Consider the following 84,288-nt stretch of genomic DNA (forward strand, 5'->3'; position numbering starts at 1 on the left):
GGTCACGACCGCCACCGGCACGAGGTGGGCGAGCGCGGCGCCGAGTCCCCTGGCGAGCTGCCTGGCGGCGCCGTCCGCCCCGGCCCGCCTGGCCCCGCTGTCGGTCCCCGCCCGCCTGGCCCTGCCGCCGTCCCGCCGAGGTCCGGTGTCGGTCCCGACGCCCTCGACGAGCAGCCGGTGCGGTCCGCCACCGAGAGACGTGGCGACGGTGGCGGCCATCTCGCCGAGGATCTCCGGATCGGGTCTGACCGGCAGTTCGGCGAGCAGGGGCAGGCCGCACATCCGCTCGACGTCCGCACAGGTGCGCAGTCGCCGGTCCGTGTGGTCGCGGGCGAAGGCGGCGCCCGCCCCCGCGAGTATCCCGAGGAACAGGCCGCTGCCCAGATAGAGCGGAGGGCTGGGACTGCCGGCCCGCGCGGGCGGCCGGGCCGGACTGATCACCGTGCCCGGCGTGACCGCGACCGTCCTGAGCGCGTCGTAGCGCAGGGTGAGATCCGACACCTGGCGGGCCAGCACGGCCTGCCGCCGGGCCGCTCCCAGCCGGGCCGTGGGATCAGCCTGCCCAGTCGTACGCGTGGTCTGCCCGGTCTGCGCGGCAGCCTGAGTGGTTCCGGCGGCCTCGTCCAGGTCGTCCTCGACCTGGCGCAGTCGCGCGGAGATGAGCTTGAGCTGGGCGGCGAGCGCGTCCTCGGCGGAACGGGCGCGATTGCGCAGGTACGCCTCCGCGTACGCCTGGGCGCCCGCCGCCGCGGCCCCGGGATCGTACGCCGTGTAGGAAATGGAGAGAATGGCGGAATTGGGTGGCACGTCCACCATGACGTGTTCCCGTAATTCCTCCGGATCCTGATATTTCAGAGTTCTGGCGGCAAGGGCGGATACGACCGCCGATCTAGCGACCTGTGATTCGGTGTCGAGATTGAGTGGTTCGCGTTGCCGGGTGCTCGGTGTGTTGAGTTGTTCCTGTACGCCGGTCGGCAGCACCTGCACCTGGGCGACCGCCGTGTAGCGCGCGGGGGTCGCCGCCAGCGCCGCGGCCCCGCCGCCCACTCCGGCCAGCAGGCAGGCGGTCACGACCAGCCGCCTGCGCCAGAGCACCGAACCGTACTCCCCGATGTCCCGGCTGTGCGGCGGCAGGCTCATGGAGATCTCCGTGCGCTCGTTCGTCACCCCGCCGCGGTCGCGGCACAGCGGCGGCACGCCGTCGGAGACGGGCGCGTCCGCGGTCCCGGCGGCCCTCCGGCGTGACCCGATTTCGAACTATAGGCGGCGGCGGGATTTCGCCCCCGGCTATTGCTGAATTTCCTCAGGGCAATGACCGCCAATTAGCTACTTAAAACCCGCTATTTCGGTGCATGTGAGATCGAGAAAACGGCCTCGGAATCCGGGGAATCGGTGGGATGGTGTTCACCCATCCATTGCGGGGACAGGGGGCGCGATGAGACGGATCGCCGGCATGGGCGTACTGGTGGCGGGGGCGTGCCTGGCCGCCTGCGGGGGCACCGCGACGGGCGGCACCACCACAGGGGGCGCGGGACCGGGAGACCACACGGCTCCGGGAGACAGCCGCGGGCCGGGAGACGACGCCGGCTTGGGCGGCATCGTGGGGCCGGGCAAGCCGGGGAACGGAGCCGCGCGGACGCAGGCCGCCTGCGCGGTCACGGACAAGCTGATCCCGACGTGCGGGGCGTGGTGGGGGATAGCGCCCGACGTCTTCTCCGGGCGCGGCCCGGTCCGGGCGATCGAGCTCGCCGAGAGGCGGATGGGCCGCAGGGCCGACATCGTGCACGTCTACCACCGGGGCGGCGAGCTCTTCCCGACCACCGAGGAGCGGGAGGTGGCGAAGGGACCCCGGCTGCTGCTGGTCAACTGGAAGCCCGCGCTCGACCACACCTGGGCGGAGGTCGCCCGCGGCGACGTGGACGGGCGGATCGACCGGCTCGCCGACCACGTCAGGCGCACCTTCCCCGGCCGGTTCTTCCTCACGATCCACCACGAGCCGGAGAACGACGTACGCGAGGGCGGGGGATACTCGGCGGCCGACTACACCGCCATGTTCCGCCACGTCGTGACCCGTCTGCGGGAGCGGGGCGTGCGCAACGCGGTGACCGTGATGACCTACATGGGCGCGCCCAACTGGGCGGCCAGGCCGTGGTTCGGCCGGCTCTACCCGGGTGACGACGTGGTCGACTGGGTGGCGTTCGACCCCTACGCCGACGGCCGGGTGGGCGACTTCGCCGCGCTGGTCGACAAGACCCGTCCCGACGTGCCGGGCTGGCCGGGGTTCTACCGGTGGATGCAGGCCAGGTTCCCGGCGAAGCCGATCATGGTCGCCGAGTGGGGCGCGTTCGAGCGGCCGGACGCGCCCCACTTCAAGCGCGACTTCTTCGACTCCGTCGCCCACCAGATCGGGAACTATCCCCAGATCAAGGCGCTGGTCTACTTCGACTCGCCGCTGGCGCCCCGGGGGGACACCCGGTTCGACACCACGCCCGGCGCCACCCGGGCGTTCGCCGAGCTCGGCCGGGACCGCCGCTTCACCTCCACGCCGGTGCCGGCCTCCTGACCCGCCCGCTTCACCGGCCGCGGCGGCGCTCCCCCGCGAGGCGCCGGGATCGGGCGACAGGGTCTTCACTCACCGTTCGGCCGATCTTCACGTCGGGCGTGCGGTCCGCGTCACGACGCGTTCCTAGCCTGAGCTGGTCGCAGACACCCCCCTGTGGAGGACAGCCATGCCGTCCCGCCGGATCACCGCTCTCGCCGCCGCCCTCACGCTGTCCGCCGCCTCCCTGGGCCTGTGGGCCGCCGGAGGCCTCAGCGCCCAGGCGGCCACGTTGCCGACGCCCGACCACACGGTGGTCGTGGTCTTCGAGAACCACGCCTACTCCCAGATCATCGGCAGCTCCAGCGCGCCGTACATCAACTCGCTGAAGAGCGGCGGGGCCAACCTGACCGCGTTCTACGCCGAGACCCACCCCAGCCAGCCCAACTACTTCGCCATGTTCTCCGGGTCGACGCAGGGCATCACCGACGACTCCTGCTACACCCCCGGCTTCAGCTCCAAGCCCAACCTGGCGTCGGAACTGATCGCGGCGGGCAGGAGCTGGGCCAGCTACAACGAGACGCTGCCCAGCCAGGGCTCGACCACGTGCAGCAGCGGAAACTACGCGCGCAAGCACAACCCCTGGTTCGGGTTCTCCAACGTGCCGACGTCCACCGCGTACACGTTCGCCCAGTTCCCCACCGACTTCACCAAGCTGCCGACCGTGTCGTTCGTCGTCCCGAACCTGTGCAGCGACATGCACGACTGCTCGGTGTCCACCGGTGACACCTGGCTGAAGAACAAACTCGGCGCGTACGCGACCTGGGCCAAGACCCACAACAGCCTGCTCGTGGTCACCTTCGACGAGGACAACCGGCTGAGCGGCAACCGCATCGCCACCGTGCTGTACGGGCAGCCGGTGCGGGCGGGATCGTCCTCCGGGACCACCTACAACCACTACAACCTGCTGCGCACCATCGAGGACATGTACGGCACCGCCCACGCGGGCAACGCGGCGTCGGCGTCTGCCGTCTCCGGCGTCTGGAACTGACCGCGTGTATCTCGCGGACAGTCGCGGCGCGCCCGCCGCCGTCGAGCACCGGGGACGGCGGTGGGCCGCGGTTCCGGGAACCGTGCTGGCCCTGGGCGCGGTGAGCCTGATCACGGACGTGTCGGCGGAGATGGTCACCGCCGTGCTGCCGCTCTACCTCGTCTCGGGACTGGGGCTGTCCCCGCTCGGCTTCGGCGTGCTGGACGGCGTCTACAACGGGGTCGGCGCCCTGGTGAGGCTGGCCGGAGGCCATCTCGCCGACGGCGGGGGCGGGCGGCACAAGGCGGTCGCCGTGGCCGGCTACGGACTGTCGGCGCTGTGCAAGCCGCTGCTGCTGGTCGCCCACACCCTGCCGGTGATCGGCGCGGTGCTGGCCCTCGACCGCACGGGCAAGGGCCTGCGCACCGCGCCCCGGGACGCCCTCATCTCCCTGGCCACCCCGCCGGAGCGCCGGGGGCGCGCGTTCGGCGTGCACCGGGCGATGGACACCACCGGAGCCCTCTGCGGGCCCGTCCTGGCGTTCCTGGTGCTCGGAGTGGCGGCGGAGGGCTACGACGCCGTGTTCACGGTCAGTTCCTGCGTCGCCGCGCTGGGCGTGGTGGTGCTGGTGCTCTTCGTCCCCGGCCGTCCCGCCCGTGCCGACGCGAACGTCAGCGCCGCCGCCGGCACCTTCGCCGCCGACGCCCACACCACGCGTGCCGCCCACACTACGAGCGCCGCCCACACCGCCGACGCTCACGGGAGCGGGGCGTCCTCCGGTCCGCTCCGGGTGACCGCGCTCCTGCGGATGCCCGGCGTACGGCGGCTTGCGGCGTGCGCGGTGCTGCTGGGGCTGACCACGGTGAGCGACTCCTTCGTCTACCTGCTGCTGCAGCGCAGGTTCGAGGTGCCCGCGCAGTGGTTCCCCCTGCTGCCGCTCGGGACCGCGGCCGCCTTCCTGCTGCTGGCAGTGCCCGCCGGCGTGGTCGCCGACCGGATCGGGCGGCGGCGGTTGTTCCTGCTCGGGCACCTGGCGCTGCTCGGTGCGCACGGGCTCGTGCTGGCGGCCCCCGGCGGGCCGCTGCCGGCGGTGGTGGCGGTGCTCGTCCTGCACGGCGCCTTCTACGCGGCGACCGACGGCGTGCTGGCGGCCGCGGTGACCGGCCTCGTGCCGGAGGCGATGCGGGCGAGAGGGCTGGCCCTGGTGGGCACCGGCCAGGCCCTCGCCCGGTTCGCCTGCTCGATCGCCTTCGGCGCCGCCTGGACGGCCTGGGGGGACGGCCCGGCGCTGGCCGTCGCGGCGGCGGGGCTGGCGATCTCCACCCCCGCCGCGATCGCCGCCCTGCGCTCGTCGGCGCACCCCTCCGCGCAGCGGACAGCCTGAGCATGTGACGGAAAGGAACCCCGTGCCCGTCCCACGCCGTCTGACGGTCCTGCTGGCCGCGGTCCTGCTCCTCGGGGGCCTGTCCGTCTGGGCGGTGGTGCACGCCGCCGACCGGGCGGAGAGCCGGAGCCTGCCGCGGGCGGGGGAGCCCGCCGCCGGACCGGGAGCGGTCACGCTCGCGGCGGGACACGAGCGCAGGATGCTCTTCCGGACGATGGCGTGGGGTCCGCACCGCGACGAGGTGGTCTCCGTGCCCGCGGACGACCCGGGGGCGCCGCGCGTCTCGGCGGGGGTGCGGTGCCTGCGCTTCCACGCCTCGTCCGGCACCGGCGCCTGTCTCCAGGCCGTGCACGGCTCGCTGGGCGACACCTACCGGGCCGTGGTGCTCGACGCGCGCCTGCGGGAGCGGCGCGCGTTCCCCCTCGCGGGCATCCCCACCCGCACGAGGGTCTCGCCGTCCGGCCGCATGGCGGCGTGGACCGTCTTCGTGAGCGGCGACTCGTACGCGGGGACGAACTTCTCCACCCGCACCTCGATCCTGGACACGCGCACCTGGTCCCTGCAGGACAACCTGGAGACCTACCGCGTCGTCAAGGACGGCCGTCCCTATCACGCGGCCGACGTCAACCTGTGGGGGGTGACCTTCGCCGACGACGGCCACTTCTGGGTCACCCTCGCGACCGGGGGCCGGACGTGGTTGGCCCGTGGCGACGTCGCCGCCCGCACCCTGACCACGGTCCGGCGGAACGTGGAGTGCCCGTCGCTCTCCCCGGACGGCACCCGCGTCGCGTTCAAGAAACGGGTGCCCGGCCTGCCCGAGGACGCGCCGTGGCGGCTGTACGTCCTCGACCTCCGGACGATGCGGGAGACCCCGGTCGCCGAGCGGCGCAGCGTCGACGACCAGGCGGTGTGGCTCGACGCCCGCACGGTCGGCTACGCCCTGCCGGGGGACTTCGGCGCCGACGTCTGGACGGCGCCGGCGGACGGCTCGGGCGCCCCGCGCCGCCTGCTCACCGCGGCGCTCGCGCCCGTCGTCGTCGAATGAGCGCCGTGGTCGGAGTGAGCGCCGTGGTCGAGTGAGCTCTGTGGTCGAGTGAGCGTCGCCACTCTCGCCGGAAGCCCGGCGAGGTGCGGCTAACGGATCCAGCCGCCCGAGGTGACGAGGTTCAGCACGGACCCGACCGCGCGCTCGACCGTCATGCCGGTGGTGTCGAGGACGAGGTCGGCGTCCTCCGGCTCCTCGTACGGGTCGGAGACGCCGGTGAACTCCGGGATCAGCCCGGCCCGCGCCTTGGCGTACAGGCCCTTGCGGTCGCGCCGCTCGCACTCCTCCAGCGGCGTGGCCACGTGGACCAGCAGGAAGTCGCCGCCGACCTCCGCGACCATCGCCCGGACCTCGTCCCGGGTCGCGGCGTACGGCGCGATGGGCGCGCAGATCGCCAGGCCGCCGTGCCGGGCGACCTCGGCGGCGACGAATCCGATCCGGCGGATGTTCAGGTCGCGGTCCTCCCGCGAGAACGTCAGCCCGGCCGACAGCAGGCGGCGCACGACGTCGCCGTCCAGGTAGGTGACGGTGCGGCCGCCCCGCTCCAGCAGCGCGTCGCGCAGCCCCCGCGCGATCGTCGACTTGCCCGAGCCGGACAGCCCGGTGAAGAACACGACGAGGCCCTGCCGGTGCGGCGGCCCGGGGATCGTGACCGGCGCGGGGCCCGCGTAGTGCTCGGTGGCGCCGTAGTTGCGGGCCACGTGCTCACGGAGTTCGAGGTCGATCTCGGCGTCCTCGCGCGGCGCGAGCGGCACCGCGACCACCATCGCCCCGGGCAGCCGCTCGGCCGCCTTGAGCGCGGCCCGCACCACCGCGGGGCCCGCCTCGCCGAAGACCAGGGGCATCAGGAGCACGGCCGCGTCCAGTTCCTCCGCGGTCGCCGCGACGTCGTCGAGCGCGGCCGAGTCGAGCGGCCCGCGCATGGTCACCGCGAGGACCTCGCCGCCGTCCGGCAGGTCCTTGCGCACCTCCTCCGGCGTACGGCGCAGCCGCGAGAACGGGCCGTAGACGGGGGCGTCGAGCGCCTCGACCGGCCCGGCCGCGTGGTGCCCGTCGCGCTCGGTGACGGTCAGCACCGCGACCGCCGCGCCCTCGGGGTCCTTCAGCGTCACCCGGTCCCCGGGCCCGATCTCGTCGGGCAGCGCGATGGTGACCGGGTCGGGCCAGGGAGCGCCGCCGGGCAGCCGCCCGCGCCCGGCCACGCTCTCCACCTCCGCCGCGGTGAGGAAGCCGGTCAGCGGCGCGTACGCCCCGGACAGCAGTAGCTCAAGGTCGGCCAGCTCACGCGCGTCGGGCGTCCACTCGATCATGATTTCCGCTTCGTGGGTCGGTGGGTCGTCGGATGGTCAGGAAACCTTACCCCGGAGTACGGCGGGCCGCCCGTGCCCGTTGCCCCGCCCGTTCCCCGCACGTCTTCCCCGCGCCTCGCGATCGATTCCACGGCGCATTTCCTTCAGGCCGACCTTTTCCGCATAACACAATCCTATGTGCAAATCAGATCATTGTGGATAAATCTACACATAGTAGCCCTGTTGTGAAAGAGGCTCTTTTAGTGGGGCAGTATTCGGTCTAATGTCTGTCGGGCGGAGCGGAAGAAGGAAAAGGAGTGACTGTGGCGAACAAAGGACGCACGTTCATGTCTGCCGGGATGTTGCGGGCGACGATGCAGCTGGCCCTGGTCAAGAATCCGGTCACCGTCTACCGGAACTTCAGGCGCACCTACAAGACGATATCCACCGTCCGGCTCGGCCCCTACCCCAAGGCGATCTATTCCCTCGACGACGGCCAGTCGGCGGTGAGTCACTACTTCTCGGTCATGCGGCAGATCGGCGCACTCGACAAGCCCGACGACGACCTGCGAGTCATCCTCTTCCCGGAATTCGCCCTCAACGGGGTGATCGAACAGGGGCCGGGCGATGGCACGACCAACAGCCAGCTCGTCCACTCGGCCGCGAACCCGCACAGCGAGGAAACCGCCCGGGCTGTCTTCGACGAAATCCACGCGCAGCTCTCCAAGCTGTCCCCCGGATTCGTCGTGGCGGCGGGCGGAATCGCCGTCGACACCGGTGAGACGCTCCCCAGCGGCAAGAAAAAGGGGATGAACGTGGGGGCCGTGCTGGAATCGCACGAGCAGACCCGTGTCTACTTCTCCAAGCACAACGAGAGTGGCATCGACGGCTGGGACTCCAATCGGTACGAGGTGCAGCCGGGCACAGGTCCGATCGCGCGGACCGTCAAGGACCCGTCGGGTGGCCGGTCCGCCACCTTGGGCGCGATCATCTGCCTCGACATGGTCAAGGGCCCCTTCTCGGAGGAATTCCGCGAACTGGACCTGGTGGCCGTGTCGTCCGCGGGAACCCCCCACTGGAGGCGGATGTGGATCGAGAATTCCCCGGCCGGCGCGCAGACCGAGATCGCGGTGGCCGACTCCATGATGGGCGGACGGATCGGAGGCGGGCTGTTCGTCCGGGGCGAGTCGCCGAAACACCCCTACCTCAAGGGACTGCACACGCTCGCGGGCCGGGGGCTGCTCGGCGACATCCTGCTCGCGGCCTACGACTACTTCCTCGCCGTCAGGCCCGGCGACGCGCTCGGCGACCGGCCCGACTACGTCATCCGGGGCGAGAAGGGGTACGAGGTCGACGGCATCCTCGTCTGGACCAGCGACCCACGTGAACTGCCCGAACTGCCGCGAGTGGTGAAGCATCTGGACGAGAACACCGACACATGATCCTCACGAGGGCCGGACATCGGCGGCGACGTCCGGTCCTTGTGTTGTCGATCCCGCCACGGGCGCGGGTCAGATGAGGCGGGCGAAGTGGTTCTGGGGCCGCCGGATCACCATGGTGATCTCGTCCTCGGTGCCGTTGAGCCCGCCCCGCGAGAGCGCGGCCACGGCCCGGCAGACCAGGGCGACCAGGGTGGGGTGCGGACCCCGCCGGGCCGAACCGCTCACCGCCGAGTAGTCCTCCGCGATCATGAGCCCGCGCATCAGGCAGTACGCCTGGACGCCCTCGCGCGAGGCCAGCGGCTCGTAGACCGCCGGCAGCGGTCCCACGGACCCGGCCGGGGCGAACGCCCGCCACACCGTCCGCCGGAACCAGCCGGGGATCGTCCGGTCGCAGAAGCCGTACGCCGACCTGCGGTCGCGCATCTTGAGCAGCAGCAGCCCGCCGGGGCGCAGCCCGGCGACGAGCCGGTCGAGGACGAGCTCGGCGTGGCGGATGCGTTCGAGCAGGAACGACACGTAGACGACGTCGAAGGAGCGCGGCGGGATCGGCACCAGGCGCAGGTCGCCCAGGTAGGACGCCTCCAGGTCGTCGCGGGCGGCGGTGCGCGCCCGCAGGGCCGGGAGGTCCTCGTCCACCCCCGTCATCCTGGGCTCGTACCGTCCGACGTCGAGCACGCCGCCCCGGCCGCACCCGGCGATGAGGATGTCGAGCCGCCGCCCGAGCTGGTCGGTCCACTGTTCGCGGATCCGCTGACTGAACACGTCGTCCTGGTCGGCGGACGACACCCGAACCTCTGTCATGACACCGAGAGTAATGACCTGACGACTCATCGTTGCGCATTTGCCGTCGTCCGTCGCGGGAGGCGAGGGCTCCACGGACCACGAACCCCGGGCGCCCCGAGCGGCCGGACGGAGCGAGCCGGATAAACCGGGGTAGCCTTGGTAGCCGCGGCCCGGTCGGGATCGTCTCGTGGATCGGGCCCGTGTCCGCACGCCGGCTGTCTTTGTCACGGGGCTTTTGAAGGCATCGATGTCTCTTTCCGGACTGCTCGACCTCGTTTCCGCCGAACCAAGGCTGGCCGCCGCGCTCGACGCCGCCGGGCAGCCCGCCGATCCGCGCGCCCAACTGGGCGCCGACCTGGTGGCGCCGCCCGCGCTGCGGCCCTTCGCCGTGGCCGCGCTGTCCCGCGTACGGCCCGTGCTCGCCATCACGGCGACCGAGCGTGAGGCGGAGGACCTCGCGGCGGCGCTCACGAGCCTGATCGACGAGAGCACGGTGGCCGTCTTCCCCGCCTGGGAGACGCTGCCGCACGAGCGCCTGTCGCCCCGCAGCGACACGGTCGGCCAGCGCCTGGCCGTCCTGCGGCGGCTGGCGCACCCGATCGAGGGCGACCCGGCCGCCGGGCCGCTGCGCGTCGTGGTGGCCCCGGTCCGCTCGCTGCTGCAGCCGATCGTGTCCGGCCTCGGCGACCTCGCGCCCGTACGGCTGCACGCGGGCGACGACGCCGACCTGGACGACGTGGTGGTCCGGCTGGTGCAGAACGGCTACCACCGGGTGGACATGGTCGAGAAGCGCGGCGAGGTGGCCGTGCGCGGCGGCCTGCTCGACGTGTTCCCGCCGACCGAGGAGCACCCCCTCCGGCTGGAGTTCTGGGGCGACACGATCGAGGAGATCCGCTGGTTCAAGGTGGCCGACCAGCGCTCCCTGGAGGTCGCGCGCGACGGCCTGTTCGCCGCGCCCTGCCGTGAGCTGCTGCTGACCGACGACGTCCGGCGGCGGGCCCGCGAACTGGGGGAGGAGCACCCGGCGCTGAAGGACGTGCTGGACCAGCTCGCCGAGGGAGTGCCGGTCGAGGGCATGGAGGCGTTCGCGCCCGTGCTCGCCGGGTCGATGGACCTGCTGCTCGACCACCTGCCGGTGCGGGCGGCCGTGTTCGTCTGCGACCCCGAGCGCATCCGCGGCCGGGCCGTCGAGCTGGTCCGTACGAGCCAGGAGTTCATGGAGGCGTCGTGGATCGCCGCGGCGGCCGGCGGCGAGGCCCCGATCGACCTGGAGGCGGCCTCGTTCCGGACGCTGGAGGAGGTGCGCGACCACGCCCGTGAGCTCGGCCAGCCGTGGTGGAGCATCGCCCCCTTCGGGGAGGGCGTCGAGCTGGAGGCCCAGGACGTCGAGGCGTACCGGGGCGACACGCAGCGCGCGCTCGCCGACATCAAGGGCTGGCTCGGCGCGGGCCGGGCCGTGGTGCTGCTGAGCGAGGGACACGGCCCGGCCGAGCGGATGGTCGAACTGCTCCGGGGCGTGGACGTGGCGGCGCGGCTGGTGCCGTCCCTCGACGGCCCGCTGCCCGCCGACGTCGTGCAGGTCACCACCGGGCGGATCGACCACGGGTTCATCGCGCCCGGCGTCGCCGTGCTGACCCATCTCGACCTGGTCGGGCAGAAGGCCTCGACCAAGGACATGCGGCGGCTGCCGTCGCGCCGCCGCAACATGGTCGACCCGCTCCAGCTCAAGGTCGGCGACCACGTGGTGCACGAGCAGCACGGCGTGGGCCGCTACATCGAGATGGTGCAGCGCACGATCCAGGGCGCGACCCGGGAGTACCTCGTGATCGAGTACGCCAGGGGCGACCGGCTGTACGTGCCGACCGACCAGCTCGACGAGGTCACCCGTTACGTCGGCGGCGAGGCCCCGACGCTCAACCGGATGGGCGGCGCCGACTGGGCCAAGGCCAAGACCCGGGCCAAGAAGGCGGTCAGGGAGATCGCGGGCGAGCTGATCCGGCTCTACTCGGCCCGGATGGCCTCCCCGGGCCACCCCTTCGGCCCCGACAGTCCGTGGCAGCGGGAGATGGAGGACGCCTTCCCGTACGCCGAGACGAACGACCAGCTCGAAGCGATCGACGAGGTCAAGCGCGACATGGAGCGGGCGGTCCCGATGGACCGCCTGATCTGCGGCGACGTGGGCTACGGCAAGACCGAGATCGCGGTGCGGGCGGCCTTCAAGGCGGTGCAGGACGGCAAGCAGGTCGCCGTGCTCGTGCCGACGACGCTGCTGGTGCAGCAGCACCTGTCGACGTTCGGCGAGCGGTTCGCCAGCTTCCCCGTCACGGTGAAGCCGGTCTCCCGGTTCCAGACCGACGCCGACGTGCGGGAGACGCTCGACGGCCTCCGTACGGGCGGGGTGGACGTCGTGATCGGCACCCACCGGCTGCTGTCGCCGGAGGTCAGGTTCAAGGACCTCGGCCTGATCATCGTCGACGAGGAGCAGCGGTTCGGCGTCGAGCACAAAGAGGCCATGAAGCACATGCGCACCCAGGTGGACGTGCTCGCCATGTCGGCCACGCCGATCCCGCGGACGCTGGAGATGGGCCTCACCGGCATCCGCGAGATGTCGACGATCCTCACCCCGCCGGAGGAGCGGCACCCGATCCTCACCTTCGTCGGGCCGTACGACGAGAAGCAGATCGGCGCGGCGATCCGGCGCGAGCTGATGCGCGACGGCCAGGTGTTCTTCGTCCACAACCGGGTCCGCACGATCGACAAGGTGGCCGCGCGGCTGCACGAGCTGGTGCCGGAGGCGCGCATCGCGGTCGCGCACGGGCAGATGAACGAGACCCAGCTCGAAAAGATCATGGTGGACTTCTGGGAGCGCAACTTCGACGTGCTCGTGTGCACCACGATCGTCGAATCGGGCCTGGACGTGCCCAACGCCAACACGCTCATCGTGGACCGGGCCGACAACTACGGCCTGTCGCAGCTCCACCAGTTGCGGGGCCGGGTGGGCCGGGGCCGTGAGCGGGGGTACGCCTACTTCCTCTACCCGCCCGAGTCGCCGCTGACCGAGACCGCGCACGAGCGGCTCGCCACGATCGCCCAGCACACCGAGATGGGCGCCGGCATGTACGTCGCGATGAAGGACCTGGAGATCCGCGGCGCCGGCAACATCCTCGGCGCGGAGCAGTCCGGGCACATCGCCGGCGTTGGCTTCGACCTTTATGTCCGGATGATGGCCGAGGCCGTCCAGGAGCAGAAGGCCAAGCTCACGGGGGGCACGCAGACGGAGGAGCGGCCGGACGTCAAGGTCGAGCTGCCGATCAACGCCCACGTGCCGCACGACTACGTGACCTCCGAGCGGCTGCGGCTGGAGGCGTACAAGCGGATCGCGGCCATCGGCTCGGAGGACGACATCGCGGCGGTCCGCGACGAGCTCACCGACCGGTACGGCAGGCCGCCGCAGGAGGTGGACAACCTGCTGGAGGTGGCGCGCTTCCGGATCAACGCGCGCCGGGCCGGGCTGACGGACGTGACGCTGCAGGGTCAGCAGATCAGGTTCGCCCCGGTGGAGCTGAGGGACTCCCAGCAGGTGCGGCTGCAGCGGCTCTATCCCCGGTCCCTGTGGAAGCAGGCCACCGGGACCCTGCTCGTGCCGGTGCCCAAGACCAAGCCGATCGGCGGGCAGCCGCTGCGCGACCTGGACCTGCTGAAATGGTGCGGGGACCTGGTCGAGGCCCTGTTCCTGGAGCCGATGCGGGTACAGTGACCCGCGAAATCGTCAACACTACGCCTGGCCGGTGTCGTTCGGGAGGATTGTCCGTGAAGTCGTATCGAGTGCGCGTCGCCGTGACGCTGGCGGCGGCCGGTATCGCCATGACCGCCTGCGGCGGCCCGGTGCAGGCGGGTTCCGCGGCCATCATCGGCAATGAGCGCATCACCTCCAGCCAGGTGAACGACGAGGTGCGCGCGCTGCGTGCCGACCTCGCCGCGAACAAGATCCCTGAGGAGCAGCTCCAGCTCCCCGCCTCGCTGCCGCAGATGGTGCTGCTCAACATGACCTTCAGCAGGCAGTTCGAGGAGCTCGGCCGGCGCAAGGGCGTCGCCGTGAGCGACCGGGACATCGACGACCTCGCCACGGCCCAGGGCGGCTGGACGCAGTTCGACAAGGTGCTGCTGGCCAACGGCATCCCGCGGGACCAGAGCCGTGCCTTCCTCCGCGCCTACATCATCCGGTCGAAGCTGGCCCAGCAGGCCGGGGCGGGCCAGGACCAGGAGAGCCAGGCCGCCGCGGGGCAGAAGGTGCTCCAGGAGGCAGACGCGACGGTCCCGGTGAAGTACAGCCCGCGGTACGGCAAGTACGACCCCCAGCAGGGCTTCGTGGCCGACGACCGCTTCGGCGCCTACACGCCCGTCGCGCCCCCCGCGAACCCCGCGGAGGCGCCGCCGGCCGCCGGCTGAGCGGTGGCCGCTCACCGGTCGTTAGGGTGAGGGCATGTCGTTGATCGTGGTGACCACCTCGCCCCGGGTCGCCCCGGCCCTGCTCGCTCCCGCGGCGTGGCGGGCCCTCACCCGGGGCCGGGTGCTCACCGGTAGTCCGGATCATCCTTGTCTGCCCTATCTCGACGAGGCCGGCGTTCCGGTCGAGGTGGTGACGCCCGACCCGGGCGCCCTCGCCCGCGAGAGCCGTACGGGGACGGTGGTGTGGCTGGCCGCCCAGGACGGCGACGAGGACCTCATGCGCGCCGTCGGCCACGCCGCGATCTCCCTGGACGACCCGCCGGAGATCGAGGTGGTCCCCGGCTCCTACGACCTTCCCGGCGCCCGGGTGCTCGATCTCGTCCAGGTCATGGACCGGCTGCGCCGCGAGTGCCCCTGGGACCGCAAGCAGACCCACGAGTCGCTCGCGCCCTACCTGGTCGAGGAGGCCTACGAGGTGCTCGAGACCATCGACCAGGGTGACTACCCCGCCCTCCGGGAGGAGCTGGGCGACCTGCTGCTCCAGGTGATGTTCCACTCCCGGGTGGCCCAGGAGCGGACGGCCGAGGGCGGTGGCTTCGACGTCGACGACGTGGCCGCCGGCATCGTGGAGAAACTGGTGCGCCGGCATCCCCACGTCTTCGGCGACGTCCGGGTGACCGGGGCCGGAGAGGTCAGCGACAACTGGGAGACGATCAAGGCCGCCGAGCGCGCCGCCAAGGGCGAGACGGCGTCGGCGCTCAGCGGCGTGCCGATGGGCCAGCCCGCGATCTCCCTGGCCGCCCAGCTGCTCCGCCGGGCCGGCCGGGCCGGAGCGCCCGCCTCGCTCGCCGACGGCCTCACCGCGGGCGCCGGGGCCCGCCTGTTCGCGCTCGTACGGAAGGTCCAGGAGGACGGGCTCGACCCCGAGGCCGAGCTCAGGGCGGCGGCCAGGGAGTACCGGCGGCGCGTCGAGCAGTGGGAGGCCGGCGAGGGGCAGGACGGGGAGCCGCGGGACACGCCGTGAACCCGAGCCCCTCCGCGATGCGGGGTGGTGGAGACCGATAGGCTCTGGTCGCAAACCGCCCGTCTTTTTGCTAGGAGCGTTCGTGGCTGCCATCGAGGCCGTTACCGCCCGCGAGATCCTCGATTCCCGTGGGAACCCCACGGTCGAGGTCGAGGTACTGCTGGACGACTACAGCACCGGCCGCGCCGCCGTTCCGAGCGGCGCCTCCACCGGCCAGTTCGAGGCCGTCGAGCTGCGTGACGGGGACAAGAGCCGCTATCTCGGCAAGGGTGTCGAGAAGGCCGTCCTCGGCGTCACCGACGAGATCGCCGACGAGATCATCGGCTTCGACGCCGAGGAGCAGCGTCTGATCGACCAGACGATGATCGACCTCGACGGCACGCCCAACAAGGCCCGCCTCGGGGCGAACGCGCTCCTCGGCATCTCGCTGGCCGTCGCCAAGGCCGCCGCCGACAGCGCCGACCTGCCCCTGTTCCGGTACATCGGCGGCCCGAACGCGCACATCCTGCCCGTGCCGATGATGAACATCCTGAACGGCGGCGCGCACGCCGACACCAATGTGGACATCCAGGAGTTCATGATCGCGCCGATCGGGGCGGAGACGTTCTCCGAGGCGCTGCGCATGGGCGCCGAGACCTACCACACGCTCAAGGGCGTGCTGAAGGAGAAGGGCTACGCCACCGGCCTCGGCGACGAGGGCGGCTTCGCGCCGAACCTGCCGTCGAACCGCGACGCGCTCGACCTGATCCTGGTGGCGATCGAGAAGGCCGGATACACCCCGGGCCAGGACATCGCGCTCGCGCTCGACGTCGCGGCGAGCGAGTTCCACAACGACGGCGTCTACACGATCGACGGCAAGGGCGTGTCGTCCGCCGAGCTGATCTCCTTCTACGAGGACCTGGTCCGCTCCTACCCGCTGGTCTCCATCGAGGACCCGCTGAACGAGGAGGACTGGGAGGGCTGGAAGGCCATCACCACGTCCCTCGGCGCGAAGGTCCAGCTCGTGGGTGACGACCTGTTCGTGACCAACCCCGAGAGGCTCGGCCGCGGCATCGGCGAGGGCGCGGCCAACGCCCTGCTGGTGAAGGTGAACCAGATCGGCACGCTGTCGGAGACCCTCGACGCGGTCGACCTCGCCCACCGCAGCGGCTACCGCTGCATGATGAGCCACCGCTCCGGCGAGACCGAGGACACCACGATCGCCGATCTCGCCGTGGCCACCAACTGCGGCCAGATCAAGACCGGCGCCCCGGCCCGCTCCGACCGCGTGGCGAAGTACAACCAGCTCCTGCGCATCGAGGAGCTGCTCGACGACGCGGCGCGGTACGCCGGTCGCTCCGCCTTCCCGCGCTTCAAGGGATAACGGCGGCGTGACGGGGTAGCCTGCGGCGAACGCGGGCGGCCCGGCCCGGCGTCGTACGGACGGGCGGCGCGGCACCCCGCCGCGCCGCACCCGGCGTGACCGGGCCTGTGCGAGCACCGACCGGGAGGGGTGGTTTCGGTGGCGGCGACGCGGCCGCAGCTCACCGGGCGCGCGGCGATCCTCGCGGTCGTCGTGTGCGCCATCGCCATGAGCCTGGCCTACCCCGCCCGGGAGTACGTCGCCCAGCGCCGGCAGATCGCCCAGCTGGAGGCGCAGCAGGCGAACGCGCTGAGCAAGCTCCAGAAGCTGGAGGAGCGGCGCCGCCGGCTGGAGGACCCGGAGTACATCAAGCGCCTGGCCAAGGAACGGCTCTTCTACTGCGAGCCGGGGGCCGACTGCTACCAGGTGCTCGACGAGGAGGCGGCCGGCTCGACCGCCGCGAAGGCCGGGAGCAGGCCGCCGGAGCGGCCCGCGTGGTACGTCACGCTCTGGCGGTCCTTCGAGGCGGCGGACAGAGGGTCCGAAAGGGGACGGCCCGCCGCACCGGCGGCGCGGCCGAGTCCCGCGACCTCCGTGGGGCGGCAGAAGAGCCCGGCGCCGTCGGTGGGATGAGACCGGAGTCCGGACCGGCGCGCGGGCACCGCGGCCGGAGCACGGTGCCGGAGCACCGCGGTGGAGCACCGTGGCGGAGCACCGTGGCGGAGCATCGGGGCGGGCATCGGGGCAGGCATGGTGAAGGGCGAGGAGATCGACGTGGCGGACCAGGTGGACCAGGCGGACCTGGCGGCGGCGCGGGCGCAGCTCGGGCGTCCCCCGCGCGGGGTGCGGGCCGTCGCGCACCGGTGCCCCTGCGGGCTGCCCGACGTGCTGGAGACCGCGCCGCGGCTGCCCGACGGCACGCCCTTCCCGACCCTGTTCTACCTGACCTGTCCCAAGGCGGCCTCGGCCATCGGCACGCTGGAGTCGTCCGGGCTGATGAAGCGGATGCAGGCCCGGCTGGCCGAGGACCCCGAACTGGCCGAGGCGTACCGGGCGGCCCACGAGGACTACCTCGACCGCCGCGACCGGGCGGCCGGCGAGGAGGGCATGGAGCCGCTGCCCCGCGACATGCAGAGCGCGGGCGGGATGCCCGGCCGGGTCAAGTGCCTGCACGCGCTGGTCGCGCACGAACTGGCCGCGCCCGGCGTCAACCCCTTCGGCCGGGAGGCCCTGGACGCGCTGCCGCGGTGGTGGGCCGACGGACCCTGCGTGACGGACGAGGAGACGCGCACCGACGGGGGGACCCGGGCATGAGGCGGGTGGCGGCGATCGACTGCGGGACCAACTCGGTCCGGCTCCTCATCGCGGACATCTCCGGCGACGACCTCACGGACGTCGAGCGCCGGATGGAGATCGTGAGGCTCGGGCAGGACGTCGACAGGACGGGACGGCTCGCGCCCGAGGCGCTGGAGCGCACGTTCACCGCCATGCGCGGGTACGCCAAGCTGATCAGGGAGCACGCCGCGGGCGAGGCGGTGCCGGTCCGGGTGGTCGCGACCTCGGCGACCCGGGACGCCGCCAACCGGGCCGACTTCACGGCCGGCGTGCGGGAGATCTTCGGCGTGGAGCCCGAGGTGGTCTCCGGCGACGAGGAGGCCAGGCTGTCCTTCACCGGCGCGACCCGGGGCCTTGCCCGCGCCGGCGCCGCCGCCGAGACGCCGTACCTGGTGGTCGACATCGGCGGCGGCAGCACCGAGTTCGTCGTCGGCTCCCGGAGCGTCGAGGGCGCGCTGTCCGTGGACATCGGGTGCGTACGGCTCACGGAGCGGCACCTTCGGGCCGATCCCCCGGCGGACGGGGAGGTTACGGCCGCCGTCGCCGACATCGAGGCGGCCATGGACCGGGTGGAGGAGCACGTCCCCGTCCGTACGGCGCGGACGCTGGTCGGCCTGGCCGGTTCGGTCACCACGGTCGCCGGGATCGCGCTGGACCTGCCCGCCTACGACCCCGAGCGCATCCACCATTCGCGGATCCCCGCCGAGCGGGTCCACGAGGTGTCCGCACGCCTGCTGCGCATGACCCACGACGAGCGGGCGGCCGTACCGGTGATGCACCCGGGCCGGGTGGACGTGATCGGCGCGGGCGCGCTGATCCTCGACCGGATCGTCCGCCGGTACGGCTTCGCCGAGGTCGTGGTCAGCGAGCACGACATCCTCGACGGGATCGCCTGGTCGCTCGCCTGACCGGCCGGGAGGCGCATCTCGGCATGCGCAGGGCTCGATCTTGTAGCTATTACGCATTGCGTAGTACTCTGCGGTGCGTGGACAGTAGCCAGCTTCTCAAGGGGGTCCTCGACCTGGCCGTCCTCGCGGTGCTCGCCGAACGTGACAGCTACGGCTACGACGTCGTACGCCGCCTGCGCGAGGCGGGGCTGGAGGACGTCGGCGACGCCTCCGTGTACGGGACCCTGCGGCGGCTCTTCAAGGCCGGAGCGCTCAACTCCTACGTGGTCGCCTCCGACGAGGGGCCGCACCGCAAGTACTACGGCCTGAACGACGTCGGCCGCTCGCTCCTCCGGAACTCGGCGACGACCTGGACGTCGTTCGCCGCCACCATGAACGACCTGCTGAAGGAGGTCGCATCGGCATGAACTCCCCCCTGACGCCCAAGGCGTACGCCGACGCCGTGCGCGAGGCACTGGCCGATCTTCCCCCGGAGGACCGGGAGACCCTGCTGGAGGACCTCCACGACCACATCTCGGAGGTCGCGGCCGAGCCGGGACTGTCCCTGGAGGACCGCCTCGGCGCCCCGGAGGCGTACGCCGCCGAGTTGCGCGCCGCCTACGGCGGCCGGCCGGCGGGCACCGCGACCTCCCGGCGCGGCCGGCTGCGCTCCAGGACGGCCGGGGTGGCCCGGCGCGCCCACACCCGGATGCTGGGCCTGCCGCCCTACCGCCAGGCGGCCGCCTTCCTCCCCGAGTTGCGCCCGGCCTGGTGGGTGCTGCGCGGCTACGCGATCGCACTGGCCGTGCTCGCGACCCTGACCACGCCCGGGCTGGTCCCCGGCGACCTGGTGGCCTGGGTGTTCACCCTCACCGTCGTCTGGGCCTCCGTCTGGCTGGGCCGGCACGCCCGCAGCGGGCCGAGGGGCTGGGGGCGGACGCTGCTCGCCGGGGCCAACGTGCTGGCGGTGGTCCTCGTGATCACCGCCATGGCCGACGCGTCGAGCACGTCGCCGATGAACGTGTCCTTCGACTACGGTCCCGGCCCCGCCGCCGTGGGGCCTGGGCGATCGGTCATGATCGAGCGGGCCGCCACTCTGGACGGCGGTCCGGTCTACAACATCCTTCCGTACGCCGCGGACGGCACTCCGCTGCGCGACGTGCGTCTCTACGACCAGGACGGCAGGCCGCTCACCCTGCGGCCGGAGGACTTCGGGCAGATGCTCGTCATTCCCTGCGAGGGGGAGCCGCCGCTCCGCAACGCCTACCCCCTGCCGCTGACGCCGTTCGACCCCCGGGCGGCCCGGGAGCGCGACTGCGCCCCCAACGCCGCCCCCAACGCCGCCTCCGACTCCGCCACCGCCGCGCCGGGTCCCACCGCGACCGCCACGCCGGGTCCCGCGGTCACGGCGACCCCGGGCGACGGCGGCGAGGAGGCGACCCCGACACCCGAACCCTCCGCCGCGTCACCGGCCCCGTCCCCGACGAAGCCGAAGCCGGGCCGCCAGGGGGACTGACCGGTCAGGCGCGCAGCCGGACCGGCAGCGAGAACAGGCCGCGCATGATCATGCTCGGCCACCACCGCAGCTCGGCCGGGTCGACGGCGAGGGTCAGATCGGGGAAGCGCTCCAGCACCCTGCCGATCGCGGCCTCGCCCTCGACCTTGGCCAGGGCGGCGCCGATGCAGTAGTGGGGGCCCCGGCCGAAGGCGAGGTGCGGCTCGCCGATCCGCCCCGGCGCGAACGTGTCCGGGTCGGCGAAGGCGCCGGGGTCCCGGTTGGCGGCCAGCAGTGAGACGAGGATCGGCTCTCCGGGCCGCATCTCCTGGCCGCCGATCACCACCGGCTCGGTGGGGAAGCGCCAGGTGGCGTTCCGTACGGGGCCGTCGTAGCGCAGCATCTCGTCGATGTAGTCCGGCAGCAGGGCGGGATCGTCGCGCAGGGCCCGGGCCTGGGCGGGATGCCGCAGCAGCGCGAGGAGGCCGTTGCCGATCAACGCCACCGTCGTCTCGTGACCCGCGACGAGCAGCAGGAACGCGGTCGAGGTCAGCTCGTCCTTGTCGATCTCGCCCTCGTTGGACCGCCGGACGAGGTCGGTGAGCAGGTCGTTGCCCGGCCTCGACCGCTTGAGCTCGACCAGGTCGTCCAGGAACGCCTCCAGGCCGTCGGTGGCCCGGGCGATCTCCTCCACCTCGGACGCCGCCGCGGAGTCGATCACGGAGGCGTGCCGGTGGAAGACGGCCCGGTCCTCCTCGGGCACTCCGAGCAGGTCGCAGATGATCGCGATCGGCAGGGGATAGGCGAGGCCGGTGACCAGGTCCGCCTCCGGGCCGTCGAGACGGTCGAGGAGGTCGTCGGTGATCTCCAGCGCCCGGGCCCGCAGCCCCGCGATCCGCCGGGGCGTGAAGGCCGCGCTCACGAGACGGCGCAGCCGCGCGTGGTCGGCCCCATCCGCGTTGATCATGTGCCGGGCGAGCGACGGCCGGTGATCGAGGGGCAGGCCGAGACCGGCCGCCTGCCACTCCGGCGAACCGGCGGCCGGGTCCTTGGCGAGCGACGGGTGGGTCAGCGTGGCGACGGCGTCCTCGTACCGCGTGACCAGCCATGCCTCGCAGCCGGGCAGCGGCACGCGGCTGATCGGCGCGTTGCGCCGCAGCCAGTCGAAGGCGGGATAGGGGTCGGCGTCGAAGGCGGGGCCGAACAGCGGGGGGCATGAGTCGGTGGACACGGGCCGATACGTACCCACCTCCGCCGCCGCGGAAAAGATCGGAATCTTTCTCGGTGCGCGACCTCCTGACACCCGCCCTCACGCGGGCCGAACGTGCCGGTTGCCAGGCGTCGCGCCCGGCCGTCCCAGGCGTCGCGCCCGACTGTCGCGGGCGTCGTGCCCGTCTGTCGCGAACGTCGTGCCCAGCGGTCGCGGGCCTCGTGAGAGCCGGCTTCCGGCCGACGCAGCCCCGTCCACCTGGCACGATCGGTTTATGAGCTTCGTTCCTCCCGGTTCCGGCTGGCCGGGCGACCCCGCCGGCCCCGGCACCCCCGTCGCCCGTGACGCCCACGAGGTCGCCAAGCTGGCGGCCGAGAGCCGTACGCTCGCGGACCTGACGGCCAGGCAGTCGGTGTGCCGGGCCTGCCCCCGGCTCGTCGAATGGCGGGAGGAGGTCGCCGACGTCAGGCGGCGGGCGTTCGCGGACGAGACCTACTGGGGCCGGCCGATCGCGGGCTGGGGCGACGACGCGCCGCACACGCTCATCGTGGGCCTGGCCCCCGCCGCGCACGGAGGCAACCGTACCGGGCGGATCTTCACCGGCGACCGCAGCGGCGACTGGCTGTTCGCCTCGCTGCACCGCACCGGGCTCGCCGCGCAGGAGACCAGCGTCCACGCGGGCGACGGCCAGCGGCTGATCGGGGCCCGGATGATGGCGGCCGTGCGCTGCGCGCCGCCCGCCAACAAGCCGACCCCAGAAGAGCGCGACACCTGCTTCCCCTGGCTCGCCGCGGAACTGGCGCTGGTCGCGGGAACGACCCGGGTGGTCGTGGCCCTCGGCGGCTTCGCCTGGCAGGCGGTCTGGCCCGCACTGCGGGCGGCGGGGTTCACCCTGCCGTCCCGCAGGCCCGCTTTCGGGCACGGCGTGGAGGTGCCGCTCGTCCACGGCGCGGCGCCCGTCACGCTCATCGGCTGCTATCACCCCAGCCAGCAGAACACCTTCACCGGCCGGGTCACGGCGGAGATGCTCGACGCCGTTTTCGCCCGAGCCGCCGCACTCGGCGCCACCGCCTGATCAGGCCTTGTGAACGGATTCACGAGTGTGAACCGGATCACTCCCGGAATTTCACCGGAATTTTTTGCCGCAACATCGCCAGTGAGTGACCAAGTGGGGAAAATCACTCGACCTTCGGCCCTTGCGCATTGGCCTCGTGGCCAACCCGTGACGTAAGCTTGTGAATGGTTTCACAAGCCTTGGAGGGCATCGTGGCAGACCGCAAGCCGCAGCACATCGTCATCGTCGGCGGTGGATACGTGGGCCTCTACTCGGCTCTTCGTCTCCAGCGCACGCTCCGCCGTGAGCTCCGTGACGGCAGCGTGCGGATCACGCTCATCGACCCGCAGTCGTACATGACCTACCAGCCGTTCCTGCCCGAGGCCGCGGCCGGCAACATCTCGCCGCGCCACGTCGTGGCGCCGCTGCGCCGGGTGCTGCCGAAGGTCCGCATCCTCAACGGCAAGGTCTCCAAGGTGCACCACGAGGCCCGTACGGTCACCTTCGAACCCCCGGCGGGCGAGTCGAGGGAGATCGAGTACGACGTCATCGTCATGGCCGCCGGGTCGATCTCGCGGACGCTGCCGATCCCCGGCCTGGAGGACGCGGCCATCGGCTTCAAGACGGTCGGCGAGGCCATCGCGCTGCGCAACCGGGTGATCTCCCTCCTCGACCGCGCCGACTCGGCCGAGGACGAGGACGTGCGCCGCCGGGCGCTCACCTTCGTCGTGGTCGGCGGCGGCTTCGCGGGCATCGAGGCGCTCGCCGAGCTGGAGGATATGACCGAGGACGCGATCAGGTACTACCCGGGCATCGACAAGAAGGACCTGCGCTGGGTGCTCATCGAGGCGTCCAACCGCATCCTCCCCGAGGTCGGCCCCGAGATGGGCGAGTGGACCGCCGAGCAGCTCCGCGAGCGCGGTATCGAGCTCAAGATGGAGACGTTCCTGCAGTCCTGCGAGGGCGGCCTGGTCAAGACCTCCGACGGCGACGAGTTCGAGTCGGCCACGATCGTCTGGACCGCGGGCGTCAAGCCCAGCCCGATCGTCAACTCCACCGACCTGCCGCTCGACGAGCGCGGCCGGATCAAGACCACCACCCGCCTGACCGTCGCGGGCGTCAAGGGCGCCTTCGCCGCCGGCGACATCGCGGGCGTGCCCGACGTGACCAACCCCGGCCAGTTCTGCGCCCCCAACGCCCAGCACGCCGTACGGCAGGCCCGGGTCCTGGGCGACAACATCACCGCGTTCCTGCGCGGGGAGGAACTGAAGGACTACCGGCACAAGTACGTCGGGTCGGTCGCGGGTCTGGGCCTCCACCGGGGCGTCGCCAACGTCTACGGCATCAAGCTGCGCGGCCTCCCCGCCTGGTTCATGCACCGCACCTACCACCTGTCGCGGGTGCCCACCGTGAACCGCAAGGTCCGCGTGGTCATGGACTGGACGCTGTCGCTGTTCTTCAGGCGGGAGACCGTCTCCCTGGGCGAGATCGAGCACCCGCGCGACGAGTTCCGGGCCGCCGCCAAGAGCGGGCTCAAGCGCTGAGTCCCCGGCCGGGCGCCGCCACGGAGGCGCCCGGCCCTCGGTGCGGTACGGCCCGGCGCTCACGGCCGGGCCGTTTTCGCGTTCTCCACGCCCACGACAGGTGGTGTCATGGAGGCGCGACCGCGGCCCGATCGCGGCCGGGCGCTCCCGGAGGCTCTCCCGTTCCTTGACCGGCAGGCGGCCACGGGCGCCGTTCACCGGCCGTGGAAAGGGGGACAAGCCGCGTAAGACGTAACTTGCTTACAGAGGAGTGATCCGTGACATATGATCGCGGCGCCCCCGTAGCCCAATGGCAGAGGCAAGCCCCTTAAAAGGGCTGTGGTGTGGGTTCGAGTCCCACCGGGGGCACCGAGTGCCGCCTCGCCCAACAAGCCCGTGACCTGCGGGAGCGCACCCACGGGCCGATCGTGACCGTCCGGCTGGCTTCGGCCGAATTCGAACGTCCACACACAAGCCGTGCCCCTGGTGTGCCCGCGTCGGCGCGAACTCTTGAGTAGACAAATCCTCTGGGCCGGAATGCCGCTGACGAGGTATCCGCCCTTCCCCTGTAATCAGGTGGTCGCGGTGAACCAGACGGTTCCTTTCGGTAGTTCCTCTTCCAGCAGACCGAGGCGGAACGCCGGCCCCGCCTCAGACGGTCTCCACCCACGGGCCAGGGCGGTGCGGATCGCCGAGGCCACAAGTGCCGGCCTCACTGTCGTCGACCTGCCTAGGGCCCAGCCGCGCGGATGGACGCATGGCAGAGAGACCACGAGGACGCTGCCTGACCGCACACCGTGCTCCACCGCGAACGTCAAGGGGGTCCAGCCGTTCCCCTGGCTGTAGGTCGGCTTCTTGCGCACCGTCCAGCGGTACTGGGTCTCGCCGACCGTGATGGACCGTGACCCCTTACTCGCTAGTGCCATTTTTCTCCGTCTTGATCGCCTGCCCCCAGTGTGCGCCGTCAGCCCCGCTCGTGTCCAAGGCCGCTTCGGAAACGTCGGCGTTGCTTGGGGTAGACATGTAACCCCTGTGGGGGTACAAGGGGGTTATGCCGAAAATCAATGTGTATCTGCCCGATGATCTGGCGGAGGCGGTGAAGGAGGCCTCCCTGCCGGTGTCCGCGATCTGCCAGCGGGCACTGGAACAGGCCGTACGGCGGGTGACTGCCATCCGGGAGAGCATCCTCGGCGATCTGGAGATCGACGATCCGCGGTTGTCGCACTTCACGCCGCGGACCCGCGCGGTCTTCCGGCTCGCGCTGGAGCGCGCCCGGGGTGAGGGCGCCCCCGGAGTCGGGACCGAGCACCTGCTGGCGGCGATGCTGGCCGAGGGCACCAACCTGGCGCTGCACGTCCTGCGGGCGATGGAGATCGAGCCCGCGCTGGTCGAGCGCGACCTGGCGGCCCGCCGTCCCGCCGTACGCTCCGGGGCCGGGCAGGCCGGGGAGAGCGCGCCCGAGACGGGTGAGGAGCCCGCGCGGGAGGAGGGCGGTGAACCGGCCGCCGGCCCTGGCCGGTTCGACGCCCTGGCGGCCAACGCCCTGGAGCTGGCCGTCGCCGAGGCCCAGTCGCTCGGGCACAACTACATCGGGTGCGAGCACCTGCTGCTCGGCCTGGCCGCCGAGCCGGAGGGGATCGCCGGGGAGGTGCTGCGGGCGCGGGGAGCCGAGCCCCGGCTCACCCGCCGTACGGTCGTCGCGGCGCTCGCCGGCTACGTCCACCTGCGGGCGCAGGCGCAGGAAGCCGTGGGTCCCGTGCAGGGCGGCTCGGGACAGGGCGGTGCGGGGCAACAGAGCGGTGGCACGGCGGCACAGAGCGGTGGTGCGGGGGCAGGTGGTGCGGCGGCACAGAGCGATGGTGCGGCGCAGATCCGGGAAGCGGTCCAGATGGTGGCGGCCATGGTCCGCCGGGAGATCGCGCCGCTCCTCGAACGCGTCGAACGTCTGGAGCGGCACGCCGGTGTCGCCGGATCGGCCGAGGAAGAGACGCCGTGACCGCACGGGTGCTGCTGGTCGCCACAGGCGACGTCATGGCGTACGCCCGGCGGACCTCGCGGCCGGGACTGGCGACGGCGGACGACCTGCTGGCCGCCGTGTCCCGCGGCCTCGGCGCGGATCCCGGCGCGAACCCCGCGACCGACCCCGGTGCCGACCTCGCGCCCGGCAGCGCCGGGGACCTCAGCGCGTACCTCGGTGCGGATCTCGGCCTGGAGGTCGTCACCGAGGACGTGCGGGCCGAGCCGAGCTGGGACACCTCGCCCGCCACGATGCTGTCGCTGGCCCGGCGGGTGCGTACGGCCCTGCTCGACGAGGGGTTCGACGGCGTGGTCGTCACCCACGGCCTGGACACCGTCGAGGAGACCGCCTTCCTCACCGATCTCCTCGCGGGACCGGCCGCGCACCGGGGTGGCATCGTGTTCACCGGGGCCGTACGGCCGCTCGACGCGTTGTCGAGTGACGGGCCGCGCAACCTCGCGTCGTCCCTGGTCGCCGCGGCCGACCCCGCTCTGCGAGGAGTGGGCGCGGTGGTGTGCGCCGGGGACGAACTGCACGCGGCCCGCTGGGTGACCATGGCCGACGCGACGGCCGTGACGGCTCTTTCGTCCGCTCCCGCGCCGGTGCTCGGCCGGGTCGCGGACGGCGGGGCCGAGATGTGCGCCGCGCCGCCGCCCCGGCCTCCGGAGCCGGAGGGGGAGCCGGAGACGAACGTGGCACTGGTCAAGACCTACCCGGAGATGGATCCGGTGCTCCTCACGGCCGTCGTGGACGCCGGGGCCAGAGGAGTCGTGCTGGAGGGCACCGGCGCCGGGAACGTCCCCGTCGGGCTTTTCACGACGATCAGCGAACTGGCGGAGTGGGACATCCCGGTGGTGGTCGCCTCGCGGTGCCGCACCCGGGCGGTTCCCCTGGAGGCCCTGCCGCCCGGCTACGGGCTCGCGGCGAAGGTCGGCGCGATCGGAGCCCGCGGGCTTGCTCCGGTCAAGGCGCGGTACGCGCTGATGGCGGCGCTCGGCGGGGGAGGGCGGCAGGCCGTACGGGACTGGTTCGCCCGGCTCTGACCCGACCGGGAGTCCCGGCTTTTTTCCTTACCAGGTGGCGGGAACCCCGCCGGGGGGCCGAACGTTGCCATTGTGGCGGGGTGGCGTTCCATGCGAGACACGTTCGAGGAACACCGCTCCCCGGGCATGTCCCCACTGGCCGCCCCAGCGGCTGATCGGCAAGTCGCGTCCTGGAGGAAGCGGATGGAGAGCAAGAACCCGATATTCAGTCGGCGCGGTCCGGCTGGTCAGCAGACGTGGACCGGCCCGACGCCCAGCGTGCACGAACTGAACGACATGTACGCCGCCCCCTCCTACGCTCCGCCGGCGGCGCGCGCCATGACGATGGACGACGTCGTGATGCGCGGCTTCATGACGCTCGGCACGCTCGTCGTCTCGGCCGCCCTTGCGTGGTACTTCAACGTCGGCTGGGGACTCGCGGCACCCGCGATGATCGTGGGCCTGATCCTCGGGCTCATCGTGTCGTTCAAGCAGAGCACGAACCCGGCGCTGATCCTCGGCTACTCCCTCTGCTACGGCATCGCCATCGGCGTGCTGAGCCACATGTACGAGACGGTGTACAACGGCATCGTCCTGCAGGCCGTGCTCGGCACGATGGTCGCCTTCGGCGGCACGCTCGCGGTGTACGCGCTGAAGATCTTCCGGCCGACGCCGAAGTTCGCCAAGTTCGTGGTCGCCGCCGCGTTCGGGGCGATCGGCCTGATGCTGATCAACTGGATCGCGAGCATCTTCGTCAGCGGTGGCCTGGGGCTGCGCACCGACAGCCCGATCGGCTGGATCTTCAGCATCGGCATGATCCTGCTGGGCTGCTTCTTCCTGCTGCTCGACTTCAGCGAGATCGAGCAGGGGGTGCGGGCCGGCGTGCCGGAGCGCTACTCCTGGCTGATGGCGTTCGGCCTGACGCTGAGCCTCGTCTGGCTCTACCTGGAGATCCTCCGGTTCATCAGCTACTTCACGAACAACGATTAGCCGGTGCCCGCGGGACCTGCCGAAGGTCCATCGGGCACCTCCCGATCGCGGGGTGAGCAGGGCGCCGTTCCTCCGGAGCGGCGCTCCTTTTTTGGTCCTATAGCAGGATTCGGTGATCGGTTCTGTAAGTTTGGATCAACATCCTGTAACAAAACGATGCCGTTGGGGGCTTGTCAAGCGCGGACCGGTGATGCACTGTGACACAAAGCAGCCTTTTCCGTGGAGGTGCCCATGTCGTTGAACCACTCACCGGAGACCCAGACCAAGCTGATCGCCCGCGTCCCGTCCATAACCGGGCGTGAACTCCCCGAGTGGTTCGAAGCCATCGACAACGGTCCGTCGTTCCTACGCTGTGAGGAGCGGGCCAACTGGCTCGCCGACGAGCACGGGCTGAGCCACGGCTACGCCGCAGCGATCGTCCGCGAGCACGAGCGGCGCCGTCGCTTCTAGCGATCGGCCCGCACAAGCAGAAACGCGCCCGCACCGGTCAGGTGCGGGCGCATCATTGTCTTCATGGATCTCGACAAGGCGCGTGAGTTCGTCAGGAACAACCACCGAGCGGTCATGCTGACCTGGCATCCGGACGGACGCCCGCAGACCTCGCCGGTCACCGTCGGCTGTGACGAGGACGGCCACATCGTGGTCAGCAGCCGCGAGACCGCCGTGAAGACCCGCAATCTCCGCAACAACCCCCAGGTCGTGCTGACCGTGACGACCGACGCGTTCTTCGGCGCGTGGGTCCAGATCGAGGGCAAGGCGGAGGTCGTCCCGCTGCCCGAGGCGATGGAGCCGCTGGTCCGGTACTACCGCGACATCAGCGGGGAGCACCCGGACTGGGACGACTACCGCGAGGCGATGGTCCGGGACAAGCGCGTGATCATCCGCATCGAGCCCACCCGCGCCGGTCCCGACCACCACGGCTGACCACCCCATGCGGCCGCCCGCGCCGGGCCGGTCCCGGCGCGGGGGTCACGTTCAGGACAGCCGCTCCAGCACCATCGCCATGCCCTGGCCGCCGCCGACGCACATGGTCTCCAGGCCGATCGACCTGTCGTGGAACCGCAGGCTGTTGACCAGCGTGGAGGTGATGCGGGCGCCGGTCATGCCGAACGGGTGGCCCACCGCGATCGCCCCGCCGTTGACGTTGAGCCGGTCGATGTCGATGCCGAGCTCGCGGTAGGAGGGGATCACCTGGGCGGCGAACGCCTCGTTGATCTCGACCAGGTCCACGTCGTCGATCGACATGCCGGCCCGGGTGAGGGCCTGGCGCGACGCCTCGATCGGGCCGAGGCCCATGATCTCGGGGGACAGGCCCGTGACGCCGGTCGACACGATCCGGGCGAGCGGCGTGATGCCCAGCTGGGCCGCCTTGACGTCACTCATGACGATCACCGCGGCGGCGCCGTCGTTCAACGGGCAGCAGTTGCCGGCCGTCACCGTGCCGTCCGGCCGGAAGACCGGCTTGAGCTGCGCGACCGCCTCGTACGTCGTGCCGGCCCTGGGGCCGTCGTCCTTGCTCACCACGGTGCCGTCGGGCAGCGTGACCGGCGTGATGTCGCCGTCCCAGAAACCGTTGGCGATCGCCTTCTCCGCGAGGTTCTGCGACCGCACGCCGAACTCGTCCTGCTCGCGCCGCGAGACGCCCTTCAGGGCGGCCACGTTCTCGGCGGTCTGTCCCATGGCGATGTAGATGTCGGGCAGCGCGCCGTCCGCACGCGGGTCGTGCCACACCGGGCCCCCACCCTTCGCGGTCTCCTCCGTCCGGGCCTTGGCCTCGTCGAACAGCGGGTTCTGCGCGTCGGGCAGGTCCGAGCTGCCGTTCCCGAAGCGGGAGACGGTCTCGACACCCGCCGAGACGAACACGTCGCCCTCTCCCGCCCGGATGGCGTGGAACGCCATCCGGGTCGTCTGGAGCGAGGAGGAGCAGTAGCGGGTCACGGTGGTTCCGGGCACGTTGTCCAGGCCGAGCAGCACCGACACCACCCGGCCCAGGTTGTGGCCCTGCTCGCCGCCCGGAAGGCCGCAGCCCAGCATGAGGTCGTCGATGTCGGCCGGGTCGAGCTGCGGCACCTTCGCCAGCGCGGCGCGGACCATCTGCACGGTCAGGTCGTCGGGACGGATGTCCTTGAGTGACCCCTTGAAGGCGCGGCCGATCGGCGACCGCGCGGTCGCCACGATGACTGCCTCGGGCATGTGACTCTCCTGCCTGAACTCGTGCCCCTCCACCCAGGGTTCGCGGGGCCTCCTCCCCGGAGGTTACCCCCCGGTACGCCGCCCGCCACGCCCCGCCTACCCGTACATGCCGGGGGCGGTGGTGGTGTGGTCGTTGACGGCGTGGAGGCCGCCCTTCTCGTCACGCCACAGGCGCCAGCCGTTCTGGCTGCCGGTGAACCAGGAGGGCGGCGCGGCGGAGGAGCTCTTGCGCCTGCCCGTGGCGAGGTCGAACTCGCACAGCGCCGCGATCGAGTAGAACCCCGGGATCATGCCGCGCAGCGGCAGCGGCTTGGGGTCGGTGACGCAGAACGACCACCCGCTCGCGCCGCTGACGGGGGTCGGCTCTCCGGTGCTGAGGTCGAAGACCGAGCCTGGGGCGTCGCGCTTGAGGAAGCCGAGCCGGTCCATGTCCCGGGGGAAGGCCAGCCACCAGCCCGATCCCGGCACCTGGGCGGGGGTGATCTGCCCCAGGACCCGCCCGCTCTCGGCGTCGAGCCGGGCGAACCCGCCGTACTGGCCCTGCTCGTCCACCGGCCGGACGATCGGCGCGTACGCGGGGTTGCCGCTGGGGTAGACGCGGACGACGGACGGCCGCATCCAGTCGACGGCCCCGTCGGTGAGGCGCGCCGAGAACAGGCCGAACGCCGAGGTCTGCTTGGTCTGCGGGTTGGTGTACGGCGCGACGTAGCCGACGATCTTGTCGCCGGTCGCGCCGAAGGCCCAGCCCCCGCTCAGGTCGACGCCGGGGCCGAGGGCGTCCTCGATCGGCAACTGCCAGACGGCCTTGCCGTCCTTCAGCGTGCGCGCCTCCAGCACCGGATGCGAGGCCAGTCTGAGCAGCACCACCCTGGTCGGGTCGGACCACTCGACCTCGGCGATGCCGGGCAGGCGCCACATCAGCGCGCCGTCGCGCGGGTTCAGCACCACGACGCGGGCCGAGGCGAGCTCGGTGTCCTCGGAGACGCAGACGTACGGCCCGCAGCGCTGCGGCCCGAAGGTGGACCGCATCGGCCTGGTCCACTTCTGCCGCCCGGTGCGCCCGTCCCTGGCGACGAGGACGGCGTTCTTCCCGCCGGAGGGGTCGAGCGTGACCACCACGGCCTGGCCGACGCCGGTCTCGACGGTGGCGGGGGCCTGCACCCCCATCCCCGGCAGCCGTCCGACCATCGTCGCCGGGTGCGTCCACAGGCGGCGGCCGGTGGACAGGTCGAGGGCGACGGTCTCCAGCGTGCCGTCGGGCCGCATGGAGGTGGCGGCCGCGACGCCGCCGCCCGTGGTGGCCCGGCTGACCGCGTTCACCTGCGTGTTGTGCCAGGCCGGACGGTCCTTCGCGGCGTCGTCGCCGCCGCCGGAGCAGCCGGTGAGGGCGGCGCCGGTCAGCAGGGCGCTCGCCGCGAGCGCCAGAGCGGGTCTCAGGTGGGCTGGCTGGGGCCGGATCATTTCGCTCCTACAGGGGGTGATGGCCCGGCCGCAGGAGGTGACCGGCTCTAGGCGTTCGGAAGCGGCCCGGGTCTCCGGCGGAGCAGCGTCGCCCACCGTCCATGGGGGCCGACCGCCCGGCCGGCGACACGGGTCGCGGTGACCTCGGTGCCGGGCTCCTCCACGGCCATTGCGGCCAAGAGGTGTTGCGATCCTTCGACGCGTACGGGTTCCGGCTCGGGCCACAACCCCAACGCTGTGCATACAGACGGTAGCACTGCGTACGCGGCCTGTAGGTAACCTCGGGCAGATGGATGAAAACGATCAGGTCCGAACATCTCGGCCGGGTTGGCCTCGAACTCGGGTCCGAGCAGGTCGGCGAACGCGACGGTCCGCCCGCCCGTCTCGACGACGGCGACCGTCTGGGCCGCGGCGAGCCGGCGCGACCAGCGCCGGGTGACCCAGCGCAGGGGCTGGGCGATCGGGCGCACGGTGCCGAGGTCGGGGCAGGTGCCCACGACCACCTCCGCTCCGGCCTCGCGCAGCCTGCCCACCGCCTCCCGCAGGTGCTGTACGGCCCGGGCCGGCGGGGTCGCCGTGGTCACGTCGTTGGCCCCCACGAAGATGATCGCGATCTCCGGGCGGGTCTCCAGCACGCGGTCCACCTGGCCGCCGAGGCAGGCGGAGGAGGCCCCCGACCGCCCGGCCACGGTGAGGCGCACCGGCCGCTCGGCCACCTCGGCGAGGCCGTACGCGATCAGTACGCCGGGGGTCTCCTCGGGGCGGGTCATGCCGAGACCGACCGAGGTCGAGTCGCCGAGCACGGCCATCCGGATCGGCTCCCCGGGATAGGCGCCGTACAGGCCGTCGGCGTCGGGGCCGTCGAGGCCGTGCGGCTGTCCCACGATGCGGCGGGCGACGGCGGCCTCGGCGAAGAGCAGGCCGTACGTGATCGCTCCCAGGGCGGTGAGGCCGCCCCCGCCCAGGGCGGCGGCGGTCGCCATGCGCCGCGCGGCCCGCGTCGTGCCGGATGTCGGAATCACCGGCCCTCACCCTCACGGTACGGTGTGGAACCTGACGGTACGGTTTGAAGGTAGGAGACACGCCGAGGTCCGGCCACCCCTACGGGCCCCCGGCGTGAAGACGGCCGACAGGCCTCGGGCGGACAAGGTGGTCCTCGCGGTGCGCGTACACGACTCGCTGATCGAGCTGATGGGGAACACCCCGCTCGTCCGGTTGCGCAAGGTCACGGCGGGCGCGCCCGCCCAGGTGCTGGCCAAGGTGGAGTACTTCAACCCCGGCGGCTCGGTGAAGGACCGCATCGCGGTGCGGATGATCGAGGCGGCCGAGCGGAGCGGCGCGCTCAAGCCCGGCGGCACGATCGTCGAGCCGACCTCCGGCAACACCGGCGTGGGCCTGGCCATCGTGGCGCAGGAGAAGGGCTACCGCTGCCTGTTCGTCTGCCCGGACAAGGTCGCCCAGGACAAGGTCAACGTGCTCCGGGCGTACGGCGCGGAGGTGGTCGTCTGCCCGACCGCCGTCTCGCCGGACCACCCCGACTCGTACTACTCGGTGTCGGACCGGCTGGCCCGCGAGGTCCCGAACGCCTGGAAGCCCGACCAGTACTCCAACCCCGGGAACCCGGAGAGCCACTACCTCTCCACCGGCCCGGAGATCTGGGAGCAGACCGAGGGCAGGATCACCCACTTCGTCGCCGGCATCGGCACCGGGGGGACCATCAGTGGGACGGGTAAGTACCTCAAGGAGATCTCCGACGGCCGGGTGAAGATTATCGGTGCCGATCCGGTGGGGTCGGTCTACTCGGGCGGCACCGGCCGGCCGTACCTGGTCGAGGGCGTCGGCGAGGACATCTGGCCCGCGACCTACGACACCACGATCTGCGACGAGATCATCGCGGTCTCCGACAAGGACTCGTTCGGCATGACCCGCAGGCTCGCCCGGGAGGAGGCGCTGCTCGTCGGCGGCTCGTGCGGCATGGCGGTGGTCGCGGCGGTGCGGGTGGCCCAGGCGGCCGGGCCGGACGACGTCGTGGTCGTGCTGCTGCCGGACGGCGGCCGCGGCTACCTGTCGAAGATCTTCAACGACGAGTGGATGGCGGACTATGGCTTCCTCACCGAGACGAGCGAGGAGGGCCTGGTCGGCGACGTGCTGGGCCGCAAGTCGTCCGGGCTGCCCGAGTTCGTGCACGTCCATCCGCACGAGTCGGTCGGCACCGCGATCTCGATCATGCGGGAGTACAACGTCTCCCAGCTCCCGGTCATGAAGGAGGAGCCGCCGGTCATGGCGGCGGAGGTCGTCGGCTCGATCGTCGAACGCGACCTGCTGGACGGCCTGTACCGCGGCCGGGTGCGGTCGGAGGACGAGATCGGCGGCCACATGTCCGCGCCGCTGCCGATGATCGGTTACGGCGAGCCGGTGGCCCGGGCGGTCGAGGCGCTGGAGAAGGCCGACGCCGCGGTGGTCCTCGACGACGGCAAGCCGGTGGGCATGGTCACCCGTCAGGACCTGCTGGCCTTCCTCGCCAACCACTGAGCCGGCCAGCGGGCCGACCACCGGGCCGGCCCCTCGGCCATCTGTGAGCCGGCCGCTGACGCGCCCGCCGGGACCAGGCGGGACGGGCGGCTACGCTCGACCTCATGAACCATGGTTTCGAGACCCTCGCCATCCACGCGGGCCAGGAGGCCGACCCCTACACGGGTGCCGTCGTGCCTCCCATATATGCCGTTTCCACCTACAAGCAGGACGGCGTGGGCGGCCTGCGGGCGGGATACGAGTACAGCCGGTCGGCCAACCCCACCAGGACCGCCCTGGAGGAGGCGCTGGCCGCCGTCGAGGGAGGCGTGCGCGGGCTGGCCTTCGCGTCGGGCCTGGCCGCGGAGGACACGCTGCTGCGCGCCGTCTGCAAGCCGGGCGACCACGTGGTGATCCCGGACGACGCGTACGGCGGGACCTACCGGCTGTTCGCCCGGGTGCTGGAGGAGTGGGGGGTCACCTTCGACCCGGTGCCGCTCGGAGACGTGGACGCGGTGCGCGCCGCCGTACAGCCGCGGACGCGGGCGATCTGGGTGGAGACCCCCACGAACCCCCTGCTGAACGTCGCGGACATCGTCGCGCTGGCGAACGTCGCGCACGATGCGGGCGCGCTGCTCGTCGTGGACAACACCTTCGCCTCGCCGTACCTGCAGCAGCCGCTCGGCCTGGGCGCGGACGTGGTGGTCCACTCGACGACCAAGTACGTCGGCGGCCACTCCGACGTGGTCGGCGGGGCGCTGGTGACCCGGTCGGCGGACCTCGGCGAGCGGCTCGCCTACCACCAGAACGCCATGGGCGCCGTGGCCGGGCCGTTCGACGCCTGGCTCACCCTGCGCGGGCTCAAGACGCTGGGCATCCGCATGGACCGGCACTGCGACAACGCCGAGCGGGTGGCCGACCTGCTGCTGTCGCACCCGAAGGTCGTCCAGGTCCTCTACCCCGGCCTGCCCGAGCACCCGGGCCACGAGGTCGCGGCCAAGCAGATGCGGCGTTTCGGCGGGATGGTGTCCTTCCGGGTCGAGGGCGGCGAGGAGGCGGCCGTCGCGGTCTGCGACCGGGCCCGCCTGTTCACGCTCGGGGAGTCCCTCGGCGGCGTCGAGTCGCTGATCGAGCACCCCGGGCGGATGACCCACGCCTCCGCCGCGGGGTCGCCGCTGGAGGTTCCCGCCGACCTGGTGCGCCTGTCGGTCGGCATCGAGAGCATCGACGACCTGCTCGCAGACCTCTCCCAAGCCCTGGGCTGAGTCCTGCCGCACGTGGCCCACGGCGCCTCGCAGCGTCGCCGCCCCATCCACGCCGATTCTTCTAGGCGGAGGTGTGGGAGGGGGTCCGCCCGGCCGGTTTCGCCGACCGGATCCGCCGGCCCGGCGCCCGCCCGCCCGCCGATCGCGCGCCCGTCGCCGCCCAGGGCTCGCCGAGCAGCACGGCGAGCGCGACGGCGGCCAGGACCGCCCCGGCGAGGGTCACGCTGTGGACGCCGGGCCCCGCGATCAGCGCGCCGCCGAGCATCGACCCGGCGGCGATCCCGACGTTGAACGCCGAACTCGTCCCCGCGGAGGCGAGGTCGACGCCGCCGGGGGCGATCTGGAGCGTACGGTTCTGGATCGCGGCGGCGAGGGCGCTGAAGGCCATGCCCGCCAGGCAGAGGCAGACGACGGTCGCGGCCTTGACGGCGCCGAAGGCGTGGAGGCCGAGCAACGCGCAGGTGATCACGGCGAGCGGCGTCAGCAGCGCGCCCCGGGGGGCCCGGTCGAGCGCCCGGCCCACCAGCACGGTGCCGGTGACCCCGGCCACCCCGCCCGCGAGCAGCAGCGGGCTCAGCGAGCCCGGCGCGAAACCCCCCACTTCCAGCAGGTACGGCGTGATGTACGTGTACGCCGTGAAAAAGCCGGTAACGCCGACGACGGTGGCGACGACGAGGGTCACGTACCGCCCGAGGTCGGGCGCGGGGGCGCGGCTCACCTGCCCGCCGTCCTCGCCTCCCGGCCCGGCGGCGGCCGCGGGCAGGAGCGTGGCCACCGCGACGCAGGTGACGAGCCCGAGGACCGCGAGCGCCGCGAGCGCCACCCGCCAGCCCGCCTGCTGCCCGAGCCACGTCCCGGCGGGGACGCCGAGGACGGGCGCGAGCGCGTTGCCGATCGCCATCCGGGCGACTACGCGTCCGCGTACGGCAGTGGGGAACATCGCGGTGGCCGTCGGGGCGACGACCGACCAGAAGAGCGCCTGGGTCAGCGCGATCAGCAGCCGCCCCCCGAGCAGGACCGGGTAGCCGGGCGCGACGGCGGTGAGCAGGGAGCCCAGCACGAGCACCGCCAGGGTGGCGGTGAGCAGGGCGCGCCGGGGCACCCGCCGCGTGAGCCGGGTGAGCGGCAGCGACGCCAGCACCACGACGGCGGCGTATCCGGTGACGAGGAACCCGGTCTCGGACGGGGATCTGCGCAGATCGTGCGCGATCACGGTGAGCAGCCCGATCGGCAGGACCTCCGTGGTGACGTAGGCGAAGCAGGCCACGGAGAGGGCGGCGAGCGCCCACTTCTCCCGGCGTCCCGGTAAGGGCGTCATGTGTCCTCCATCTGCTACCGGTGAAACTCTCTTTACTGGTAGCATGACATGCGTGACTGAGGCCCACAACGGTGATCCGCGCATCGTCGGCGGACATCTCGCGCTCGACCTGGTCAACACGGTGGCGCCCCGGGTGCCCGGCGGGTCCGAGCATCACGAGTACCTGCCCGGCCCCGCCGCCCTGCTGGCGTGGGCGGAGCGCGCGGGAGTCGCCGGCGCCGAGGAGGCGCGGGCGGTGGCGGCCGCCTGGTCGGCCGTCCCCTCGTCCGCGGCCCAGGCGTGGCACGCCGCCCTGGAGATCCGGGAGTCCGTCTACACCGTGCTGGCGGCCGGCCTGCCGGCGGCCGGGACACCGGGAATCGGGGCGCCGAGGGCTGGGGCGCCGGCGGCGGGCATACCGGCGGCTGGGGTGCTGGCCGCGTCTTCGCCGGAAGCGGCCCCCGGTAGCCCTCCGAGCTCGGAATCCGAGGTCGTCGCGGCGCTGGAACGGCTCGGGCTGCGGTGGGCGGGCGCCGCGGCGCGCTCGGCGCTCGTCCCCGGCAGCGCCTCGCCCGCTCCCGAGAGTGCCCCGCTTGTCCCCAACACCGCCCCGCTTGTCCCCGGGAGTGCCCCGCCCGTCCCCGGCAGTGCCCCGCCCGTTTCCGGGAGCGCCCCGCCCGCTCCCGAGGCCGCCCCGGGCCGGGTGGTCCGCCTGCTGGTGGGCACCAGCCCCGCCCTCCTGGTGCCGGACCGGCTCGCCCACGCGGCCGTGGAGTTCCTGTCCACGGCCGACCTGCGGCGGCTGCGGGTGTGCCCCCTGGCGGAGGGCGGGTGTGGCTGGCTGTTCCTCGACCACAGCCGCAACGGCTCGCGCCGCTGGTGTGCGATGGCCGACTGCGGGTCGCAGGCCAAGGCCCGGCGTCTCACGGAGAGACGTCGGGCCAGGCGTGCTACCGGTGTAGCAGGCTAGACCGGTAGCGTCATGGGTTGAAGAAGACCATCAGGAAGAGGATGACGAGCCAGATCAGCGCGCTGATCCCGCCGAGCGCGGCGATCCGCCCGGTCTGCACCTTGGCGTCGTCCGCCGGCGACTCGGTGGACAGCGCCTCGATCGCCGTGCGCTGGTCCCGCTCGACGATCACCAGCAGGACGGCCGCCACCACGAACAGCGTCATCGACACCGACAGGTACGGCGCGCCGAGGGCGCTGCGGCCCAGCAGCAGGCCGAACAGGAACACCCCGATCGTGAGCAGCCCGAACAGCCGGGTCGAACGGTGCAGATAGCGCAGCACACCGATCTCCCGGGCCCTGATGTAGCGCGGCGTGACGCTCGTGACCGCCGTCAGCGGGCCGAGCGCGAAGATCGCGAATCCTATGTGCAGCCACAGCAGCAGATGGTCGAGAGGCGACATGGGGCAGAGGCTATCGCGTCGGTTCCGTACCGCACCCGTCGCGGCACGAAGCGCGGCGCCGTGGACAGGCCGGGCCGGGCCGCGTGACCCGGCACCCGGCCTCATTTCCGGCGGCGCGGGCGGTTGTGGACCGACATCTCGTAGAGGACTCCGGTGAGGATCATCAGGACGACGAGGCCGACTGCTGCGAACATGGGAGCGCTCCTTCCACCGGCGTGTGGAACGATCAGCGCGAACACGGGGAGTGTCTGTCTATCGTCCGCCGATTGCAGCCCGGTCGGCAATGGATTATCGATCCCGCCGGCGACGGTCCCCGGATTCCGGGCCCACGATCGGATCGTGCCGCCTGTCCGTACGCCTCCTTCCGCACGTGCGGCGCGCCGGTGCGGGGCCGTCCCCCGTGACGCCCCTGTCCCACCAGGGTGCCACGCGCGGGCCCGTTGCACCCCGTCCGGGGCCGTTCAGCGGGTGCGGCGGGCGCGCAGGAAGTCGCTGACGACGTACTCGCCGAGCCGGTCGGCGCTGGCGGAGAAGACCCGGCCGCCGTTGCGCCTGGCCACCTCGTTGACGAACTCGCGCAGCCGGTCGTCGGCGGCCAGCATGAAGACGTTCAGCGTCGCGCGGCGCCGGGTCATCTTGTCCACCTCGGCGAGCGTGAGCGTCAGCGTCTCCTGCGAGGGCGGCCACTCGAACCGGGGCGCGCCGTTCCGCATCAGGTGCGCCGTGGGCTCACCGTCGGTCACCACGAGCACCACCGGCTCGAAGTCGGGGTGCCGGTCCAGGTGGCGGCCCGCGATCAGCAACGCGTGGTGCAGGTTGGTGCCCTGCACCATGTCCCATTCGAGCCCGGCGAGTTCGTCCGGCCGCAGCACCCGCGCGTAGTTCGAGAAGCCGATGATCTGCACCGCGTCCTGGGGGAACTTCGAGGCCACCAACGCCTGGAGCGCCAGCGCGGTCTGCTTGGCCGCCGCCCAGGTGCCGCGCAGGGCCATCGAGTACGACAGGTCGACCAGCAGGCACACGGCCGCCGCCGAGCGCCGCTCGGTCTCCACCACCTCGAAGTCGTCCACCGACAGGGCCACCGGGGCGCCCCCGCCCCGCCGTACGCCGTTGACGACGGTCCGTACGACGTCGATCGGCTGCTCGTCGCCGAAGCGCCACTGCCGGGTCGATCCGGTGGGCTCCCCGGCCGTCCCGGCGTCGCGCTGGTCGTGGTCGCCGCGCCGGCCGGATTCGAGCGAGGAGAACACGCGGCGCAGGGCGGTCTCGCCGAGCCGCCGTACGGCCTTGGGGGTGAGCTCCAGCTTGCCGCGGTTGCGCCGCAGGTAGCCCTGGGCCTCCAGCTCGCGCTCGACCTGGCGCAGGGACTCCAGGTCGTCCACCGCCGAACGGCCGAGGGCCCGGCGTACGGCCTCCTCGTCGATGTCGTCGAGCCGGGCGCCGGGGTAGTCCTGCCGGAGGGCGGACTCCAGGTCGCCGAGGTCGGCCAGTTCCTGCAGGGCGGTCACGGCGTCGCCCATCTCCATCGGCCGCTCGCCCGACACGCGTTCGGGAGCGCCCCAGGCGAGGTCGGGACGGCGGGCGTGGAGGGCCTCGCCGAGCCGGCTCATCTGCTCGGCCAGGCCCGCCTGCTCCAGCGTGTGGTTGATCAGCCCGGCCAGCTCCTCGCGCTGCTCGGGGGTGAGCGAGGCCAGCAGCCGCTGGGCGGCGGCGGCGCGGCGGGCCAGCTGGTCGACCAGCTCCTCCAGGTTCCGCGGATTCTCGGGGTACATGTCCCCGTATTTCTGCATGAACCGGTCGAAGTCATCCTGGGTGTGCTCGCCTCGGGCGTCCCGGTCGAGCATGTCGTTGAGATCCGACATCATCTGCCGGACCCGTTCCATCGCCGCCGGATCGGGGTTGGCCAGAGCCTCCCGCATGCCGCGGAATTGGCTGTCGAGGACCTCCCTGCGCAGCAGGTCGCGCAGCTCCTCGAACGTCTGCCGAGCGGCGGCCGACCGCCAGTCGTAGCCGGCGAGCTCCTGAACGGCGCGGGCGGTGTCGGAGGGCAGCGTGTCCAGCATCGCCTCCCGGAACCGGGCGTCGTCCAGAGCCTCCCCGGCCTCTCCCGAGCCCTCGGACTCCCGCTGGAGCTCCGCCCGCTCCTGGCCGATCGCCTTGTCGAGCAGGGCGCGGGCCCGCTCCAGCGTCCCGTCGAGCCGGGTGCCGTCCCTCAGCTCCCGGCGGCGGCGCCGCACCTGGCGGAGCAGATCCTCCAGGCCGCGGCGCCCGGGCGCGCCGGGCAGCCCCCGGCGCAGCAGGTCGCGCAGCGCGTCGAGCGGCGTCGAGCCGGACAGGACGGCGTCGCCCATCTCGTCCAGGGCCGCGCGCACGTCGTACGGCGGAGCCAGCGGATCCGGCCCGTCGTGGTACTCCCGGTAGAAGTAGCTCACGTGCGGTACACCGTGCCGCCGTCGGTCTCGTCCTTGGACAGCCTGCGCATCAGGTAGAGCCCCTCCAGGGCGAACTCCAGCGCCGCGGCGGCGTGACCGGGCGATTCGTCGCCCTCGCCCATGCCGAGCCTGGTCATCATCTTCGACAGCCCCTCGACGCGGCCGATGCGGCGCAGCAGTTCGGGGGCGGGCACCAGATCGCCCGACTCGACCCGCGCGCCCTCGCCGAACCGGTCCAGCAGCGGCGTGAGGTCGGCCCCGCCGAGAGTGCCGCGGAAGGTCTCCGCGGTCGCGCGGCGCAGCAGGTGGGAGAGCACGTCGACCTCCCGCCCCTCCTCGCTGACCTCGAACTCCACCTTGCCGCGCAGCGTGTGGACCACGCCGGGCAGGTCGCACACCCGCGTGACCGGCCGTTCCTCCCCGGTCAGCGCGGCCCGCCGTACGGCGGACGCGGCCGCGGTCTCGGCCGCGGCGATCGAGAACCGCGCCGACACGCCTGAGCGGGAGTCGACGGCGGTCGACTCGCGGACGAGACGGGTGAACCTGGCGATCACCTCCACGAGGTGGTCGGGCAGGTCGGCGCCGAGCTCGTCGAGGTCGGCCTCCTGGCGGATCAGGACCAGCTCGTCCTCGATCGTCTGGGGGTAGTGCGTGCGGATCTCCGCGCCGAAGCGGTCCTTCAGCGGCGTGATGATCCGGCCGCGGTTGGTGTAGTCCTCGGGGTTGGCGCTGGCGACGAGCAGGACGTCCAGGGGGAGGCGGAGGTTGTAGCCGCGGACCTGGATGTCGCGCTCCTCCAGCACGTTCAGCAGCGCCACCTGGATGCGCTCGGCCAGGTCGGGCAGCTCGTTGACGGAGAAGACGCCCCTGTTGGTGCGGGGGACCAGGCCGTAGTGCACCGTCTCGGGGTCGCCGAGCGTGCGGCCCTCGGCGATCTTGATGGGGTCCACGTCGCCGATCAGGTCGCCGACTGAGGTGTCGGGGGTGGCCAGCTTCTCGCCGTACCGGTCCTCGCGGTGCTTCCAGGCGACCGGCAGGTCGTCGCCGTGGGCGGCGGCCAGCCGGCGGCACCGCACGCAGACCGGCGCGTACGGGTGGTCGTTGATCTCACAGCCCTTGACCACGGGCGACCACTCGTCGAGCAGGCCGGTGATGGTGCGGATCAGCCGGGTCTTGCCCTGGCCGCGCTCACCGAGGAGCACGAGGTCGTGCCCGGCGATCAGCGCCCTCTCCAGGTGCGGCAGGACGGTCTCGTCGAAGCCGACGATGCCGGGGAACCGGGGCTCGCCGGAACGCAGCCTGGCCAGCAGGTTCTCCCTGATCTCGGCCTTGACCGTCCGGTATCGATGTCCACTCTCGCGCAGTTCACGCAGAGTGCTGGGGGCAGGCGTGGGCGATTTGTGCACGGAGTCGAGCCTACGTCCCCGCCCGGTGATCCGGCAGCAGGGTCGCGTCATCCGGGCCGCGCGATCGGGCCGTAGGAGCGCGATTCGCCGGGCGTACCGCGCGTTGACCTCCGTTCAGTGGGGAGAATCGTGGAAACGACCGGCCGATGAGAAGCGGTCGCGCGAAAGAGAGGGCGAGACGATGGCGGTATTGACGAGCCGCTTCGCCGACGGTCTCGCCGTGGGCGCCAACCTGGAGGAGGCGGCCGAGACCGCCGTACGCCAGGCGTTGGCCGGCCTGTCGGGTCCGCCGGACCTGGTCTGTTTCTTCGTCTGCGGCGACGACCCCGACGACGTGGCCCGGGCGGGGCAGCGGGCGATGTCCGTCGCGTCCGGGGCCGACGTGATCGGGTGCAGCGCGACGGGCGTGATCGGCCACGGCCAGGGCGTGGAGCTCGCCCCGGCGGTCAGCGCGTGGGCCGCGTCCCTCGACGGGGCCAGGATCGACGCGTTCGCGCTGGAGACGCTGCGGACCGAGGACAGGTTCGTGGTCGTGGGGCTGCCCGAGCGGATCCCGGACGACCGGGTGGCGATCCTCCTGGCCGATCCCTACAGCTTCCCGACGGACGCCTTCGTCGAGCACTCCGACGAGGTGCTGGACGGTCTGCCGATCGTCGGCGGCCTGGCCAACGGACTGCAGGGCCGTGGCTCCGTCCGGCTGTTCGCCAACGGCGAGGTGCACGAGTCGGGCGCCATCGGGGTGGTCATCGGCGGCGAGGTGAACGTGAGCACGGTGGTGAGCCAGGGCTGCCGGCCGATAGGCCCGACCATGGTCGTCACCCGCGCCGAGGACAACGTGCTGCTCGAACTCGCCGGGCAGCCCGCCCTCGCCCGTCTTGAGGACATCGTGAGCGATCTCGACGAGGAGGACCGCGAACTCGTCGCCGCCGGCTTACAGATCGGCGTCGCCATGGACGAGTACGCCGAGCGCCACGAGCGGGGCGACTTCCTGATCCGGGGGGTCATCGGCATCGACCCCGAGCGGGAGGCGGTCGCCATCGGCGACGTGGTCGAGATCGGCAGGACCGTGCGGTTCCAGGTCAGGGACGCCGACGCGGCCGACGAGGACCTCTACGAACTTCTCGACGCCCATCTGCGCGACACCGGCAGGGCCGACGGCGCGCTGCTGTTCTCCTGCAACGGCCGCGGCTCCGGGATGTTCGACTCGGCCGACCACGACGCGCTGGCCGTACGCGAGACGCTGGGGCCGATCGGGGTCGCGGGGTTCTTCGCGGCCGGGGAGGTCGGGCCGGTCGCGGGGCACAACCACGTCCACGGGTTCACCGCCTCGCTGCTCGTCTTCTCCTCCGGCCCGTCCGGCGCGGGGAAGGGCGCGTGAGCGATCTCACCCTGGCCGTCGACATCGGCGGCACGAAGTTCGCGGCCGGGCTGGTGGAGCCGGACGGGCGGGTCGTGGCCGCGCAGCGGTCCGCGACGCCCCGGGGCGGCGACGCGGAGACCCTGTGGGAGACCCTGACCGGCCTGCTCGACCGGCTGGAACCGCCCCCGGGTGTGGCGGGCGTGGGGATCGGCTGCGGCGGCCCGATGACCTGGCCCGCCGGGGAGGTCTCCCCGCTCAACATGGGCGGCTGGCGCGGCTTCCCGCTGCGTGAGCGGCTCGCCGCCCGGTTCCCCGGCATACCGGTCCGCATCCACAACGACGCGATCTGCCTGGCCGTGGCCGAGCACTGGCGCGGCGCGGGGCGGGGGAGCGCGGCCATGCTCGGCATGGTCGTGTCGACCGGCGTCGGCGGCGGCCTGATCCTCGGCGGCAGGCTCATCGATGGCGGGACGGGCAACGCCGGTCATATCGGCCACGTCGTGGTCGACCCCGGAGGACCGCCGTGCGGCTGCGGCGGCAACGGCTGCCTGGAGGCGATCGCCCGGGGCCCCGGGCTCGCCGCCTGGGCGGTCGCCCAGGGCTGGTCACCCGGCCGCGCCGGTTCGCCCCAGGAGCCGGGCGGGGCTTCGGAGCCGGGCGGGGAGTCCTTCCGGCAGGACGAGGAGCCGTCCGGGCAGGGCGGGGAGCTCTACCGGGAGGAGGGGACGGCCACCGCGCGGCGCCTGGCCGCCGACGCGGCGGCGGGTGACCCGATCGCGCTGGCCGCGATGACGCGGGCCGGGCGGGCCCTCGGCGTCGCCATCGCCTCGGCCGTCAACCTCTGCGACCTCGATCTCGTGACCGTAGGCGGCGGGCTCAGCCAGGCCGGCGACCTGCTCTTCGGGCCGCTGGAGGAGGCGCTGCGCGAGCACACCCGGATGGGCTTCGCCGGGCGGGTGCGGGTCGTGCCCGCCGCGCTCGGCCAGGACGCCGGCCTCGTCGGCGCCGCCGCCCTGGTGATCGCGGGCGACCGGTACTGGTCACCCGGGCCGTGACGACGCGTTCCGCCCGCGCCCTCTCCGCACGCCGCCTCCCCCCGGAACCTGTGATGATGGGCGCATGGCTGTCCCACAGGTGACGTACGACGACGTCGTCGCCGCGCGCGAGATGCTGTCCGAGGTGGCGGCGCTGACGCCGGTGCTGCACTCGCGGGTGCTGTCCGAGACCGTCGGCGGCCCGGTCCACCTCAAGTGCGAGAACCTGCAGCGGGCCGGGTCGTTCAAGATCCGCGGCGCGTACGTGCGCATCGCGCGGCTGACCGCGGAGGAGCGGGCCCGGGGGGTGGTCGCGGCCAGCGCGGGCAACCACGCGCAGGGGGTGGCGCTCGCCTCGTCCCTGCTCGGGGCCAAGTCGGCCGTCTACATGCCCGAGGGCGCGCCGCTGCCGAAGGTGGAGGCCACCCGGGCGTACGGCGCGGACGTGGTGTTCGCCGGGCACACCGTGGACGAGGCGCTCCGGGCGGCCAGGGAGCACGCGGAGCGCACCGGGGCGGTGTTCATCCACCCGTTCGACCACCCCGACGTCGTCGCCGGGCAGGGCACGGTCGGCCTGGAGGTCCTGGACCAGCTCCCCGGCACGGCCACGATCGTGCTGCCGATCGGCGGCGGCGGCCTGGCGGCGGGCGTCGCGCTCGCGGTGAAGTCCCAGCGTCCGGGGATCAAGGTGGTGGGGGTGCAGGCGGAGCGGGCCGCCGCCTACCCCGACTCACTGGCCGCGGGCCACCCGGTGACGGTCGTGCCGACGTCCACGATGGCCGACGGCATCGCGGTCGGACAGCCGGGCGACCTGCCGTTCGAACTGATCCACTACCTCGTCGACAGCGTCGTGACCGTCTCGGAGGAGTCGCTGTCGCGGGCCCTGCTGCTCTGCCTCGAACGCTCGAAGCTGCTGGTGGAACCGGCCGGCGTGGCGGGGGTGGCCGCGCTGCTCGACCACCCCGAGGCGTTCGAGCCGCCGGTGGTCGCCGTGCTGTCCGGCGGGAACATCGACCCGCTGCTGCTGGCCCGGGTGCTGCGGCACGGCCTGGCGGCGGCCGGCCGCTACCTCGCCTTCCGCATCCGGCTGACCGACCGGCCCGGCGCGCTCGCCGTGCTGCTGGCCAGGCTGGCGGACCTCGGCGCCAACGTGCTCGACGTGGTCCACGAGCGGTTCGGCTCCCGGCTGCACCTCGACGAGGCCGAGGTCCTGCTGCAACTGGAGACCCGGGGGCCCGCGCACGGCGACGAGGTGATCGGCGCGCTGCGGCGGCACGGCTACCGGATCGACGCGGAGTACGGCCTCCAGGTGGGCGGCGAGGGAGTCGTCGCGGCCCTCAGGCCATGACCCGGCGGGTCAGGCGACCGGCGCCGGGCGCCCCGGCCGGAACAGCCAGGCGTCGAAGAGCGGCTTCAGGTTCTTCCCGGAGACGCGCTCGGCCAGCGCGAGGAACTCGGGCGTCGTGACGTTGCCGTACCGGTGCGCGGCGGTCCACTGCCTGATCAGCGGGAAGAACCTCTGATCGCCGATCTCCCGGCGCAGGGCGTGCAGCGCCATCGCGCCGCGCGTGTAGACCGCGGCGTTGAACAGGTCGTCGGCGCGGGCCACGCCCGGGGGATAGCTCCACATCGGGTCCGCCTCGTTCGCGTAGTAACGGCGGAAGGCCGCGTCCGCGGTGCCCTGGCCGCTGTGCTCCGCCCAGAGCCACTCGGCGTACGTCGCGAAGCCCTCGTTCAGCCACAGATCACGCCAGCGGCTGACGCTCAGGCTGTCGCCGAACCACTGGTGGGCCAGTTCGTGGGCGATTATGGCGGGCTCGGGCGAGAAACCGCCGTAGATCGGCTTGGTCTGGTTCTCCAGCGCGTACCCCACCGCGTGGTCGTCGATCACCCCGCCCGTGGAGGAGAACGGGTACGGCCCGAAGACGCTCGACCAGTAGTCGGTGATCTTCCCCGTCTGGGCGATCAGGGTGTCGAGCGAGCCGCGGAACGAGTCGGCGACGGCGGCGTAGATCGGCAGCCCTCCGTCGCTCGTGCCGGTGCGCACCTGGAACTTCCCGGTGGTCATCGTGGCGAGGTAGCTCGCCATCGGGTGCTTCTCGCGCCACACGAACGTGGTCTTGCCCGCCGTGGTCCGCGGCGTTCCGGACATCTCGCCGTTGGCGATCGCGGTCAGTCCCGCGGGCACGGTGATCTGGAAGTCGTACGTCGCCTTGTCGGCGGGGTGGTCGTTGGAGGGGAACCACGTCTTGGCGCCGTCCGGCTCGCAGGTGACGAAGGCGCCGTCCGGCGTGGCGATGAAGCCGTACTCGCCGAGGCCGGCCGACCGCAGCGACCGGGGCACGCCGGAGTAGTCGATCATGACCGCGAATTTCCCGCCGTCGGCGATCCGCCCGGCCGGTGTCACGACGAGTTCGTCGTCCCGCCGGCTGAACGCGGCCGCCGCGCCGTCCACCGTCACCCGGCTCACCGTGAGCCCGTGCAGGTCGAGGTCGAACGACGTCAGGTCCTGCGTGGCCTTCGCCCGGATCGTCGTGCTGCCCGCGAGGTTCCGCGACGCCGGGTCGTAGGACAGCTTGAGGTCGTAGTGCTCGACGTCGTAGCCGCCGTTGCCGCCGCCGGGGAAGTCGGGGTCCCCGATCCCGGGGGCGCCCGTCGTGCTTCCCGTACCGGCCGTGCTTCCCGTGCTTCCCGTGCTCGCCGTCGGAGCGGTGACGCCGGCCGTGGTGCCGGGCGAGGCCGAGGCGGCGGCGCTCTGGGACGGCGCGCAGGCCGTGGCGGTCGCGACGGCCACGGCGCAGACGACCGCCGGAACGGCCGGGATGACTGGGAAACGGTTCAGCGGCATAGAGTCGCCACTCTACGCGAGGCGACGGCGTGCTCCGTATCGCCACGTCAGGGTGTCTCCCCTGCTCAGAGGGGGTTCAGGCGTCGACGACGAGGGTCCGGGCGGCCTTGTCGTGCAGGGCCTGCTTCCTGGGGTCGAACAGGATCCAGGCGAGGTCGACCAGCCCCAGGCAGCAGAGCGAGCCGAGCACGGTCATCACCGCCTGCCGCAGCGCGACCGGCCCGACACCGGCCGGCTCCCCGCTCTCCCGGACGACGCGCATGCCGAACAGCCGTTTCCCCACGGTCTGCCCGTTCCAGTACGACTGGAGCAGCCAGTAGTAGAGGAAGCCGATCACCGCGACGAGGAAGCCGTCACCGGCCGGGACCCTTGTCACCGCGCCCGCCACGTCGTCGTACACGGCCCTCCAGTCGTCCCAGGTGACCGGTGTCGTGATCAGCGAGACGATCACGGCGTCCACGATCCCGGCGAACAGCCGCCGCCACCGCCCGGCGAGCCGCGGCGCCGTCTGCCCGAACGGAGGGGGCGTCCAGGGAGTCCTCGGCTCCTCGTACGGGCTTCCCGGAGGCGGCGGTGTTCCCATGGCTGAATGGTCACCCCGCCGCCCTTCGGGCAAAGCCCGGCACGCGCAAAGTGTGCGTTAGAGGGTGCCCCGGCGCTCCTGCTCGCGCTCGATGGCCTCGAAGAGGGCCTTGAAGTTGCCCTTGCCGAAGCCGAGGGAGCCGTGCCGCTCGATGAGCTCGTAGAACACGGTCGGGCGGTCCAGGACGGGCTTGGTGAAGATCTGCAGCAGGTAGCCGTCCTCGTCGCGGTCCACCAGGATGCGGCGCTTCTTCAGCTCCTCGACCGGCACGCGGACCTCGCCGATGCGGGAGCGCAGTTCCGGGTCGTCGTAGTAGGAGTCGGGCGTGTCGAGGAACTCGACGCCCGCCGCCCGCATCGCGTCCACCGTCGCGACGATGTCGTTGGTGGCCAGCGCGACGTGCTGCACGCCCGGACCGCCGTAGAACTCCAGGAACTCCTCGATCTGGGACTTCTTCTTGCCCTCTGCGGGCTCGTTCAGGGGGAACTTGACCTTGCGGGTGCCGTCCGCGACGACCTTGGACATCAGCGCCGAGTACTCGGTCGCGATGTCGTCGCCGATGAACTCCGCCATCTTGGTGAAGCCCATGACCTTCTCGTAGAACCCGACCCACTCCTCCATGTGCTCGACGTTGCCGACGCAGTGGTCGACCGCCTGGAAGAACCGGCCGTTCTTCACCGCGGGCGGCGCGACGATCGGCTCGGCCGCGACGTATCCGGGCAGGTACGGGCCGGTGTAGTTGGCCCGGTCGACCAGCGTGTGCCGGGTCTCGCCGTACGTCGCGATCGCCGCGACCACGACCTTGCCGTGCTCGTCCTCCACGACGTGGGGCTCCGCCAGCCCCCGGGCGCCCTGTCCCAGGGCGTACCGGTAGGCCGCCTCCACGTCCGGCACGTCCAGCGCGAGGTCGACGACGCCGTCGCCGTGGTCGGCCACGTGCCGCGCGAGTGGCGTTCCCGCCCGTACGGCCCCGCGCAGCTCGAAGCGCGCCGAACCCGAGACGAGGACGTACGCCACCTCGTCGCGGCTGCCGGTCTCCGGCCCCCGGTAGGCCACCAGGCGCATCCCGAAGGCGGTCGAGTAGTAGTGGGCGGCCTGCTTCGCGTTGCCGACCGCGAAAACCACCGCGTCCATGCCGTGAACCGGAAAGACATCGTTCATGTGACAACTGTCGGTTGGCATGGCCAATTTGTGCAACAGTGAGTTGATTCGGTGGACAATTTGCTCAGTCTCCATGCTACGGAAGGGGAAACGGTTATGACGATTGACCACCTCGACGCCCGGCTCGTCGCCCTGCTGGCCGCCGAGCCCAGGATCGGCGTGCTGGAGTGCTCCCGCAGGCTCGACGTCGCCCGGGGGACGGTGCAGGCCCGGCTCGACCGGATGGCCGCGAAGGGGGTCATCACCGGCTACGGCCCGGACATCGATCCGGCCGCGCTCGGCTTCGACGTGACCGCGTTCGTGACGTTGCACATCAGGCAGGTCGCGGGGCACGTGCCGGTGGCCGACCAGCTCGCGCTCGTGCCCGAGGTCCTGGAGGTCCACACGATCACCGGCGGGGGAGACATGCTCTGCCGGGTGGTCGCCCGGAGCAACGCCGACCTCCAGCGCGTCATCGACCTGATCGTGGACGTGCAGGGGGTCGTGCGGACCGAGTCGGTGATCGCGCTCGACACGCCGGTGCCGTACCGGACCCTTCCCCTCGTACGGGCGGCGGGCGGCTGATCAGGCCACCGGGCCATGTTGGCGTGGTTTATCCACAGGTGCTTGTCCGCGGGGCATCTTTTCCACAGAGGTGACAGGGAGTGCGGAACCATCGTGGGCCATCGTTTACCGTGGTTGCATTCGCCCAGCTCACAGGGCCACAAGCGGGCGTATCGGGGGTATCGGACTTATCGGGGGTCGCAGGGTGGACAACACCGGGGAGGGCCCGATCGGGGAGGGCTCGGCCGAGAGGGACGCCGGCGACGGGGCGGGCAGGCCGGAACGCCGCCGCCGGCGGCGACGGCTGCCGCGTGTCCTGCTCGCCTGCCTCGTCACCTCGATCGCCGGACTGGTCGTGTTCCTCGCCGTCGTGTGGGCGCTGACCCCGATCCCGGGCGGCACCCAGGAGCTGGCGACGGCCCAGGGGTCGGTGATCTACTACCGGGACGGCAGGACCGTCCTCGCCACCGAGGGCGTGAACCGCAAGAACGTGCCGCTCGCCCGGGTTCCCAAGGCGGTCAGGGACGCCGTGATCGCCGCCGAGAACCGCACCTTCTACCGGGACCAGGGCGTCTCCATGTCGGGCACGGCGCGCGCCCTCTGGTCGACGGTCACCGGACGCCAGCTTCAGGGCGGCTCCACGATCACCCAGCAGATGGTCCGCAACTACTACAGCGGCCTCGGCCAGGAACGCTCCGTCGGGCGCAAGCTCAAGGAGATCATGATCGCGCTCAAGGTGGATCGCTCCAAGCCGAAGGACTGGGTGCTGGAGCGCTACCTCAACACGATCTACTTCGGCCGCGGGGCGTACGGCATCCAGGCCGCCGCCCGCGCCTACTTCGACAAGGACGTGCAGAACCTCACGGTGGCCGAGGGGGCCTATCTCGCGGCCGTGATCCAGCAGCCCACCCGGTTCGCCGATCCCACCGGCCCCGCGCTCGACGCGGTCCGGGCGAGGTGGGCGTCGGTGATCCAGGGCATGCGCGAGATCGGCGCGATCGGCCGCGAGGAGGCCGGGTCGCAGACGTTCCCGGCGCTCGCCCGGCAGCGGCCGCCGCTGTCCCTGGGCGGCCAGAACGGCTACATGCTCGCGCAGGTGCGGGCCGAACTGAACCGGCTGGGCTTCACCGACGAGGACATCAACCACGGCGGCCTGAAGGTCACCACGACGTTCGACAAGAAGCTCATGTCCCTCGCCGCCGAGGCGGTCAGGTCGGTGCTGCCCGAAGGCACCCCCAAGAAGGTGCGCACCGGCCTCGCGGCCGTCGATCCCGGCACCGGGGAGGTCGTCGCCTTCTACGGCGGGCGCTACGAGACCAACCAGTACGACAACGCCTTCTCCGCCAAGGTCCAGGCCGGTTCGACCTTCAAGCCCTACACGCTGGCCGCGGCGCTCGAAGCCGGGTACGGGCTCGACACCCTGGTGAACGGCAACTCGCCCGTCACCATCGGAGCCGCGAGCATCCCCAACTCCGGCGGCAGGTCCTACGGCCCGGCGATCCCGCTGGTCCAGGCCACGCAGTATTCGGTCAACACCGCCTTCGTCGATCTCGGGCAGCGGATCGGCCTCGACAAGGTCGTCGCGGCGGCCCGGGCGGCAGGCATCCCCGAAGCGCAACTCGCCCCGCACTCGGGGGCCGCCACGCTCCCGCTCGGGGTGGCGTCGGTGAGCGCCGTGCAGCAGGCCTCGGGGTTCGCCACCTTCGCCGCCGGGGGGATTCACCGCGAGGCCCACGTGATCAGGTCCGTCACCGACGGCACCGGGCTGGTCCGGACCTTCTCGCGGCCCGGCGCCCGGGCCTTCAGCGAGAACACGGCCGCCGACACGACGTACGCGCTGGAGCAGGTCGTGCTGAACGGCACCGGCACGGCCGCGCGGCTGTGGGACCGGCCGGTCGCGGGCAAGACCGGCACGACGGACGAGTCGGCCGCCGTCTGGTTCTCCGGATACGTCCCGCAACTGGCGGTCGCCGTCGACATGTTCCGCGACGACAACAAGCCGGTGACCGTCCCCGGATACGGCGAGTTGTACGGCGGCACGCTTCCGGCGGAGATCTGGAAGACCTTCGTGGGCACCGCGATGGAGGGCAAGCCGGTGAAGGAGTTCCCCGAGCCGGTCACGTGGAATCCCTACTACTCCTGGGACTACGGCAGGCCCACGCCCCGGCCGAGCGGCGATCCCAACGTCATCCCGAACGACCCTTCGGGCACCTTCCCGCCGTACGCGCCGGGGGCGCCGGGGCTGCCTCCCGGCGCGCCCGGAGACGTGGAGCAGCCCGGCGGCGCCGGCCAGGAGGGCGCGGGTCAGGACGGCGGCGGCCCGCGGGGCGGCGCCGACAACTTCGCCCCGGACCTTCGCCCGAACGGTTTCGATCCCAGCGATCCGGGCCGGTCCGACGACGCGGGGGCCGCGCCGGGCGGGCCCGTCACCGGGCGGAACGCCCCCGCCTCCGGCGGCGCCGACCGCACGGGCACGGACCGCACGGGCACGGGCGCCGGCACGGGCGGAAGAAGGAGCGCCGGCGACGCCCCGGCGGGCCTGCTGCCCTAATCGCCGGAAGATCTGCCCGGACGGAGCGATGTCCGGGTACGGGCGAAGACGACCCCCCGACGACCCCCGGGGTGAGGCGACGCCGCGAGATGCCGCGCCGGGCGACCTGACGGAGACGATCGCCGGGGGTCGGCCCCGTGTCAGTTCGCCAGTTCGGCCCGCAGTTCGGCGGGAGTGGTCACCGGCGCCCGGCAGGTGAAGCGGCGGCACACGTAGGCGGCGGGCGAACCGCCGACCATGCCGCGTCCCTCCAGCAGCGGCACGTCCACAGCTCCGTCATCCACAGCTCCGCCGTCCACTGATCCGCTGCCGGCGGATCCGTCGCCGAGCGCGACCACCAGGCCCGGCGCGCCGGACAGGAGGGCCGCCCGGTGCAGCGCGCGGGTGCGGGGGTCGCCGGACGGGCCGACGATCGCCACCTCCACCGGCCCGCGCAGGGCCGCCTCCGCCACGGCGAGACCCCATCCCGCGAAGCGGGCGTACCGCCCGGCCAGCGTGGAGACCGCGCCCAGCGCCGCCTCGGCCGCCTCCCGATGCCGGGCCGAACCGGTCAGCGCCGCGTACGACAGCAGTGCGCCCGCCGCCGCGAAGCGCCCGGACGGCGTGGCGTTGTCGGTGGGGTCGGCGGGTCGCTGGAACAGCCGTTCGCCGTCGTCCGGGGCGTCGTAGAACCCTCCGGAGCCGTCGGGGAACCGGGTCAGGACGGTCTCCAGCAGGTCGCCGGCCCGGTGGAACCAGCGGCTCTCGCCGGTGACGCCATAGAGGGCGATGAACCCTTCCGCCGTGTTCGCGTAGTCCTCCAGCATGCCGGCGTTGGTCCCCGCCCGGCCGTCGCGTGAGGTGCGCAGCAGCCGGGCCGGGCCGCGGGCCACCGTGTGCAGGTCGTCGAGCAGCACGGCCGCCTCCCGCGCGGCGTCCACCAGCACGGGCCGCTCGAACAGCGCGCCCGCCTCGGCCAGGGCGGCGATCACCAGCCCGTTCCACGAGGCCACGATCTTGTCGTCCCGTCCCGGCCGCGGGCGCCGTTCCCGCGCGGCCCGCAAGGCCGTACGGATTCGGTCGAACCGCTCCGGGTCGTCGGGGTCGGCCAGAAGCTGGAGCACGGACGTGCCGTGCTCGAACGTGCCCGTGACCTCGAACACCGAGGCCGCCCAGGCGCCGTCGTCCTCCCCGAGGACCTCGCGAAGCTGCTCGGGAGTCCAGACGTAGAACAGGCCCTCGCCGTGGGCGCCGTCCGGTCCCTCGCTGTCGGCGTCGAGGGCCGAGGCGAAACCGCCCTCCGGGGTGCGCATCTCCCGCAGCAGCCATTCGGCGGTCTCCAGGGCCACCCGCCTGGCGAGGACCGAGCCCGTCGCACGCCACCAGTGGGCGTAGACCCGCAGCAGCAGCGCGTTGTCGTAGAGCATCTTCTCGAAGTGCGGCACGACCCAGTCGGCGTCGACGGAGTAGCGGGCGAAACCGCCGCCGATCTGGTCGTACATGCCGCCCCTGGCCATGGCCTCCATGGTCGCCTCGGCCATGGACACCGCCTCGGGCGTGCCGTGCCGCAGCAGGAACTCCAGGGCCATGGACGGCGGGAACTTCGGCGCCCCGTCGAAGCCGCCCCGCCGCTCGTCGAAGCCCTCCGCGAGATTCCGTACGGCGAGGGCGAGCGTGCCGGCGTCCGGCAGCGGGCCCGACGGCACCCCGGTCCGCTCGCCGAGTGCCTCCACCACCTTCGCGCCCTGGGTCAGCACGCCCTCCCGGTCCTGCCGCCAGGCCTCCGAGACGGCCTGCAGCAACCGGTGGAGGTGCGGCCGGGGAAAGTAGGTCCCGGCGTAGAACGGATGGCCCTCCGGCGTGGCGAACACCGTCATCGGCCAGCCGCCCTGCCCGGTCATCGCCTGGACGGCGCCCATGTAGACGGCGTCCACGTCGGGGCGTTCCTCGCGGTCGACCTTCACGTTGACGAACAGGTCGTTCATCTGCCGCGCGGTGGCCTCGTCCTCGAACGACTCGTGGGCCATGACATGGCACCAGTGACACGCCGAGTAGCCGACGCTGATCAGCAGGGGGACGTCGCGCCTGTGCGCCTCCGCGAACGCCTCCTCGCCCCACGGAAACCAGTCCACCGGGTTGTCCACGTGTTGCAGGAGGTAAGGAGAGGTCTCGCCGCCCAGCCGGTTCATACGGCCAGCCTCTCACACGCTCAGATGCGCGATCCCTCGTCTTCCGGCCAGGGCGGACGGGCTCCCGGGGCGTTCGCCGCGTCCGGGGGAAAGGTCCGGTGGGAACGCGCGGGGAGAACGTGGGGATGTGTTCGGGCGCGTCCGGGCGTAGGCTCACAGGACGTGGGCTTGGATCTGGACTTCGCGGTCAGGCACTCGGGGCGCCCGGCGGCCGCCATGACGCGGCGGGACGTCGCCCGGGTGCTGCTGGCCGTGCCGTCGGGGCAGGCCCTGGTCGCCCTTCCCGACCTGCGGCGGCAGCTGTTCGCCGTGGGCAATCCGCTGTCGGTCACGTTCTGGGAGTCCGCCAAGGCGGTGCTGACCAGCATCGAGTCGGGCGTGGCCACGGTGGGCGAGGTGCAGCGCTGGCTGGAGTCCAGCGGCACCGAGCCGATCATGCTCACCCGCAGCTACTTCCTGTGGCCCGAGGAGAGCGAGCGCGGCCCGGTGGCCACCGAGATGTACGAGCGGCTGGTCGAGTTCCTGGAGGAGCGCCTGGCGGCGGGGGAGATCGACGCGGACGCGCTGGCCGCCGGGGACGCCGGGGCCCGTCACGCCTACGAGGAACTCCAGGAACGCTGGCTCGGCACGCCGCTCCCCGACGGCCGGGTGCCCAACGTCGTGGTCAACGACGAGCAGGACAAGGAGCTGTACGCCGCCTGGGACGAGGAGGAGGCCTTCGCGCTGAGCGAGCTGCGGCGGGTGCTCGACGACCTGCCCGAGCCGCCCTTCCCCGAGGCCGACCTCCGTATGGCCGCCCGCCGGTTGCGCGTCACGCTGGGCCGGCCCGGCTACCCCGGCAACGTGCTGCGCGCGTGCGCCGGCCTGGAGGAGGGCGACCTGCCGGAACGGGACGAGGACCTGTGGCTCACGGTCGCCGCCGGGATCGCCGCGCCGATCTCCGACCTCCCGGACGAGGAGGACGCGGCCCGGTTCTTCGACATGGAGGGCGATCTCAGCCACGAGGACTCGATACTGGCCTCGCTGTGCGCCATCCACCACGCCGACTGGCTCGCCTCGGTGATCACTCTGGTCCGGTACGGCCCCGGCGTGCTCGCCTCACCCGAGCGGATCGCCCGGTTCATCGCCGACTCCGAGGACGTCGACGTCGACCCGGACGAGCCGGAGGACCTGGAGGCGACGGAGATGCTGTTCACGGCGGTCACCCCGCTGTGGGCGCATCTCGGCATCGTGGACCGGGCGGAGGTGCTGACCCCGCTCGGCTGGTGGGGCCTGCCCAAGGCGCTGGAGCGCGCCTGGTCCTCCGGCCCCGCCCTGCCGGACTGACGGGTTCACCCGGCGGCGTCGACCAGGTTCCGGTAGTCGTCGTCCACCAGGTCGCGGTACTCCGGATTCCGCTGGATGTACCAGGCCACGAACGAGCACAGGGGCACGACGCGCAGCCCCGCCGTACGCGCGCCGTCGAGGGCGGCGCCCACCAGATGGCCGCCCAGCCCCCGGCCCTCGTACTCGCCGCGGACCTCGGTGTGCGTGAAGACCATCGCCCCGTCCCGCATCCGGTACTGCGCGAACCCGGCGACCATCCCGTCGACCAGGATCTCGTAGCGCGACGCGGCCGGGTCGGCGACGACCTCGACGGCCGCGCTCACGCGTCCGGTCCGTTCCCGTGGCGGTCGTCCTCGCGGCGGTCGTCCGGCACCTGGATCTTCCTCATCTGCTTGTTCATGTTCTTCAGCAGGAGGAACAGGGCGACGGCGATCGCGGCGACGACGAGGAAGCCCAGGAGACCAGGCCCGTAGGTGTTTGCGTCCACCCGTCCAGCTTACGAGCGGGCAGGGGCGGCCTCCGCGTGGATCCCCGTGAACAGGTCGTCCTCGGGCAGCGTGGTGTCCACCAGCGACCGCGCGAGGTGGTAGTCCTCGGTCGGCCAGATCTCCTCCTGGAGATCCCTCGGGCAGACGAACCAGAAGCCGTCGGGGTCGACCTGGGTGGCGTGTGCGAGCAGGGCGAGGTCGCGAAGCTCGAAGTACTCCCCGCACGGAACCCTGGTCGTGACCTCCCACTTCTCCGGGCGGTCCTCCCACCGGGCGATCCAGTCGGCGTACGGCGAGCCGATGCCGCGCTCGGTCATCGCGTTGTGCAGCGCCTCGAACCGCTCCCTGGTGAAGCCCATGTGGTAGTAGAGCTTCAGTGGCTGCCACGGCTCCCCGGTGCCCGGGTAGCGGTCGGGGTCGCCCGCCGCCTCGAACGCCTCGACCGACACCCGGTTGGTCATGATGTGGTCCGGGTGCGGGTAGCCGCCGTTGTCGTCGTACGTGAGGATCACGTGCGGCCGGAACTCCCGCACGGCGGCGACGAGTGGCGCCGAGGCCGCCTCCAGCGACTGCAGCGCGAAGCAGCCCTCCGGCAGCGGCTCGTTCTCGTCCTCCGGCAGCCCGGAGTCCACGAACCCGAGGAAGCGCTGCCGCACGCCGAGGATCTCGCGGGCCTTCTCCATCTCCTGCCGGCGCACCTCGCCCATGTTCTCGAGGATGTCGGGCCGGTCCATCTTGGGGTTGAGGATCGAGCCGCGTTCACCGCCCGTACAGGTGACGACGAGGACCTCCGCGCCCTCCGCGACGTAGCGGGCCATCGTGGCGGCACCCTTGCTCGACTCGTCGTCGGGGTGCGCGTGCACGGCCATCAGCCTCAACGGTGCGCTCACGGCTCTCCTCATGGTGTCCTCTGGCTGTCAAAGAGGTTAGCTTCTATGTGACCGTGCGTACCGGACCGGCATGGCCCGCGCCGGCACGGTCCCCTGTGCGGACGATCGTCTCGCACAACACCGACAAACCTCAGGGAGATTCCGCGATGCCCACCGATGAGGCCGGCGGCGGGGGGACACGCCCGGTGCTCGGCACGCCGGACGACTTCGCGCCACGCCCGGCGCGGCCCGGCCGGCTCGTGCCGTACGTCGTGATGGCGCTGGTCGTGGCGCTGATCGCGGGCGGCTGGGGCTACGTCCTGCTCCGCGCGAACGGGAACCCGGCCGTCAGCGCCCAGGTGATCACATTCGACGCGAGCGCTCCGGACTCCGCCGTAATAACGTTCACCGTGCACAAGCCCGCGGGCCGGGCGGCGACGTGCCGGATCCAGGCGCTCGACACCAGGCACCTGGAGGTCGGGAGCCGCGAGGTGGACCTTCCGCGGGGCCGGTCGGACCTGGAGTTCACCGAGCGGGTGAGGACGAGCGCGCAGGCCACAGCGGTACATGTCGACTACTGCGATCTCGTATAGTGGAATCTTTGGGGAAGCGTTCGAAGGCGTTAACTCGTTAGCCTTTCGAGTCACTTACGGAAACAAGGAGAGCCCGTGGCCGTCTCCCAGAACGACAACGTCACCTGGCTGACGCAAGAGGCGTACGACCGCCTCAAGGAGGAGTACGAGTACCTTTCGGGCCCGGGTCGCACGGACATCGCCAAGAAGATCGAAGCCGCCCGGGAAGAGGGTGACCTCAGGGAGAACGGTGGCTACCACGCCGCCAAGGACGAGCAGGGCAAGATGGAGGCCCGCATCTTCCACCTCCGGCAGATCCTGGACAGCGCCAGGGTCGGTGAGGCTCCCCGCGCCGAAGGCATCGTCGGACCCGGCATGACCGTGACGGTCCGCTTCGACGGCGACGACGAGGAGGTCACCTTCCTGCTGGCCTCCCGCGAGGAGAGCGGCGCTCCGATCGACGTCTACTCGCCGAACTCTCCCCTCGGGTCCGCCATCAACGGCAAGAAGGTCGGCGAGCAGGCGACCTACACGATGCCCAACGGCAGGCAGAACACCGTCGAGATCCTCGAGGCCGTGCCGTACGTCGGCAACTAGGGGCCGCGACCCAGGGGCCTTGTCCCTTTTCGCCCCGGCCGGGAATTCTGCAATCGATTGCGCTATTCCCGGCCGTACGGCAATCTCGTCGTGGAACGAAGCATTCGCTGCGGAAGGGGTGAGATCGTGCTCGAACGCCGAGCGCGCTTATCCACCCGTGTCCGCAGGAAGCTCGCCGTAGCGGTCTTCGAGGCGCGTCAGGACCTGGCGTACCGGCCGCGGCTTCCCCGGCGCGACCTCGGACGGCACAGCCTCACCCGGCGGGCCGCCGGGCTGCGCAGGACGGTCCCCTTCATCGCCGTGCTGCTCGTGTGCGTGCTGGCGGCCGACGTCCTCGCGCTCGGCGAACTCACGTCCGGCACCGCGAACCCCGATGCGACCGCGGGGGTCTCCCAGCGGCGTACGGCCCACGGCTACGTGGCGGCGGCGCGGCAGGACCGCGCCGGGACGGCCCCCGCAACGGCTCAGAACCCGGCGGCGGGCCCGCCGGAGAGCCCGTCGGCGCAGGTGGCGCCGCTGGGGCGCCTGATCCGCCCGCACCTGTTCGTGGTGGCCGACCAGCCGCTGCCCGCCGAACTGGTCGAGAAGGTGCGCCGGGTCAAGGGCGTCGCGGACGCCGAGGTGACCGGCGCCGCCGACGTGACCGTGGACGGCAAGCGCGTGCAGACGATGGGCGTCGACCCGTCCACGTTCCGCGCGTACACGCCGAAGGTGACGGCCGCCACCGACGGGCTGTGGCGCAACATCGCGGCCGGGGACATGGCGGTCTCGTTCGAACTCGGCCACGACGGCGGGGTCAAGCTCGGGTCCGTCGTCGAGGGCGGCGGCAGGCGCCTGCGCATCGGCGCGTACGCCACGGTCGGGATGGGCTCGATCGCCGCGATCGTCTCGAAGAACACGGCGGCGGCGCTCGGCGTCCCGGACGGCAACGCCCTCGTCGTGAGCGCGCCGAAGGTCGACTCGGCCAAACTCCGCCGGAGCCTGCTGAAGATCCTGCCCAAGGGCAGCCAGGTCGCCACGATCAACCCCGTGGTGGTCACGCCCAAGGGGCGCACCGTGTGGCCGTCGACCGCGTTCATGTCCGCCGACCAGCTCAAGGTGGCGCTGGAGGCGGCCGTCGGCAAGCTCGGCCGGCCGTACGTCTGGGGCGCCGAGGGGCCGGACAGCTTCGACTGCTCCGGGCTCGTGCAGTGGGCGTACGCGCAGGCGGGCGTGCGGATGCCGCGGGTGACGTACCAGCAGTGGGTCACCGGGCCGCAGGTGCCGCTGTCGCAGGCACAGCCGGGCGACCTGCTGTTCTGGCGCAACGATCCCACCAACCCCGGCTACATCTCGCACGTCGCCATCTACTGGGGCAACGGGAAGATGCTGCACGCCCCGCACACCGGCGACGTCGTGAAGATCGCGGACGTCTACACGAAGAACCTCGCCGGAGTCGTCCGGGTCAGCCCTCAGGTCTCCGCCCGGGTCCGCTGACCCCGTCGGCCGCGAGGCCGTCCATCACGAGCGAGAACAGGTGGTCCCGCCGGGCGGCGAGGGACGGCGCCTGTTCGGCGATCCAGCCGACGGCGTTCACCAAGGCGAACAGGTCGATCCTCGTGACGTCCGGCCGGATGCGGCCGTCGTCCTGGGCACGCCGCAGCAGCCGTCCCGCGGCCTCCCGCATCGCCGCGCACGATGCGTGCAGGGGAGAGCTCTCGTCGCCGATCGTGGTCATCATCGAGGCGGACAGGCCGCGGTAGGCGGCCGCTCCGTCGACGAACTCCCGCAGCCACTCCAGCAGCGCCGCGTGCGGGTCGCCGCCGCCGGCCAGTTCTCCCGCCCTGGCCGCGAGGTGGTCGAACCGCTGCCGCAGCAACGCCTCCAGGAGGGCCTCCCTGGTGGGGAAGTGCCGGTAGAGGGTGCCCATGCCGACCTCGGCACGGCGCGCGATGTCACGCAGCGACGCCTGCGTCCCCTGCTCCTCCACGACGATCCTGGCGACCTCCAGGATGCGCCCGTGGTTGCGCCGCGCGTCCGCGCGCTGCTGCCGGTCCGTCATGCGTCGATCCTCGCACCCCGGCATCTGGGCCGTTGACATACGGAGCAGCGCTCCGCTTATTATCTGGAGCACCGCTCCGAATCGTCCCTCCAGGAGGATCGATGCCCGCGATGAAGGCCGTCCGCATGCACCGGATCGGCGAACCCGGCGTTCTGACGGTGGAGGAGCTTCCCCGCCCCGAGCCGGGGCCCGGAGACGTGCTCGTCCGCGTCCACGCGGCCGGCGTGAACCCGCCCGACTGGTACGCCCGCCGGGGCTTCGCCGGCATCCCCGAGGACATCCGGCCCACGCTCCCTCTGCCGTACACGCCGGGCTCGGACGTCTCCGGGACGGTCGCCGCCGTGGGCCACGGCGTCACCGAGTGGCGGGAGGGCGACGAGGTGTTCGGCCTCGTGCGCTTCCCCTCCCTGGAGAACGGGGGGAAGGGCTATGCCGAGTACACGACCTCGCCCGCGTCGCACCTGGCGCGCAAGCCGGCCTCGCTCAGCCACGTAGAGGCGGCCGGCGTGCCGATGGCGGGGCTCACCGCCTACCAGTTCATCGTCGATCACATCAAGCTCGACGAGGGCCGCAGGGTGCTGGTGAACGGCGCCGCCGGCGGGGTCGGCCACTTCGCGGTCCAGCTCGCCAAGATCAAGGGCGCGTACGTGATCGGGGTCGCCTCGGGACGGCACGAGACGTTCCTGCGCGAGCTGGGGGTGGACGAGTTCCTCGACTACACCACCACGCGGGTGGAGGACGAGGTGCGGGACGTGGACGTCCTCATCGACACCGTGGGCGGGCCGGACGCCCACCGGTTCCTGCCGGTGCTGCGGCGCGGGGGCGTGATCAGCCCGATCTTCTACGCCGAGTACCACCAGGAGCGGGCGGCCGACCTGGGCATCTCCTTCCGGCGCGGCCAGGTCCACTCGGACGGCGGGCAGCTGGCCGAGCTGGCACGACTGCTGGAAGAGGGCCGGCTGCGCGTGGGCGTCGACTCGGTCTTCCCGCTCGCCGAGGCCGCGAAGGCGCACGAACGGGCGGAGCGCGGGCACATCCAGGGGAAGATCGTCCTGCGGGTGGCGCCCGATCAGACCGGCAGGCCGGCCTCCAGGTAGCCGAGCGCCTCGTCGATCAGGACGAGCAGCGGCGTCCTGCCGTCCTGCTCCACCCAGCCGAACAGGGCCGTGAGGATGACTCCCAGGACCGCCCCAGCGAGCGTCCGTACGGCGGGGCCGCGCGGATCGCGGCCGGAGCGTTCCGCCATGGCCGCCGCGAGCAGCTCGATCGTGGCGAACAGTCCCTCCACGGTCCGCGCCCGCAGGGCGGGCACGGAGGTGGTGAGCTTGATCCGGGCGAGCATCTGGTCCAGCTCCTCCGGGCCGATCGACTCGAAGGCGGTGCGGAACGCGGCGCGCAGGGCGGTCAGCGGGGGCAGGTCCGGCGGCTGGGCCCTGATGGCCTCCAGCAGCATCGGATCGTAGTCGTCCTGGATGACCACGTCTTCCTTGGTGGGGAAGTACCGGAAGAACGTACTGGGGGAGACCTCCGCGGCCTCCGCGATCTGCTCGACCGTCGTGGCCTCGTAGCCCTGTTCGGCGAACAGCCGCAGGGCCTCCTCCTGGATGGTCCGGCGGGTCTTGGCCTTCTTGCGCTCGCGCAGGCTCGTGACAGCGCTGGTGGAGGCGGCGGAGTTCCGGTCAGCGCGCTGTGGTGAGCTCATGACCCGATTCTGCCGTCTTTCCGCTCCTGGCCGTGTTCCCCGGCAGGAAGACGGCCACCAGGACGGCGGCGGCCGCGGACGCGCCCCCGCACAGCAGCAGGACCAGGTCCATGCCGTCGACGAACGCCTCGCGGGCGGCCCGCAGCAGCGCCGCGTCGCCCGTACGGACGGCCAGGGCCACGGCGGTGGTGATCGAGTCGTCCGCCGCCCGCGGGGCCCCGGCGGGCAGCCCGGAGGCATACGCCGCGGAGAGCACGCTGCCCAGGCCGGCCACGCCCAGCGCGCCGCCGACCTGCCGGACGGTCTGCAGGGTCGCCGAGCCCGAGCCCGAGCGCTCCTGCGGCAGCAGGGCGAGCACGCCGTCCATGGCGGGGACCATGGCCAGGCCCACCCCCGCGCCGAGGACGGCCAGCCAGGCCGCGACGAACCCGTACCCGGAGGACACCGAGGTCGTCGCGCCCAGGACGAAGCCGGCGGCGAGCACGACCAGGCCCGCCGGCATCACCACGCGCAGGCCGAGGGGGGCGGTGAGCCGCTCACCGGCCAGGCCGCCGAGCATGAGCCCCGCCACCATGGGGATCACCCGTACGCCGGTGCCGAAGGCGTCGTGGCCGAGCACGGCCTGCAGGTGCTGGGGGACGACGAACAGCACGCCCGACATGCCGAGGCTCACGAACGTGGCGCCGGCCGCGCCCCACACGAAGACCCTGCTGCGGAACAGTCCGACGTCCAGCATCGGCCGCCGGACGCGGGCCTCGACCCGGACGAGCGCCGCCAGCAGCACCACCCCGGCCGCCAGGCCGGCGAGGACGCGGGCGTCGCCCCACCCGCGGGCCGGCGCCTCGATGACGCCGTACACCAGTGCCGCCAGGCCCGTCACCGACAGCAGCGCGCCGGGAACGTCGGTCCGTGGCGCGGCGGGGTCACGGGACTCGGGGATGAACACGGCCGCCGCGGCCGCCGCCACGACGACCACCGGGATGTTGACGAGGAAGATCGAGCCCCACCAGAAGCGGTCGAGCAGGTAGCCGCCCACGATGGGGCCGAGGGGCAGGCCGAGGGCCAGGGCGGCGGTGAAGACGGCGATCGCGCGGCCCCGCTCACGCGGGCCGAAGACCACCGGCAGGATCGAGGTCGACAGCGGCATGATCAGCGCGCCGCCCGCGCCCATGAGCGCGCGGGCCGCGATCAGCGCGCCGGTGCCGTTCGCGTACGTCGCGAACACCGACGCGATCCCGAAGGCCGCGAGCCCGGCCAGTAGCAGCCGCCTGCGGCCGAAGCGGTCGCCGAGCGCGCCCGCAGGAAGCATCAGCGCGGCGAACGGAGCCAGGTACGCGTCCACGATCCACTGCAGGTCGCCGGTCGTGGCGCCCAGGTCGGCCGCCAGCGTCGGCAATGCCACGTTGAGCACCGTCGCGTCCATCCCTATGACCAGGACGCTCAGCACGAGGGCGCCGAGCGCCCACCAACGAAAAGTGAGAGAGGCCATGAATTGATAGTAACTGTCAAAAACTAGTACCTGTCAATCCAGACCATAGACTGAGCAGCGTTGTAATCTTGATTACATGGATGCAGAAGAACAACTGAAGGCGTGGTTCGCCGGCCGCCTGCCGGAGACGTGGTTCGCCGGCCGGCCGGAGGTCGTGGTGGACCGCGAGGAGATCACCGTGCTCGGGACCCTGCCGCCGCTGTCGGTGGCCGAGGGGCTGCCCGACCTCGAACGGGCCGCGGCCGTCGAGGGATACGTCGAACGCTTCCGCGAGGAGACCCGCGAGCGCAGGATCGAGATCGCCCGGGAGGCCGAGCACCGCTTCCGGCGCAAGGTGTCCTGGGGGGTGGTCGCCGGTGACGAGACAGTGATGTTCACCACTCTTTCCGTGCCGGTCATGACCCGCCTGCGCCAGCCGGAGCGGCAGGTGCTGGACACCCTGGTCGCCGCGGGTGTGGCGCGCAGCCGCAGCGACGCGCTGGCCTGGTGCGTCCGGCTGGTCGGGAAGCACACCGACAACTGGCTCGCTGACCTGCGCGATGCCCTCCAGCACGTCGACCGGGTCAGGGCGGAGGGCCCCGGCGGATTGGACTGAACCAATTTGCGCAGAGGTCTAAACCATTGCGATCGGTCTATACCAATGTGTAACGCCGGTGAGGCGGGTAAGGAGGGGAAAGACGTTTTTTCGACAGGGCCCGAGTGGGTAAGGTCGCACAACATCACGGCCCCTGCCTGGGCGGATACCGTCGGGGGCCGTGATGGAGAATGGCACCGAATTGCACGGGAGTGGAAACGCGATGGTCTACTCCAATCGGCTTCGGCGGCCGTTCGCCGCGAATGACGCTCTGGCCCTGAGAGATTAAGGAGCCGCCCCCGTGTCCATTTCAGTAGATGTGCCGACGCCCACCACTCACAGCGATCTGGCGGCCTGGGTGAGCCGGATCGCGGAGCTGACCCAGCCGGACCGCGTCGAATGGTGCGACGGCTCGGAGGCCGAGTGGACGCGCCTGACCAACCTTCTGGTCGAGCAGGGCACCTTCCGGCGGCTCGCCAAGCGTCCCAACAGCTTCTACGCGGCCTCGGACCCGGGCGACGTCGCCCGGGTGGAGGACCGCACGTTCATCTGCTCCGAGCGCGAGGAGGACGCGGGCCCGACCAACAACTGGATCGCGCCGGACGAGATGCGCGAGACGTTCGCCACGCTGTTCCGGGGCTGCATGCGGGGCCGGACGATGTACGTCGTGCCGTTCTGCATGGGCCCCCTGGGCGGCGACCTCTCCCAGCTCGGCGTCGAGATCACCGACTCGCCGTACGTCGTGGTGTCGATGCGGATCATGACGAGGATGGGCGAGGAGGCGCTGCGCCTCATCGAGGAGCGCAACGACTTCGTCAGGGCGGTGCATTCGGTGGGGGCGCCGCTGGAGCCCGGTCAGGCCGACGTGCCGTGGCCGTGCAGCCGGACCAAGTACATCAGCCACTTCCCGGAGACCCGCGAGATCTGGTCGTACGGCTCGGGCTACGGCGGCAACGCGCTGCTGGGCAAGAAGTGCTACGCGCTGCGGATCGCCAGCGTGATGGCCCGCGACGAGGGCTGGCTGGCCGAGCACATGCTGATCCTCAAGCTCACGCCGCCGGAGGGCGAGGCGCGGTACATCGCGGCCGCCTTCCCGTCGGCCTGCGGCAAGACCAACCTCGCCATGCTCCAGCCCACGATCCCGGGCTGGAAGGTCGAGACGATCGGCGACGACATCGCCTGGATGCGCTTCGGCGCCGACGGTCGGCTGTACGCGATCAACCCGGAGGCCGGCTTCTTCGGCGTCGCGCCCGGGACCGGACAGACGACGAACGCCAACGCGATCGAGACGCTGTGGGGCAACAGCATCTTCACCAACGTCGCGCTGACCGACGACGGCGACGTCTGGTGGGAGGGCCTCACCGACGAGCCGCCCGCGCACCTCACCGACTGGAAGGGCCGCGACTGGACGCCCGGGTCGGGCGAGCCCGCCGCCCACCCGAACGCCCGGTTCACCACCCCGGCCGAGCAGTGCCCGACGATCGCCCCCGAGTGGCAGGATCCGGCCGGCGTGCCGATCTCGGCCATCCTGTTCGGCGGGCGCAGGGCGACCGCCGTGCCGCTGGTGACCGAGTCGCTGAGCTGGCGCCACGGGGTCTTCATGGGCGCCAACGTGGCGTCGGAGAAGACCGCGGCGGCGGAGGGCAGGGTCGGCGAACTGCGCCGCGACCCGTTCGCGATGCTGCCGTTCTGCGGCTACAACATGGGCGACTACTTCGCGCACTGGATCGGCGTCGGCGAGTCGGCCGACCCGGAGAAGCTGCCCAGGATCTACTACGTGAACTGGTTCCGCAAGGACGCGGACGGCCGCTTCCTGTGGCCCGGCTTCGGCGAGAACAGCCGGGTGCTCAAGTGGATCGTCGAGCGGCTGAACGGCGTGGCCGGCGCCGTGCCCACGCCGATCGGCAAGGTGCCGGACGGGATCGACACCGAGGGCCTCGGCATCGCGCCCGGGGACATGGAGCTGCTGCTCGGCGTCGACCCCGAGGTGTGGCGTGAGGAGGCCGCGCTGATCCCGCCCCACTTCGAGACGTTCGGCGACCACATGCCGAAGGAGCTGTGGGACGAGTACCACGCCCTGGTCGAGCGGCTCGGCTGACTTCCGCGTACGGCCCGCGCGCCGGGGAAGCCGGAGGAGAGCGGGCGGGGCACGCCGCGCAGCCCGCGATAATTGGTGACCGAACCCCCCACCGGTCGTGAGGAAGAGGGTCGCATGAGCATGCGCGATCTCGTGTACAAGCTGTACGAGCGCAGGCTCGAAGGGAAGCTGTCCTCCGCTCGGATTCCCCGGCACGTCGGCGTCATCGTCGACGGCAACCGCAGGTGGGCGCGGGCCATGGGCCTGCACGACGTCAGCCGGGGCCACCAGAAGGGCGCCGACAAGATCTCCGAGCTGCTCGGGTGGTGCCGGGAGGCCGGCGTCGGCTACGTCACGCTGTGGCTGCTGTCCACCGACAACCTCTCCAGGGACAAGGCCGAGCTGGGGCCGTTGCTCCAGGTCATCGAGAACCTCGTGCAGGATCTCGTGGACCAGGGCTGGCACGTCAACCCGATGGGATCGCTGGACCTTCTGCCCGATCACACGGCTCGTGTCCTCAAACACGCGAAAGAAACCACATCGCATCGCCCCGGCCTGATTGTGAACGTTGCCGTTGGGTATGGAGGAAGGCGTGAGATCGCTGATGCGGTGCGCTCCCTCCTCCAGGAGCACGCCAGCAAGGGCGCGAGCATCGAGGACCTCGTCGAGGTCCTCGACGTGGAGCACATCGCGGAGCATCTCTACACGCGCGGCCTGCCCGACCCCGACCTCGTCATCCGGACCTCGGGAGAGCAGCGACTCTCCGGATTCCTGCTCTGGCAGAGCGCCCACTCCGAGTTCTACTTCTGCGAGGCCTACTGGCCTGACTTCCGCAGAGTCGACTTCCTGCGGGCGCTCCGCTCGTACGCCGCGCGACACCGTCGGTACGGCTCCTGAGACGGTACGTGACCAGCGCCTTTTAACCTGCCTAAACCTATTGGGCTGGGGACTTTCGTTACGTACCGTGGTAGCTGAGCGGCCGTCGAGAGGATCGGCGGTCACCACCTCGGGAGAGGGCCCGTCCTTGCGCGACCACCATGCGGGGAGGGCCGGAGACCCGGTCTGCCTTCGCAGGTCACGGGCCCGGTCCGGTCACCACCAGTCAAGGCAGGGCGCCGGCCTCAGGCGCCCGGGGGAGAACGCGTGGCAGTGTCCTCGAGCAACCCGTCCACATCCCGCACCTACGTTCTGGACACCTCCGTCCTGCTCGCCGACCCGGCGGCGCTGAGCCGCTTCGCCGAGCACGAGGTCGTCGTCCCGATCGTCGTCATCACGGAACTGGAGGCCAAGCGTCACCACCCGGAGCTCGGCTACTTCGCCCGGGAGGCGCTCCGCTTCCTCGATGACCTCAGAGTGCGGCACGGACGGCTGGATGAGCCCATGCCGATCGGCGACGGGACCATCCGGGTCGAGTTGAACCATAGTGATCCATCCTGCCTCCCGGCGGGGTTCCGCCTGGGTGACAACGACACCCGCATCCTGACCGTCGCCCAGAACCTCGCGGCCGAGGGCGCGGACGTGGTGCTGGTGTCGAAGGACCTGCCGATGCGGGTCAAGGCCGCGTCCATCGGCCTCTGCGCGGAGGAGTACCGCGCGGGCATGGTGGTCGAGTCGGGCTGGACCGGCATGGCGGAACTCCAGGTCACCACCGAGGAGATGGACACGCTCTTCGACGCGGGCACGGCCGACATCGACGAGGCGCGCGACCTGCCGTGCCACACCGGTCTGCGGCTGCTGTCGAGCCGCGGTTCGGCGCTCGGCCGCGTCATGCCGGACAAGTCGGTACGGCTGGTCAGGGGCGACCGGGAGGTCTTCGGGCTGCACGGCCGGTCCGCCGAGCAGCGGATCGCGCTCGACCTGCTGATGGACCCCGACGTCGGCATCGTCTCGATGGGCGGCCGCGCGGGCACCGGCAAGTCGGCGCTCGCACTGTGCGCGGGCCTGGAGGCGGTGCTGGAGCGCCGCCAGCACCGCAAGATCATCGTCTTCCGTCCCCTGTACGCCGTGGGCGGCCAGGAGCTCGGCTACCTCCCCGGCACGGAGAACGACAAGATGGGCCCCTGGGCCCAGGCGGTCTACGACACGCTGGGCGCGGTGACGACTCCGGAGGTCATCGAGGAGGTCATCGACCGGGGCATGCTGGAGGTCCTGCCGCTGACCCACATCCGCGGCCGTTCCCTCCACGACGCGTTCGTGATCGTGGACGAGGCGCAGTCGCTGGAGCGCGGCGTGCTGCTGACCGTGCTGTCCCGCATCGGGGCCAACTCCCGGGTCGTGCTCACCCACGACATCGCCCAGCGCGACAACCTGCGGGTGGGCCGGCACGACGGCGTGCTCGCGGTGGTGGAGAAGCTGAAGGGCCACCCGCTGTTCGCCCACATCACGCTGACCCGGTCCGAGCGGTCGCCGATCGCGGCCCTGGTGACCGAGATGCTGGAGAACATCACGCTCTGATCCCCGTCAGGGTGGGAGCTGGCCGTCCTCGGGGGCCAGGTCCCAGTACTCCCGGCAGGTGTGGGCCTTCAGCCGCCCGTTCCTGCCGGGAGCCACGTGGGCGATCTCCACGGCCCAGACCTCCGGGCTCAGCCGGGCCGTACAGGTGATCTGGGCCATGGCCGCCCTGGAGATCTTCCATCCGCTGACGAACAGGCGCACGCGCAGGCTCAGCGTGCTGTCCGGGTCGTTGCGGCTGCCCTCGTACGGCGAGTACCTCACGAGCTGCGTCTGGGCCGGTGAAAGCCCGGTCAGCGCGGTGGACAGGCGGTTCGCGGGCCGTCCGCTCGCCTTGAACAACGCGTCGAGGACGTCGTTGACGTGCGCGGACCGCGCCGCGACGCGGGCGGGCCGCAGCTTGCCGTCCCGCAGCAGGTAGATCGTGACGAGGGTCGGGGTGCCGCTGATGGCCGGCGCCGGGCCGGCGTCGACCACCTCGCTCGGCCCGACCCCGCAGGCCGCGGAGGCCGCCAGCAGGGCCGTGAGCAGGGTGGCGATCAGGGTCGTGCGCAGGGTTGCGCGCAGGCCCGCCGTCCCGGCCCGCCGTCCCCGGCCGTGTCCGATACCGGTCATGGCGTGGGGATCCACAGCCGGAAGAGGATGCCGGGCTCGCGGCGCTCCGCCGTGACCGAGCCGTCGTGCAACTCGGCGTTGGCCCTGGCGATGGCCAGGCCGAGGCCGCTGCCCACGCTCCGCGCCCGGTCGGCGCCCGCCTTGTAGAAGCGCTCGAAGACGTGCGGGAGGGCGTGTTCCGGGATGCCCTTCCCGTGGTCGCGCACGGTCACCTCCAGGCCCCTCGACGCGTCGGGGCGGACGCGCACCCGGGCGGTGACCACGACCGGCGGCGCGCCGTGGTTGAGCGCGTTGCCGACGAGGTTGGCCACGATCACGTCGAACCTCCGGATGTCCAGCGAGAACGTGAGGCCGACGGGCACGGTGAGCTTCACCTTGTCGGCCCAGCCCCGCACCTCCAGGCAGTCCGCCAGGGCGTCGCCCACGTCGACGGTCTCCCGGTGGAGCCTGGCGGCGCCCGCGTCCAGCCTGCTGATCTCGATGAGGTGCTCGACCAGCACCCGGAGCCGGCCGATCTCGCGGACGACGATCCGGACGGCCTCCCCGGCGTCGTCCGGCAGGTTCTCGGCGTCCTCCGAGAGCATGTCGGTGACCGCCGTCATCGCCGTCAGCGGGGTGCGCAGCTCGTGGGAGACGTCGGCGACGAACCGGCGCGACATCGACTCCAGCGTCCGCAGCTCGCCGACCGTCTCCTCCAGCGCCGCCGCCGTCTCGTTGAACGTCGCGGTCAGCTCCGCCAGTTCGTCCCTGCCGCGTACGGGCAGCCGGACGTGCAGGTCGCCCGAGCCGAGCGCGCGGGCGGCGGCGCCGAGCCGGCGCACCGGCAGCAGCACGCGCCGGGCCGACAGCAGGGCCAGGGTCAACGCCAGGACGAGGGTGATCCCCCCGGCCTGCGCGAGGGCCGTCCGCAGGCGGGAGAGGACGGCGTCCTCCTCCGACAGGGGGACGAACACGTACGCCGTCAGGCCGGTCGGCCGCACCACCCCCTGGCCGGTCTCCCGCTGGATCTGCGTGGCCACGATCAGCCACGGCCGGCGCCTGAGGAGCACCCGCTGGTGGACCAGCCGCCCGGCCGCCTGCTCGCGCAGCCGGCGGGGCACGTCGGCGATGGTGAACTCGAAGCCGGGGCTGGTCCGCAGGAGCCGGCCGTACGTCACGATCACGGTGCGTTCCGGCGCCTCCAGCGCGTGCACGACCTGGCCGAGGTCGTCCTCGGTGACGGTGGCGTCGCTCGGCCAGACCACGTCGCTCACTCCGATCGGCAGGGTGGTCCTGGACAGCGTCTCGCGCACGTCGGCGACCGCGCCCCGCTCGGCGCGGTCCAGCAGGCCGCGGCGGACGATCTGGTATCCGAGGCCGGTGACGACGGCGGAGGCGGTGATCGCCACCAGCAGGAAGGTGATCACCAGCCGCCCCCGCAGCCCCGAGGGCAGCCAGGTCATGGCGGACTGAAGCGGTATCCGAAGCCGCGCACGGTGTGGATGTAGACGGGGTCGGCGGGCACCGGTTCGACCTTGGCGCGGATGCGCTGCACGCAGGCGTCGACCAGCCGGGAGTCGGCCACGTGCGTGTGGTCCCAGACGGCGCGCAGGAGATAGCGGCGGGTGAGGACCTGGCCGGGACGGCGGACCAGTTCGAGCAGCAGGCGCAGTTCGGTCGGGGTGAGGTGGATCTCCCGGCCGGCCAGGCTCACCTTCAGCGCGCCGCGGTCGATCACCAGGTCGCCGAAGACGAGCCGGTCGGGCGAGGCAGACTCCAGCCGGCGCAGGATGGCCCGGATGCGGGCGTCCAGCACGCGGGGCTCGACCGGCTTGACCACGTAGTCGTCCGCGCCGGCCTCCAGCCCGACCACCACGTCGAGGTCGTCGCCCCGGGCGGTGAGCAGGATGATCGGCAGGGGGTCGAGCCTGCGGATGCGGCGGCACACCTCCACGCCGTCGATGCCCGGCAGCATGACGTCGAGGATCGCGATCTCGGGACGCCGGGTGCGTATGTGGTCGAGCGCCTCCTCGCCCGTGGCGTACGCGGTCACCGCGTGGCCCTGCCGGGTGAGCGCGAGTTCGAGCCCGGTGCGGACCGAAGGGTCGTCTTCGACCAGGAGAATGCCTGCCACCTGGTCATTATGCGACGTACACAATGATTCCCCTATTCGTCCCAATATCGATGCCGGGTTGTCACGAGACGAGGTGTGACCAAAATCACACCGGCGGGGAAAGCGCATGTGATCGGTGGTGGGGTCAAGACGTCACCAAACAGGTACCACGATTCGGTTGCGGACCACCCCCCGGGACAGGGCAAGCTCATTGGCCGTGAGCTCTGGTCAGCAGTTGAAGGATCGCCCCCGCGCCTCCCGGTCCCGACGGGGCGGAAACGGCCGTTCCGGCCCCGGCTGGCTGACACCAAAGCGGATCGCGATCCTCGGCGTCTCGGTGGCCGTGCTCGCGGGGGGGACGTTCTACACGGTCCGTACGGCCGTCGACCACGCCAACGCGCCCGCCAAGCCCCTGGAGCCGGGCGACTTCCTGGCCCTCGACCCCGCCAAGCCCGACCCCGAGGCCGACACGCTGAAGGAGAACGCGGTCCAGGCCCTGCGCAAGGACCGGCTGGAGAAGGCCCGCGACCGTTCTAAGGTCCTCGACCCCGTCGACATCGTGGAGAAGGCCCCCGGCGGCGCCGGCCTGCCGCCCGCGAACTTCCCGCCCGGTTCGACCCCCGACCCCGGCAGCAACAAGGCCCTCGGCAAGCAGATGGCCGAGGCGCGCGGCTGGGGCGGCGAGTGGGGCTGCCTGGAGAAGCTGTGGGACAGGGAGAGCCACTGGAACGAGCGGGCCATGAACCGCTACAGCGGCGCGTACGGCATCCCCCAGTCGCTCCCCGGCAGCAAGATGGCGAGCGCGGGCGCCGACTGGCAGACCAACCCCGCCACCCAGATCAAGTGGGGGCTCGGCTACATCGCCGGCCGCTACAAGACGCCCTGCGGCGCCTGGGCCCACTCCCAGTCCACCGGCTGGTACTAGGTCGTGTCTGATAAATCAAGCCCTGCTGCGCGTGGCCCAGGCGGCGCCTCGCTGCGTTGTCGCCCCACCCACGAAGATTCCTCGCAGGCTCGGAATCTCCGCGGGGCCCGGAGTCGTCGCCGATAACGCTGTTATCGGCTCCTCCTCCGCCTTGCGATGCATCCACCTGGATCCCCGCTCGCGACGGGCAGCATTTATCAGACACTCCTGATCCGCCGGACGGCTCCGCGAAACTCTGGTCAGGGTTGGTCGATCCTTCGGCAAGCCCGCGCGTCCGGCGGGGCCCGCGCTGCACCCTTGGCCTCATGGGTGTGAAGGTCAGCGTGGTTATGCCCGTGTCCAACCCCGGGCTCTCGAACGACGACTTCGGTGCCGCCGTGCGTTCGGTGCTGGAGCAGTCGCTGCCACCGGACGAGTACGAGGTCGTCTTCGCCGACGACGGGTCGACGGACGGGACCCGCAGGCGGCTCGACGCCATCGCCGGGCAGCGCGGAAACGTGCGGGTCCTGCACCTCGACCACACCGGCTCGCCCGCGCGCGGGCGCAACGTCGGCCTGTCCGTGGCCCGCGGCGAGTACGTCTACCTGCTCGGCCAGTACGACAGGCTGGAGCCGCACGCGCTGGAGCGGATGTACGACCGGGCGGTGGAGACCGACGCCGACGTCCTGATCGGCAGGCTGGCCGACGGCGGACCGCCCCCGGCCGCGTTCGCCCGCGACCACGACCGGGCGGACGTGCTGCGCGACCACCTCCTCGCGCTGCCCACCGCGCACAAGCTGTTCAGCCGGGAGTTCCTGGAGACCTGTCAGCTCCGCTTCGCCGACCGGCCGCTGTCGGAGCAGGCCTTCGTGACCCGGGCGTACCTCGCCGCGAAGGTGGTCGCGGTGCTGTCCGATGAGATCTGCTGTCATCTAGGCCCGGCCGCGCCGGGCACGGCGGGGGAGGAGCGGCTCGACGCCGAGGCGCTCTTCGACGGGCTGAACGCGGTCTTCGACGTGGTGGACGCCTGCACCGAGCCGGGATCCCAGCGCCGGCGGATCCACGCCCACTGGTACCGGGCGCTCGGGCTGCGCCGTCTCGCGGGGCCGCGCTTCCTCGCCGCCGAGCCCGACGAGCGGATGGTCCTGTTCTCCTTCCTGCGCCGGTTCACGCTCGACCGGTTTCCCCCGGAGCTCGACGTCCACCTGCCCGCGCACCTGCGCGCCCGTACGGCGCTGCTGCGGCAGGACCGGCTCGACGCGCTGCTCGCCCTCGCCGAGGCGTCGCGGGGCACCGGGATCAGCGCGGAACTGCGCGGGCTCCGCTGGGACCGGGGCGCGCTCCTGCTCGACCTGAGCGTCGAGGTGCTGCGGCCGGGCGGGAGTCCGCTCTGGCTGCGCCAGCGCGGCGACCGGCTGCTGTGGACGCCGCCGGCGGCCCTGGATGGGCTGCTCGACGGGCTGCTCGGCGACGAGGAGGCCGACGTGACCGAGGCGGTGCGCCGGGCGCGGGTGGAGGTCTGCGTACGGCACGCGGAGACCGGGGTGACGTATGCCCTGCCGGTCGACTGCTCGGTCGGCCAGGCGACGGTGGGCCAAGCGACGGTGGGTCAGGGCGCGGCGGGTCAGGCGGCGGGCGGCCGGGGGCGGGCGGTCGGTGAGGGGCAGGCGCGGGTCTGGGTGAACGGCCAGGCGCGCCTCGACGTCGGCTCGGCGGCCCTCGGCCGGTCGTTGCCCGCCGGGCTGTGGGAGATCCACGTGCGCCTGCGAGGCCTGCCGGGGGGCCGGGCCCGGATCGTCCGCCCCACGCATCCGATGAGCTGCGCGGGCGCCCTCGCCGGGGAGCCCGGGCGGCTGGTCGTGCCGTGCTGGTCGGAACGCGGCGAGCTGGGCGTGTGCGTGGAGCCGAGGTCGTTCCCCGAGTCGATCGCGCTGGTCTCGTCCCGGGCCACCGTGGCCCGGCAGGAGGGGCACGTCTTCGTCGTCGTGCCCGTGCCGTACGTGCCGCCGAGCGGTGGCCCGCCGGCCGAGCTGGTGCTGCGCGAGCAGGACGGGCGGGGGCGCAGCATGGTCGTGCCCGCGCTGGTCGAGCCGGGGATTCCCGGCCGGGTGGCCGGGCAGCTCGTCGCGCGGGTGCCGGTGAGCCGGCTCGGCGGCGACGACTGCCTCGGCCCCGGCCTCTGGCGGCCTGCCCTGCGGATCGGGCAGAAGGACGTCGACCTGCTGTTCGGGCTGACGATCCGCCGCGGCGGGCAGGCGTCCGTCCTGCCCGCCGGAACCCCGCCGCGGGCGCCCTCGCCGCTGCGCCGCCTCGCCGTACGGGTGCTGCGCGACCGCCGCTGAAAGGACCGGCCGGGGACCAAAAGGGGATCAGCCCCGCAGGTGGGCGAGCAGGGCCGCGCGGAACTCGGCGGGCCGGTCCAGGTGCGGGCCGTGGCCCGCGCCCTCGACGACCACTTCGCGGTAGGCGCCGTAGCGCTCCAGGACGGCCCGCGTCTGGGCGACCATCGGCTGGGCGGGCGTGCCGTCCCAGCCGGGCACGGCCCCGATCGCGCCGAGATGCGCGAGGTCGAACAGCGAGGTGTCCGACACGATCACGTCCTGGTCGCCCCTGATCCACAGGATCGGCGGCTTGGGGTCGATCTCGTGCAGGTCGTCGATCCGGAAGTTCGTCGGCGCGATCGAGTTGAGCACGCCGCGCTTGCCGGGCGCGAGGTTCGGCCAGACGTCGGAGGGCAGGAAGTCGCCGGGGTAGTGGTCGTCGCCCACCCGGGTGGACAGCATCGACTCGACGAACGCGTCCTCCTCCTCGCCGAGGTCGGTGCCGGGCGCGACGTACGTGGCGCGCAGCACCGACCGGGGCGAGAGCGGGGAGCCGTCCGAGCGGTCGCCCTCCCGCAGCAGCCGCACGAACTCGGGGTTGGCCCCGCCGCCGCCCGAGCCCACGCCGTCGGGCGAGTTGAGCGTGCCGTCCACGCCCGTCGTGCCGCCGAAGCCGTACGGCGAGACGGGGTTGACCAGCGTCAGGCTGCGGACCGCGGCCGGCCGGTCGCGCAGGACCTGCATGACCACCCCGCCGCCGAGGCTCCATCCGACGAGGTGCACGGGCCCGAGCCGGTCGAGCAGCGCGAGCACGTCGTCGGAGTAGTCGCGCACGCCCCGGCTCGCGTCCACCGGCTCGGGATCTGAGCCGCCGAACCCCCGCAGGTCCACCGCGTACGGCCGGAACCCCTCGCCGAGCGAGGCCATCGTGGACCGCCAGAACGCGCTGCAGGAGACGTTGCCGTGCACGAACAGCACCGGCTCGCCCGACGTCCCGGGTACGGACAGGACGTTCAGGGTGAGACGGTCCGTGCGGATCCGCTCGGCCGTGACGGGCAGGGTCATGGTGTTGCTCCCAGTGTGCAGGTGTTCTCGAGATCGCCCGTGGCCGGGCGGGGCAGGGTGGCGCTCGGAGGCGGTGTCGTGCCCCTGCCGATCCACGCCTCCAGCGCGGTGAACGCGCTGCGGAAGCAGGGCAGCAGAGGCCGCAGCCGGTCGGGGAAGGCAGGGTAGAGGCTGTCGACGTGGGTGCCGTCCTCGACCCGGTAGTAGCGGAGCAGCCGGTCGCGGTGCCGGTCGGCGATCATCTTGGCGTAGACGTCGGAATCTACGCGGATCGGCAGCAGCGCGTCCAGGGTGCCGTGCACGATGACCAGCGGCTTCTTGATCTTCCCGGTGAGGCTCACCCGCGCCATCGCCTGCTTCACGGCCGCGGGCCGGGAGGCGTAGTCGTAGTCGGTGTCGCAGCCGGGCGTGCCGGAGGCGCAGAACGGCGTGCCCGCCTCGGTGTCGCCGTCGTAGGCGGGGTCGAACTCCTCGCGGAAGACGCGCTGGGTGAAGTCCCAGTAGTACTGGTAGTGGAACGGCCACAGGAAGTCGGACTCGGGGGCGAAGCCCGCCGCCGCGATCCCGGCGGTGTCGCCCTTCGCGTACGCGCGCAGCGCGGACGGCAGGAACGTCAGCAGGTTGGGGCCTTCGGGGGTGAAGAGGGTGCCCTCCCAGTCGACGCCGCCGTCGAACAGGTCGGGGCGGTTCTCGATCTGCCAGCGGACCAGGTAGCCGCCGTTCGACTGGCCGGCCGCGATCGTCGTGCGGGCCGGCCTGCCGTACCGCTGCCGGACGACGGCCTTCGCGGCGACGGCCAGTTCGCTGACCCTGCGGTTCCACTCGGCCACCGCGTCCCCGGGCCGTACGCCGTCGCGGTAGAACGCCGGGCCGGTGTTGCCCTTGTCGGTCGCGGCGTACGCGTAGCCCTTCGCCAGCGCCCAGTCGGAGATCGTGAAGTCGTTGGCGTAGGTCTCCCGGTTGCCCGGCGACCCGGCGACCACCAGGCCGCCGTTCCACCGCTCGGGCAGCCGGATCACGAACTGCGCGTCGTGGTTCCAGCCGTGGTTGGTGTTCCCCTTCGAGGTGTCGGGGAAGTAGCCGTCGATCTGCGTGCCGGGGACGCCGGAGGGGTTGACGGCCCCGGCCGAGTTGAGCCCCGACCAGTCCGCCTGGTCGGTGTGCCCGGAGGCCGGCGTGCCCTTCGTGGTGAGGTCGGCCAGGCAGGCGGTCACCTGCTTCTCCGCGCCCGGCACGATCACCGCCGGGCACGCCCCGGGCGGCGTGGCCCGGGCGGGAAGGGCGGCGGCCACGAGGGGCAGGGCCGCCGTCAGCGCGGCCAGACCGGCGAGACGCCCGCGCCGAATCATGTCTTTCCCTCGCATCAGGCCTCTTTCGTGATGACAGCGGCCCGGGCGGAGCCGGAGGCCGGTTCGATCGCCGACAGGTCGCGGTCGCGGGTCTCCCTGGAGGCGACCACCGCGACCACGGTGAGCACCGCCGCCACGACCACGTAGACCGAGACCGGCACGCTCGATCCGTACGCGTCGAGCAGCGCCACCGCGATCAGCGGGGCCACACCGCCGGCCGCGATCGAGGCGAGCTGGTAGCCGATCGACACGCCCGAGTAACGCATCCGCGTGGCGAACAGCTCCGAGAAGAAGGCCGCCTGCGGGCCGTACATCGCGCCGTGCAGCACCAGGCCGACCGTCACGGCCACGGTGACCAACGCGAAGTTCTTGGTGTCGATCAGCGGGAAGAACGCGAAGGCCCACAGGCCCACGCCGACGGCGCCGAGCAGGTAGACCGGCCGGCGGCCGAGCCGGTCGGACAGCGCGCCCCACAGCGGGATCGTGACGAAGTGGATCGCCGAGCCGATCAGCACGGCGTTGAGCACGGTGCCCTTGGGCAGGCCCGCCGTGGTGGTGCCGTACACGAGCACGAACGCGGTGATGATGTAGTAGGAGACGTTCTCGGCCATCCGGGCGCCCATCGCCACCAGCACGTCGCGCCAGTGGTGGCGCAGCACCCCGAGGATGGGCGCGGTGGGCGCGGGCTCCTGACGGGCCAGCGCCTCCTGGAACACCGGCGACTCGGTGACCGTGATCCTGATCCACAGGCCGATCAGCACGAGCACGCCGGACAGCAGGAACGCGATCCGCCAGCCCCAGGCGAGGAACGCGTCGTCCGGCTGCACCGCGGCCAGCAGCGCCAGCACGCCGACGGCGATCAGGTTGCCGCCGGGAGCGCCTGCCTGCGGCCAGGACGCCCAGAAGCCCCGGTTGCGGGGGTCGCCGTGCTCGGAGACCAGCAGCACCGCGCCGCCCCACTCGCCGCCGAGGGCGAAGCCCTGCACCAGGCGGAGGAGGGTCAGCAGCAGGGGCGCGGCCACGCCCAGGGTGGCGTACGTCGGCAGCAGGCCGATCAGGAACGTCGCGCCGCCCATCATCAGCAGGCTGATGACGAGCAGCCGCTTGCGGCCGAGCCGGTCGCCGTAGTGGCCGAAGACGAGCCCGCCGAGGGGCCGGGCGACGAAGCCGACGGCGTAGGTGAGAAACGCGAGAAGCGTGCCGACCCGCTCGTCGTAGGTGGGGAAGAACAGTTTGTTGAAGACCAGGGCCGCGGCCGAGCCGTACAGGAAGAAGTCGTACCACTCGATCGTCGTGCCGACCAGGCTGGCCCCGACGACCTTGCCGATCCGGGCAGGTGGGGTGTGTGCCATGGGAACTCCTCCGATGGGGGGTGCCGCCACGGTACGCAGTGACCGGGGTCACTCCTATGGGGCGGTTCCACACACCTCACGCGTCGGGCATGTGGGTCCTGAGCCGGTGCAGCCGCAGGGCGAGCTGGATCTCCAGCGCGTGGTCGGGCTCCTGCCAGTCCACGCCCAGCAGCTGCCCCACCCGGTCGAGCCGCTGGGTGACCGTGTTGACGTGGATGTGCAGCGCCTCGGCCGTGCGCGACAGCGAGCCGCCGGTGCCGAAGTAGGCGGTCAGCGTCGTCACCAGGGCGGTGCCCCGCCGCGCGTCGTAGTCGAGGACCGGCCCGAGCACCCCGGAGAGGAAACCCGCCACCTCGCGCCGCTCGCCGACCAGGAGGCCCACGAAGCCCAGCTCCTCGGCGCTCGCGCCGTCGCCCGTACGGCCCAGCGCCACGAGCGCGCCGGCGCAGCGCCGCGCCTCGGCGTAGGCCGCGGCGACCGACGTCACCGGCCCGCCACCGGGCTCACCGGCCTGACCCGTACCCGGGCCGGCGGCGGGGGCGGCCCCGGCCGTCGCCGGCCGCCCGAGCGAGGCGGTCAGCTCGGCCGCGACGCGCCGGGCCAGCGCGCCCGGCCGGTCGCCGGGCAGCAGCAGCACCACCTCGTCGCCCCGCGCCGCGGCCAGGCCGTGGGCGAGCGTCGCCTGCGACGAGGCCCAGAAGGCGGCCCGCTCCCGCTGCCCGTCGTGCCGGGCCACGACCAGCACGTGCGGCGCGTCGAGGTCGACGCCGAGCCGCCGCGCCCGGTCGCGCAGCCCGCGCAGCTCGGGCCGGGAGACCAGGTCGTCGAGCAGCTCCCCGCGCACCCGCCCCTCGGCCTCGGCCACGCTGCGCCGGAACAGCAGCAGCAAGGCGGTGACGAGCGCGGCGCGCTCCAGGATGCGCTGGTCGGTGTCGGACACCGGCCGGTCCGTCCGCAGCACCAGCGTGCACAGCGGCGCCGCCCCGACGTCCACGGAGGCGACGTACGCGTCGCCGCGCTTGACCGTGCGGCCGAGCGCGCGCGACGACTGGGCGGCGTCGAAGACGCCCGCGTCGAGCTCGCGGGCCTCGCCGACCAGCGGGCGGCCCTCGTCGTCCAGCACGGTCAGGCGTCCGCCCAGCACCTCCGTGACCACCGCGGCGACGTCCTCCACGCCGCCGCCGCGCAGCACCAGCCCGGTCATCCGGTCGTGCGCGTCGGCGGCCCGCTCGATCGCCTGACTGTGCGCGCTGATCACCGCGTTCGCCCCGCTCAGCTCGGCGAGCGCGGCGCGGGTCTCCTGCAGCAGCCGGGCGGTGTCGATGGCGACGGCCGCGTGCGCCGCCAGCGAGCACAGCAGCGCGACCTCCTCCTGGGCGAACGGCCGGGCGCTGCGGTTGGCCGCGAACAGCACCCCGATCACCTGGGGGCCGAGCCGCAGCGGCACCCCGAGGATCGCGACCAGTCCCTCCTCCTGGACCGCGCCGTCGATGGTCGTCGTGTGCCGGAAGCGCGGGTCGGCGAAGTAGTCGGCTGTGTTGTACGGCGTGCCCGTCTGGGCCACCAGCCCGCCGAGCCCGGCGCCCATCGCGAGGCGCAGCCGCCGGAAGTCGGCCGAGATGGACCCGTCGGTCACCCGCATGTAGGTGTCGCCGCGCTCGGGGTCGTTCAGCGTCATGTACGCGATGTCGGTGCCGAGCAGCTGCCTGGCCCGGTGGACGATCGCCTCCAGCACGGCGTCGAGGTCGCGCAGCCCGGCCAGGTCGCCCGCGGTGTCGAACAGCGCCGACAGCTCGGCCTCCCGCCGGGCCCGCCGGCGCAGCATCGCCCGCACCTTCAGCGCGGCGACCTTGGCCTGCTCCAGCTCCTCCAGCGTGGCCGCGTCGGCGCCGGCCGCCCGGGCCTGGAGGATCGGGCCCTCGAACTCGAGCGCCGACGCCTCCCGCGCAAGCAGGTCGAGGTACGCGCGGGCGCCCTCCGCGGACGCCGGGGCCGGAGTGGTCAGCGGGCGCTCCATCCGCCGTCGATGGGGATGGACGCGCCGGTGACGAACGACCCCGCCGGCCCGCACAGGTAGGCGACCATCTCGGCGACCTCGTCCGGCTCGATCAGCCGCTTGATCGCCGCCGGGGCGAGCATGATCTGCTCCACGACCTCGTCCGGGCCGATCCCGTGCGTACGCGCCTGGTCGGCGATCTGGTTCTCCACCAGCGGCGTGCGCACGTAGGCGGGGTTGACGCAGTTGGAGGTCACCCCGTGGGCAGCCCCTTCCAGGGCGATCACCTTCGACAGGCCCTCCAGCGCGTGCTTGGCCGTCACGTACGCCGCCTTGTACGGCGAGGCCCGCAGGCCGTGGACGGAGGAGATGTTGACGATCCGGCCCCAGCCGCGCTCGTACATGCCCGGCAGCACGGCCCGGGCGAGCAGGAACGGCGCCTCGACCATCACCCGCATGATCGCGCTGAAGATCTCGGGCGGGAACTCCTCGATCGGGGCCACATGCTGGAACCCCGCGTTGTTCACCACGATGTCGGCCCGCAGGCGGGTGTCCGGCGACGGCGGCAGCTGACCCCGCCAGGCCACCAGGAACTCCGGATCGGAGAGGTCGACGGTCACCGGCGTCCCGCCGATCTCGGCGGCCACCTTGCCCGCGGCCTCGGCGTTGACGTCCGCGACGACGACGTGCGCGCCCTCGGCGGCCAGGCGGCGGGCGCACGCCCGGCCGATGCCGCTCCCCGCGCCGGTGACCAGGGCCGTACGGCCTTCAAGGCTCATGCTGCCTCACGATAGGAACCACATCGGGCGAGGCACATGGCGGCCGGCGACATAGATCTCCGGCCTCCTATGTGGGCCGGGTCATCGAGAGGACGTCGAGGGCCTCGTCGAGTTGCTGCTCGGTCAGCGCGCCGCTCGCCACGTGGCCGCGCTCGATGACGACCTCCCGGATCGTCCGGCGCTCTCTGAGCGCCTGCTTGGCGATCTTCGCGGCCTCCTCGTACCCGACGTACCGGTTGAGCGGGGTGACGATGGACGGCGACGACTCGGCGTACTCGCGGAGGCGGTCCACGTTGGCGGTGATCCCGCTGACGCAGCGGTCGGCGAGCAGCCGGGAGACGTTCGCCAGCAGCCGGATCGACTCCAGCACGTTGCGCGCCATCACGGGCAGCATGACGTTCAGCTCGAACGCGCCCGAGGCCCCGGCCATCGTGACGGCCGCGTCGTTGCCCACGACCTGGGCGGCCACCATCGTGACGGCCTCGGGGATCACCGGGTTGACCTTCCCCGGCATGATCGACGATCCCGGCTGGAGGTCGGGGAGATTGATCTCGGCGAGCCCGGCCCGGGGGCCCGACCCCATCCACCTCAGGTCATTGGCGATCTTGTTGAGGGAGACGGCGATCACCTTGAGCACGCCCGACAGCTCGACCAGGCCGTCCCGCGCGCCCTGCGCCTCGAAGTGGTCCCTGGCCTCGGTGAACGGCAGTCCGGTCTCCCGGCTCAGCTCGCCGATCACCGCCTGCGCCCACCCGGGGCCGGGCACGTTCACCCCGGTGCCCACCGCCGTGCCGCCCAGCGGCAGCTCGGCCAGGCGCGGCAGCGCGGCCTGCAGCCGTTCGAGGGCCAGCTCGATCTGGGTGGAGTAGCCGCCGAACTCCTGGCCGAGCGTGACCGGCGTCGCGTCCATGAGGTGCGTGCGGCCCGACTTCACCACGTCGGCGAACTCCGCCGCCTTCTCCTCCAGCGCCGTGGCCAGGTGCTCCAGCGCCGGCGTGAGCTCGTGCACGACCGCGTACGCCGCCGCGACGTGGATGGAGGACGGGAAGACGTCGTTCGACGACTGGGCGGCGTTGACATGGTCGTTCGGGTGGACGGGACGGCCCAGCCGCTCCTGTGCGAGTGTGGCGACGACCTCGTTCATGTTCATGTTGGAGGAGGTGCCCGACCCGGTCTGGAAGACGTCCACCGGGAACTGGTCGTCCCAGCGGCCCTCGGCGACCTCCGCGGCCGCGTCCCGGACGGCCCGCGCCATGTCCTCGTCGATCACGCCGTACTCGGCGTTGACCTTCGCGCAGGCGGCCTTGATCCGGGCCAGCGCCGCGATGTGGGCGGGCTCCAGGCCCCGGCCCGACACGGGGAAGTTCTCCACCGCGCGTTGCGTCTGCGCCCGCCACCTCGCACGGGCGGGCACCCGCACCTCGCCCATGGAATCGTGCTCGATGCGGAATTCGTCCATGCCTCAGTCCTTCGGCCGCTCGTCGATGCCCTTCCTGCCCGGAACCACGGCCCTCCGAACGTGGTGCCGGGCACAGGGAGGGCTCGACGACAGGGCCGTCTCAGCCGAGGTCAGCGCCGGGCGTACAGCCCTCTGCGGCGCATGATCACGGCGAAGGCGCCGAGGGCGAGGACCGCCACCAGGACGATGACCCCGATCTTGAGCAGGGAGTCCGACGAGTCACCGCTGTCCGCCACGGCCGCCCTGTCGCGGGTGAGCGCCTCGGCCGCGGCCATCGGCGAGGCCGCGAGGTCCTTCGCCGTCACCTTCGTCGTCGCGCGTGCCTTGGAAGGCTTGGTGGCGGTGACGGTGACGCTCCACTCGCCGTTCGGCAGCGGCTCCGCGGGCTGGTAGACGTTCTGGCCCTCGGACGCGGACCTGAGCTCCACGGGCCCGAAGGAACGGCCGTCGGCCGACGTGGCGGTCAGCGTCGCCTCGACGACCTCCTCGACGGGCTGGCCGTTCTTCTTCCAGGTGGCCAGCACGTTGACGTTGTGGCCGCCGTCACCGATCACCTCCAGCTTGATCGGTCCGTTGTCGGCGGCGGCCGCCGATGCGCCGAGCACCAGCACGAGCCCGGCCAGCAGCAGGGTCACGGCGTGGCGCAGTGTCTTGTTCACGAGTGGTGCTGCCCTTCAGGTTGTCTCAGGGGTCGTCTCGAAGTCGTTTCGGGTCGTGGTCTGGTCGTGGTTGGGGTCGGGGTCGGGATCGGGGAGAGGTCGTGGACGCGCCGCGCGCTCACGCCTTGAGCGGTGTGCCGTTGAGGAGGAGCAGCTTCTGGATGCGCCTGCGGCGCAGGACAGCCGATATCCGGACGGCGAGCACGACAAGGAGGAGGAAGACGAGGAGGGCGAGCTGCGGCCACGGCAGCGCCCACAGCGAGGTGCCGCTCGCCACCCGTTCGGCGGTGATGCCCGGGAGCGGCTTACCCGCGGGAGCGGGGATCGCCATGATCGTCGTGTCGATCGATCCCATCGGCCAGGCGCCGGTCACCCGTGCGCTGAACGTGCGGCTGCCGCCCGGCATGATCTCCCTGGCCTTGGCCTCGGACTTGTCGTCCCAGCTGCTCTCGCCCACGAGCGTGGACGTCAGGACCCGGGCGTCCGGTGCCAGCCGGACGTTGCCGACGTTGGCGAGGGTGTAGCTCACGTCGACCGTACCCGGGGCGAAGGGGTTCCACGACCAGTGGTAGTCGGCCCGCAGATCGGTCACGGCGACCTTGGCCACGTAGTTGCCGGTCACCCGGATGTTCAGCCGGACGCCCACCCGGTTCTGGACCCGCACCTGGCCGGAGATGGTGTCGATGGACGCGGTGACCCCCGCGGGGTGGTCTCCCGGCGTCGCGTTCTGGGGAATCGAGACCTTGACGGGCACGACGGCGGTGGCTCCGCCCTCGATGGTCACCTTGTCGGGGATCTCGATCCACGAACCGCCGTCGGTCGGCTTGGCGTCCGACGGCCGCATGTCGAAGTAGCCCTTGGCGGTCAGATAACCGTCGTTGGCGTCGATGGCGAAGTCGACCGGCTGGGTGGAGCGGTTGATGACCGCGATGTGCTCGGTCACCTGCTGTCCGCCGGCGAGGTCGATGTCGATGACGCTGCGGCCGTCGGGGCCTTTGGCGTCGGCCGGCACGACCGACCAGGTGGTGTCGGCGCTCGCCGGGGTGGCGAATCCCACCAGGGCGACCAAGACGGTCGCGCCGACAGCGTGAAGCACGGCCAGGAGGGCGATGGCGCCCCGCGAACGGCTCTTGGTCACAGAGGTGTCTCCTGTCTCAATGCGGACGTCCGGAACGTTGAGTCAGACTCGCACACGTTCCGGACGTTTGCACTGGGGCGGTCCGTTCCTGCCTCCGGTCGGGATGTTCCCGGATGGGTCAGGACTGGTTGAAGAGGGAGAGGGTGAGGGTGGAGTGGTACTCGCCGGCGGCGACGTCGACGGGGGTGCGCAGGGCGAGGTCGGCGTTGACCTTGGAGGTGCCGATCTCGGTGGCGGAGTCGGCGGTGGAGACGAGGAGTTCCTGGCCCTTGAGACCGACGGTGGGGG

Annotated in this window: 72 protein-coding genes and 1 tRNA gene (1 of these 73 only partly in view); 41 read left to right on the forward strand and 32 right to left on the reverse strand. The window is 72.2% G+C overall.

What is annotated here, in order from left to right:
- Positions 1-1,140, reverse strand: partial view of a Wzz/FepE/Etk N-terminal domain-containing protein gene (locus tag HHX40_RS30380; RefSeq protein ID WP_182883326.1) — the 5' portion only. 192 nt of this gene lie to the left of the window's left edge; the window shows 1,140 of its 1,332 coding nt (coding positions 1-1,140); the start codon lies at positions 1,138-1,140; its stop codon lies off the left edge, out of view.
- Between the two features lie 295 nt (positions 1,141-1,435).
- Here HHX40_RS30380 and HHX40_RS30385 point away from each other — a divergent pair, with 295 nt between their 5' ends.
- From HHX40_RS30385 to HHX40_RS30400, 4 genes are all read left to right on the forward strand, one after another.
- On the forward strand, positions 1,436-2,563 hold the full coding sequence (locus tag HHX40_RS30385) for a glycoside hydrolase family 26 protein (protein WP_182883327.1): 1,128 nt from the start codon (positions 1,436-1,438) through the stop codon (positions 2,561-2,563).
- A gap of 166 nt (positions 2,564-2,729) precedes the next feature.
- Positions 2,730-3,590, forward strand: a complete 861-nt coding sequence (locus tag HHX40_RS30390; RefSeq protein ID WP_117410527.1) for an alkaline phosphatase family protein — start codon at positions 2,730-2,732, stop codon at positions 3,588-3,590.
- A gap of 4 nt (positions 3,591-3,594) precedes the next feature.
- On the forward strand, positions 3,595-4,953 hold the full coding sequence (locus HHX40_RS30395) for an MFS transporter (RefSeq protein WP_182883328.1): 1,359 nt from the start codon (positions 3,595-3,597) through the stop codon (positions 4,951-4,953).
- Between the two features lie 22 nt (positions 4,954-4,975).
- Positions 4,976-5,998 (forward strand): TolB family protein, encoded by a 1,023-nt coding sequence (locus HHX40_RS30400; protein WP_182883329.1) that lies wholly within the window; start codon positions 4,976-4,978, stop codon positions 5,996-5,998.
- A gap of 89 nt (positions 5,999-6,087) precedes the next feature.
- Here the strand turns inward: HHX40_RS30400 and cysC are convergent, their stop codons facing one another.
- Positions 6,088-7,311 carry an adenylyl-sulfate kinase gene (cysC, locus tag HHX40_RS30405; protein WP_396788469.1) on the reverse strand — a complete coding sequence of 408 codons (1,224 nt, stop codon included), beginning with the start codon at positions 7,309-7,311 and terminating at the stop codon, positions 6,088-6,090.
- Between the two features lie 299 nt (positions 7,312-7,610).
- On the opposite strand from cysC, the gene HHX40_RS30410 reads away from it, so the two are divergent.
- Positions 7,611-8,729, forward strand: coding sequence for a hypothetical protein (locus HHX40_RS30410; protein WP_182883331.1), 1,119 nt, complete (start codon positions 7,611-7,613; stop codon positions 8,727-8,729).
- A 69-nt stretch (positions 8,730-8,798) separates the two neighbouring features.
- Here the strand turns inward: HHX40_RS30410 and HHX40_RS30415 are convergent, their stop codons facing one another.
- Entirely contained in the window at positions 8,799-9,530 is a 732-nt protein-coding gene (locus HHX40_RS30415) for a methyltransferase domain-containing protein (protein ID WP_182875624.1), read from the reverse strand.
- 229 nt (positions 9,531-9,759) lie between these two features.
- On the opposite strand from HHX40_RS30415, the gene mfd reads away from it, so the two are divergent.
- From mfd to HHX40_RS30460, 9 genes are all read left to right on the forward strand, one after another.
- Complete coding sequence (mfd, locus tag HHX40_RS30420; RefSeq protein ID WP_182875625.1) at positions 9,760-13,269, forward strand: transcription-repair coupling factor; 3,510 nt, start codon at positions 9,760-9,762, stop codon at positions 13,267-13,269.
- A gap of 53 nt (positions 13,270-13,322) precedes the next feature.
- Positions 13,323-13,961, forward strand: a complete 639-nt coding sequence (locus HHX40_RS37990; protein ID WP_133306213.1) for a SurA N-terminal domain-containing protein — start codon at positions 13,323-13,325, stop codon at positions 13,959-13,961.
- A 34-nt stretch (positions 13,962-13,995) separates the two neighbouring features.
- Positions 13,996-14,985 carry a MazG family protein gene (locus HHX40_RS30430; protein ID WP_182883332.1) on the forward strand — a complete coding sequence of 330 codons (990 nt, stop codon included), beginning with the start codon at positions 13,996-13,998 and terminating at the stop codon, positions 14,983-14,985.
- Between the two features lie 82 nt (positions 14,986-15,067).
- A complete protein-coding gene (gene eno / locus HHX40_RS30435) occupies positions 15,068-16,348 on the forward strand; it encodes a phosphopyruvate hydratase (RefSeq protein ID WP_117410519.1) in 1,281 nt (426 codons plus the stop codon).
- Positions 16,349-16,486: 138 nt separating this feature from the next.
- On the forward strand, positions 16,487-16,960 hold the full coding sequence (locus HHX40_RS30440; RefSeq protein ID WP_310738353.1) for a septum formation initiator family protein: 474 nt from the start codon (positions 16,487-16,489) through the stop codon (positions 16,958-16,960).
- Positions 16,961-17,077: 117 nt separating this feature from the next.
- A complete protein-coding gene (locus HHX40_RS30445) occupies positions 17,078-17,641 on the forward strand; it encodes a DUF501 domain-containing protein (RefSeq protein WP_182883386.1) in 564 nt (187 codons plus the stop codon).
- Positions 17,638-18,570, forward strand: a complete 933-nt coding sequence (locus tag HHX40_RS30450) for a Ppx/GppA phosphatase family protein (RefSeq protein ID WP_182875628.1) — start codon at positions 17,638-17,640, stop codon at positions 18,568-18,570. The genes HHX40_RS30445 and HHX40_RS30450 overlap by 4 nt, the downstream gene beginning before the upstream one ends.
- A gap of 77 nt (positions 18,571-18,647) precedes the next feature.
- Positions 18,648-18,977, forward strand: a complete 330-nt coding sequence (locus tag HHX40_RS30455; RefSeq protein ID WP_117410517.1) for a PadR family transcriptional regulator — start codon at positions 18,648-18,650, stop codon at positions 18,975-18,977.
- Positions 18,974-20,065 (forward strand): HAAS signaling domain-containing protein, encoded by a 1,092-nt coding sequence (locus tag HHX40_RS30460; protein ID WP_182883333.1) that lies wholly within the window; start codon positions 18,974-18,976, stop codon positions 20,063-20,065. The genes HHX40_RS30455 and HHX40_RS30460 overlap by 4 nt, the downstream gene beginning before the upstream one ends.
- Before the next feature lie 4 nt (positions 20,066-20,069).
- Here the strand turns inward: HHX40_RS30460 and HHX40_RS30465 are convergent, their stop codons facing one another.
- Complete coding sequence (locus HHX40_RS30465) at positions 20,070-21,275, reverse strand: cytochrome P450 family protein (RefSeq protein ID WP_182883334.1); 1,206 nt, start codon at positions 21,273-21,275, stop codon at positions 20,070-20,072.
- A 253-nt stretch (positions 21,276-21,528) separates the two neighbouring features.
- On the opposite strand from HHX40_RS30465, the gene HHX40_RS30470 reads away from it, so the two are divergent.
- The 8 genes from HHX40_RS30470 (at position 21,529) to HHX40_RS30505 (ending at position 28,784) form a co-directional block, all read left to right on the forward strand.
- On the forward strand, positions 21,529-22,329 hold the full coding sequence (locus HHX40_RS30470) for a uracil-DNA glycosylase (protein WP_182883335.1): 801 nt from the start codon (positions 21,529-21,531) through the stop codon (positions 22,327-22,329).
- 164 nt (positions 22,330-22,493) lie between these two features.
- Complete coding sequence (locus tag HHX40_RS30475) at positions 22,494-23,852, forward strand: NAD(P)/FAD-dependent oxidoreductase (protein WP_182883336.1); 1,359 nt, start codon at positions 22,494-22,496, stop codon at positions 23,850-23,852.
- A 275-nt stretch (positions 23,853-24,127) separates the two neighbouring features.
- Positions 24,128-24,200, forward strand: a tRNA-Leu gene (locus HHX40_RS30480).
- 682 nt (positions 24,201-24,882) lie between these two features.
- The gene (locus tag HHX40_RS30485; protein WP_182883337.1) at positions 24,883-25,827 is read left to right on the forward strand and encodes a Clp protease N-terminal domain-containing protein; all 945 of its coding nucleotides are present in this window, start codon (positions 24,883-24,885) and stop codon (positions 25,825-25,827) included.
- The gene (locus HHX40_RS30490) at positions 25,824-26,891 is read left to right on the forward strand and encodes an asparaginase (RefSeq protein WP_310738354.1); all 1,068 of its coding nucleotides are present in this window, start codon (positions 25,824-25,826) and stop codon (positions 26,889-26,891) included. The genes HHX40_RS30485 and HHX40_RS30490 overlap by 4 nt, the downstream gene beginning before the upstream one ends.
- 183 nt (positions 26,892-27,074) lie before the next feature.
- On the forward strand, positions 27,075-27,860 hold the full coding sequence (locus tag HHX40_RS30495; RefSeq protein ID WP_182877636.1) for a Bax inhibitor-1/YccA family membrane protein: 786 nt from the start codon (positions 27,075-27,077) through the stop codon (positions 27,858-27,860).
- Between the two features lie 231 nt (positions 27,861-28,091).
- Positions 28,092-28,310: a DUF4287 domain-containing protein gene (locus HHX40_RS30500; protein WP_117410461.1), complete on the forward strand. Its 219-nt coding sequence runs from the start codon at positions 28,092-28,094 to the stop codon at positions 28,308-28,310.
- Between the two features lie 63 nt (positions 28,311-28,373).
- Positions 28,374-28,784: a PPOX class F420-dependent oxidoreductase gene (locus HHX40_RS30505; protein ID WP_182883338.1), complete on the forward strand. Its 411-nt coding sequence runs from the start codon at positions 28,374-28,376 to the stop codon at positions 28,782-28,784.
- A gap of 51 nt (positions 28,785-28,835) precedes the next feature.
- On the opposite strand, the gene HHX40_RS30510 is transcribed toward HHX40_RS30505, so the two are convergent.
- From HHX40_RS30510 to HHX40_RS30520, 3 genes are all read right to left on the reverse strand, one after another.
- On the reverse strand, positions 28,836-30,053 hold the full coding sequence (locus tag HHX40_RS30510) for an acetyl-CoA C-acetyltransferase (protein ID WP_182883339.1): 1,218 nt from the start codon (positions 30,051-30,053) through the stop codon (positions 28,836-28,838).
- A gap of 96 nt (positions 30,054-30,149) precedes the next feature.
- Positions 30,150-31,514: a PQQ-binding-like beta-propeller repeat protein gene (locus HHX40_RS30515; protein ID WP_182883340.1), complete on the reverse strand. Its 1,365-nt coding sequence runs from the start codon at positions 31,512-31,514 to the stop codon at positions 30,150-30,152.
- 47 nt (positions 31,515-31,561) lie between these two features.
- Entirely contained in the window at positions 31,562-32,497 is a 936-nt protein-coding gene (locus HHX40_RS30520) for an SGNH/GDSL hydrolase family protein (protein WP_182883388.1), read from the reverse strand.
- 178 nt (positions 32,498-32,675) lie between these two features.
- On the opposite strand from HHX40_RS30520, the gene HHX40_RS30525 reads away from it, so the two are divergent.
- Together HHX40_RS30525 and HHX40_RS30530 are read left to right on the forward strand one after the other, a co-directional pair.
- Positions 32,676-34,046 (forward strand): cystathionine beta-synthase, encoded by a 1,371-nt coding sequence (locus HHX40_RS30525; RefSeq protein ID WP_117410468.1) that lies wholly within the window; start codon positions 32,676-32,678, stop codon positions 34,044-34,046.
- A 104-nt stretch (positions 34,047-34,150) separates the two neighbouring features.
- Positions 34,151-35,290, forward strand: coding sequence for a cystathionine gamma-synthase (locus HHX40_RS30530; RefSeq protein ID WP_182883341.1), 1,140 nt, complete (start codon positions 34,151-34,153; stop codon positions 35,288-35,290).
- A 61-nt stretch (positions 35,291-35,351) separates the two neighbouring features.
- Here the strand turns inward: HHX40_RS30530 and HHX40_RS30535 are convergent, their stop codons facing one another.
- Positions 35,352-36,608 (reverse strand): MFS transporter, encoded by a 1,257-nt coding sequence (locus HHX40_RS30535; RefSeq protein ID WP_182883342.1) that lies wholly within the window; start codon positions 36,606-36,608, stop codon positions 35,352-35,354.
- Positions 36,609-36,660: 52 nt separating this feature from the next.
- On the opposite strand from HHX40_RS30535, the gene HHX40_RS37995 reads away from it, so the two are divergent.
- A complete protein-coding gene (locus HHX40_RS37995; RefSeq protein ID WP_182883343.1) occupies positions 36,661-37,557 on the forward strand; it encodes a CGNR zinc finger domain-containing protein in 897 nt (298 codons plus the stop codon).
- A 10-nt stretch (positions 37,558-37,567) separates the two neighbouring features.
- Here the strand turns inward: HHX40_RS37995 and HHX40_RS30545 are convergent, their stop codons facing one another.
- The 3 genes from HHX40_RS30545 to HHX40_RS30555 form a co-directional block, all read right to left on the reverse strand.
- Positions 37,568-37,999 carry a hypothetical protein gene (locus tag HHX40_RS30545; RefSeq protein WP_117409295.1) on the reverse strand — a complete coding sequence of 144 codons (432 nt, stop codon included), beginning with the start codon at positions 37,997-37,999 and terminating at the stop codon, positions 37,568-37,570.
- 461 nt (positions 38,000-38,460) lie between these two features.
- Positions 38,461-40,431, reverse strand: coding sequence for a vWA domain-containing protein (locus tag HHX40_RS30550; RefSeq protein WP_182883344.1), 1,971 nt, complete (start codon positions 40,429-40,431; stop codon positions 38,461-38,463).
- On the reverse strand, positions 40,428-41,837 hold the full coding sequence (locus HHX40_RS30555; RefSeq protein WP_310738355.1) for a sigma 54-interacting transcriptional regulator: 1,410 nt from the start codon (positions 41,835-41,837) through the stop codon (positions 40,428-40,430). The genes HHX40_RS30550 and HHX40_RS30555 overlap by 4 nt, the downstream gene beginning before the upstream one ends.
- 181 nt (positions 41,838-42,018) lie before the next feature.
- On the opposite strand from HHX40_RS30555, the gene HHX40_RS30560 reads away from it, so the two are divergent.
- The 3 genes from HHX40_RS30560 (at position 42,019) to ilvA (ending at position 45,579) form a co-directional block, all read left to right on the forward strand.
- Positions 42,019-43,215, forward strand: coding sequence for an FIST signal transduction protein (locus tag HHX40_RS30560; RefSeq protein ID WP_117409291.1), 1,197 nt, complete (start codon positions 42,019-42,021; stop codon positions 43,213-43,215).
- Entirely contained in the window at positions 43,212-44,252 is a 1,041-nt protein-coding gene (locus tag HHX40_RS30565) for an ROK family protein (RefSeq protein ID WP_182883346.1), read from the forward strand. Before HHX40_RS30560 ends, HHX40_RS30565 begins: the two co-directional genes overlap by 4 nt.
- A 64-nt stretch (positions 44,253-44,316) precedes the next feature.
- Complete coding sequence (gene ilvA / locus HHX40_RS30570; RefSeq protein ID WP_182883347.1) at positions 44,317-45,579, forward strand: threonine ammonia-lyase; 1,263 nt, start codon at positions 44,317-44,319, stop codon at positions 45,577-45,579.
- Positions 45,580-45,588: 9 nt separating this feature from the next.
- Here the strand turns inward: ilvA and HHX40_RS30575 are convergent, their stop codons facing one another.
- The 3 genes from HHX40_RS30575 to hppD form a co-directional block, all read right to left on the reverse strand.
- Positions 45,589-47,079, reverse strand: a complete 1,491-nt coding sequence (locus tag HHX40_RS30575; RefSeq protein ID WP_182883348.1) for a M1 family metallopeptidase — start codon at positions 47,077-47,079, stop codon at positions 45,589-45,591.
- 76 nt (positions 47,080-47,155) lie between these two features.
- Complete coding sequence (locus tag HHX40_RS30580) at positions 47,156-47,662, reverse strand: RDD family protein (RefSeq protein ID WP_182883349.1); 507 nt, start codon at positions 47,660-47,662, stop codon at positions 47,156-47,158.
- A 57-nt stretch (positions 47,663-47,719) separates the two neighbouring features.
- Entirely contained in the window at positions 47,720-48,823 is a 1,104-nt protein-coding gene (gene hppD / locus HHX40_RS30585; protein ID WP_182883350.1) for a 4-hydroxyphenylpyruvate dioxygenase, read from the reverse strand.
- A 96-nt stretch (positions 48,824-48,919) separates the two neighbouring features.
- Here hppD and HHX40_RS30590 point away from each other — a divergent pair, with 96 nt between their 5' ends.
- Positions 48,920-49,387: an Lrp/AsnC family transcriptional regulator gene (locus HHX40_RS30590; protein WP_117409285.1), complete on the forward strand. Its 468-nt coding sequence runs from the start codon at positions 48,920-48,922 to the stop codon at positions 49,385-49,387.
- 184 nt (positions 49,388-49,571) lie between these two features.
- The gene (locus tag HHX40_RS30595; protein ID WP_310738356.1) at positions 49,572-51,917 is read left to right on the forward strand and encodes a transglycosylase domain-containing protein; all 2,346 of its coding nucleotides are present in this window, start codon (positions 49,572-49,574) and stop codon (positions 51,915-51,917) included.
- 140 nt (positions 51,918-52,057) lie between these two features.
- On the opposite strand, the gene HHX40_RS30600 is transcribed toward HHX40_RS30595, so the two are convergent.
- A complete protein-coding gene (locus HHX40_RS30600; protein WP_182883351.1) occupies positions 52,058-54,085 on the reverse strand; it encodes a thioredoxin domain-containing protein in 2,028 nt (675 codons plus the stop codon).
- 162 nt (positions 54,086-54,247) lie between these two features.
- Here HHX40_RS30600 and HHX40_RS30605 point away from each other — a divergent pair, with 162 nt between their 5' ends.
- Complete coding sequence (locus HHX40_RS30605) at positions 54,248-55,411, forward strand: hypothetical protein (RefSeq protein ID WP_310738357.1); 1,164 nt, start codon at positions 54,248-54,250, stop codon at positions 55,409-55,411.
- A 5-nt stretch (positions 55,412-55,416) separates the two neighbouring features.
- Here the strand turns inward: HHX40_RS30605 and HHX40_RS30610 are convergent, their stop codons facing one another.
- From HHX40_RS30610 to mca, 3 genes are read right to left on the reverse strand one after another with little or no spacing between them, the layout of a single operon-like run.
- Positions 55,417-55,734, reverse strand: coding sequence for a GNAT family N-acetyltransferase (locus tag HHX40_RS30610; protein ID WP_182883352.1), 318 nt, complete (start codon positions 55,732-55,734; stop codon positions 55,417-55,419).
- A complete protein-coding gene (locus HHX40_RS30615) occupies positions 55,731-55,898 on the reverse strand; it encodes a hypothetical protein (RefSeq protein WP_165900854.1) in 168 nt (55 codons plus the stop codon). The genes HHX40_RS30610 and HHX40_RS30615 overlap by 4 nt, the downstream gene beginning before the upstream one ends.
- Positions 55,899-55,907: 9 nt before the next feature.
- Positions 55,908-56,789, reverse strand: coding sequence for a mycothiol conjugate amidase Mca (gene mca / locus HHX40_RS30620; protein ID WP_138461783.1), 882 nt, complete (start codon positions 56,787-56,789; stop codon positions 55,908-55,910).
- Between the two features lie 146 nt (positions 56,790-56,935).
- Between mca and HHX40_RS30625 the strand changes: the two genes are divergently transcribed.
- The 3 genes from HHX40_RS30625 to HHX40_RS30635 all read left to right on the forward strand — a co-directional run bounded on the left by HHX40_RS30625 (position 56,936) and on the right by HHX40_RS30635 (position 59,413).
- Positions 56,936-57,361, forward strand: coding sequence for a DUF4307 domain-containing protein (locus HHX40_RS30625; protein ID WP_182883353.1), 426 nt, complete (start codon positions 56,936-56,938; stop codon positions 57,359-57,361).
- A gap of 75 nt (positions 57,362-57,436) precedes the next feature.
- The gene (gene greA, locus HHX40_RS30630; RefSeq protein ID WP_117409279.1) at positions 57,437-57,937 is read left to right on the forward strand and encodes a transcription elongation factor GreA; all 501 of its coding nucleotides are present in this window, start codon (positions 57,437-57,439) and stop codon (positions 57,935-57,937) included.
- A 126-nt stretch (positions 57,938-58,063) separates the two neighbouring features.
- On the forward strand, positions 58,064-59,413 hold the full coding sequence (locus tag HHX40_RS30635) for a C40 family peptidase (RefSeq protein WP_310738358.1): 1,350 nt from the start codon (positions 58,064-58,066) through the stop codon (positions 59,411-59,413).
- Here the strand turns inward: HHX40_RS30635 and HHX40_RS30640 are convergent.
- A complete protein-coding gene (locus HHX40_RS30640) occupies positions 59,382-59,978 on the reverse strand; it encodes a TetR/AcrR family transcriptional regulator (RefSeq protein WP_182883354.1) in 597 nt (198 codons plus the stop codon). The genes HHX40_RS30635 and HHX40_RS30640 overlap by 32 nt on opposite strands.
- Positions 59,979-60,079: 101 nt before the next feature.
- Between HHX40_RS30640 and HHX40_RS30645 the strand changes: the two genes are divergently transcribed.
- Positions 60,080-61,075, forward strand: coding sequence for an NADP-dependent oxidoreductase (locus HHX40_RS30645; RefSeq protein WP_259404044.1), 996 nt, complete (start codon positions 60,080-60,082; stop codon positions 61,073-61,075).
- Here HHX40_RS30645 and HHX40_RS30650 read toward each other — a convergent pair.
- Both HHX40_RS30650 and HHX40_RS30655 read right to left on the reverse strand, forming a co-directional pair.
- Positions 61,048-61,680 (reverse strand): TetR family transcriptional regulator, encoded by a 633-nt coding sequence (locus tag HHX40_RS30650; RefSeq protein ID WP_182883355.1) that lies wholly within the window; start codon positions 61,678-61,680, stop codon positions 61,048-61,050. The two genes, HHX40_RS30645 and HHX40_RS30650, sit on opposite strands and share 28 nt — an antisense overlap.
- Positions 61,658-63,169 carry a DHA2 family efflux MFS transporter permease subunit gene (locus HHX40_RS30655; RefSeq protein ID WP_182883356.1) on the reverse strand — a complete coding sequence of 504 codons (1,512 nt, stop codon included), beginning with the start codon at positions 63,167-63,169 and terminating at the stop codon, positions 61,658-61,660. The genes HHX40_RS30650 and HHX40_RS30655 overlap by 23 nt, the downstream gene beginning before the upstream one ends.
- Positions 63,170-63,245: 76 nt before the next feature.
- Here HHX40_RS30655 and HHX40_RS30660 point away from each other — a divergent pair, with 76 nt between their 5' ends.
- From HHX40_RS30660 to HHX40_RS30675, 4 genes are all read left to right on the forward strand, one after another.
- Positions 63,246-63,764, forward strand: coding sequence for a hypothetical protein (locus HHX40_RS30660; protein ID WP_117409275.1), 519 nt, complete (start codon positions 63,246-63,248; stop codon positions 63,762-63,764).
- A gap of 280 nt (positions 63,765-64,044) precedes the next feature.
- The gene (locus tag HHX40_RS30665) at positions 64,045-65,841 is read left to right on the forward strand and encodes a phosphoenolpyruvate carboxykinase (GTP) (RefSeq protein WP_182883357.1); all 1,797 of its coding nucleotides are present in this window, start codon (positions 64,045-64,047) and stop codon (positions 65,839-65,841) included.
- 114 nt (positions 65,842-65,955) lie between these two features.
- Positions 65,956-66,717, forward strand: coding sequence for an isoprenyl transferase (locus HHX40_RS30670; RefSeq protein WP_182877656.1), 762 nt, complete (start codon positions 65,956-65,958; stop codon positions 66,715-66,717).
- Positions 66,718-66,963: 246 nt separating this feature from the next.
- Positions 66,964-68,274, forward strand: coding sequence for a PhoH family protein (locus tag HHX40_RS30675; RefSeq protein ID WP_182877657.1), 1,311 nt, complete (start codon positions 66,964-66,966; stop codon positions 68,272-68,274).
- A 6-nt stretch (positions 68,275-68,280) separates the two neighbouring features.
- Here the strand turns inward: HHX40_RS30675 and HHX40_RS30680 are convergent, their stop codons facing one another.
- Genes HHX40_RS30680 through HHX40_RS30690 form a run of 3 tightly spaced genes read right to left on the reverse strand, consistent with a single transcriptional unit; the run spans position 68,281 to position 70,999 of the window.
- Positions 68,281-68,886, reverse strand: coding sequence for a hypothetical protein (locus HHX40_RS30680; protein WP_182883358.1), 606 nt, complete (start codon positions 68,884-68,886; stop codon positions 68,281-68,283).
- Entirely contained in the window at positions 68,883-70,328 is a 1,446-nt protein-coding gene (locus tag HHX40_RS30685) for a sensor histidine kinase (RefSeq protein ID WP_182883359.1), read from the reverse strand. Before HHX40_RS30685 ends, HHX40_RS30680 begins: the two co-directional genes overlap by 4 nt.
- Positions 70,325-70,999, reverse strand: coding sequence for a response regulator transcription factor (locus HHX40_RS30690; protein ID WP_117409270.1), 675 nt, complete (start codon positions 70,997-70,999; stop codon positions 70,325-70,327). The genes HHX40_RS30685 and HHX40_RS30690 overlap by 4 nt, the downstream gene beginning before the upstream one ends.
- A gap of 214 nt (positions 71,000-71,213) precedes the next feature.
- Between HHX40_RS30690 and HHX40_RS30695 the strand changes: the two genes are divergently transcribed.
- Together HHX40_RS30695 and HHX40_RS30700 are read left to right on the forward strand one after the other, a co-directional pair.
- Positions 71,214-71,903, forward strand: coding sequence for a lytic transglycosylase domain-containing protein (locus tag HHX40_RS30695; RefSeq protein WP_225311981.1), 690 nt, complete (start codon positions 71,214-71,216; stop codon positions 71,901-71,903).
- Positions 71,904-72,208: 305 nt separating this feature from the next.
- On the forward strand, positions 72,209-74,224 hold the full coding sequence (locus HHX40_RS30700) for a glycosyltransferase family 2 protein (RefSeq protein WP_182883361.1): 2,016 nt from the start codon (positions 72,209-72,211) through the stop codon (positions 74,222-74,224).
- Positions 74,225-74,251: 27 nt separating this feature from the next.
- Here the strand turns inward: HHX40_RS30700 and HHX40_RS30705 are convergent, their stop codons facing one another.
- The 8 genes from HHX40_RS30705 to HHX40_RS30740 all read right to left on the reverse strand — a co-directional run bounded on the left by HHX40_RS30705 (position 74,252) and on the right by HHX40_RS30740 (position 84,000).
- Entirely contained in the window at positions 74,252-75,268 is a 1,017-nt protein-coding gene (locus tag HHX40_RS30705) for an alpha/beta fold hydrolase (RefSeq protein WP_182883362.1), read from the reverse strand.
- A complete protein-coding gene (locus HHX40_RS30710) occupies positions 75,265-76,617 on the reverse strand; it encodes a 3-hydroxybutyrate oligomer hydrolase family protein (RefSeq protein WP_259404045.1) in 1,353 nt (450 codons plus the stop codon). The genes HHX40_RS30705 and HHX40_RS30710 overlap by 4 nt, the downstream gene beginning before the upstream one ends.
- Before the next feature lie 14 nt (positions 76,618-76,631).
- The gene (locus HHX40_RS30715) at positions 76,632-77,969 is read right to left on the reverse strand and encodes an MFS transporter (protein ID WP_182883364.1); all 1,338 of its coding nucleotides are present in this window, start codon (positions 77,967-77,969) and stop codon (positions 76,632-76,634) included.
- 76 nt (positions 77,970-78,045) lie between these two features.
- A complete protein-coding gene (locus tag HHX40_RS30720) occupies positions 78,046-79,986 on the reverse strand; it encodes a helix-turn-helix domain-containing protein (RefSeq protein ID WP_182883365.1) in 1,941 nt (646 codons plus the stop codon).
- Entirely contained in the window at positions 79,971-80,744 is a 774-nt protein-coding gene (locus tag HHX40_RS30725) for a 3-hydroxybutyrate dehydrogenase (protein ID WP_182877666.1), read from the reverse strand. The genes HHX40_RS30720 and HHX40_RS30725 overlap by 16 nt, the downstream gene beginning before the upstream one ends.
- 67 nt (positions 80,745-80,811) lie before the next feature.
- A complete protein-coding gene (locus HHX40_RS30730; protein WP_117410242.1) occupies positions 80,812-82,203 on the reverse strand; it encodes a class II fumarate hydratase in 1,392 nt (463 codons plus the stop codon).
- Between the two features lie 110 nt (positions 82,204-82,313).
- Entirely contained in the window at positions 82,314-82,862 is a 549-nt protein-coding gene (locus tag HHX40_RS30735; protein ID WP_138461773.1) for a hypothetical protein, read from the reverse strand.
- 118 nt (positions 82,863-82,980) lie between these two features.
- Positions 82,981-84,000, reverse strand: coding sequence for a DUF916 domain-containing protein (locus HHX40_RS30740; protein ID WP_182883366.1), 1,020 nt, complete (start codon positions 83,998-84,000; stop codon positions 82,981-82,983).
- Between the last annotated feature and the right edge of the window lie 288 nt (positions 84,001-84,288).

The organism is Microbispora sp. H10949, assembly GCF_014161435.1.
Taxonomy (GTDB): Bacteria; Actinomycetota; Actinomycetes; order Streptosporangiales; family Streptosporangiaceae; genus Microbispora; species Microbispora triticiradicis.

What these genes read in the sequence shown, in the direction of transcription:
- HHX40_RS30670 (WP_182877656.1), top strand. Translation starts at nt 65,956, where the DNA reads ATGAGCATGCGCGATCTCGTGTACAAGCTGTACGAGCGCAGGCTCGAA.
- HHX40_RS30415 (WP_182875624.1), bottom strand. Translation starts at nt 9,530, where the DNA reads ATGACAGAGGTTCGGGTGTCGTCCGCCGACCAGGACGACGTGTTCAGT.
- HHX40_RS30530 (WP_182883341.1), top strand. Translation starts at nt 34,151, where the DNA reads ATGAACCATGGTTTCGAGACCCTCGCCATCCACGCGGGCCAGGAGGCC.
- HHX40_RS30385 (WP_182883327.1), top strand. Translation starts at nt 1,436, where the DNA reads ATGAGACGGATCGCCGGCATGGGCGTACTGGTGGCGGGGGCGTGCCTG.
- HHX40_RS30710 (WP_259404045.1), bottom strand. Translation starts at nt 76,617, where the DNA reads ATGATTCGGCGCGGGCGTCTCGCCGGTCTGGCCGCGCTGACGGCGGCC.
- HHX40_RS30505 (WP_182883338.1), top strand. Translation starts at nt 28,374, where the DNA reads ATGGATCTCGACAAGGCGCGTGAGTTCGTCAGGAACAACCACCGAGCG.
- HHX40_RS30650 (WP_182883355.1), bottom strand. Translation starts at nt 61,680, where the DNA reads ATGAGCTCACCACAGCGCGCTGACCGGAACTCCGCCGCCTCCACCAGC.
- HHX40_RS30645 (WP_259404044.1), top strand. Translation starts at nt 60,080, where the DNA reads ATGCCCGCGATGAAGGCCGTCCGCATGCACCGGATCGGCGAACCCGGC.
- HHX40_RS30685 (WP_182883359.1), bottom strand. Translation starts at nt 70,328, where the DNA reads ATGACCTGGCTGCCCTCGGGGCTGCGGGGGCGGCTGGTGATCACCTTC.
- HHX40_RS30445 (WP_182883386.1), top strand. Translation starts at nt 17,078, where the DNA reads ATGGTGAAGGGCGAGGAGATCGACGTGGCGGACCAGGTGGACCAGGCG.
- HHX40_RS30560 (WP_117409291.1), top strand. Translation starts at nt 42,019, where the DNA reads ATGGCGGTATTGACGAGCCGCTTCGCCGACGGTCTCGCCGTGGGCGCC.
- HHX40_RS30640 (WP_182883354.1), bottom strand. Translation starts at nt 59,978, where the DNA reads ATGACGGACCGGCAGCAGCGCGCGGACGCGCGGCGCAACCACGGGCGC.
- HHX40_RS30535 (WP_182883342.1), bottom strand. Translation starts at nt 36,608, where the DNA reads ATGACGCCCTTACCGGGACGCCGGGAGAAGTGGGCGCTCGCCGCCCTC.
- HHX40_RS30580 (WP_182883349.1), bottom strand. Translation starts at nt 47,662, where the DNA reads ATGGGAACACCGCCGCCTCCGGGAAGCCCGTACGAGGAGCCGAGGACT.
- ilvA (WP_182883347.1), top strand. Translation starts at nt 44,317, where the DNA reads ATGGCTGTCCCACAGGTGACGTACGACGACGTCGTCGCCGCGCGCGAG.
- HHX40_RS30720 (WP_182883365.1), bottom strand. Translation starts at nt 79,986, where the DNA reads ATGGAGCGCCCGCTGACCACTCCGGCCCCGGCGTCCGCGGAGGGCGCC.
- HHX40_RS30680 (WP_182883358.1), bottom strand. Translation starts at nt 68,886, where the DNA reads ATGACCGGTATCGGACACGGCCGGGGACGGCGGGCCGGGACGGCGGGC.
- mfd (WP_182875625.1), top strand. Translation starts at nt 9,760, where the DNA reads ATGTCTCTTTCCGGACTGCTCGACCTCGTTTCCGCCGAACCAAGGCTG.
- HHX40_RS30390 (WP_117410527.1), top strand. Translation starts at nt 2,730, where the DNA reads ATGCCGTCCCGCCGGATCACCGCTCTCGCCGCCGCCCTCACGCTGTCC.
- HHX40_RS30485 (WP_182883337.1), top strand. Translation starts at nt 24,883, where the DNA reads ATGCCGAAAATCAATGTGTATCTGCCCGATGATCTGGCGGAGGCGGTG.
- HHX40_RS30705 (WP_182883362.1), bottom strand. Translation starts at nt 75,268, where the DNA reads ATGACCCTGCCCGTCACGGCCGAGCGGATCCGCACGGACCGTCTCACC.
- HHX40_RS30430 (WP_182883332.1), top strand. Translation starts at nt 13,996, where the DNA reads ATGTCGTTGATCGTGGTGACCACCTCGCCCCGGGTCGCCCCGGCCCTG.
- HHX40_RS30475 (WP_182883336.1), top strand. Translation starts at nt 22,494, where the DNA reads ATGGTTTCACAAGCCTTGGAGGGCATCGTGGCAGACCGCAAGCCGCAG.
- HHX40_RS30495 (WP_182877636.1), top strand. Translation starts at nt 27,075, where the DNA reads ATGGAGAGCAAGAACCCGATATTCAGTCGGCGCGGTCCGGCTGGTCAG.
- HHX40_RS30575 (WP_182883348.1), bottom strand. Translation starts at nt 47,079, where the DNA reads ATGCCGCTGAACCGTTTCCCAGTCATCCCGGCCGTTCCGGCGGTCGTC.
- HHX40_RS30660 (WP_117409275.1), top strand. Translation starts at nt 63,246, where the DNA reads ATGGATGCAGAAGAACAACTGAAGGCGTGGTTCGCCGGCCGCCTGCCG.
- HHX40_RS30510 (WP_182883339.1), bottom strand. Translation starts at nt 30,053, where the DNA reads ATGCCCGAGGCAGTCATCGTGGCGACCGCGCGGTCGCCGATCGGCCGC.
- HHX40_RS30730 (WP_117410242.1), bottom strand. Translation starts at nt 82,203, where the DNA reads ATGGACGAATTCCGCATCGAGCACGATTCCATGGGCGAGGTGCGGGTG.
- HHX40_RS30460 (WP_182883333.1), top strand. Translation starts at nt 18,974, where the DNA reads ATGAACTCCCCCCTGACGCCCAAGGCGTACGCCGACGCCGTGCGCGAG.
- HHX40_RS30625 (WP_182883353.1), top strand. Translation starts at nt 56,936, where the DNA reads ATGCCCACCGATGAGGCCGGCGGCGGGGGGACACGCCCGGTGCTCGGC.
- hppD (WP_182883350.1), bottom strand. Translation starts at nt 48,823, where the DNA reads ATGAACGATGTCTTTCCGGTTCACGGCATGGACGCGGTGGTTTTCGCG.
- HHX40_RS30470 (WP_182883335.1), top strand. Translation starts at nt 21,529, where the DNA reads ATGAGCTTCGTTCCTCCCGGTTCCGGCTGGCCGGGCGACCCCGCCGGC.
- HHX40_RS30450 (WP_182875628.1), top strand. Translation starts at nt 17,638, where the DNA reads ATGAGGCGGGTGGCGGCGATCGACTGCGGGACCAACTCGGTCCGGCTC.
- HHX40_RS30590 (WP_117409285.1), top strand. Translation starts at nt 48,920, where the DNA reads ATGACGATTGACCACCTCGACGCCCGGCTCGTCGCCCTGCTGGCCGCC.
- HHX40_RS30655 (WP_182883356.1), bottom strand. Translation starts at nt 63,169, where the DNA reads ATGGCCTCTCTCACTTTTCGTTGGTGGGCGCTCGGCGCCCTCGTGCTG.
- HHX40_RS30500 (WP_117410461.1), top strand. Translation starts at nt 28,092, where the DNA reads ATGTCGTTGAACCACTCACCGGAGACCCAGACCAAGCTGATCGCCCGC.
- HHX40_RS30520 (WP_182883388.1), bottom strand. Translation starts at nt 32,497, where the DNA reads ATGGCGACCGCCGCCGCCCTGGGCGGGGGCGGCCTCACCGCCCTGGGA.
- HHX40_RS30725 (WP_182877666.1), bottom strand. Translation starts at nt 80,744, where the DNA reads ATGAGCCTTGAAGGCCGTACGGCCCTGGTCACCGGCGCGGGGAGCGGC.
- HHX40_RS30545 (WP_117409295.1), bottom strand. Translation starts at nt 37,999, where the DNA reads ATGTCGCCTCTCGACCATCTGCTGCTGTGGCTGCACATAGGATTCGCG.
- HHX40_RS30700 (WP_182883361.1), top strand. Translation starts at nt 72,209, where the DNA reads ATGGGTGTGAAGGTCAGCGTGGTTATGCCCGTGTCCAACCCCGGGCTC.
- HHX40_RS30515 (WP_182883340.1), bottom strand. Translation starts at nt 31,514, where the DNA reads ATGATCCGGCCCCAGCCAGCCCACCTGAGACCCGCTCTGGCGCTCGCG.
- HHX40_RS30715 (WP_182883364.1), bottom strand. Translation starts at nt 77,969, where the DNA reads ATGGCACACACCCCACCTGCCCGGATCGGCAAGGTCGTCGGGGCCAGC.
- HHX40_RS30600 (WP_182883351.1), bottom strand. Translation starts at nt 54,085, where the DNA reads ATGAACCGGCTGGGCGGCGAGACCTCTCCTTACCTCCTGCAACACGTG.